The 89,778-nt window shown below is 73.0% G+C and carries 85 protein-coding genes (1 of these 85 running past the window's edge); 39 read left to right on the top strand and 46 right to left on the bottom strand.

The features are described from left to right. The 4 genes from ACFC0G_RS02855 to ACFC0G_RS02840 all read right to left on the bottom strand — a co-directional run. On the bottom strand, positions 1 to 133 hold a 133-nt coding region (locus ACFC0G_RS02855; RefSeq protein ID WP_376396177.1), incomplete at its 3' end, for a transposase. 115 nt (positions 134 to 248) lie between these two features. Beyond that, positions 249 to 827 (bottom strand): TetR/AcrR family transcriptional regulator, encoded by a 579-nt coding sequence (locus ACFC0G_RS02850; RefSeq protein WP_376396092.1) that lies wholly within the window; start codon positions 825 to 827, stop codon positions 249 to 251. Continuing rightward, the gene (locus ACFC0G_RS02845; protein WP_376396089.1) at positions 815 to 1,549 is read right to left on the bottom strand and encodes an enoyl-CoA hydratase family protein; all 735 of its coding nucleotides are present in this window, start codon (positions 1,547 to 1,549) and stop codon (positions 815 to 817) included. The genes ACFC0G_RS02850 and ACFC0G_RS02845 overlap by 13 nt, the downstream gene beginning before the upstream one ends. Next, positions 1,546 to 3,138, bottom strand: a complete 1,593-nt coding sequence (locus tag ACFC0G_RS02840) for an AMP-binding protein (protein WP_376396086.1) — start codon at positions 3,136 to 3,138, stop codon at positions 1,546 to 1,548. Before ACFC0G_RS02840 ends, ACFC0G_RS02845 begins: the two co-directional genes overlap by 4 nt. A gap of 534 nt (positions 3,139 to 3,672) precedes the next feature. Between ACFC0G_RS02840 and ACFC0G_RS02835 the strand changes: the two genes are divergently transcribed. The 3 genes from ACFC0G_RS02835 (at position 3,673) to ACFC0G_RS02825 (ending at position 5,614) form a co-directional block, all read left to right on the top strand. Beyond that, positions 3,673 to 4,803, top strand: coding sequence for a glycosyltransferase family 2 protein (locus ACFC0G_RS02835; RefSeq protein WP_376396083.1), 1,131 nt, complete (start codon positions 3,673 to 3,675; stop codon positions 4,801 to 4,803). Continuing rightward, positions 4,794 to 4,955, top strand: coding sequence for a hypothetical protein (locus tag ACFC0G_RS02830; protein ID WP_376396080.1), 162 nt, complete (start codon positions 4,794 to 4,796; stop codon positions 4,953 to 4,955). The genes ACFC0G_RS02835 and ACFC0G_RS02830 overlap by 10 nt, the downstream gene beginning before the upstream one ends. Positions 4,956 to 5,068: 113 nt before the next feature. Further along, positions 5,069 to 5,614 carry a hypothetical protein gene (locus ACFC0G_RS02825; protein ID WP_376396078.1) on the top strand — a complete coding sequence of 182 codons (546 nt, stop codon included), beginning with the start codon at positions 5,069 to 5,071 and terminating at the stop codon, positions 5,612 to 5,614. A 2-nt stretch (positions 5,615 to 5,616) separates the two neighbouring features. Here ACFC0G_RS02825 and ACFC0G_RS02820 read toward each other — a convergent pair whose 3' ends face one another. The 6 genes from ACFC0G_RS02820 to ACFC0G_RS02795 all read right to left on the bottom strand — a co-directional run bounded on the left by ACFC0G_RS02820 (position 5,617) and on the right by ACFC0G_RS02795 (position 13,370). Further along, positions 5,617 to 6,096 (bottom strand): hypothetical protein, encoded by a 480-nt coding sequence (locus ACFC0G_RS02820; RefSeq protein ID WP_376396075.1) that lies wholly within the window; start codon positions 6,094 to 6,096, stop codon positions 5,617 to 5,619. Between the two features lie 97 nt (positions 6,097 to 6,193). After that, positions 6,194 to 7,327, bottom strand: coding sequence for an acyl-CoA dehydrogenase family protein (locus ACFC0G_RS02815; protein WP_376396073.1), 1,134 nt, complete (start codon positions 7,325 to 7,327; stop codon positions 6,194 to 6,196). After that, a complete protein-coding gene (locus ACFC0G_RS02810; protein WP_376396070.1) occupies positions 7,324 to 9,207 on the bottom strand; it encodes an acetyl/propionyl/methylcrotonyl-CoA carboxylase subunit alpha in 1,884 nt (627 codons plus the stop codon). The genes ACFC0G_RS02815 and ACFC0G_RS02810 overlap by 4 nt, the downstream gene beginning before the upstream one ends. Positions 9,208 to 9,247: 40 nt before the next feature. Further along, positions 9,248 to 10,846 carry an acyl-CoA carboxylase subunit beta gene (locus ACFC0G_RS02805; RefSeq protein WP_376396067.1) on the bottom strand — a complete coding sequence of 533 codons (1,599 nt, stop codon included), beginning with the start codon at positions 10,844 to 10,846 and terminating at the stop codon, positions 9,248 to 9,250. Next, entirely contained in the window at positions 10,843 to 12,582 is a 1,740-nt protein-coding gene (locus ACFC0G_RS02800; protein WP_376396064.1) for an acyclic terpene utilization AtuA family protein, read from the bottom strand. Before ACFC0G_RS02800 ends, ACFC0G_RS02805 begins: the two co-directional genes overlap by 4 nt. Continuing rightward, on the bottom strand, positions 12,582 to 13,370 hold the full coding sequence (locus ACFC0G_RS02795) for a TIGR03084 family metal-binding protein (RefSeq protein ID WP_376396061.1): 789 nt from the start codon (positions 13,368 to 13,370) through the stop codon (positions 12,582 to 12,584). The genes ACFC0G_RS02800 and ACFC0G_RS02795 overlap by 1 nt, the downstream gene beginning before the upstream one ends. Positions 13,371 to 13,689: 319 nt before the next feature. On the opposite strand from ACFC0G_RS02795, the gene ACFC0G_RS02790 reads away from it, so the two are divergent. The 3 genes from ACFC0G_RS02790 (at position 13,690) to ACFC0G_RS02780 (ending at position 20,619) form a co-directional block, all read left to right on the top strand. Further along, positions 13,690 to 16,242, top strand: coding sequence for an FtsX-like permease family protein (locus ACFC0G_RS02790; RefSeq protein WP_376396058.1), 2,553 nt, complete (start codon positions 13,690 to 13,692; stop codon positions 16,240 to 16,242). Between the two features lie 140 nt (positions 16,243 to 16,382). Continuing rightward, positions 16,383 to 16,697: a trypco2 family protein gene (locus ACFC0G_RS02785; protein ID WP_376396055.1), complete on the top strand. Its 315-nt coding sequence runs from the start codon at positions 16,383 to 16,385 to the stop codon at positions 16,695 to 16,697. Between the two features lie 7 nt (positions 16,698 to 16,704). Further along, a complete protein-coding gene (locus ACFC0G_RS02780; protein ID WP_376396052.1) occupies positions 16,705 to 20,619 on the top strand; it encodes a hypothetical protein in 3,915 nt (1,304 codons plus the stop codon). Here the strand turns inward: ACFC0G_RS02780 and ACFC0G_RS02775 are convergent. From ACFC0G_RS02775 to ACFC0G_RS02765, 3 genes are all read right to left on the bottom strand, one after another. Next, on the bottom strand, positions 20,616 to 20,798 hold the full coding sequence (locus ACFC0G_RS02775; protein WP_376396049.1) for a DUF1272 domain-containing protein: 183 nt from the start codon (positions 20,796 to 20,798) through the stop codon (positions 20,616 to 20,618). The genes ACFC0G_RS02780 and ACFC0G_RS02775 overlap by 4 nt on opposite strands. 126 nt (positions 20,799 to 20,924) lie before the next feature. Then, positions 20,925 to 21,302, bottom strand: coding sequence for a VOC family protein (locus tag ACFC0G_RS02770; RefSeq protein WP_376396046.1), 378 nt, complete (start codon positions 21,300 to 21,302; stop codon positions 20,925 to 20,927). A 9-nt stretch (positions 21,303 to 21,311) separates the two neighbouring features. Further along, on the bottom strand, positions 21,312 to 22,247 hold the full coding sequence (locus ACFC0G_RS02765; RefSeq protein WP_376396174.1) for a DMT family transporter: 936 nt from the start codon (positions 22,245 to 22,247) through the stop codon (positions 21,312 to 21,314). A gap of 206 nt (positions 22,248 to 22,453) precedes the next feature. Between ACFC0G_RS02765 and ACFC0G_RS02760 the strand changes: the two genes are divergently transcribed. Next, positions 22,454 to 23,311: a LysR family transcriptional regulator gene (locus tag ACFC0G_RS02760; protein ID WP_376396043.1), complete on the top strand. Its 858-nt coding sequence runs from the start codon at positions 22,454 to 22,456 to the stop codon at positions 23,309 to 23,311. Here the strand turns inward: ACFC0G_RS02760 and ACFC0G_RS02755 are convergent. Next, positions 23,298 to 23,861 (bottom strand): GNAT family N-acetyltransferase, encoded by a 564-nt coding sequence (locus ACFC0G_RS02755; protein ID WP_376396040.1) that lies wholly within the window; start codon positions 23,859 to 23,861, stop codon positions 23,298 to 23,300. The two genes, ACFC0G_RS02760 and ACFC0G_RS02755, sit on opposite strands and share 14 nt — an antisense overlap. Before the next feature lie 1,033 nt (positions 23,862 to 24,894). Continuing rightward, positions 24,895 to 27,717, bottom strand: a complete 2,823-nt coding sequence (locus ACFC0G_RS02750) for an FAD-binding and (Fe-S)-binding domain-containing protein (protein WP_376396037.1) — start codon at positions 27,715 to 27,717, stop codon at positions 24,895 to 24,897. Positions 27,718 to 27,768: 51 nt separating this feature from the next. Between ACFC0G_RS02750 and serC the strand changes: the two genes are divergently transcribed. Next, positions 27,769 to 28,887 carry a phosphoserine transaminase gene (gene serC, locus ACFC0G_RS02745; RefSeq protein WP_376396035.1) on the top strand — a complete coding sequence of 373 codons (1,119 nt, stop codon included), beginning with the start codon at positions 27,769 to 27,771 and terminating at the stop codon, positions 28,885 to 28,887. A 94-nt stretch (positions 28,888 to 28,981) separates the two neighbouring features. On the opposite strand, the gene ACFC0G_RS02740 is transcribed toward serC, so the two are convergent. Further along, the gene (locus ACFC0G_RS02740) at positions 28,982 to 29,944 is read right to left on the bottom strand and encodes a helix-turn-helix domain-containing protein (RefSeq protein ID WP_376396032.1); all 963 of its coding nucleotides are present in this window, start codon (positions 29,942 to 29,944) and stop codon (positions 28,982 to 28,984) included. Between the two features lie 214 nt (positions 29,945 to 30,158). On the opposite strand from ACFC0G_RS02740, the gene ACFC0G_RS02735 reads away from it, so the two are divergent. Next, complete coding sequence (locus ACFC0G_RS02735; RefSeq protein ID WP_376396029.1) at positions 30,159 to 30,776, top strand: hypothetical protein; 618 nt, start codon at positions 30,159 to 30,161, stop codon at positions 30,774 to 30,776. Between the two features lie 54 nt (positions 30,777 to 30,830). On the opposite strand, the gene ACFC0G_RS02730 is transcribed toward ACFC0G_RS02735, so the two are convergent. Continuing rightward, on the bottom strand, positions 30,831 to 31,829 hold the full coding sequence (locus ACFC0G_RS02730; RefSeq protein WP_376396026.1) for a WD40 repeat domain-containing protein: 999 nt from the start codon (positions 31,827 to 31,829) through the stop codon (positions 30,831 to 30,833). A gap of 71 nt (positions 31,830 to 31,900) precedes the next feature. Here ACFC0G_RS02730 and ACFC0G_RS02725 point away from each other — a divergent pair, with 71 nt between their 5' ends. Both ACFC0G_RS02725 and ACFC0G_RS02720 read left to right on the top strand, forming a co-directional pair. Continuing rightward, positions 31,901 to 32,752: an alpha/beta fold hydrolase gene (locus tag ACFC0G_RS02725; protein ID WP_376396024.1), complete on the top strand. Its 852-nt coding sequence runs from the start codon at positions 31,901 to 31,903 to the stop codon at positions 32,750 to 32,752. 93 nt (positions 32,753 to 32,845) lie between these two features. Further along, entirely contained in the window at positions 32,846 to 33,532 is a 687-nt protein-coding gene (locus ACFC0G_RS02720) for a GDSL-type esterase/lipase family protein (RefSeq protein ID WP_376396017.1), read from the top strand. A gap of 38 nt (positions 33,533 to 33,570) precedes the next feature. Here ACFC0G_RS02720 and ACFC0G_RS02715 read toward each other — a convergent pair whose 3' ends face one another. Further along, the gene (locus tag ACFC0G_RS02715; protein ID WP_376396014.1) at positions 33,571 to 33,990 is read right to left on the bottom strand and encodes a carboxymuconolactone decarboxylase family protein; all 420 of its coding nucleotides are present in this window, start codon (positions 33,988 to 33,990) and stop codon (positions 33,571 to 33,573) included. A 29-nt stretch (positions 33,991 to 34,019) separates the two neighbouring features. On the opposite strand from ACFC0G_RS02715, the gene ACFC0G_RS02710 reads away from it, so the two are divergent. After that, the gene (locus tag ACFC0G_RS02710; protein WP_376396011.1) at positions 34,020 to 34,550 is read left to right on the top strand and encodes a MarR family winged helix-turn-helix transcriptional regulator; all 531 of its coding nucleotides are present in this window, start codon (positions 34,020 to 34,022) and stop codon (positions 34,548 to 34,550) included. 56 nt (positions 34,551 to 34,606) lie between these two features. On the opposite strand, the gene ACFC0G_RS02705 is transcribed toward ACFC0G_RS02710, so the two are convergent. Both ACFC0G_RS02705 and thpR read right to left on the bottom strand, forming a co-directional pair. Beyond that, a complete protein-coding gene (locus ACFC0G_RS02705) occupies positions 34,607 to 35,596 on the bottom strand; it encodes an aldo/keto reductase (RefSeq protein WP_376396008.1) in 990 nt (329 codons plus the stop codon). 193 nt (positions 35,597 to 35,789) lie between these two features. Further along, positions 35,790 to 36,374 carry an RNA 2',3'-cyclic phosphodiesterase gene (gene thpR / locus ACFC0G_RS02700; RefSeq protein WP_376396005.1) on the bottom strand — a complete coding sequence of 195 codons (585 nt, stop codon included), beginning with the start codon at positions 36,372 to 36,374 and terminating at the stop codon, positions 35,790 to 35,792. 79 nt (positions 36,375 to 36,453) lie between these two features. On the opposite strand from thpR, the gene ACFC0G_RS02695 reads away from it, so the two are divergent. Next, positions 36,454 to 36,954 (top strand): GNAT family N-acetyltransferase, encoded by a 501-nt coding sequence (locus tag ACFC0G_RS02695; RefSeq protein WP_376396002.1) that lies wholly within the window; start codon positions 36,454 to 36,456, stop codon positions 36,952 to 36,954. A 172-nt stretch (positions 36,955 to 37,126) separates the two neighbouring features. Here ACFC0G_RS02695 and ACFC0G_RS02690 read toward each other — a convergent pair whose 3' ends face one another. Next, positions 37,127 to 38,464, bottom strand: coding sequence for an MFS transporter (locus ACFC0G_RS02690; protein WP_376395999.1), 1,338 nt, complete (start codon positions 38,462 to 38,464; stop codon positions 37,127 to 37,129). Positions 38,465 to 38,491: 27 nt separating this feature from the next. Next, positions 38,492 to 38,935 (bottom strand): MarR family winged helix-turn-helix transcriptional regulator, encoded by a 444-nt coding sequence (locus ACFC0G_RS02685; RefSeq protein WP_376395996.1) that lies wholly within the window; start codon positions 38,933 to 38,935, stop codon positions 38,492 to 38,494. Between the two features lie 223 nt (positions 38,936 to 39,158). On the opposite strand from ACFC0G_RS02685, the gene ACFC0G_RS02680 reads away from it, so the two are divergent. Further along, the gene (locus tag ACFC0G_RS02680; RefSeq protein WP_376395993.1) at positions 39,159 to 39,482 is read left to right on the top strand and encodes a hypothetical protein; all 324 of its coding nucleotides are present in this window, start codon (positions 39,159 to 39,161) and stop codon (positions 39,480 to 39,482) included. On the opposite strand, the gene ACFC0G_RS02675 is transcribed toward ACFC0G_RS02680, so the two are convergent. Then, positions 39,452 to 40,903: an NCS2 family permease gene (locus ACFC0G_RS02675; RefSeq protein ID WP_376395990.1), complete on the bottom strand. Its 1,452-nt coding sequence runs from the start codon at positions 40,901 to 40,903 to the stop codon at positions 39,452 to 39,454. The two genes, ACFC0G_RS02680 and ACFC0G_RS02675, sit on opposite strands and share 31 nt — an antisense overlap. 146 nt (positions 40,904 to 41,049) lie before the next feature. On the opposite strand from ACFC0G_RS02675, the gene ACFC0G_RS02670 reads away from it, so the two are divergent. Next, positions 41,050 to 41,328 (top strand): DUF2530 domain-containing protein, encoded by a 279-nt coding sequence (locus ACFC0G_RS02670; protein WP_376395986.1) that lies wholly within the window; start codon positions 41,050 to 41,052, stop codon positions 41,326 to 41,328. Between the two features lie 274 nt (positions 41,329 to 41,602). After that, positions 41,603 to 44,011, top strand: a complete 2,409-nt coding sequence (locus ACFC0G_RS02665; RefSeq protein WP_376395983.1) for an HAD-IC family P-type ATPase — start codon at positions 41,603 to 41,605, stop codon at positions 44,009 to 44,011. Position 44,012: 1 nt separating this feature from the next. Here the strand turns inward: ACFC0G_RS02665 and ACFC0G_RS02660 are convergent, their stop codons facing one another. Then, positions 44,013 to 44,798 (bottom strand): class I SAM-dependent methyltransferase, encoded by a 786-nt coding sequence (locus tag ACFC0G_RS02660; RefSeq protein ID WP_376396171.1) that lies wholly within the window; start codon positions 44,796 to 44,798, stop codon positions 44,013 to 44,015. Positions 44,799 to 45,399: 601 nt separating this feature from the next. Between ACFC0G_RS02660 and ACFC0G_RS02655 the strand changes: the two genes are divergently transcribed. After that, positions 45,400 to 45,933: a DinB family protein gene (locus tag ACFC0G_RS02655; RefSeq protein WP_376395980.1), complete on the top strand. Its 534-nt coding sequence runs from the start codon at positions 45,400 to 45,402 to the stop codon at positions 45,931 to 45,933. A 494-nt stretch (positions 45,934 to 46,427) separates the two neighbouring features. Here the strand turns inward: ACFC0G_RS02655 and ACFC0G_RS02650 are convergent, their stop codons facing one another. Both ACFC0G_RS02650 and ACFC0G_RS02645 read right to left on the bottom strand, forming a co-directional pair. Further along, a complete protein-coding gene (locus tag ACFC0G_RS02650) occupies positions 46,428 to 49,613 on the bottom strand; it encodes a sacsin N-terminal ATP-binding-like domain-containing protein (RefSeq protein WP_376396168.1) in 3,186 nt (1,061 codons plus the stop codon). A 201-nt stretch (positions 49,614 to 49,814) separates the two neighbouring features. Continuing rightward, positions 49,815 to 50,744: a DUF3027 domain-containing protein gene (locus ACFC0G_RS02645; protein ID WP_376395977.1), complete on the bottom strand. Its 930-nt coding sequence runs from the start codon at positions 50,742 to 50,744 to the stop codon at positions 49,815 to 49,817. Positions 50,745 to 51,157: 413 nt separating this feature from the next. Between ACFC0G_RS02645 and ACFC0G_RS02640 the strand changes: the two genes are divergently transcribed. The 4 genes from ACFC0G_RS02640 to ACFC0G_RS02625 all read left to right on the top strand — a co-directional run bounded on the left by ACFC0G_RS02640 (position 51,158) and on the right by ACFC0G_RS02625 (position 54,824). Further along, positions 51,158 to 52,546: an MFS transporter gene (locus tag ACFC0G_RS02640; protein WP_376395974.1), complete on the top strand. Its 1,389-nt coding sequence runs from the start codon at positions 51,158 to 51,160 to the stop codon at positions 52,544 to 52,546. A gap of 151 nt (positions 52,547 to 52,697) precedes the next feature. Then, the gene (locus ACFC0G_RS02635; protein ID WP_359671183.1) at positions 52,698 to 53,177 is read left to right on the top strand and encodes a DUF2771 domain-containing protein; all 480 of its coding nucleotides are present in this window, start codon (positions 52,698 to 52,700) and stop codon (positions 53,175 to 53,177) included. A gap of 7 nt (positions 53,178 to 53,184) precedes the next feature. After that, a complete protein-coding gene (locus ACFC0G_RS02630) occupies positions 53,185 to 53,976 on the top strand; it encodes a futalosine hydrolase (RefSeq protein ID WP_376395970.1) in 792 nt (263 codons plus the stop codon). After that, positions 53,973 to 54,824, top strand: a complete 852-nt coding sequence (locus ACFC0G_RS02625; protein WP_376395967.1) for a 1,4-dihydroxy-6-naphthoate synthase — start codon at positions 53,973 to 53,975, stop codon at positions 54,822 to 54,824. Before ACFC0G_RS02630 ends, ACFC0G_RS02625 begins: the two co-directional genes overlap by 4 nt. 66 nt (positions 54,825 to 54,890) lie before the next feature. Here the strand turns inward: ACFC0G_RS02625 and ACFC0G_RS02620 are convergent, their stop codons facing one another. After that, complete coding sequence (locus ACFC0G_RS02620) at positions 54,891 to 55,274, bottom strand: cold-shock protein (protein WP_376395963.1); 384 nt, start codon at positions 55,272 to 55,274, stop codon at positions 54,891 to 54,893. Between the two features lie 184 nt (positions 55,275 to 55,458). Between ACFC0G_RS02620 and ACFC0G_RS02615 the strand changes: the two genes are divergently transcribed. Beyond that, positions 55,459 to 55,737: a hypothetical protein gene (locus tag ACFC0G_RS02615; RefSeq protein WP_376395960.1), complete on the top strand. Its 279-nt coding sequence runs from the start codon at positions 55,459 to 55,461 to the stop codon at positions 55,735 to 55,737. Here ACFC0G_RS02615 and ACFC0G_RS02610 read toward each other — a convergent pair. Then, positions 55,725 to 56,426: an HAD family hydrolase gene (locus ACFC0G_RS02610; RefSeq protein WP_376395957.1), complete on the bottom strand. Its 702-nt coding sequence runs from the start codon at positions 56,424 to 56,426 to the stop codon at positions 55,725 to 55,727. The genes ACFC0G_RS02615 and ACFC0G_RS02610 overlap by 13 nt on opposite strands. A gap of 120 nt (positions 56,427 to 56,546) precedes the next feature. On the opposite strand from ACFC0G_RS02610, the gene ACFC0G_RS02605 reads away from it, so the two are divergent. The 3 genes from ACFC0G_RS02605 to ACFC0G_RS02595 are packed head-to-tail and all read left to right on the top strand — an operon-like array spanning position 56,547 to position 59,526. After that, on the top strand, positions 56,547 to 57,551 hold the full coding sequence (locus tag ACFC0G_RS02605) for a FecCD family ABC transporter permease (protein WP_376395953.1): 1,005 nt from the start codon (positions 56,547 to 56,549) through the stop codon (positions 57,549 to 57,551). Then, a complete protein-coding gene (locus ACFC0G_RS02600) occupies positions 57,548 to 58,642 on the top strand; it encodes a FecCD family ABC transporter permease (RefSeq protein WP_376395950.1) in 1,095 nt (364 codons plus the stop codon). The genes ACFC0G_RS02605 and ACFC0G_RS02600 overlap by 4 nt, the downstream gene beginning before the upstream one ends. Further along, positions 58,639 to 59,526 carry an ABC transporter ATP-binding protein gene (locus ACFC0G_RS02595; RefSeq protein WP_376395947.1) on the top strand — a complete coding sequence of 296 codons (888 nt, stop codon included), beginning with the start codon at positions 58,639 to 58,641 and terminating at the stop codon, positions 59,524 to 59,526. The genes ACFC0G_RS02600 and ACFC0G_RS02595 overlap by 4 nt, the downstream gene beginning before the upstream one ends. Before the next feature lie 203 nt (positions 59,527 to 59,729). Here ACFC0G_RS02595 and ACFC0G_RS02590 read toward each other — a convergent pair whose 3' ends face one another. Further along, complete coding sequence (locus ACFC0G_RS02590; protein ID WP_376395944.1) at positions 59,730 to 60,485, bottom strand: hypothetical protein; 756 nt, start codon at positions 60,483 to 60,485, stop codon at positions 59,730 to 59,732. Positions 60,486 to 60,980: 495 nt separating this feature from the next. On the opposite strand from ACFC0G_RS02590, the gene ACFC0G_RS02585 reads away from it, so the two are divergent. Then, complete coding sequence (locus ACFC0G_RS02585) at positions 60,981 to 63,533, top strand: helicase-associated domain-containing protein (RefSeq protein ID WP_376395941.1); 2,553 nt, start codon at positions 60,981 to 60,983, stop codon at positions 63,531 to 63,533. Between the two features lie 87 nt (positions 63,534 to 63,620). Then, positions 63,621 to 65,261, top strand: coding sequence for a DNA repair helicase XPB (locus ACFC0G_RS02580; RefSeq protein ID WP_376395937.1), 1,641 nt, complete (start codon positions 63,621 to 63,623; stop codon positions 65,259 to 65,261). Between the two features lie 10 nt (positions 65,262 to 65,271). On the opposite strand, the gene ACFC0G_RS02575 is transcribed toward ACFC0G_RS02580, so the two are convergent. Together ACFC0G_RS02575 and ACFC0G_RS02570 are read right to left on the bottom strand one after the other, a co-directional pair. After that, positions 65,272 to 65,568 (bottom strand): hypothetical protein, encoded by a 297-nt coding sequence (locus ACFC0G_RS02575; protein WP_376395935.1) that lies wholly within the window; start codon positions 65,566 to 65,568, stop codon positions 65,272 to 65,274. A 49-nt stretch (positions 65,569 to 65,617) separates the two neighbouring features. Then, positions 65,618 to 65,815 carry a hypothetical protein gene (locus ACFC0G_RS02570; protein WP_376395932.1) on the bottom strand — a complete coding sequence of 66 codons (198 nt, stop codon included), beginning with the start codon at positions 65,813 to 65,815 and terminating at the stop codon, positions 65,618 to 65,620. A 316-nt stretch (positions 65,816 to 66,131) separates the two neighbouring features. Between ACFC0G_RS02570 and ACFC0G_RS02565 the strand changes: the two genes are divergently transcribed. After that, entirely contained in the window at positions 66,132 to 68,156 is a 2,025-nt protein-coding gene (locus ACFC0G_RS02565; protein WP_376396165.1) for a HelD family protein, read from the top strand. A 2-nt stretch (positions 68,157 to 68,158) separates the two neighbouring features. After that, entirely contained in the window at positions 68,159 to 68,557 is a 399-nt protein-coding gene (locus ACFC0G_RS02560; protein ID WP_376395929.1) for a VOC family protein, read from the top strand. On the opposite strand, the gene ACFC0G_RS02555 is transcribed toward ACFC0G_RS02560, so the two are convergent. From ACFC0G_RS02555 to ACFC0G_RS02515, 9 genes are all read right to left on the bottom strand, one after another. Next, positions 68,554 to 69,318, bottom strand: a complete 765-nt coding sequence (locus ACFC0G_RS02555) for a hypothetical protein (protein ID WP_376395926.1) — start codon at positions 69,316 to 69,318, stop codon at positions 68,554 to 68,556. The two genes, ACFC0G_RS02560 and ACFC0G_RS02555, sit on opposite strands and share 4 nt — an antisense overlap. A 65-nt stretch (positions 69,319 to 69,383) precedes the next feature. Then, a complete protein-coding gene (locus ACFC0G_RS02550; protein ID WP_376395923.1) occupies positions 69,384 to 70,175 on the bottom strand; it encodes an ABC transporter permease in 792 nt (263 codons plus the stop codon). Next, a complete protein-coding gene (locus ACFC0G_RS02545; protein WP_376396162.1) occupies positions 70,172 to 71,164 on the bottom strand; it encodes an ATP-binding cassette domain-containing protein in 993 nt (330 codons plus the stop codon). Before ACFC0G_RS02545 ends, ACFC0G_RS02550 begins: the two co-directional genes overlap by 4 nt. An 87-nt stretch (positions 71,165 to 71,251) precedes the next feature. Further along, a complete protein-coding gene (locus ACFC0G_RS02540; RefSeq protein ID WP_376395920.1) occupies positions 71,252 to 71,683 on the bottom strand; it encodes a hypothetical protein in 432 nt (143 codons plus the stop codon). Between the two features lie 33 nt (positions 71,684 to 71,716). Further along, on the bottom strand, positions 71,717 to 71,977 hold the full coding sequence (locus ACFC0G_RS02535) for a hypothetical protein (protein ID WP_376395917.1): 261 nt from the start codon (positions 71,975 to 71,977) through the stop codon (positions 71,717 to 71,719). Next, on the bottom strand, positions 71,977 to 72,339 hold the full coding sequence (locus ACFC0G_RS02530) for a DUF2089 domain-containing protein (RefSeq protein WP_376395915.1): 363 nt from the start codon (positions 72,337 to 72,339) through the stop codon (positions 71,977 to 71,979). Before ACFC0G_RS02530 ends, ACFC0G_RS02535 begins: the two co-directional genes overlap by 1 nt. A gap of 115 nt (positions 72,340 to 72,454) precedes the next feature. Next, positions 72,455 to 73,366 (bottom strand): aminoglycoside phosphotransferase family protein, encoded by a 912-nt coding sequence (locus tag ACFC0G_RS02525; protein ID WP_376395912.1) that lies wholly within the window; start codon positions 73,364 to 73,366, stop codon positions 72,455 to 72,457. A gap of 193 nt (positions 73,367 to 73,559) precedes the next feature. Continuing rightward, entirely contained in the window at positions 73,560 to 74,258 is a 699-nt protein-coding gene (locus tag ACFC0G_RS02520; RefSeq protein WP_376395909.1) for a copper homeostasis protein CutC, read from the bottom strand. Positions 74,259 to 74,310: 52 nt separating this feature from the next. Beyond that, positions 74,311 to 75,333: a hypothetical protein gene (locus ACFC0G_RS02515; RefSeq protein ID WP_376395906.1), complete on the bottom strand. Its 1,023-nt coding sequence runs from the start codon at positions 75,331 to 75,333 to the stop codon at positions 74,311 to 74,313. Between the two features lie 198 nt (positions 75,334 to 75,531). On the opposite strand from ACFC0G_RS02515, the gene ACFC0G_RS02510 reads away from it, so the two are divergent. From ACFC0G_RS02510 to ACFC0G_RS02500, 3 genes are all read left to right on the top strand, one after another. Beyond that, positions 75,532 to 75,819: a cation transporter gene (locus ACFC0G_RS02510; protein ID WP_376395904.1), complete on the top strand. Its 288-nt coding sequence runs from the start codon at positions 75,532 to 75,534 to the stop codon at positions 75,817 to 75,819. A gap of 118 nt (positions 75,820 to 75,937) precedes the next feature. Then, entirely contained in the window at positions 75,938 to 78,205 is a 2,268-nt protein-coding gene (locus ACFC0G_RS02505) for a heavy metal translocating P-type ATPase (RefSeq protein ID WP_376395901.1), read from the top strand. Positions 78,206 to 78,242: 37 nt separating this feature from the next. Further along, on the top strand, positions 78,243 to 78,524 hold the full coding sequence (locus ACFC0G_RS02500) for a metal-sensitive transcriptional regulator (protein WP_376395898.1): 282 nt from the start codon (positions 78,243 to 78,245) through the stop codon (positions 78,522 to 78,524). A gap of 54 nt (positions 78,525 to 78,578) precedes the next feature. Here ACFC0G_RS02500 and ACFC0G_RS02495 read toward each other — a convergent pair whose 3' ends face one another. Next, a complete protein-coding gene (locus ACFC0G_RS02495; protein ID WP_376395895.1) occupies positions 78,579 to 78,806 on the bottom strand; it encodes a hypothetical protein in 228 nt (75 codons plus the stop codon). Positions 78,807 to 78,888: 82 nt separating this feature from the next. On the opposite strand from ACFC0G_RS02495, the gene ACFC0G_RS02490 reads away from it, so the two are divergent. The 7 genes from ACFC0G_RS02490 (at position 78,889) to ACFC0G_RS02460 (ending at position 85,132) form a co-directional block, all read left to right on the top strand. Next, entirely contained in the window at positions 78,889 to 79,281 is a 393-nt protein-coding gene (locus tag ACFC0G_RS02490; protein WP_376395892.1) for a BlaI/MecI/CopY family transcriptional regulator, read from the top strand. Beyond that, positions 79,278 to 80,189 (top strand): M56 family metallopeptidase, encoded by a 912-nt coding sequence (locus ACFC0G_RS02485; RefSeq protein WP_376395889.1) that lies wholly within the window; start codon positions 79,278 to 79,280, stop codon positions 80,187 to 80,189. The genes ACFC0G_RS02490 and ACFC0G_RS02485 overlap by 4 nt, the downstream gene beginning before the upstream one ends. Positions 80,190 to 80,445: 256 nt before the next feature. After that, a complete protein-coding gene (locus ACFC0G_RS02480) occupies positions 80,446 to 80,814 on the top strand; it encodes a GNAT family N-acetyltransferase (protein WP_376395886.1) in 369 nt (122 codons plus the stop codon). A gap of 275 nt (positions 80,815 to 81,089) precedes the next feature. Beyond that, a complete protein-coding gene (locus tag ACFC0G_RS02475; RefSeq protein ID WP_376395883.1) occupies positions 81,090 to 81,950 on the top strand; it encodes an SAM-dependent methyltransferase in 861 nt (286 codons plus the stop codon). Between the two features lie 246 nt (positions 81,951 to 82,196). Further along, positions 82,197 to 82,637: a Fur family transcriptional regulator gene (locus ACFC0G_RS02470; RefSeq protein WP_376395880.1), complete on the top strand. Its 441-nt coding sequence runs from the start codon at positions 82,197 to 82,199 to the stop codon at positions 82,635 to 82,637. Between the two features lie 161 nt (positions 82,638 to 82,798). Next, entirely contained in the window at positions 82,799 to 83,815 is a 1,017-nt protein-coding gene (locus ACFC0G_RS02465) for a LuxR C-terminal-related transcriptional regulator (protein WP_376395877.1), read from the top strand. 144 nt (positions 83,816 to 83,959) lie between these two features. Then, positions 83,960 to 85,132, top strand: coding sequence for a LuxR C-terminal-related transcriptional regulator (locus tag ACFC0G_RS02460; RefSeq protein WP_376395874.1), 1,173 nt, complete (start codon positions 83,960 to 83,962; stop codon positions 85,130 to 85,132). Positions 85,133 to 85,310: 178 nt separating this feature from the next. Here the strand turns inward: ACFC0G_RS02460 and ACFC0G_RS02455 are convergent, their stop codons facing one another. The 5 genes from ACFC0G_RS02455 to ACFC0G_RS02435 form a co-directional block, all read right to left on the bottom strand. Continuing rightward, entirely contained in the window at positions 85,311 to 85,562 is a 252-nt protein-coding gene (locus ACFC0G_RS02455) for a hypothetical protein (RefSeq protein WP_314612279.1), read from the bottom strand. A gap of 216 nt (positions 85,563 to 85,778) precedes the next feature. Further along, positions 85,779 to 87,101 carry a D-inositol-3-phosphate glycosyltransferase gene (gene mshA / locus ACFC0G_RS02450; protein WP_376396159.1) on the bottom strand — a complete coding sequence of 441 codons (1,323 nt, stop codon included), beginning with the start codon at positions 87,099 to 87,101 and terminating at the stop codon, positions 85,779 to 85,781. A gap of 199 nt (positions 87,102 to 87,300) precedes the next feature. After that, entirely contained in the window at positions 87,301 to 88,866 is a 1,566-nt protein-coding gene (locus ACFC0G_RS02445; protein ID WP_376395870.1) for a class I tRNA ligase family protein, read from the bottom strand. A gap of 37 nt (positions 88,867 to 88,903) precedes the next feature. Beyond that, positions 88,904 to 89,650: an SDR family oxidoreductase gene (locus ACFC0G_RS02440; protein WP_024759898.1), complete on the bottom strand. Its 747-nt coding sequence runs from the start codon at positions 89,648 to 89,650 to the stop codon at positions 88,904 to 88,906. 91 nt (positions 89,651 to 89,741) lie between these two features. Next, positions 89,742 to 89,778, bottom strand: the end of a protein-coding gene (locus tag ACFC0G_RS02435) for a hypothetical protein (RefSeq protein ID WP_376395866.1). Its footprint extends 959 nt past the window's final position; the window shows 37 of its 996 coding nt (coding positions 960–996); its start codon lies off the right edge, out of view — the gene reads right to left on this strand; its stop codon occupies positions 89,742 to 89,744.

Genomic DNA, 89,778 nt, shown 5'->3' with positions numbered 1-89,778 from the left:
CCGTGGACAGCTTCCACAGGATGCCGTTGAGGACCTGCCGCCGGTCCCGGACCGGACGACCCATCCGCGGCGGAGCCAGCAACGGCCCGATCACTTCCCAGGCCTGATCAGTCAGTTCATGACGTCGCACCACGAACGGAGTAACGACCGACCGACATTGCGGACACGCCCTAGGGGCTGGACAGGCCCTGGCTACCTGGCCCTCTAGCCCCTGACCTCTAGCCCCTGACTCCCTAGGGCCTCGGCCCCTACGCCAGCGCCTCGTTCACCAGCCGCGCCCACTGGGCCACGACCCGTTCCCGGCGGGCGCGGTCGTCCGTCAGGAGGGTGGCGAGGCCCAGGCCGCGGGCCATGTCGAGGAGGCCCTGGACCGTTTCGCGGACGCCCGGGCGGGACTCGTCGGCGCCCAGGAGCTCGACGGCGATCCGGTGGGACTCGCGGCCGACGCGGGCCTCCAGCTCGGTGACGCGGTCCCGGAGCTGGGCCTCGTCGGAGGCCGCGACCCAGAGGTGGAGCGCGGCCCGGAACAGCGGCCCGGTGTAGAGGTCGACGAGCGCCGCGACGGCCTCGTGGCGGTCACGGGACGGCAGGGCGCGCAGGGCCTGCGAGCGTTCCTCGGCGACGTACTCGACGGCCGCCGTGAAGAGGTCCTCGCGGGTCGGGAAGTGGTGCTGGGCCGCACCCCGGGAGACACCGGCCCGTTCGGCGACGACGGCGACGGTGGACCCCGCCCAGCCGCGCTCGGCCAGGCAGGCCACGGCGGCCTCCAGGAGCCGCTGCCGGGTGGCGCGGCTCCTGTCCTGCTTGGGTGCGGTCACAGCCGCCATTCCGGGTCCCGTCGTTCGAGGAAGGCCGTCATCCCTTCGCGCGCCTCGGCGGAGGCGAAGAGCGTGGCCGACCTCTGCACCAGGTCCTCCGCGTCGCGTTCGAAGGTTTCCAGGACTCTAGCGGTGACCAGCCGTTTCGCCTCCCGCAGGCCTTGCGGGGAGCCGGCGCGGAAGGCGTCGAGGATGCCGTCGAGTGCAGTGGCGGGGGCCGTGACCAGGCCCATGGCGATCGCCTCGGCGACGCCGAAGCGCTCCCCCGTCAGGTAGTAGCGGGCGGCGGCGCGCGGGTCGAGCTTCGGGAGGAGGGTGAGGGAGATGACCGCCGGCGCGACCCCGATCCGTACCTCGGTGAGTGCGAAGTCCGCGGCCTCCCCCGCGATCACGATGTCGCACGCGCCGAGCAGGCCGAGGCCGCCGGCCCTGGCGTGGCCCGTGACCAGGCCGACGACGGGTTTCGGCAGTTCGACGAGCTGGCGGAGCAGGTCCACGAAGGCGTACGGGCTGGCCGGGGCCTTCAGGTCGGCGCCCGCGCTGAAGGTGGTGCCGGTGTGGGTGAGGACCACCGCCCGGACCGCCGGGTCCTTGCCGCAGGCGGTGAGCGCGTCGGCGAGTTCGGTGACGAGGCGGGTGGAGAGGGCGTTGCGGGTGGCCGGGGAGTCGAGGGCGAGGGTGGTGATCCCGCGCTGTTCGGTGACGACGACCAGGGGCGTGGACGGGGTCATGCGCGGTCCCTCAATTCCCTGCGGAGGATCTTGCCGGACGCCGCCCGCGGGATGCTCTCGACGAACTCCACGCTGCGGACCTTCTTGTACGGGGCGACGCGTTCGGCGACGTACGCGACGACGTCCTCGGAGGTGAGGCCGGACGCGGTGTCGGTGGCGGGCTGGCGGACCACGTAGGCCTTGGGGATCTCCGTGCCCTCGGCGTCGGTGACGCCGATGACGGCGGCGTCGGCGATGCCGTCGTGCGTGAGGAGGAGGGCTTCGAGTTCGGCCGGGGCGACCTGGAAGCCCTTGTACTTGATGAGCTCCTTGACCCGGTCGACGACGAACAGCCAGCCGTCGTCGTCGACCCGCCCGATGTCGCCGGTGTGGAGCCAGCCCTCGCCGTCGACCATCGCGGCGGTGGCGTCGGGGCGGCCCAGGTACCCCTTCATGACCTGCGGTCCCCGGATGGCGACCTCGCCCGCCTCGCCCGGTGCGGCGTCCCGCGAGGGGTCGTCGAGGGAGAGGATCCGCAGCTCGGTGGAGGGGAGCAGCTTGCCGACGGTGCCGGGCGGCGGGCTGGGGACGTCGAGCGGGGTGACGTGGGTGCCCGGGGAGAGCTCCGTCATGCCGTACGCCTGCCGGATGGGCGGCAGTCCGAGCCGGGCCGAGCAGGCCGCGGCGAGGGCCGCGTCGAGCGGGGCGGCGGAGCTGACGATGTACTCCAGGGAGGAGAGGTCGTAGGCGGCGACGGCCGGGTGCTTGGCGAGGGCGAGGACGATCGGCGGAGCCACGTACAGGCCGTTGATGCGGTGCTTCTGGATCGCGCCGAGGAAGGTGTCGAGGTCGAAGCGGGGCAGGACGACGACGGTGGCGCCCTGGCGGAGCGGGGCGTTCATGAGGGCCGTCAGGCCGTAGATGTGGAAGAAGGGGAGGACCGCGAGGATGCGGTCGCCCGGGCCCATCGGGACCAGCGGGGACAGCTGGGCCAGGTTGGTGGCGATCGACGTGTGGGTGAGCATGACGCCCTTGGGGACGCCGGTGGTGCCGGAGGAGTACGGGAGGGCCGCGATGTCCTCGTCGGGGTCGATCGGGTGATCCGGGACCGGGCCGGTGGCGGCCAGGAAGGACTGGAGCGAGCGGACGCCCTCCGTCTCGGCCTGGTCGCAGACGAATATCTCCTCGATGCCGCCCGCGAGTTCGGCCGCCGCGCGGGCCGCGGGGAGCAGCGGTGACACGGTGACGATCCAGCGCGCGGACGAGTCCCGGAGCTGCTTCGCGAACTCCTCGGGCGTGGCGAGCGGGTGGACGGTGGTGACGGAGGCGCCGGCGCGGGTGGCGGCGTAGAACGCGATCGGGAAGAGCACGGTGTTGGGGCTGTGCAGGGCGAGCACGTCGCCCTTGCGGAGTCCCGCTTCGGCGAGGCCGGCGGCGACGAGCCGGTGGAAGGCGTCGACCTGGGCGTACGTGAGGGTCAGCGCCCCGTCCCCGCCGGCCCCGTCGATCAGGGCCGGGGCGTCGCCGAACTCCGCGGCGCGGCCGAGCACGGCGTCGTGGATGGCGAGGGAGACGGTCGGAACGTCCTCGTACGCGCTGTGGAACACCATGCGAGCCCCCTGAGAGGTGGGAGGGAGAGGTGGAAGGCGAGCGCCAGGATCGCTGGTACCGGTGCGACTTGGGGAGACCCTGTCAGGACCCGGAAGAACAATCAAGCACGCATGCATGATTTTGCGGGCGTGATCGCGGGGCGGGGATCGCGATCGCGGGGCGCGGGCGCGGGTGGTGATCGCGGGGCGCTTGCGCAGGGCGCGGGCACGGGTGGTGACCGCGGGGCGCTTGCGCGGGGCGCTTGCGCGGGGCGCTTGCGCGGCGCGTGATTCCGTGCGGTGAACGGGAAGCGAAAGGTTTCCGGCGTCGCCCCGCACGGGCCGCCCGAAAACACCCCTTCCTCCCCAGTCCGAACTCCTGGGCGCATCAGGGAAGTTGCCGGAAAAAGAACGCCGTATGGCCCCACGATCCTGCATACCGGGACAGGTACGGACCAAGTCACCCCGGTGTGTGATCATGGATTCAGCCCGGTGAACCAGGTGCACAGCGTCGTGTGCTGGACCTTTCGATCCACGACCAACTGGAGCCTCCCCATGGCTGCTTCGGCCTTACTCACCCCTCCCGACACCGCCCCGCGAGCGGCCCTCCACGACACCGTCGTCGTGATCCCGGCCCGCAACGAGGAGGCGGAGATCCTCTCCTCCCTGGAGTCCCTCGCGACCCAGACCCGGCGGCCCGACCTGATCGTGGTCGTCGTCAACAACTCGACGGACGGCACCGAACGGGCCGCCCTCGACTTCGCCGCACGGCCCGGCAACCCGCCGACCCGCGTCCTGAACCTCCCCGACAACCCGCACAAGAAGGCCGGCGCCCTTAACCACGCGCTCGCCCGGCTCGGCGCGGAGACCGGACGGCTCAGCGACACCGCGCGGTACGTCCTCGTCATGGACGCCGACACCAGCCTCCACCCCGAGTTCGTCGCCCGCGCCCGCCACGTCATGGAGTCCGACCCGACCCTCGGCGGCGTCAGCGCCACCTGCTACGGCAGGACCGGACTGTGGGCGAACCCCTGGCAGCGCTTCCTGACCGGCATGCAGATCATCGAGTACGGCCGGTACGCCCACACCCGGGCGCGCCGCGGCGTGCACACCATGGCGGGCGCCGGGTCCTTCTACCGCGCCACCGCCCTCCAGGAACTCATCGACGCCCGCGACGAGGTCTTCTGGCAGCACAGCGGCAACCTCGTCGAGGACTACGAGACCACGCTCGCCCTGAAGGAGGCGGGCTGGCGCGTGACCGCCAACCAATACGTCGTCGCCTACACGGACTTGATGCCCCGCCTCGGTGACCTCGTGCGCCAGCGGGAACGCTGGGTCCGCGGCACCCTCGACATCATGCGGCAGCGCGGCTGGACCCGGCACACACGGCTCTCCATCGTCCAGTACGTGCTCGGCCTGCTCGGCTTCGCCTACAGCTTCGCCTGGATGTCCGTCTGGGTGAGCGAGGCCGTGGCGAGCGGCGAGGGCGCCGGCGATCCGCTCTGGCTGATCATCCTGCTCGCCTCGTCCCTCTTCTCCGCCGTACGGGTCGCCCCCCTGGGCTGGAAGGCCATGCTGACCTGCGCCCTCCTCCTGCCGGAGCTGGTGTTCCAGCTCATCCGCACGTACTGGATGGGCACCTCGCTCTGGCGCTCCTACACCGCGAGGACCGCGACATGGGCCTGACCCGCAGCCTCGCCGACCTCGGCCCCTTCGCCCTCGCCGGCCTCACGGTCAGCCTCTCCATCCTCCTCTTCACCCTGGTCTGCTACCTCGCCGCCTTCCCCCGCCGCCGCCGCGACGCGCGCGCGATCCGTGGCTCGTCCACACCCCGCTGACCCACGAGCCTGCCCCGGGCTCCCGGGACCGGTGACTCCCGGCAGGAAAGGGGGGCCGAGACTGCCGTGCGCGGGCAGTGCGGTGGGGCGGGCGTAGGCGCGACTGTGCCTCCATGCGAACGAGCTTCAAGGTCCATGCCGCGCTCGCGGGCGGGCTGAGCGCACTGATGCTGCTGGTGGCGGCGCTGACTTTGCTGCCGGGGCGGCTTCCGCTGCCTTCGCCCCGGACCCTGGCGGCAGTCGGCTTCGCTTCCCTCTTCCCGGTAATCGGCACCGCCGTCCTCCGTGGGATGGCGAGCGGGGCCGACCGCAGCCGCCAGTGGTCGGCCTTCCGCTGCCTGCCCAGCCGGGTACAGCTGACAGCCGGGGTGCTGTTCGGGGCCGGGATGCTGGTGAGTTTCGTCGCGATCACCGTGGGCGAAGGAAGTCTCCAGGACCCCGAGGCCCGCGACGGCCGCCACTACGCCTTCGATACGGCCCGGGGGCACCGCGGCACCGTGGAGATCGGAGCCGAGGAGTACGCGGAGTTACGCGAGAGCACCCAAGGTGCCGCCCTGGCGATCCCCGGGACCATGCTCGCCGGAGCGGCGATCATGGTCCTCATCTGCGGGGAACTGCGGCGAGCGGACGATGCCGTGGCCGGCGGCGGCGTGGACTGACGTCACCGGGCGCCCGTGCGCGCCGTGCGGCGGTCCAGCGCGGACTGTCCGCGGGCCAGCCACCGCACCGGCCAGTGGAGCAGCACGGCGAGGCACAGCAGCCAGCCGGCGGCGTGGACCGACCAGACGCCGGCCATCGTCGGGCCGCCCCAGGCCTGGTGGTAGTCGGTGTCCAGGTACCAGATCGGGTAGCCGAGGTTGCGGACCGTGTTGAACAGCGCGTACCCGACGAGTGCGAAGGCCGCCGCGTCCAGCGGCAGCCCGAGCACGGCCCGGCCGAGCACCCGGCTGCCGGTCCAGCCATCGGCACCGGTCCCGGCCCCGGTCATGCCGCCGGTCCCGTCGTGCGTCAGCCGGTTCCTCAGGCGGGCGGCCTGGTCACGCTGCCCCGTCAGGGTCAGCGCGACCGCCGCCAGGCCGCACGGGAGGGCGAGGAACGCGCGCGCGGCGGTACGGACAGGGGTTCTGGCGGTCGGGGACATCTCGGGCTCCTCACCCTCGCTGGGCTGACGTCCCGCACTCTCCTGCCCCCACGGTGCCGCCGTCGTCGCACCGTGGAGCCAGATCCGCGCTCATACCTCAGTACGACTTGGGCAGCCCCAGGGTGTGGCTCGACACGTAGTTGAGGATCATCTCGCGGCTGACCGGGGCTATCCGGGCCACGCGCGCGGCGGTGACCAGCCGGGCCAGGCCGAACTCCTTGGTGAGGCCGTTGCCGCCGAGGGTGTGGACGGCCGTGTCGACGGCCTTCACACAGGCCTCGGCGGCGGCGTACTTGGCCATGTTGGCGGCCTCGCCCGCGCCGAGGTCGTCGCCCGCGTCGTAGAGCTTCGCCGCCTTCTGCATCATCAGGCGGGCGAGTTCGAGTTCGATGTGGGCCTGGGCGAGGGGGTGGGCGATGGCCTGGTGGGCGCCGATGGGGGCCTTCCAGACCTGGCGCTCCTTCGCGTACGCCACCGCCCGCTCCAGCGCGTGGCGGCCCATGCCGATCGCGAACGCGGCCGTCATGATCCGCTCGGGGTTGAGGCCGGCGAAGAGCTGGAGGAGCCCCGCGTCCTCGTCGCCGACGAGGGCGTCCGCCGGGAGGTGGACGTCGTCGAGGGTGAGCTCGAACTGCTTCTCGTCGGCGGCGAGTTCCATCTCGATGTGCCGGCGGCCGAAGCCCGGCGCGTCACGCGGGACGATGAAGAGGCAGGGCTTGAGGTTGCCCGTCCGGGCGTCCGACGTGCGGCCGACGATGAGGGTGGCGTCGGCGATGTCGACGCCCGAGACGAAGACCTTCCGGCCGTTGAGGACCCAGCCGTCCTCGGTGCGGGTGGCGGTGGTCGTGATGCGGTGCGAGTTGGAACCCGCGTCGGGCTCGGTGATGCCGAAGGCCATCGTCCGGGAGCCGTCGGCGAGGCCGGGAAGCCAGGTCCGCTTCTGCTCCTCCGTGCCGAAGCGGGCGATCACGGTGCCGCAGATGGCGGGCGAGACGACCATCATCAGGAGCGGGGCCCCGGCGGCGCCCGTCTCCTCCAGGACGATCGACAGCTCGGCGATGCCGCCGCCCCCGCCGCCGTACTCCTCGGGAAGGTTCACGCCCAGGTAGCCGAGCTTCCCGGCCTCCGCCCACAGGGCGGCCCGGTCGAAGCCGGTGCCGTGACGGCGGCCGAGGGCGGAGACGGCGGCGCGGAGTTCGGTGTGTTCCTGCGGCTCGATGTCGGTGCTCATACGGGGTCTTCCTCCGTTGCTTCGGTCTGTACGACGGCGAGCAGGGCGCCGACCTCGACCTGGCGGCCGGGGGCGGCGTGGAGCGCGGTGAGCGTGCCGGAGGCGGGAGCGGTGACGCGGTGCTCCATCTTCATGGCCTCCAGCCAGAGCAGGGGCTGTCCGGCGGTGACCCGGTCGCCGACGGCGAGGCCGTCCGCGACCCTGACGACGGTGCCGGGCATGGGGGCGAGCAGGGAGCCGGGGGCGGTCTGCTCGCTCGGGTCGGTGAAGCGGGGGCGGACGGCCAGCCGGTGGGGGCCCGAGTGGACGGCGCCGTCGCCGTACGCGTCGATCGTGAAGTCCCTGACGACTCCCGCTACTTCGAGCCGTACGCGGCCGGGGGACGCCGCCACGACCCGTACCCCCTCGGGGGCCGTGACCTCGAAGCCGCCGGACCTCGTCGGCCGGTAGCGGACCTCGTGCTCCCCGTACGTCCTCGTCTCGTCCTGGGAGCGGAGGTTGCGCCAACCACCGCCGAACCTGGACCTGTTCGCGGCGGCTGCGGCGAGGGCGGCGGCGACGGCCGCGTACCGCTCGCCCTCCGGGGCGGTGGTCAGGGCGGGCAGGTTGCGGTCGTAGAAGCCGGTGTCGAGCACGTCCGGGGAGGCGTACTCGGGGTGGCGGAGGGACGCCACGAGCAGGCCCCGGTTGGTGGCGGGGCCGTGGATCCGGGCCCGCTCCAGGGTGTGGGCGAGCTTGCGGGCGGCCTCGGCGCGGGTGGGGGCGTGGACGACGATCTTGGCGAGCATCGGGTCGTAGTGGATGCCGACGCCGTCGCCGGAGACGTACCCGGTGTCGACCCGGACGCGGCCCTCGCGGGGGATCTCGAAGCGGTGCAGGAGACCCGTCTGGGGCGCCCACTCCCGGGCCGGGTCCTCCGCGTAGAGGCGGGCCTCGATCGCGTGGCCGTGCGGGGCCGGCGGCTCGGGGGGCAGCTCCCGGCCCTCCGCCACGGCGAGCTGGAGGGCGACGAGGTCGACGCCGTACACCTCCTCCGTCACCGGGTGCTCGACCTGGAGCCGGGTGTTCATCTCCAGGAAGTGCGCCCGGCCGTCCGCCACCAGGAACTCGACCGTGCCCGCGCCGACGTACCCGACGGCCTTCGCCGCGCGGACGGCCGTGTCCAGGAGGGAGGCCTCCAGGGCGGCCGGCAGGCCGGGCGCCGGGGCCTCCTCGATCACCTTCTGGTGCCGGCGCTGGAGGGAGCAGTCGCGGGTGCCGAGCGCCCAGACCGTGCCGTGGGTGTCGCAGAGGAGCTGCACCTCGACGTGCCGGCCGTTCTCCACGTACGGCTCGACGAAGACCTCGCCGTCACCGAAGGCGCTCGCCGCCTCGGCGGACGCGGCCCTCAACTCCTCTGGGAGGGAGGCGAGTTCTCTGACGATCCGCATGCCCCGGCCGCCGCCGCCCGCCGCCGCCTTCACGAGGACGGGGAGGTCGGACGCCGTGACGTCGGTCAGGGGCTCGACACCCAGGAGTTCCTTCGCGCGGGTCTTCGAGGCCATCGCCTCGATCGCCTCCGGCGGCGGACCGATCCAGAGCAGGCCCGCGTCGGTCACGGCCCGCGCGAAGGCGGCGTTCTCGGAGAGGAAGCCGTAGCCGGGGTGGACGGCGTCGGCGCCCGCCGCGAGCGCCGCCTTCACGATCAGGTCGCCACGCAGGTACGTCTCCGAGGGCGCCGCCCCCGGCAGCCGTACGGCCGTGTCGGCCTCCCGGACGTGCAGGGCGTCGGCGTCCGCGTCCGAGTACACGGCGACCGTGGAGATGCCCAGCTCACGGCAGGTGCGGAAGACACGGCAGGCGATCTCGCCACGGTTCGCGACGAGGAGGGAGGTGATCAAGGTGTGCCTCGCATGAGGAGGGAGGTGATCAAGGTGTGCCTCACATTCGGAAGACGCCGAAGCCGCCGCGCGCGCCCTCGACCGGTGCCGTGTGGATCGCGGAGAGGCACAGCCCGAGGACCGTGCGGGTGTCGCGGGGGTCGATGACCCCGTCGTCGTACAGCCGCCCCGAAAGGAACATCGGGAGGGACTCCGACTCGATCTGCGCCTCGACGAGCGCGCGGAGACCGGCGTCGGCCTCGTCGTCGTACGGCTGCCCCTTCGCCACTGCGGAAGCCCGCGCCACGATCGACAGGACACCGGCGAGCTGCTGCGGGCCCATGACGGCGGACTTCGCGCTCGGCCAGGCGAAGAGGAAGCGGGGGTCGTACGCCCGGCCGCACATGCCGTAGTGCCCGGCGCCGTACGACGCGCCCATGAGGACGGACAGATGGGGGACGCGCGAGTTCGCGACCGCGTTGATCATCATCGCGCCGTGCTTGATGATGCCGCCCTGCTCGTACTCCTTGCCGACCATGTAGCCGGTGGTGTTGTGGAGGAAGAGCAGCGGGATGTCGCGCTGGTTGGCGAGCTGGATGAACTGCGCCGCCTTCTGCGACTCGGCGGAGAACAGCACGCCCTGCGCGTTGGCGAGGATGCCGACCGGGTAGCCGTGCAGGGACGCCCATCCGGTGGTGAGCGAGGTCCCGTACAGCGGCTTGAACTCGTCGAAGTCGGAGCCGTCGACGATCCGGGCGATCACCTCGCGCGGGTCGAAGGGGGTCTTGAGGTCGCCGGGGACGATCCCGAGGAGTTCGTCCTCGTCGTACTTCGGGGGCGTCGCGAGCGGCGGATCGGCCTGCGCCTTGCGGTGGTTGAGGCGGGCGACGATCCGGCGGGCCTGGCGGAGCGCGTCCGCCTCGTCGACGGCGTAGTGGTCGGCGAGGCCGGACGTCCGGGCGTGCATCTCGGCGCCGCCGAGGGACTCGTCGTCGCTCTCCTCCCCCGTCGCCATCTTCACGAGCGGCGGACCGCCGAGGAAGACCTTCGACCGCTCCTTGATCATCACGGTGTGGTCGGACATGCCGGGGACGTACGCGCCGCCGGCCGTCGAGTTGCCGAAGACGACCGCGACGGTGGGGATGCCGGCGGCCGAGAGGCGCGTGAGGTCGCGGAAGAGCGCCCCGCCGGGGATGAAGATCTCCTTCTGGGAGGGCAGGTCGGCGCCGCCCGACTCGACGAGCGAGACGACGGGCAGCCGGTTGGCGAACGCGATCTCGTTGGCCCGCAGGGCCTTCTTCAGCGTCCACGGGTTGGAGGCGCCGCCGCGCACGGTCGGGTCGTTGGCCGTGATCAGGCACTCGACGCCCTCGATGACGCCGATGCCGGTGACGAGCGAGGCGCCCACCTGGTAGTCGCTGCCCCAGGCGGCGAGCGGCGACAGTTCGAGGAACGGCGAGTCGGGGTCGACGAGCAGCTCGATGCGCTCGCGGGCGAGGAGCTTGCCGCGCCCCCGGTGCCGGGCCGTGTACTTCTCGCCGCCGCCCGCGAGGGCCTTGGCGTGTTCGGCTTCGAGGGCGGTGAGCTTGTCGAGCATCGCGGCGCGGTGCTCTCGGTACTCGGGTCCGCCGGTGTCGAGGGCGGAGGCGAGGACGGTCACAGGAGTACCTCCGGTATGTCCAGGTGCCGGGAGCGGAGCCACTCGCCGAGGGCCTTGGCCTGGGGGTCGAAACGGGCCTGGGAGGCGACGCCCTCGCCGAGGATTCCGGCGACGGTGAAGTTCAGGGCCCTGAGGTGCGGGAGGACGTGCCGCTCGACGGGCAGGCCGGCGGTCTCCGGGAGGAGTTCGCGGAACGTCTCGACGGTGAGCGCGTGCGCGAGCCAGCGCCACTCCTCCTCCGTGCGGACCCACACCCCGACGTTGGCGTCGCCGCCCTTGTCGCCGCTGCGGGCGCCGGCGATCCGTCCGAGGGGGGCGCGACGCGTGGAGTCGTACGGGAGGGGCGGGGGGAGGTCGGGGACGGGGAGCAGGTCCGCGCTGTTCGGCGGTACGGGGACGGGGAGCAGGTCCGCGCTGTTCGGCGGGACGGGGACGGGGGCGGCCACGGCGGTGGGGACGGGGACGCGGGTGCCGTCCGGGAGGACGGCCGTGTGCGGGACGTCGGCGGCGGGGACGTACGCGGTCCCGAAGACGCCGTAGGGGGCGCCCTTCCCGGGGGGCGCGGTGACGTGGAAGCCGGGGTAGCTCGCGAGGGCCAGTTCGATCGCGGCGCCGGTGAGGGTGCGGCCGACGGCCTCCGGGGAGGGGTCGCGGACGACGAGGCGGAGCAGCGCGCTCGCCGTCTCCTCCGTGGCGGCGTCGGGCCGGTCGGTGCGGACCAGCTCCCAGCGGACCTCGGCGGGCCGGGAGCCGGCTCGCTCCAGGGCGTCCTCGGTCTGGTCGCGGACCAGCCGCGCCTTGGCCTCGACGTCGAGGCCGGTGAGGACGAACACCACCTCGTTGCGGAAGCCGCCGAGCCGGTTGAGGCCGACCTTGAGGGTGAGGGGCGGGGCCTCGCCCGTGACGCCGTGGATCCGGACCCGGTCGGGGCCGACCTGCGTGAGCCGTACGGTGTCGAGCCGGGCCGTCACGTCGGGGCCGGGGTAGCGGGCGCCGGCCGTCTCGTACAGCAGCTGGGCCGTGACCGTACCGACGTCGACGAGTCCGCCCGTACCGGCGTGCTTGGTGATGACGGCGCTGCCGTCGGCGTGGAGTTCGGCGAGCGGGAAGCCGGGGCGGCGCAGGGCGGCCGGGTCGTGCTCGGCGAAGAAGGCGTAGTTGCCGCCGGTGGCCTGGGTGCCGCACTCCAGGACGTGCCCGGCGACGACCGCGCCCGCCAGCCTGTCGTACTCCTCCGGGCCCCAGCCGAAGTGCCACTGCGCGGGCCCGGTGACGAGGGCGGCGTCGGTGACCCGGCCGGTGACGACGACATCGGCCCCGGCGGCGAGGCAGGCGGCGATGCCGGCCCCGCCGAGGTAGGCGTTGGCCGTCAACACGCCGTCGGGTGACGGGAGTCGGTCGCCCTCGACGTGGGCGATCCGGGTCGGCAGGCCGAGCTTCGCGGCGAGGGCGCGCAGGGCCTCGGCGAGTCCTGCGGGGTTCAGGCCGCCCGCGTTGGCGACGATGCGGACCCCGCGCTCGTGGGCGAGGCCGAGGCCCTCCTCCATCTGGCGCAGGAAGGTCTTCGCGTACCCGGCGGACGGGTCCTTGAGCTGGTCGCGGCCGAGGATGAGCATGGTCAGCTCGGCGAGGTAGTCGCCGGTGAGGACGTCGAGTTCGCCGCCGGTGAGCATCTCGCGGACGGCGTCGAAGCGGTCGCCGTAGAAACCGGAGGCGTTGCCGATACGGAGGACCACTACGCCTCCCGGGGCGTGCGGCCGGTGCCCGCCGGGCCCGCGAAGGCCTGGGCGATGCCGAGCCAGCGCTCGGCGTCGGGGCCGTGCGCGACGAGGGCGGTGTCGTCGCGGTGGACGCGCTGCGTGACGAGGAGGCAGAAGTCGAGGGCGGGGCCGGTGACGGTCTGGGCCGCGCCCTCGGGGCCGTACGCCCACACCTCCCCGTCGACTCCGACGAGTTCGACGCGGAAGGGCTCGGCGGGTGCCGGGACGCCCCGCACCAGGAAGGCGTAGTCGCGGGCCCGGACGCCGATCCAGGCGACGTGCCGGAGCCGGGCGGTGGGCACGCGGACGGCCCCGAGGGCGTCGGCGACGTCCTGGCCGTGCGCCCAGGTCTCCATGAGCCGGGCGGTGGCCATGGCCGGGGCGCTCATCGGCGGCCCGTACCAGGGGAATCGGGCACCGGGCGGGACCGCGCGGAGGGCCTCCTGGAGGCGCTCGCGGTCCGCGCGCCAGGCGGCGAGGAGCTCGGCGGGCGGCAGCTTCGCGCCCTCCTCCGCGCCCTCGTCGACGAAGCGGTCGGGGGCGGCGAGGGCCTTCCCGGCCTCGACGGCGAAGGCCTCGGGGTCGGTGGCGGCAAGGAGGGCCGCCCGGTCGGTCCAGGCGAGGTGGGCGATCTGGTGGGCGAGGGTCCAGCCGGGCGCGGGGGTCGGCGCACCCCACTGCTCCACGCTCAATTCGCTGACGAGGACGTCGAGTTCCTCGCTCTCCTCGCGCAGATCGTCGAGGACGACGGCGGGATCGGACACGGTGCGCTCCCCTCGGGACACGGCCACGGCGCGGCGACGGTACGACGGCGGCACGACGGCGGCACGGCGATGACACGACGACGGCACGACGGCGTGCCCCGGAGCATGGCAGCGAACCAGAAAACAATCAAGCATGCTTGCTTTGATTGATGCGAACGGCGGTGGCGGGCAGGCCTCCCGGGGTGGCTCCGGGGCGCCTCCCGGGGCCGGGTCATCCCTCAGAGGTACGGCGGGCCGCGCGGCGGACGACTCGGGAACGACCCCGAATCCTGCCTGATGGGGCCGAGAACCCGACCGACCCGCTCCTAGCGTGGAGGGCATGTCGTCACTGCTCGCCTTCGCCGTCAAGGACTTCCGGTCCCAGCTCCGCCAACTGGTCCTCACGGGCGCCGCCGTCGCCGTCGGCGTCGCCTTCCTGGTCCTGTCCGTCGGCGGCGCCGGAGCGCTCGTCCAGTCGTACGAGCAGTCCGCCGCCGCCGACATCGGCACGGCACCCGTCCAGGTCGTCGCCCCCGAGACGGACGCCATGCCCGCCGGAGCGGCGGCCAAGGCGGCACGGCTGCCCGGAGTCGTCGAGGTCGGCGAACGGCTCGTCGGCCACGCCAACGTCCTGCTGCCCTCCGGGCGCCCCCTCGACGACCGCGCCCTCGTCACCTCCGTCGCCGCCGACCCCGCGCTGCGCTGGCAGCGCCTCGACAGCGGCCAATGGCCGAAAGCGCCGGGCGAAGCCGTCCTCGACACCGACACCGCGCGCCGCGTCGGAGCGGCGCCCGGCGACACCGTACGGCTGACGAAGGCCGCCGGCGGCACCGCCGACGTCCGGCTCACCGGACTCCTCGACACCTCCGCGTCCCAGGCGCTCGGCTCACAGCCGGCGATCGGCGTGCCGTACGCGGAGACCCGGACGTACGCGACGGGGATCCGCACCACCCACCTCGACATCGACCTGGCGCCCGGCACGCCGGCCGGTGCCACGACCACCGCCGCCAAGAAGGCGATCGGCGGCGGAGTCACCGCCTACACCCACGCCGGGGCCGTCGAGAACGCCGTACGGAGCGCCCGGACGATCTACGCCGTCGTCCTCACCGCCGCGCTCTCGTTCGTCCTCATCGCCATGGCCGTGGCCCGCATGGTCGTCACCAACACCTTCTCCGTCGTCCTCGCCCAGCGCGCCCGCCAACTCGCCCTGCTGCGCTGCATCGGCGCCGACCGCGAGCAGGTCCGCCGGGTCATCCGCCGCCAAGGGCTGCTGCTCGGCGTCCTCGCCTCCACCGCCGGCCTCGCCGCCGGCGCGGGCGCCTGCCTCCTCGGCACCGCCCTCCTGAACGGCTTCGGGGGCCTCGGCCCCATCGAGGTCTCGCTGCTTCCCGGCCGGCTCACCTTCCTCCTCGCCGGGCTGTTCGGCGTCCTGCTCACCCTGTGGGCCGTCCGCAAGCCCGCCCGGGCCGCCGCAGCCGTCCCGCCCGTGACCGCGCTCGCCGCGAGCGGCGCCGCGCGGCTCCCCGAGCCCGGCAGCCGCCCCCTGCGCGAAGCCGTCTCCGTCCTGTTCCTCGTCACCGGCGCGGGACTGCTCGCACTCGGCGCGTTCGGCGGCTCGCCCCTCGCACTGCTCGCCGTGACGCTCGGCGCGATCCTCACCTTCTTCGGCGTCCTCCGTTACGCCCGCCACCTGCTGCCGCCGCTGGTCGGCCTCCTCGGCAGGGGCCTGCGCCGCCCCTTCGGCACCACCGGGAAGCTCGCCGTGCAGCAGCTCCGCGCCAACGCGGCCAGGACCGGGGCCGCCGCCTCCGCGATGCTCGTCGGCGTGACCGTCGCCGTCTCCGCGGTGACCGCGATCGGGGTCGCGAGCGGCGGCCTGGAGACGATGCTCGCGAACCGCACGCCGGCCGTCTTCAGCCTGCTCGGGGAGTCCGGAGGGAAGGAGGAATCCGTACCCGCCGGCGCGCTCGCCGCCCTCCGCGAGCGGCCCGAACTGACCACCACCCCGGTCCGTACGGCCACCCTCACCGTCGACGGCCGCAGCACCGTGATCGCCGCCGCCGACCCGACCCGCCTCAACCCGGCGGCGGAGGGCGTCGCGGCGGCCCGCGCCCTGAAGGACGGAGAGGCACTGACGCTGGTGAAGGAAGGCACCGTGACGGTGCAGGGCGCGGGGACGGGGACGGGGACGGGGACGGCCAAGGGCACCGCCACGACGGAGGCCACCACCCTCGCCGCCCACCGGTCCACGCTGCCCATGGACCTCGCCCCCGAGGCCACCGTGTACGTCACCCCCGCCACGCTCGACCGGCTCGCACCCGGCGCCGCCACCGTCGCCACCGTCCTCGTCGACCCGGCCGCCGGCACCGACCACGCCACCGCCCGCGCCGCCATCGACCAGGCCCTCGCCGCCCACCCGGACCTCCGGGTCGCCGACGCCACCGCCGACGCCCGGCTCGTCCGGGGCATGCTGGACCGGCTGATGGTCGTCGTGACCGTACTGCTCGGCTTCTCGATGGCCATCGCCGCGCTCGGCGTCGCCGCCACCCTGATGCTCACCGTCGAGGAACGCACCCGCGAGTTCGGCATGCTCCGCGCGGTCGGCCTCGCGGGCGAGCAGCTCCGCAGGATGCTCACCCTGGAGTCCGTCCTCCTGGCCCTCTCCGGCGCGCTCGCCGGTACGGTCCTCGGCCTCGTCTACGGCACGCTCGCCGCCCGCTCCGTCCTCACCTCGGTCTCCCCGCTGGAGATCCTCGCCCACTCGGGCGGTACGGCCCTGACGGTCCTCGGCATCCTGGCGGCCACCCTCCTCACCGGCATCGCCGCCTCGGCCCTCCCGGCCCGCCGGGTGCGCCGCCTGGTGGTGGTGGACGCACTCCAGTCGACGTCGTGACCGTACGACGTCGTGACCGTACGACCCCACGATCCGCGCTCGCGATCGCGGCACCGCACCGCACACGACGGACCACTGCCGAACTCCGCACCCTTCTGCAACACTTGACCGGTACCACTTCGCACGACCACGGGGGTCCCATGAGCATGGACATCGAACTCGCCGACCTGCTCGCCTCGTTGCGCTCCGAGATCAGCCGCGCCCGGCTGGAAGCGGCGAACGAGGACGTGAGGTTCCGTATCGACTCCATCGACCTGGAGCTCCAGGTGTCCGTGGAGAAGTCCGCCGAGGCCAACGCCGGCATGAAGTTCTGGGTGGTCTCGCTCGGCGGCAAGGCCGGCGCGAAGAGCGGCCAGACGCACACCGTCCGGATGACGCTCTCCGCCGAGGAAGCGGCGACCGGCCAGAAAGTCCGCACCGGCGACGACGTGACCGACCTCCTCGGCCTCGGCTGAGCAGCCCGTGACCGTACCCGACACGGCCCGCGTGGCCGAGGTCGTCGTCACGGGGAACGGCACGGCCGAGTACGGCTCCGGTTACCGCATCGCCCACCGGCTCGTCCTCACCGTGGACCACCTCTTCGGCCCGGACCCCGACCCCGGCACGTGCACCGTCCGCCTCGGCGGCGGCGACACCGCACTGTCCGCGACACCCGTGTGGCGCGGCAAGAACGGCCGGGACCTCGCCCTGTTACGCCTCGACGACGCCCCCGCCGACACCGTCCAGCCGGTGTCCTTCGGCGCCCTGCCGCCCGGCGCCGGCAGCGTGCCCTTCATCGGGATCGGCTTCCCCGCCTTCGCGACCCGCCCCGAGGAACCCGGCGTCACGGGCCTGCGGCGGCGGGACAGCCGCCAGGCCGAGGGGTTCGTCCTGCTGGGCTCCAACCTCAAGTCGAGGCTGCTCGACCTCCAGTACACGACGACCGCGCCCCGCCCGCCCGGCGGCGGCGACCCCGACCCCTGGCGGGGCATGTCCGGCGCCGCGTTCCTCACCCCCACCGGCGGTCTCCTCATCGGCGTACAGGCGCACCGGCTGCCCGCCGCCGGCATCGCCGGTGCCGAGGCCGAGCCCATCGCCGACGCCCTCGACGACCCGGACCTCTGCCGCCAACTCGCCCTGGGCGGCGTGCGGTACGAACCCCGGCCCGTCGCCCTCGGCGACGAACCGCCCGAGCCGGAGCCGCTGCTGCGCGCGGTCATCCCCCAGCACGAACTCGTCAGCGGCTTCGGTGACTTCAAGAAGAACCTCACCTCCGAACAGCTCTCCTTCGTGTCCCCCGGACCCGACCACCCGGCCGAGCCCGCCAACCTCTTCGTGCGGCTCGTCGGCTCGGGCGACCGGGGCGTCCTGCTCGTGGGCGCCGCCGGCACGGGCAAGACCCGGGCCGGCATCGAGGTGGGCCGGATCGCCCTCGAAGCGGGCTGGCGCGTCCTGCACGTCCTGCCGGGCGAGGACAGCTCCGTCACCGACGTCATCGCCGAGCAGGTCTGCGCGGAGCAGACCCCGGCGCTCGTCGTCGTCGACTACCTCAACGAGTCGCAGCTCGACCTCCCGGCACTGCGGCACCGGCTCATCCCGGAGGCCCGCCGCCGCGACATCCCCGTCGCGCTCCTCGCGTCCGTACGCCCCGGCTGGCTGCGGAAGGCGAACCGGGGGCAGCTGCACGACCTGTTCGACGAGGTGGAGCTGCGCCAGGACGACGACTTCCAGAAACAGGTCGCCGACAACGCCCTGCGCACACTCGCCCCGGCGGCGACGGAGCGGTACGGCATCGCCCGGATGCGGGAGATCTGCGGCCACCGCCCGATCGTCGCGCTGCTCGTCGCCCGCGAGGTGGAGCGGCGCTTCACCTCGGGCCTGGGCCTGCCCGAGCCCACGGGGCTGCGCGAGGGCGGGGAGATCCCCCGCTGGCTGAAGAGCCGCCTCGGCGAGGACGACCTGGCCGTACCGGGCCGCGAACACGCCTTCGTCCCCGTACGCGCCTCCCACTCCCTCGTCGCCGCCGCCGCGGCCACGGCCGCGTGCCCGCAGGCACGCGAGGACGTGACGGCAGCGGCCCGCGCGGCGCTGAGCGCGCTGGGGGCGCAGGGGATGGCGGGGGCACAGGGGGTACCTGGGATGCCTGGGGCACCTGGAGCGCCGGGGGTGCCCGCGGCTCCCGGCGGGCCCGCAGCGCCCGGGGGCGCCACGGCAGCGCACGCGGTCATGCCGCACGCCGTCATGCCGCACGCCCCAGGCCCGTACCCCCAAGGCCCGCACGCCGCCGCCCCGTACACCGCCGCGCCGCAAGCCCCGGTCCCGCACGCCCCAGTCCCGCAAGCCCGCACCCCGTACACCGCCTCCCCCCACACCGTCGTGCCGCGCGCCGAGGACGTGGTCGCCACCCTCCTCTCCCTCGGCTGGCTGGAGACCGACCCCGACGGCACGCTGTCCGTCGCCCACGACCTCGTCACCGACCAGCTCGTCGAATCCGTCCTCCTCCCCGAGCGGGACGAGGCGCCGGACACCGACGGCGCCCACGCCCTGCTCGCCGGATGCCTCGTGAGCCCCCGCGCGGTGGGCCGCGCCGCGCTCAACCTCGGGCGGGTCGTCAACGACCTCGCGCTCGCGGACCGTTCGGGCCCGGTCTCCGCCGTACTGAACGCCTGGTTCACCCAGCACGCCACCACCCTCGGCGCCGTCCTGCGGCAGGACGCCGGCATCGGCAGCTACGCCCTCGGCGCGGTCTGCTCCGGCGCGCCCTGGTCCATCTCGGCAGTCCAGTGCTGGTCGCAGGTCGTCAGCCCCTGGCTCGCGGACTTCGGCAGCCGCATCGCCGCGCGGCACCTGCTCTACCGGGGCCTCCACCACCTCCCCGAGGAGGGTGCCCGGCTGCTGCTGCCCACGGTGTGGTCGTGGCTGGCACGGCACGGCGAGCTCGGGCAGGCGAGTTTCGTCCTGGCCCCGGTGCTGCACCGCCCCGGACTCGACACCGACGAGACGGGCCAGGCGGTCTCCGCCGCCCTGACCTGGCTCGCCCTCCATGCCGCCGTGCAGGAGGCGCAGTTCGTTCTCCACCCGCTGCTGTCCCGCACCGACCTCGACGCCGGCGAGGCGGAGAAGGCGGTCGCCGCCGCCCTGACCTGGCTGGAGAAGCACACCGCCACCCAGGAGGCCGGCTTCGTCCTCGAACCGCTGCTGTCCCGCACCGACCTCGCCCCGGCCGCGGCGAAGGAGGCGATCGCGGCGGCCCTCACGTGGCTCCGCCGGTACACCACGGCGTCGGAGGCGCGGTTCGTCCTCCACCCGCTGCTGTCCCGCACGGACCTCGACCCCGGTACGGCGGCGAAGGAGGCGATCGCGGCGACGCTCACCTGGCTCGCCGAGCACGCCGCCGGCCAGGAGGCCCGCTTCGTCATCAACCGTCTCCAGGCCCGCACCGACCTGGACGCGGACGCGACCGAGAAGGCCATCGCCGCCGCCCTCGCCTGGCTCGAACGGCACACCGACACCCACGACGCCGACTTCGTCCTCAAGCTCCTGCTGGCCCGCACGGACCTCGACCCGGAGGTGGCGGAGAAGGCCGTCGCCTCCGCACGGACCTGGCTCGCGTCCAACCACACCAACGAGGACGCCGACTTCGTCCTCGGCTCGCTCCTCAAGCAACTGCCGCGCGGCGGAACTCCCCCCGAGATACGGGAGATGGTCGACACGTGGGTGGGCCTCCACACGCCGGAGCAGGACTTCACGTTCCTCAGCAAGTGGGTGCTGCGCCAGCGCCTGATGAGCCCGACGATCTACCGCGCCATGCTCCACTGGGCCCGCACCAACCTCGACAACGAGGACCTCGTCCCCCGCATGGCGGGGACCGCGTTCCAGGTGGGGCCGTACATCACGACGTGGGAAGAGGCCCGCAAGTGGCTCCGTACCGTCGAGCTCTGCCTCGACCACGCCGAACAGCACGGGCCCCCGTCGAACGTCAACGGCGTGCTCGACGCCCTCGTCTCCACGCTGTCCCAGCAGTTCCGTACGGGAATCGGGGCGGCGTGGGCCGACGACTGCATCCGCAGGTGGATCGCGCTGCCGTTCGCCATGGACCCCACGGTCTTCCGCCACAACGACGGCATCGTCGGCCGCATTCACGCGCTGCTCATCGGCGGCGGGTACGACCCGGCGGAGCAGGCCCGAATCGTCGCGCGGCTCCGGACATGGGTGGTGGCCTGGCCGGTCCACGAGCGGAACACGGCGGCCCTCGCCTACATCGACGCCCACATGCTGCCGCCCCGCCCGGGCCCGCCGCCACCACGCCCGCCGGCACCACAGCCTCCGGCACCACAGCCTCCAGCGTCACGGCCTCCGGCGCCACGCGAGGGCGAACCCGCGCAGTCCGCCGGCTAGGCGAGGGCCCGGCGGGGGCGCGGGACGAGCTCACCGCCGCAGTTGGGGCAGACGTCGTCCATGGCGTCGGCGCACGGCACGCAGAAGCTGCACTCGTACGTACAGATCCGGGCGGGCCCGTCCACGGTCAGGGTCGCCGTCTCGCAGCGCTCACAGCGGTCTCGCATCTCCAGGGCCATGGTCGGCTCCCCTCCTCGTACGTCCGGTGACACCCCTCATCCTCCGAGGCACCCCCGCACCCCCGAAACAGGCCGGAAGACAAAGATCAAAGGGATCGGGCCACTCCCGCCGCACCCCTCGGCGACTCAGTGGCGGACCAGGCAGAACGGATGCCCGGCAGGGTCGGCGTACACCCGCCAGCTCCGCTTGCCGTCCCCCTCGTCCAGGACGGTCGCGCCGTGGGCGAGGACCGCTTCCTGGGCCGCGTCCAGGTCCGGGACGCCGAAGTCGAGGTGGGACTGCTGGGGGCGCTCGGGATCCGGCCACGCCGGCGGGCGGTGGTCGGCGACGCCCTGGAAGCAGAGGACGAGCCCGCCGGGGGTGTGCAGCGTCGACCAGGCGTCGCCGAGGGACCAGCGGGGATCCGGCCGGTCGACCTCCCCGCCGAGGACGGAACAGTAGAACTCCGCGAGGGCGCGGGGCACGGGACAGTCGATGACGAGGCACTGCAGGTCGGCGATCACGCGCGGAGTCTAAGGCGCGCCCTGCGCCGCCCGCTTGGCCGCGCGGACCTGGGTGCGGACCGCGCCCATGCTCGCCGCGATGACGAGGGCTATGGCGAGGGCGTCGACGACGGACAGCGCCTGGCTGAGGATGAGGAAGCCGGCCGCAGCCGCGATGGCCGGTTCCAGGCTCATCAGGATCGCGAAGGTGGGCGCGGGCAGGCGGCGCAGGGCGAGGAGTTCGAGGGTGTACGGCAGGACGGACGACATCAGCGCGACCCCGAGGCCCAGCAGGACCGTCGACGGTACGAGGAGCTTGTCGCCCGCTTCCGCGATGCCGAGCGGCAGGCTGAGGACGGCGCCGAAGGCCATGGCGAGCGCGAGCCCGTCGGCCTGCGGGAAGCGGCGGCCCGTACGGGCACTGAAGACGATGTACGCGGCCCACATCGCGCCCGCGGCGAGCGCGAAGGCGGCGCCGACGGGGTCGAGGCGGTCGAAGCCGCCGCCGCTGAGCAGGACGACGCCGCCGAGGGCGAGCCCGGCCCAGAGCAGGTTGCCCAGTCGGCGCGAGGCGACCACCGAGAGGATCAGCGGGCCGAGGACCTCCAGGGTCACGGCGGCGCCGAGCGGGATCCGGTCGGCGGCCTGGTAGAAGAGGATGTTCATCCCCGCCATGGCCGTGCCGAAGGCGACGATGGTGCCCCAGTCGGCGCGGCTGTAGCCGCGGACCTTGGGCCGGCAGACGGCCAGCAGGACGACGGCGGCGAGCACGAGCCGCAGGGTGACGACGCCGAGGGCTCCGGCGCGGGGCATGAGGAGGACGGCGACGGCGGAGCCGAACTGTACGGAGAGTCCGCCCGCGACGACGAGGGCGACGGGCCCGAGGTGCCGACCACCCTTCCCGGACGCGAGCTTCCCGAACGCGAGCTTCCCGGGCGCAGGAACCTGCTGGGGCTCGACCGTCACGGCGACCGCCGGCACATCCTTGACCGGACTGTTCACCGGACCACTCCTCCACTCACATCGCACCACACCGTCAAAGGTTCATTGAACTGTACTGCAAGTCCAACACAATGAACTCACCGTATCGTCCCGCCGTAATCCCCTCCCACGCTACGAGCCCCCGCGCGGCACCGGAAATGCCGATTGCGCTGCGGTTATGCTCCGAAGACATGAGCATCGAGCTACGCCACCTCCGCTGCTTCCTCGCCATCGCCGAGGAATCCAGCCTCACCAGGGCGGCCGCCCGGCTCCACCTCACCCAGCCGGCCGTCTCCCGCACGCTCGCCGCGCTCGAAGCCCACCTCGGCGCCCGGCTCGTCGACCGCTCCACCCACCACCTCGCCCTCACCGCCGAAGGCCGCGCCTTCCAGGACAGGGCCGCCGCCGCCCTCGCCGCCTTCGACGCCGCCGTCGACCCGGCCCGCCTCCGCCACCGCCCCCTGCGCCTCGGGCACGCCTGGTCGGCCTTCGGCCCGTACACCACCCCGCTGCTCCGGCGCTGGCAGCGGCAGCACCCCGAGACCCCGCTCGAACTGCTCCGCATCGACGACCGCACGGCCGGACTCGCCCGCGGCGAGGTGGACGCGGCACTGCTCAGGGGCCCGGTCGACGCGCCCGGTCTCGTCACGGAGGAGCTCGCCACGGAGGAACGGGTCGCCGCGCTGCCCGCCGACAACCCGCTCGCCGACCGGCCCAGCCTCACGCTCGGGGACCTGGCCGCCGAGACGATCATCCTCAACACCGTCTCCGGTACGACCACGCTCGCGCTCTGGCCGGCCGGCGGCCGCCCGGCGGCCACCCTGACCGTCGCCAACACCGACGACTGGCTCACCGCGATCGCCGCGGGCCGCGGCACCGGCGTCTCCTCCGCCTCCACGGCCGCGCTCCACCCGCACCCGGGCGTCGCCTACCGCCCGCTGTCCGACGCGCCGCCGCTGCCGGTGGTCCTGGCCTGGCGGGACGCCTTCCCGCACCCGGCGACGGGCGCGCTGGTCGCGATGGCCCGCGAGATCGTCAGCGGGGGCTGAGCGCCTCCCACTCCTCGCGGAGGATCCCGTACGTGATCGAGTCCCGCCAGGCACCCCGGACGTGGACGTGCCCCCGGATCCGCCCCTCCTCGACGAAGCCGGAGGCGAGGAGCGTCCGCGCGGAGGCGGTGTTGAGGGGCGCCCGCGCAGCCCACACCCGATGCAGGCCGAGCTCCCCGAAGGCCAGCGCGAGCAGCAGCCCGACGGTCTCCCGCCCGTACCCGACACCCCACGACTCGGGCCGCAGCGCGAACCCCATGGTCGCCGCACGCTGCTGATGCGGATCCACCGCGAGCCGCCCGAACCCGACGAGCCCGCCGGTGGCGAGCTCGACGACCCCGAGGGCGTACTCCTCCCGAGGAACGACCCGCGCGGAACCGACCGACCGCTCGACGACCCCCCGAACCTCGTCGAGCGAGCGAGTGGCGAAACTGAGGTGCTCGGTCGCGAGCTCGGAACCGTAAATGTCATGCACGGCGGATACGTCACCGGCACCGAGCTCACGAAGGACGAGGCGCGCGGCCGGGGGTTCGTTGTCGTCGATGCGCATGCGTGAAGGGATCTCCTTCAGTCCTGGGCCTGCCACCTGCGAGGGCACGAAAGGCAGGCGGCAACGGATGGCCGTTTCCGGCGAGCTTCTGGTGGGACCGCCCTCTCTCCGAGAGTCGCACCTTCCACCACCGCGTCAAGGGCGCCTTCGGCGTCGCTACGCGATGGCCTTCGGCCACCCTTGACCCGGCGGCTCCAGGAGCGAATGACCTCTCGGAGGGCGGTCCGGGGGCCGGGGTCGCCGGGGCCCGGGCATCGGCCGGGGTGGAGTGAGCGGGTGACGGGCCGGTGGGTGGGGGCTTGGCTTGCGGCGGGGGCGAGTGGGCACCTTCCGTCGGTTCGGGGTGCGCGATCGTTGAATGGGGCAGCCGGGCAAGGCTTAGCGGCGAACGTCCATCGAGTGGTCGGGATTCAGGCCCCGCTGGTCATTCCCGGATGTGGTGAGAGGCCTTGCGGGCCAGGGTGCGGCGCAGGAGAAACGAGCGCGGGACGGGACAACAGGCTTCAGGTAGCCCGACAGGAGACTCCTGGCGCGAACCTCGGTAATCCGAGCAATCCCTACAGTTCGTCAGCCCGCACCAGCCCCCGCTGGGTGAAATGCCCGTCTTGAGGCTGCCTCCCGGCTCCTTACTCGCAGTAATGCACGGCTCGCCTGCCCCAACCCACCGGGAATGACCAGCCAGGCCTGAATCCCAGCCGAGGGACGTGCGTTCGCCGCCAAGCCTTGCCCCGCTGCCCCATTCAACGACCGCGCACCCCGAACCGACGGAAGGTGCCCACTCGCCCCGGCCACTAACCGAGCCCCCACCCACCGGCCCGTCACCCGCTCACGAGGCCTGAGCGATACCCGGGCCCCCGGCGACCCCGGCCCCCGGACCGCCCTCCGAGAGTTGTTGCGCAGCTTCCGGCGCCGGGTCAAGGGTGGGCGCAGCCCATCGCGTAGCGACGCCGAAGGCGCCCTTGACGCGGTGCCGGAAGCTGCGACTCTCGGAAAGAGGGCGGTCCCACCAGAAGCCCGCCCGAAACCCCCGCCCCTAGCGCCCCTCCCCCTGTTCCAGGGCCTCCGCCAGGAGTTCCGCCAGGTGGTGGGCCTTGCGGGGTGTCAGGTCGGCGATCTGGGTGCGGCAGGAGAAGCCGTCCGCCAGGACGGTTGTGGTGTCCGGGGTCGCGCGGAGTGCCGGCAGGAGCTGGTCCTCGGCGCAGGCTACCGAGACCTCGTAGTGGTCCGGTTCGAAGCCGAAGTTGCCCGCCAGGCCGCAGCAGCCGCCCGACAGTTCGCCCGTGAGGCCCGCGCGGGCGCGGAGGCGGCGGTCGGGGCCGTCGCCCAGGACCGCGTGCTGGTGGCAGTGGGTCTGGCCGGTGACCGGGCGGTCGATGCGGGGCGGGGTCCAGTCGGGGGCCAGGGTCTCCAGGGCCTCGGCGAAGGTCAGGACGGACGCGGCGAGGCGGGCGGCCCGGGGGTCGTCCGGCAGCAGTTCGGGCAGGTCGGTGCGGAGCGCCGCCGCGCAGGAGGGTTCGAGGACGACGATCGGGCCGGGACCAGGGCCCGCCCCGGAGTCAGAGCCCGAGCCCGTGCCCCCGTCGCCCCCCGGCGCCAGGTCCAGCACGTCCAGCGTCCTTCTCATCACCTTGCGCGCCGCCCCCAGCCGGCCCGTCGACACGTACGTCAGGCCGCAGCAGACCCGGCCCGGGGGGAGTGTCACCCCCAGGCCCGCGTCCTCCAGGACGCGTACCGCCGCTCGGCCCACTTCCGGGGCCAGGTGGTTCGTGAAGGTGTCCGGCCACAGGGTCAGGGCCGGCGGGCGGCGCGAGCCACGCTCGGCGAACCAGGACACGAGCGTCCGGTCCGCCACCCTCGGCATCGACCGCTCCGGCGTCACCCCCGCCAGCCGCGCCGCGAACGGCAGCCGTGTCGCCGCGTTCACGCCCCGCCCGAACAGGTCCAGCCACCGGGGCAGGCTGCCCATCGTCCAGTGGGAGCGCGGTCGCCGCCACCGGCCGGCGACGCCCGCGTAGTGGCGGTCCAGGAACTCCGCCTTGTACGCGGCCATGTCGACGCCCACCGGGCAGTCGCTGCGGCACCCCTTGCAGGACAGGCACAGGTCGAGGGCCTCGCGGACCTCCTCCGACTTCCAGCCGTCGGTGATCACCTCCCCGAGCGCCATCTCGTGCAGCAGCCGCGCCCGCCCCCGCGTGGAGTGCTTCTCCTCCCCCGTCGCCCGGTAGGACGGGCACATGACCGTCGGGCCGGAACTCGGGCCCGAGACCCGGCATTTGGCCACTCCCACGCATCTCGCCGCTTCCCAGCCCACGCCCACCAGCGGCAGCCCCTCGAAGCGCAGCCCGGAGTCCAGCGGCTTCGGGCGGACCAGCATCCCCGGGTTCAGGCCTCCGTCCGGGTCCCACACGTCCTTCACCGCGCCGAAGAGGCCGACGAGCTCCTCCCCGTACATCCTCGGCAGCAGTTCCGCCCGCGCCTGCCCGTCGCCGTGCTCGCCGGAGAGCGAGCCGCCGTGGGCGACCACGAGGTCCGCCACCGCCTCCGAGAAGCGGCGGAAGTCCCGTACCCCCTTCCCCGTCCACAGGTCGAAGTCGATCCGCACGTGCACGCAGCCGTCCCCGAAGTGCCCGTACGGGATCCCCCGGAGGCCGAAGTCCGCGAGCAGGGCGCGGAATTCGCGCAGGTACGCGCCCAGCCGGGCCGGCGGCACCGCGCAGTCCTCCCATCCCGGCCACGCCTCCCCGCCCCCGGGCAGCCGCGTCGCCGTCCCCGCCGCGTCCTCGCGGATCCGCCACAGGGCCCGCTGCCCGGCCGGGTCGCGGACCAGGGCGGAGTCGAGCGCGTCCGCCGCCCGGACCAGTCCCCGCGCCGGGCCGTCCCCGTCCATCTCCACGAACAGCCACGCCCCGCCCCGGGGCAGCCCCTCGGCCCCGCCCCGGACGAGGTCGGCGGCCATGCCCTCCACGGTCAGCGGGCGGTAGGGCAGGAGCCCGGCCGCCGCGTCCGCCGCCGCGCTCTCGTCCGGGTAGCCCAGGACGACGAGGACCGGGTCGGCCGGCAGCGGGACGAGCCGTACGGTCGCCTCCGTCACCACCCCGAGCGTGCCCTCGCTCCCGCAGAACGAGCGGACCACGTCCACGCCCCGCTCCGGCAGCAGCGCGTCCAGGGCGTAGCCGGAGATCCGGCGCGGGAGGCCGGCCGGGTAGCCGGTCCTCAGCAGGGCCAGGTGGCGGTCGACGAGGTCGAGGAGTCCGGGCGGCGCGCCCTGCCCGTCCCGGCCCAGCGTCAACTCCGCTCCGCGATACGTCACCACTTCGAGCGAGCGCACGTTGTCCGCCGTGGTCCCCCAGGCGACCGAGTGCGCCCCGCACGCGTTGTTGCCGATCATGCCGCCGAGGGTGCAGCGGCTGTGCGTGGACGGGTCGGGGCCGAAGGTCAGCCCGTACGGCCGTGCCGCCTCCCGCAGCCGGTCCAGGACGAGCCCCGGCCGGACGACGGCCGTCCGCTCCTCCGGGTCCAGGGAGACGAGCCCGGCCATGTGCCGTGTGAGGTCGAGCACCACGCCCGTACCGGTGGCCTGGCCGCCGATGGACGTGCCGCCGCCGCGCGCGACGACCGGGGTCGTGCCGTGTGCCCGGCACACCTCAAGGACGGCCGCGACGTCGGCGGCGTCGCGCGGCGCGACCGTACCGACCGGCACGCGGCGGTAGTTGGAGGCGTCCATGGTCGTCAGGGCCCGCGCCGTGACGGAGAAGTCGACGTCTCCGGCGACGGCTGCGCGCAGGTCCGCGGCGAGGGCGGAGGCATGATCGTCGTGTGTTCCCACAAGGCCAGGATGTCTCAGTCCTCGTCTCATCCGGCGGACATCCCGCGACCGGGCCCTTCCCGACCCGATACTCTCCGCCTCGTGGCTGAGATCCAGATTCCCGCTGACATCAAGCCCGCCGACGGCCGTTTCGGCGCGGGCCCCTCCAAGGTGCGTACGGAGGCGCTGGACGCCCTGGCCGCGACCGGCTCCTCTCTCCTCGGCACGTCCCACCGCCAGGCTCCGGTCAAGAACCTGGTCGGCGAAGTGCGTGCCGGCGTCTCCGACCTCTTCTCGCTGCCCGAGGGCTACGAGGTGATCCTGGGCAACGGCGGCTCCACCGCCTTCTGGGACATCGCGACCCACGGTCTGATCGAGAACAAGTCGCAGCACCTCACCTTCGGCGAGTTCTCCTCCAAGTTCGCGAAGGCCGCCAAGCTGGCTCCCTGGCTTGCCGAGCCGACCGTGATCTCCTCCGACCCGGGCACGCACCCGGAGCCGGTGGCCGAGGCGGGCGTCGACGTCTACGCGTACACGCACAACGAGACCTCCACCGGTGTCGCCGCCCCGATCAAGCGGGTCGCCGGTGCCGACGAGGGTGCGCTCGTCCTGGTCGACGCGACCTCGGGCGCGGGCGGTCTGCCCGTCGACATCACCGAGTCGGACGTCTACTACTTCGCCCCGCAGAAGTCCTTCGCCGCCGAGGGCGGCCTGTGGCTCGCGGCCTTCTCGCCGGCCGCTCTGGAGCGCGCCGCCCGGGTCCACGCCTCGGGCCGGCACATCCCGGAGTTCTTCTCGCTGCCGACGGCGATCGACAACTCGCTGAAGAACCAGACGTACAACACTCCGGCGCTGTCGACCCTCTTCCTGCTCAACGAGCAGCTGAAGTGGATCAACGGCCAGGGCGGTCTCGACTGGGCCGTGGCCCGGACGAAGGAGTCCTCGGACGCGCTGTACGGCTGGGCCGAGGAGTCCAAGTACGCGTCGGCGTTCGTGACGGACCCGGCGAAGCGCTCGCAGGTCATCGGCACGATCGACTTCGCGGACGAGGTCGACGCGGCGGCGGTCGCGAAGGTGCTGCGCGCCAACGGGATCGTGGACACCGAGCCGTACCGCAAGCTGGGCCGCAACCAGCTGCGGATCGCGATGTTCCCGGCGGTCGACCCGGCGGACGTGCGGGCGCTCACCGCCTGCATCGACTACGTGATCGAGAAGCTCTGATCTTTTGCACGCAGGAGGGCCCGGCGTCGGACATCGTCCGCGCCGGGCCCTTCGGCGTTCCCGGGCGCGCCGGGCCCTCCGGCGTTCCCGGGGGTCAGCGGCTCCCGCGTCGGTGGTCGCTGGGCGCCATGCCGTACGCGCGACGGAAGGCGCGACTGAAGTCCGCCTGGTGCCGGAAGCCCCAGCGGCTCGCGATCTCGCCGACCCCGCAGTGACCGAGGCGCGGGTCGACGAGGTCCGCCCTGCTGCGTTCGAGGCGGAGCCGCCGGATCGTGGAGCCGACCGTCTCCGGCTCGTCGCGGAAGAGCAGGTGGAGCAGGCGTACGGAGATGTGGTGGTGTGCCGCGATGGCCGCCGGGCCGAGCTCGGGATCGGGCAGGTTGTGGTCGATGAAGGTGCGGATGCGGGCGCGCAGCACCTGCTTCCGGGTCTCGGCGGGCAGCGGGGCGGGGCTGTCGCTCGCGGCGGCGAGGAAGGCGGCGGCCAGGTCGAGGGCGATGCCTCCCAGGCGGCGCAGTTCGGCCGGCCCGCACCGGTCGGCCTGGATGCGGAGCCCGTTCAGGTACGAGGCGAGCAGCGCCCCGGAGCCGGTCCGCGCGGGCAGCGGGGTGCCGAGGAGTCGGTCCGCCCGGTCTTGTGGCAGCGGCAGCTCGGCGCGGGGCAGCCGTAGCAGGCTGACCCGCGAGAGCCGCTGTTCGTCGTGGAACTCGCCGCTCAGGGGGTGGGAGGTGTCGAAGATCGCCATGTCCCCCGCGGTGAGGAGGGAGTTGTTGCGGCACTGCTCGATGCCGATGGGGCTGCCGTGGACGAGGAAGAGGAAGTACTGCTCCGGGTCCGCGCGCCGGATGTGGGCGGCGGCCCGCAGCGCGGACATCGGGGAGAACGCGAGGCAGGAGAGGTCCGTGTCCTCCAGCCGGATCGCCGTGGCGGAGCCCTGGAAGCGGTCGGCGTACGGGCTGGTGATCGACACCGGCATGATGAGGTCGCCGACCATGTGGGCCCACCACTCGTAGCCGTCGCGTGCGCTGACGCTGTCGGTGGAGACCGATGCCTTCACACCCTCACCCCCCAGTGATGTGTACACGTCCATCGTGGGTGTGCGGGTGGAAGCCGGAACAGCGGAATGTCGGTCAACTCGCCTGAATCCAGCGGCCCTTTGCGCTCACTGCGACGCAAAACTGCGCCCGATGCCAACGACGCGGACGGAGCACGCGCCGCACAGTGGTGACCCGTCCCGGCACCGTGCCGGGACGAGAAGCAGAGGTGACTCAGTGACGAAGCAGGGGAAGCAGGGGAAGCAGGGGTCCTTACGGGCCGGCGGTTGGGGGAAGGCCGTCGCCGCCCTGGTGGTGGCCCTCCTGGCCCTCGTGGCCACACCCGGCGCCGCCGGGGCCGCCGGGGCCGCGAGCGACGCCGGCACGGGCTTCACCGCGCAGGCCAGAAGCGCCGGGCTGAACGGCGCGGAGGCGAGAAGCCTGCAGAAGCGGGTCGACGGCTACCTGGCGCAGACGGACGGCACCCAGGTCGGCGCCAACAAGATCGCCCTGGCGGGCGGCGGCGAACTGCTGCTCACGCTGCCCGGGGAGAAGCGGGCCCGCGACCTCACCGCCCCGAACGCGGGGCTGGGTGCGCTGGCCGGCTGCCCCTACACGTACGTGTGCGCGTACAAGTACGAGAACTTCACGGGTGACCAGATGAACCTCTTCGACTGCGACACCCTGAACCGCATCGTCTGGACCACGACAGGGTCGTGGATCAACAACCAGCGCTCGACCCTGTACGCCAAGTTCTACGACGCCAACGTCAACCTCGGCTGGACCTCCCCCGGCGGGTACAGCGAGGACCGGCACGCCCCGTGGGGCTGGGTGTGGTGGCTGAGCCCCTGCTGACCGAAGGGTGAGCGGGACCGGCGGGGGCGGCGCGGGAGCCGTCCCCGTCAGGTCTCAGTCCCCTCGCCGCAGCAGGCGCTTGATGCCGAGGACGAGGACGGTGGCCCCCGCGAGGACGAGGAAGCCGGTGGTCGCGTTCCCCTGGCCGCCCTGGGTGTCGCCGGTGGCGGGCGTGCTCGGGGCGGCGGAGGCGCCCGGCGTCTTCGGCTCCTCCGTGGCCGGCCGGTCGGCCGTGTCGCGGTCGACCCGCACCACCTTGCTGTTCACGCCCTCCGAGCCGAACATGAAGGCCGAGCCGTCCGTCGTGTACGTCACCGACTCCGCCTGCCCCTGGAAGGGGGCCCCGACGCCCGTGCCGCCGTCGCCGAGGCGTCCGTCCTTCCAGGCGTACTCCTTCGCGCTGAAGTAGCCGCGCAGGACGAGCCGGCCGCCGTCCGGGGAGAAGGCGCCGTCGGTCACCCACGGCACGTCGTCGACGCGCCGGAAGACGTTCGTCCCGGACGAGGAGAGCCGCTCGGGGCCCGCGTACAGGCCGCCGCCGTCCTGGTTCTTGCTCGCGATGTACACCCGGCCGGTCTTCGGATGGACCATCAGCGCCTCGGCGTTGCGCGGACCGTCGGCGTACTTCACGACGTACTGCTTCGCCGCCACCTTCTGGTCCTTGAGGGTCTTCGGCTCGGGGAAGCGGTAGATCCAGACGTGGTCCCAGGAGCCGTCGAGGTTGTCGCCGATGTCGCCGACGTAGATGTCGCCGTCCGGGCCGACGGCGATCGCCTCCATGTCGCGGGGCGTGCCGACGCCCTGCATCGTCAGGGTCGCGACGGTCTCGCCCGTACGGGAGTCGATGCCGTAGATCAGGGGCGCGTCCTGGTCGTTGTGCGTCCAGTAGATCCCGGGGTGGGCGCGGCTCGCCGCGAGACCGCTGGACTCGGTGATCCGGGGGTCCGCGATCGTGAAGTCCCGGTCGGGGTCCTGCCCTTCGGCACGGGCATGACCGGCGGGGAGCAGCACCAGGGCCGCCGCCGCGCCGAGGGCGCACAGAGCAGTTCGCATGGCCTCAAGCCTGCCACGGGACGGGGGAAACCCGCTTGACCAGCGGAGGAGCCGCTGTCATGGTCACGCGCATGCCCACTTTCACCGCGCCCGACGGCACGGAACTCGCCTACCACGTCACCGGTTCCTTCCCCGGTTCCGGCGCCCCGCTGCTCTGTCTGCCCGGCGGTCCGATGGAGGACTCCGCCTATCTCGGGGACCTGGGCGGGCTCACCGCCTTCCGGCGGGTGATCCGGCTGGACCTGCGGGGCACGGGCGCTTCGGCGGTGCCGGACGACCCGTCCTCGTACCGCTGCGACCGGCTCGTCGGGGACGTCGAGGCGCTGCGGATCGAGCTGGGGCTCGACAGCGTCGACCTCCTCGGGCACTCGGCGGGCGCGAACCTGGCCGCGCTGTACACGACCCGGTACCCGGAGCGGGTCGCGCGGCTGGTCCTCGTGACCCCGGGCACGGCGGCCGTCGGGATCGACACGGCCGGCGAGGAGCGGCTCGCGGCGGCGCGGCTGCGGAGCGCCGAGCCGTGGTTCGGTCCGGCGTACGCGGCGCTTGAGGAGCTGACGGCGGGGCGCGGGTCGGCCGAGACGTTCCAGGCGGTCGCGCCGTTCTTCCACGGGACGTGGGACGAGGCCGCGCGCGAGCGGCACGCGGAGAGCGGCCGGCAGCGGAACGGGCAGGCCGCGGGGGTGTTCGGAAGCGAGGGCGCGTACCAACCGGAGGCGACGCGCGCGGCGTTCGGGGCGTTCGGGCGGCCGGTGCTCGTCGTCGCCGGGGAGGGCGACGCGAACACGCCGGTGCCGACGGCCACGGCGTACGCGGAGCTGTTCCCGAAGGCCACGCTCGCGGTGCTGGCCGGGGGCGGGCACTTCCCGTGGCACGACGACGCGGAGTGGTTCGCGGAGACGGTCGACGGCTTCCTGGGGTAGGCGTACGGGTGGGTGTACGGGTAGGCGTACGGGGCCGGGGCCGTGTCCCGGATCACGTCGCCGCCCCGGGGAGCGGTCCGCGATGATGTGACCATGCGTTTTCTGTTCGTCGGCGACAGCATGACCATCGGACGCGTCGGCGACTGGACCTGGCGCCACCGGATGTGGCAGCACCTGGAGGCGACGCTCCCGGGCGGGTACGAGATCGTCGGCCCGCGCACCGGGCTCTACGATCCGACGGCGGCCGACGACCCCAACGGCGTCGAGGCCTACGCCGACCCCGCCTTCCCCGCCCCCGCCCGGCGCCATCTGGCGGGCTGGGGCGAGGGCTGGCTGCACATGGCGCCGGTGATCGGCGGGACCGTCACGGCCACGGGGGCGGACGTCCTGCTGATCTCCCTGGGCCTGATCGACCTCGGCTTCTACACGAACAGCGACCAGACCGAGGAGAACGTCCGCGCGTTCGTCGCGGCTGCCCGCGCCGCGAACCCGCGGGTGCGGGCCGTGCTCCTGCCGGTCATCCCGAACGTCCGCGCCGAGTACGACGCCCCCTTCGCCGCCGAGTGCGCCCGCTTCAACGAGCTCCTCGCGAAGGCGGTCGCCGACCTGGACACGGCGGCCTCGCCGCTGCTCCTGGCGACGGTCCCGGAGTCGTACGACATCCACGCGGACACCTACGACGGCACCCACCCGGGCGTGACCGGCGAGCACAAGCTGGCCGCCGCCTTCGCGACGGCGATGCACCAGGCGTGGGGCCTGGGCGGCCCGTACGTCCCCTGAGGGGTCACGCCCTCTGAGGGGTCACGTCCCCTGAGGGGTCACGCCGCGCGGGTGAGGCGGTTCGCGAAGGTGGAGAGGGTGTACGTGCCGACGCCGAGGACGACTTCCAGGGCGTTGCGGCGGGTGTAGCCGGCCTTCGCGAAGGCCGCGAGGTCCTCGTCGCTCACGGCGCCGGAGGAGGCGAGCACCCGGAGGGTGAACGTCCGTACGGCGGCGAGGCGTTCGGCGTCGGGGGCCGGGCCGAGGGCGGCCATCTTGGCCTCGTGCATGTCGACGCAGAGGTGGCACTGGTTCCGCTCGGCGACGGTGAGGACGACCGTCTCGCGGGAGTGCGGGTCGAGGGTGGTGGACTCGAAGATCGCGCTGAGCTTGAGGAAGCCGTCGAGGGTCTCCGGGGATTCCTTGAGGAGGGCGACGGCGGCGGCGGTACGGGCGGACATGTCGTTCGTTGCGGACAAGGCGGTTCCCCCGGACTAGAATGGACAACATGGTTGACCATGTCGCTGGAGAAAACGTAAACCAGGTTGTCGATACTGGCAAGGGGGTACCGGCCGACGGCCCGGGATTCGAGCTACCCCTGCTCCTCTTCGGCGGCTTCCGCACCCTCATCGACCGGCTCCACGCCCGCCTCGCCACCGAGGGCCACCCCGACATGCGTCCCGCCCACGGCTTCGCCATGCAGGCCATCGGCGTCGACGGCGCCACCGCGAGCGACATCGGCCGCCGCCTCGGCGTCTCCAAGCAGGCCGCGGGCAAGACCGTCGACCGGCTGCTCACCGTCGGCTACGCGGAACGCGCCGACGACCCCGCCGACGCCCGCCGCAAACTCGTCCGGCTCACCCCCCGCGGGTACGACGCCCTCGCCCGCTCCGCCGCGATCTTCGACGAACTGCGGGCGGAGTGGGCCGCGACACTGGGCGCGGACCGCGTCCGGGACATGGAAGCGGCCCTGCGGAACGTCGTCCCCGCGGAGACGGCGTTCCGCCTGGACGCCACCAGCTGGCTCGGCGCGCCCTAGGGGGTGTCCGGCGGATCAGGGACTTGGACCCGGATCATGACCCTGGACCGGGGGCATCACCAGGCGAAGGCCTCCGGCGACGGGCCCGGGCCCGGGAAGATCTCGTCCAGGGCGGACAGGACCTCCTCGCTCAGCTCCACCTCCAGGGCGCGCAGCGCGCTCGTCAGCTGCTCCGGCGTGCGCGGGCCGACGATCGGGCCCGTCACGCCCGGGCGGGTGAGCAGCCACGCGAGGGCCGTCTCGCCCGGCTCCAGGCCGTGCTTGTCGAGCAGGTCCTCGTAGGCCTGGAGCTGCGCGCGGGACGTCGGGTCGGCGAGGGTGGCGGCCGCGCGGCCCTCCGTACGCCGCTTGCCCTCGGCCTCCTTCTTCAGGACGCCGCCGAGCAGGCCTCCGTGGAGCGGCGACCAGGGGATGACCCCGAGGCCGTACTCCTGCGCGGCCGGGATGACCTCCATCTCGGCGCGCCGCTCGAAGAGGTTGTAGAGGCACTGCTCGCTGACGAGCCCGACCGAGCCGCGGCGGGCGGCGGCCTCGTTGGCCTGGGCGATCTTGTAGCCGGGGAAGTTCGAGGAGCCGGCGTACAGCACCTTGCCCTGCTGGATCAGGACGTCGACCGCCTGCCAGATCTCCTCGAAGGGAGTCGAGCGGTCAATGTGGTGGAACTGGTAGACGTCGATGTAGTCGGTGCCGAGCCGCTTGAGGCTGGCCTCCACCGCGCGGCGGATGTTCAGCGCCGAGAGCTTGTCGTGGTTGGGCCAGGCGTCGCCGTCGGCGGCCATGTTCCCGTACACCTTGGTGGCGAGGACGGTCCTGTCGCGGCGGCCGTCGCCCTTGGCGAACCAGGAGCCGATGATCGACTCCGTCCGCCCCTTGTTCTCCGCCCAGCCGTACACATTGGCGGTGTCGAAGAAGTTGAGCCCCGCGTCCAGCGCGGCGTCCATGATGGCGTGACTGGTGACTTCGTCCGTCTGCGGGCCGAAGTTCATCGTGCCGAGGACGAGTCGGCTGACCTTGAGTCCGGTGCGTCCGAGCTGCGTGTACTCCATGGGGGTCAAGCCAACTGCTTCGAGTCCGCTCGAAGCAAGGAGATTCCCATGGAGCGAACGCGGCGAACGGTGCCGCCCGGGCTCGTCGAGGCGCTTACTGTCCGGTCAGCGACGCCACCGCGATGATCGCGAACATCAGTACGAGCGCGCCGGCCATGATTCGGTTACGGGTCTTCGGGTCCACGCATCGAGGTTAACCCGACCGCCCCTCCCGCCCCTCAAGGGGCCAGCCGTCGAGCTGCTCGTACCGGGGCTGCTCGCCCCGCACCCCGCTCACCGGCAGGTTCGAGCGGACGAGCGCCAGCTCGGCCACCTGCCAGCGGCCGCCCTCGAAGGCGTGGAGCTCGTCGAGGTACGGATGCAGGTCGACCGCGTCCGTCCGCGCGCGGGCCAGCGTCAGATGGGCCTGGTAGCGGCGGTGCTCGTCCATCGCGACCCCGGCCCGGCGGGCGGCGGCGTCGGACCGCTCGGCGAGCAGCCGCAGCTCGTCCAGGTCCCCGGCGACCCCCGTCCACAGGGCGCGGCGGCCGAAGTGACCGCCGCCGTGGAGGCGCAGCGGGAACGGCGAGGTGCGGTGCGCGGCCCGGGCGAGCCGGACGCGCAGCTCGGGCAGCAGCTCCTCGTCGACCTCGCCCATGAAGGCGAGCGTGAGGTGCCAGCCGGGCCGCGAGGTCCAGCGCAGCCCGTCGGCCCCGGGCAGCCGGTGCAGCCGGTCCGTGACGTGTCCGAGCTCGGCCAGCTGCTCCGCGGGCGGCAGGACGGCGGCGAAAAGCCTCATGGGAAGAGTCTGGCAGGCCGGGCGACCAGGGCCTGTCCGGCCGGGCCCGTCCGGCGGATCAGGCCCTACCCTCTGGGGGATGAAGATCCGAAAGGGCGGGGTGGAGGACCTCCCCGCGATACTCGCAGTGCTGGACAGTGCCGTGGTGTGGCTCAACGGCAAGGGAATCACCGCCCAGTGGGGCACGGAACCGTTCTCGGCCCGCCCCGCGGCGGTGAAGCAGGTCGAGGACACGATGGCCGAGGGCGATCCGTGGATCGTCGAGATCGACGGCGTACCGGCGGGCACGATGACGCTGACGCCGCACCCGGGCAAGCACGTGCCGCCGGCGGACGAGCCGGAGGTGTACGTCCGCCTGCTCGCGACCGACGCGCGCTTCCACGGCCACGGGGTCGGGGCGGCGCTCCTCGCCCACGCGGAGGAGGAGACGCGGCGGCAGGGGGTGTCGCTGCTGCGGGTGGACTGCTTCGCGGGCAGCGAGGGCCGGCTCGTCGCGTACTACGAGGGCCAGGGCTTCACCCGGACCGAACCGTTCGCGGTGGGCGAGTGGCAGGGCCAGGTGCTGGAGCGCCGGGTCTGAGCCGCTGACGGCGACGGCGGGAGGGGTCGGGGCCGTAGCGGGGGAGGGGGTGTCCGGACGTAAGAGCGTCGTGAACCCGCGCGAAGCGCGGTGAGACGCAGTCCGGACCCCCCTCCCCCGCGGAGGCCCCGGCCCCGGACCCCACACGCCCAGGCCGCCGCCCACCCGAGGGCTAGGCGGCGGTCACCAGACGCTCCCGCGCCACGAACCGCACCTGCGGGTGCCCGTGGCGCCAGCCCAGGGCGACCTTCAGGCCGCCGACCTTCGCCAGGACCAGGCCGATGACGCCCGCCGCGAGCAGCGAGATCACGCCGCCCGTCGCGAAGCCGACGCGGGCGCCGTACGTGTCGGTGACCCAGCCGAGGAGCGGGGCCCCGATCGGGGTGCCGCCGGCGAAGACCATCATGTAGAGGCTCATCACGCGGCCCCGCATGGCCGGGTCGGTCGCCATCTGCACGGCCGAGTTCGCGGTGATGTTGACCGTGAGGCCGATCATGCCGATCGGCACGAGCAGCAGCGCGAACAGCCAGAACGCCGGCGACAGGGCCGCCGCGATCTCCAGGACGCCGAAGACCGCCGCCGCGACGACCAGCATCCGCAGCCGGGTCGATCCGCGACGGGCCGCGGCGAGGGCGCCCACGAGGGAGCCGGCCGCCATCAGGGTGTTGAGGAAGCCGTACGTACCGGCGCCGACGTGGAAGACCTCCTCCGAGAAGGCCGTCAGCCAGATCGGGAAGTTGAACCCGAAGGTGCCGATGAAGCCCACGAGGACGATCGGCCAGATCAGGTCCGGCCGCCCGGCCACGTACCGCAGGCCCTCCCTCAGCTGGCCCTTGCCGCGCGGGGCGCGCTCCACCTTGTGGAGCTCGCTCGTCCGCATGAGCAGGAGGCTCACGAGCGGGGCGGCGAAGGAGAGGCCGTTGAGGAGGAACGCCCAGCCGCTGCCGACTCCGGCGATGAGGACACCGGCGACGGCGGGGCCGACGAGCCGCGCGGACTGGAAGTTCGCCGAGTTCAGGGAGACGGCGTTACGGAGCTGGTCGGGGCCGACCATCTCGGCGACGTACGCCTGCCGGGCCGGGTTGTCGACGACCGTCACCATGCCGAGGAGGAAGGCGATCAGGTAGACGTGCCAGACCTGGATGGAGCCGGAGAGGGTGAGGACGGCGAGCGCGAGGCCGCACAGTCCGAGGGCGGCCTGACTGAAGAGGAGCAGGCGCCGCTTCGGGTAGCGGTCGGCTATGACACCGCCGTACAGGCCGAAGAGCAGCATCGGCAGGAACTGCAGGGCTGTGGTGATGCCGACGGCGGCGGCCGAGCCGGTGAGGCTCAGGACCAGCCAGTCCTGGGTGATGCGGGCCATCCACGTACCGGTGTTGGAGACGATGGCTCCGGTGAAGAACAGCCGGTAGTTGCGGATTTTGAGCGAGGAGAAGGTTTCCCCCCGCCCACGGGTCTTGAGGGTGGGTTGATGGACGGGTGCGGAGTCTGCTCCGGGTCCCGTACTCAAAGTGCGTTCGCCTCCTTGGCGCGTCGATCAGAGGTGAGCGAGCTTCTCCAGGACCGGGGCGGCTGCGCGAAGCTTGGCCCATTCGTCCTCGTCCAGTCCCTCGGCGAGGATGGCCAGCCAGGCGTTCCGCTTGCGGCGGGACTCTTCGAGCATGGCTTCGGCCTGCTCGGTCTGGCGGACCACCTTCTGCCGGCGGTCGTCGGGGTGCGGCTCCAGCCGGACCAGTCCCTTGGCTTCGAGCAGCGCGACGATGCGGGTCATCGACGGCGGCTGGACGTGCTCCTTGCGGGCCAGCTCACCGGGGGTGGCGGAGCCGCAGAGCTTCAGAGTGCCGAGCACCGACATCTCGGTGGGGCTCAGCGACTCGTCGACGCGCTGGTGCTTGAGGCGTCGGCTCAGTCGCATGACGGAGGAGCGGAGCGCGTTCACGGCCGCGGCGTCTTCGGCGGTGCCGTGGGACAGGTCAGGCATGTTCGTTAGCCTAACTCATTACTCTTCCTAAATACCAACCGGGACGCGCCGACGTCGCGTGGATCACACTGCGGGTCACGCGGCGGGCACACGGCGGGTCACACGGGAGGGGGACACCCCTCTACCAGCAGGTCACGCTTCGGTATCCATGCATCACCCAAACGAGTGAGTCAGATCCGGAAAGTGACGCAAAGGGGCACCGGATGCCCCGACCCTGAACGGCATGGGATCGACAGTGCTCAGCCTGCGCATCGACGGTGAGCTGCTCGACCGGCTCAAGAGTCACGCCGCGAAAAGAGGAATGAGCGTCCAGGACTATGTCGTCCGGACGCTCATTCGCGAGGATTTCGACGAGCGGTTCAAGACCGCCGTCGACGAGACGGAGAAGTTCTACGGGGAGGCGTCAGCCGGAACCGGCGTCGGAGCCGAAGTCGGAACCGGCGTCGGAGCCGAAGTCGGAACCGGCGTCGGAGCCGCAGCCGCGGCCGGGCCTTCGCCCGAGCCGTCGCCCGACGGTCACGTGAGGCCGAGCGCCGGCATCGCGTAGTAGAAGACGAAGACCGCCGACACGACGTACATGGCCACCGGGACCTCACGGCCCCGGCCGGCCGCCAGGCGCAGCACGCTGAACGCGATGAAGCCGATGCCGATGCCGTTCGTGATCGAGTACGTGAACGGCATCATCAGCATCGCCAGGAACGCCGGCACCGCGATGGTGTAGTCGCTCCAGTCGATGTCCTTGATCGAACCGGCCAGGATGAGGAAGCCGACCGCGAGCAGCGCGGGCGTGGCCGCCTGCGACGGGACCATCGTCGCCAGCGGCGTGAGAAACAGCGCGACCGCGAAGAGACCGCCGGTGACGACCGAGGCGAGGCCCGTGCGCGCGCCCTCGCCGACACCCGCCGTGGACTCCACGAAGCAGGTGTTGGCCGAGGCGGAGGTGCCGCCGCCGGCCGCGACCGCCAGGCCGTCGACGAGCAGGACCTTGTTGATGCCGGGGAAGTTGCCGTCCTTGTCCATCAGCTTGGCCTCGTCGCCGACGCCGAGGATCGTGCCCATCGCGTCGAAGAAGCAGGACAGCAGCACGGTGAAGACGAAGAGGATGCCGGTCAGCAGACCGACCTTCGAGAAGCCGCCGAAGAGGCTGACCTCGCCGACCAGGCCGAAGTCGGGCGAGGCCACCGGGTTGCCCGGCCACTCCGGGGTGGTCAGACCCCAGGACGGGACGGTCGCGACCGCGTTGATCACCATCGCCACGATCGTCATGACGACGATCGAGATGAGGATGGCGCCCGGCACCTTGCGGATGATCAGCGCGAGGGTGAGCAGGGTGCCCAGGACGAAGACGAGCACCGGCCAGCCGGTGAGGTGCCCGTCGCCGCCGAGCTGGAGCGGGACGGTGGTGTGCGCGGCGTCGGGGATGCGGGAGACGAAGCCCGAGTCGACGAGGCCGATGAGCATGATGAAGAGGCCGATGCCGATCGCGATGCCCTTGCGCAGGCCGACCGGGACGGCGTTCATGACGCGCTCGCGCAGACCGGTCGCGACGAGCAGCATCACGACGACGCCGGCGAGGACGACCATGCCCATGGCGTCCGGCCAGGACATCTTGGGCGCGAGCTGGAGCGCGACGACCGTGTTGACGCCGAGGCCGGCGGCGAGGGCGATCGGGACGTTGCCGATGACGCCCATGAGGAGCGTCGAGAAGGCCGCGGTGAGGACGGTCGCGGTGACGAGCTGGCCGCTGTCGAGCTGGTGCCCGTACATGTCCTTGGCGCTGCCGAGGATGATCGGGTTCAGCACGATGATGTAGGCCATCGCGAAGAACGTGGCGAAACCGCCCCGGACCTCGCGGGCGACGGTCGAGCCGCGCTGGGAGATCCGGAAGTAGCGGTCGAGGCCCGAGCGCGGCTCCGGAGAGTGCGCAGGCTCGGGGGACGTGGCCTTGGCGGTGGCCGTGGTGCTCATGGGGGTTCCTCTTCGGAAGAAGTCCTTTTTGGCGGTTCATACGAGGGAAACCCGCCAGAGGCAAACCGTTTCAGTATGAACACATGAACGAGCGAGCGTCTATCTCCGCGCGTAGATACGATTTCCCGCCACCTAGACTGAGGCCCATGGCGAAGTGGACACCGAAGCACGAGGCACCCGAGCCCCTCGAAGGGCCCGTCGTCGCCACCATCACCGGCGGCACGATCCTGTGGTTCGTCCTCTTCCTCGTCCAGGTGCCCTTCTACGGCTGGTTCGACGACCGGGACCTGACCTGGTGGGTGTGGACCTGCCTGGCCGGCGCCGGGCTCGGCCTGATCGGCATCTGGTACGTACGAGGGCGGGACGCGGCGCTCAAGCGGCACGCGGCGGCACGGGCGGCGGAGTCGACGGAGCAGGCCGAGTAGGCGGAGTCGACGGAGCAGGCGGAGCCGACCGAGTAGTCGGAGCCGACGGAGCAGGCCGAGCAGGCCGAGCAGGCGGAGCCGACCGAGTAGTCGGAGCCGACGGAGCAGGCCGAGCAGGCGGAGCAGGCGGAGCAGGCGGAAGCCGCACGGACGGACCAGAACCCCGAGACGACCTCGGGCTCCTACCCCCAGGGGACGATTCCCCTCCTCCCCCGGTCTGATCTTCGCCCTGCTCGGCAGGTGAACGGCCCATTCCGGTCGTACCGTCGAAAACATGACTCAGCGGGCGAAGATCGACACGGGCGGCGGCGAGACCGAGGCGGTGGAACCCCCCGTCGTGCACCGCCCGGCCGGGCTCACCTCCGCCGAGGTCGCCGAGCGCGTCGCGCGCGGCGAGGTCAACGACGTACCCCTGCGCAGCTCCCGCTCGACCACCGACATCGTCCGCGCGAACGTCTTCACCCGCTTCAACGCCATCATCGGCGTGCTGTGGGTGATCATGTTCATCGTCGCGCCGATCCAGGACAGCCTCTTCGGCTTCGTGATCATCGCCAACACCGGCATCGGCATCATCCAGGAGCTCCGCGCCAAGAAGACCCTCGACGGGCTCGCCGTCATCGGCGAGGCGAAACCGACCGTCCGCCGCGACGGGGTCGCCGCCGAGCTCTCCACCTCCGAGATCGTCCTCGGCGACCTGATCGAGCTCGGACCCGGCGACAAGGTCGTCGTCGACGGTGTCGTCGCCGAGGCCGAGAGCCTGGAGATCGACGAATCGCTCCTCACCGGCGAGGCCGACCCGGTCGTGAAACAGCCCGGCGCCCCGGTCATGTCCGGCTCGTTCGTGGTCGCCGGCGGCGGCGCGTTCACCGCCACCAAGGTCGGCCGCGAGGCCTACGCCGCCCAGCTCGCCGAAGAGGCCTCCCGCTTCACCCTCGTCCACTCCGAGCTGCGCAGCGGCATCTCCACGATCCTCAAGTACGTGACGTGGATGATGATCCCGACCGCGATCGGACTGATCATCAGCCAGCTCGTCGTCAAGGACAACGACCTCAAGAACTCGATCGCCCGCACGGTCGGCGGCATCGTCCCGATGATCCCCGAGGGCCTCGTCCTCCTCACCTCCGTCGCCTTCGCGATCGGCGTGATCCGCCTCGGCCGCAAACAGTGCCTCGTCCAGGAACTCCCCGCGATCGAGGGCCTGGCCCGCGTCGACGTCGTCTGCCTCGACAAGACGGGCACGCTCACCGAGGGCGGCATGGACGTCACGGAGCTCCGTCCCCTCAACGGCTCGGACGAGGCGTACGTACGCAAGGTCCTCGGCTCCCTGGGCGAATCCGACCCGCGCCCGAACGCCTCCCTCCAGGCGATCATCGACGCCTACCCGGACTCGGTGGACTGGCGCTGCACGGAGTCCCTCCCCTTCTCCTCGGCGCGGAAGTACAGCGGCGCGGCCTTCAGCGAGGGCGACGGCGAGGACTCGACGTGGCTGCTCGGCGCCCCCGACGTCCTCCTCACGGCAGGGGACCCGACCCTCACCGAGATCGACCACCTCAACGAACAGGGCCTGCGGGTCCTCCTCCTCGCCCGTACGACCCGCGAACTCGACGACCCCGGGGTGGCCTCCGACGTCCGCCCGACCGCGCTCGTCGTCCTGGAGCAGCGGCTACGGCCGGACGCCGCCGACACCCTCGCCTACTTCGCCGACCAGAACGTCACCACGAAGATCATCTCGGGCGACAACGCGGTCTCGGTGGGCGCGGTGGCCGGGAAACTCGACATGCCGGGCGCCGAGAACACCGTCGACGCCCGCGAGCTCCCCACCGACCGGGAGGAGATGGCGAAGGTCCTCGACGAGAACGCGGTCTTCGGCCGGGTCAGCCCGCAGCAGAAGCGGGACATGGTGGCGGCGCTCCAGTCCCACGGCCACACGGTCGCGATGACGGGCGACGGCGTCAACGACGTCCTGGCCCTGAAGGACGCGGACATCGGCGTCTCGATGGGCTCGGGCTCGGAAGCGACCCGGGCCGTCGCCCAGATCGTCCTCCTGAACAACTCCTTCGCGACGCTCCCGTCGGTGGTCGGGGAAGGCCGCCGGGTCATCGGCAACATCACCCGCGTGGCCACCCTCTTCCTCACCAAGACGGTCTACTCGGTCCTCCTCGCCGTCCTGGTGGTCTGCTCGCAGGTCGAGTACCCCTTCCTCCCCCGCCACCTCACGCTCCTCTCCACCCTGACGATCGGCATCCCCGCCTTCTTCCTCGCGCTCGCCCCCAACAAGGAACGGGCGAAGCCGCACTTCGTCCGCCGCGTCATGCGGTACGCGATCCCCGGCGGCGTCATCGCGGCGGCGGCCACCTTCACCACGTACCTCCTCGCCCGCCACCACTACAGCGGCGAGGGCGCCCTGGAGGCGGAGACCAGCGCGGCCACCCTCACCCTCTTCCTCGTCTCCATGTGGGTCCTCGCGATCATCGCCCGCCCCTACACCTGGTGGCGCGTCACCCTGGTCGCCACCATGGCCGGCGCCTTCCTCCTCGTCCTCGTCGTCCCCTGGCTCCAGAACTTCTTCGCACTGAAGCTGGTGGGCACGACGCTGCCGTGGGCGGCGGTCGTCATCGCGGCGGCGGGCGGGGCTCTGCTTGAGCTGTCCTACCGGTGGGTGAGCAAGAGGTTCCCTGTGTAGGTCACATCCGCCGCACCCTCAATACGGCGGTCAGCATCGGGAGGGTGAACTCGCCGTCGGCGGTTTCCGGCCTGCGGGAAAGGAATGCGCGGATCCGGCCGAGCGCGGCCTCGCGTTCTTCTTCCGGCATGACCAGCATGCCCGCGCGCGTGGCGAGGGTCGCGACGAGGGAGTCGGCGGTACGGCGCTGCCCGTGCGGGAACGTGGCGCGCTGCGGCGAGCCGAACAGAGGGAGCGCGTCGGACTCACTCTTGACCCTGGGAAGGTGCATGTCCGCGGTCGCGGCCCGCCAACTGGCCGGCGTGTCGCGCGGGCCGATGGCGGCGCTCCCGCTGACCCGCGCGAGCCCGGCCACCCACTCGACCTGGTCGTCCATGACGTTCCACAGCCCGGCCAGGACCCCGCCGGGTGCGAGGACCCGGGAGATCTCGGGCCCCGCGACGGCCATGTCGAACCAGTGCATGGCGTTCCCGGCCAGCACGGCGTCGACGGACGCGTCCGGCAGCGGGATCGACTCGGCACTGCCCGGCAGGGCTCGGACGGCCGGCAGGGTGCGGCGCAGCTCGGCCAGCATCGCCGGGTCGGGCTCGACCGCGACGACGTCGGCACCGAGCGCGGCCAGCGTGGCGGTCAGCTTGCCGGTCCCGGCGCCGAGATCGAGCACGCGCACCCCGGGCGCGGGCTCAAGCACCCAACGCACGGCGTCCTGCGCGTAGTCCGGCCGATGCTCGGCGTACGCGGCTGCCGCTGCACCGAACGACGAGCTGTGAAGGAGCCGTTCGTCCATTTCCACGCGGCCACCCTAAAGGCGCCGAATCCGCGCCACTACCCGGCAGAAGGGGTGTCGCGCCCCACCGCGGCCCGACCGAGCGCGCCACGGCGGGGGCCAGGACCGGGGGGCCAGGACCGGAAGGGGAGAACGTCAGCGCGGCGCCACCCGCAGGGCTCTGGGGGCGGGAGTTTCCGGTGGGCTTCTGGTGGGACCGCCCTCTCTCCGAGAGTCGCACCTTCCACCACCGCGTCAAGGGCAAGTCGGCTCCGCCGATGGCCTTCGGCCACCCTTGCCCCGGCGCCGGAAGCTGCGCAACAACTCTCGGAGGGCGGTCCGGGGGCCGGAGTCGCCGGGGCCCCGGGCATCGGCCGGGGTTGCGTGAGCGAGTGGCGGGCCGGTGGGTGGGGGCTGGGCTTGCGGCGGGGGCGAGTGGGCACTTTCCGTCGGTTCGGGGTGCGCGATCGTTGAATGGGGCAGTCGGGCTTGGCTTAGCGGGGGACGGCCGGTGGGTGGTCGGGATTCAGGCCCCGCTGGTCAATCTCGGTGGGGGTGACGTCACCGGCCCGGAGTGGGATCGAGGACACACCCTGACCTACATGCTTCCTATCGTCAGTCCATGGCCACTTCCTCAGAGAACCCGACCGCATCCCCTTCCCTCGACGGCGAGCGCGGCGAGCTGCTCAGTGCGCTCGCGGAGCAGCGGGAGTTGCTGCTGATCACGGTGCGCGGCATCAGCGACGCTCAGGCCGCGCAGCGCACGACCGTGAGCGAACTGACCCTGGGCGGGATCGTCAAGCACCTCACTCGCGGCGAGCAGGTCTGGACGCAGATCATCGCCAAGGGGGACGGCGAGCTGCCGGAAGGCATGCTCGACATGGAGCAATACCGCATGGCCGACGGCGAGAGCATCGCCGAGCTCCTGGAGGAGTACGCGGCGGCGGCGAAGACGACCGAAGCCGTCGTGTCCGCCCTGCCGGACCTGGACCGGCGCCTGCCCCTCCCCCGGACACCGTGGTCTCCGCCGGAGACCGTCTACTGGTCCGTGCGACGGATCCTGCTCCACCTCATCAGGGAGACCGCCCAGCACTCCGGTCACGCGGACATCATCCGGGAGTCACTCGACGGAGCCAACACCACCGCCCAGCGGTAGTCGTCGACAAAACCTGCACTTCGACAGCCCGCGCCAGACCCCAATGGGTGAAATGCCCGTCTTGCGGCTGCCCCCCGGCCCCTTACTCGTAGTAATGCACGGCTCGCCTGCCCCAACCCACCGGGAATGACCAGCCGGGCCTGAATCCCAGCCGAGGGACGTGCGTTCGCCGCCAAGCCTTGCCCCGCTGCCCCATTCAACGACCGCGCACCCCGAACCGACGGAAGGTGCCCACTCGCCTCGGCCACTAACCGAGCCCCCACCCACCGGCCCGTCACCCGCTCACGAGGCCTGAGCGATACCCGGACCCCCGCGACCCCGGCCCCCGGACCGCCCTCCGAGAGTTGTTGCGCAGCTTCCGGCACCGGGTCAAGGGTGGCCGAAGGCCATCGGCGGAGCCGACTTGCCCTTGACGCGGTGACGGAAGCTGCGACTCTCGGAAAGAGGGCGGTCCCACCAGAAGCCCGCCCGAAACCCCCGCCCTAGCGCCTCGGTCAGTCGAACCAGCGGTCCCTTGCCAGTTCCGCTGTCCTCGACGGGTCCTCCAGCAGGGCCGCCACCTCGAAGCGGCGGGGCCATTGGCCTGCCGACCAGGCCAGGCCGGCCGCTACGCCTTCCAGGGTGGAGGCGTGGAGGGTGCCGTCCGGCGTGACCCGCCAGTCCAGTTCCGTGCCCGCCGCGCGGAGTTCCTCGTGTTCGATGTACGAGGCGGGGGTGGCCGGGCCCAGGAGTTCGTGGACCGACGGCGGGACCTCGTGTTCCTCGCCGACCGTCGTCACCTCCGCCTCGAACGTCTCGCTCAGGCGCCGGACCTGGAGCAGTTCCGCCAGGTCCGCCGCCCTCGACGGGGCCACCGGGAGCAGCGGGGTGTCGCCCGTGAGGGGGAGGAGGTCCGGGGCGTCCGCCACCAGGGCCTCCGCCGCGTCCACCACCACCAGTTCGCCGTCCACTACCGCGCGCAGCTCGTCCGGGAGCGTGACCTGCTCCGGGTCCAGGTCCGCGAGGGCCGTGTAGAGGGCGTGCAGTTGGGGGGCCGTGACCTCGCGCTCCGGGTCCGCGAGGCGCGTCAGGAGTTCGGCCGCGCCGCCCGGTTCCTCCAGGAGCGCCGCGACCGACGTGCGGACGCCGAGCGCCCGCAGGACCTGTTCGTCGTCGAAGCCGGTCGCGTCGGCGGAGTCGTACAGGCCGGCGAGGAGGGGGTCCGAGCCCTCGGCCCGCAGGCCGGCCGGGCGGCGGCCGTCCAGGACCGGGTGGTCCCGGAGCCACCATGCCGTGTACGAGCGGACCGTCTCCGTCGTGCCGTCCGGGAGGAGGATCCGGACGGGTTGGGTCAGGGCGTCTCGCAGGGGCGGCTGCGCCAGGAGGGCCAGGGCCTGCGGCCAGGCGTCGTCGTCGACCAGGTCCAGGTCCCGTACCGCCACGATCTCCGTCGCCACCGGCGGCACCGGCGATTCCGGCAGGCGGTCCAGGACGTCCTCGCACCACACGTCGACCGCGTCGAGGAGGCCGGCGTCGTCCGGCTCCGGGTAGTCGCTCTCCCGGGGCTCGACCTCGTCCGGGTCGAGGACCAGGTCCGTCGCGCGGACCAGGGCGAAGGTGGCCAGGACTCCACAGGCCGCGAGGGGCTGTTCGCCCCAGCGGCTCGCCAGGTCCGCGTCCACGTAGGCCAGTTCGTCCTCGCGCATCACCGCCGCGAAGGGCGAGCCCGGGAGGACCAGTTCGCCCGCCGGGGAGAGTTCGCCGTCCTCGTCGGGGAGGGCGAGCGCGCCGAGCCAGGGCTCCTCGCCCGGGTCGAGTTCCGCGTCCCGTACGAGGGCGAGGACCGTGTCCGCCAGTTCCTCCGCGTCGAGGGTGTCGGCGTCCTCGTCCCAGATCTCCCCCGCGTCGAGGGAGGCCGCGACCGCCGCCCTCACCTGCGGGGTCGTCAGGACCGCGCGGGGCGTGGCCGGCAGGGCGCCCAGCTTCTCCAGGAGCGGGTGCGCCGCTTCCGGGTGCGCCACCTTCAGGCCGAGGCGGGTCAGTTCGGCGGGGGTCCGGTCCTGCGGGAGCAGGACCTGGCGGGGGCCGATCGTCGTGCGGATCCGGACCGCCGCCTCGCCGGAGCCGGAGCCGGAGTCAGGGTCGGAGTCGGGGTCGGAGTCGGTCGCGAGCGGTACGGGGAGGCCCGTCAGGCGGTCCGGGTCGACGCCGGCGAGCGAGTCGTAGAGCCGCCACCACCACGTCGGGGCCCTGTCGACGCCCGCGAGGCGGTCGATCGCCTCCGTCAGGGGGACGCGGCCCACCCCGAGGGTGCGCAGTTCGGGGCGCCGCTCCAGGCCGGCCGGGAGGAGGGTCGGGAAGACCTCGGCAAGGACGTCGAGCGTCTCCGCGCCCGCGCCCTCCGCGACTTCCGCCTCGATCGGGCGGAGTGCCGGGAGTTCCTCGGAGGGGGCGGCCGGGGCCAGGAACGCGACCCGCGGCAGCCGGTCGAGGATCGCCTCGCGCAGGGCCCCGTCGAGCGGGCCCTTGCCGAGCGGGCCGGGGACGAGGTCGAGGGTCGCGGTCGTCACCGGCTGCCAGTCGGCGAGGAGTTCGGCGTACGCGTCGGCCGCGCGCTGCACCAGGAAGTCGGTGAGCGGGCCGGGCGCCGGGTGGCGGCGCGCGGTGTCCAGCGGCAGGGAGGCGATGAGGAGGGCGGGGATGCCGAGCGGTTCGTCGGTGGGCGTCGGGGCGTGCACGACGGGTTCGGTACGGGGGTGGCGCGGGGCGCCCTCCGCGTCCACGGGTACGGCCCAGGTGACGGACCAGTGGGGGCGGAGGCGCTCCTCCACCGGGCGGTCCTTGAGGAGTCCGGCGTCGAGGGGCCCGGTGTGGGAGACGGTCCGCCAGCGGTGGGTGCCGGTGGCGGTGTCGTCGATGTGGACGTAACCGTCGTCCTCGGACCTGCGGAGGGTCCGTACGCCCTCGGCCGTCTCGACGACGATCTCCGCGAGGCCGGGGAGGGTGAGGAGCAGCGCGTCGTCGACCGATTCGAGGAGCCGTTCGGCCAGGTCGCGGGCGGCGGTGTCGCGCAGCGGGAGGACGACGACCGTGTCGTAGCCGTCGGGCGCGGTGCCCTCGGCGGGCAGCGGGAGGCGCAGGAGGGGTACGTGGCCGTCCCTGCGGCGCAGTTCGTCGCCGAGGCCCGGGCTGTACCGGGCGGACTCGGCGGCGAGTTCGCGGGCTTCGGCGAGGGACCAGCGGACGCCGCCGTGGCGGCCGAGGACGGCGGGTTCGTCGGTCACGGCGAGGACGGCGGCGAAGCCGACGCCGAAGCGGCCGACGGCGCCGGGGCCCTGCTCGCGCTTGGCGGAGGCGCGGAGCGTGGACAGTGACTCGGCGCCGGTGGCGTCGAGCGGGGCGCCGGTGTTGGCGGCGGCGAGGATCGCGGGGCTCTCGTCGTCGGCGGGGTGGAGGGTGAGGCGGAGGCGGCCGGTGACGCCGGCGCGGTGGGCGGCGTCGGCGGCGTTCTGGGCGAGTTCGACGACGAGCCGGTCGCGGTAGCCGCCGAGCGCGAGGTCCTCCTCGGCGTTGGCGTCCTCGCGGAACCGGGCGGGCGAGGCGCCCCAGGCGTCGAGCACTCCCCGCCGCAGCCGTGCGGTGCCGAAGGGATCGGTTCCGTCGGTCGTCGTCCGGACGCTGACGCTCACGTCTGACTCCACTCTGCGGGGCGCGGTGATCACGGGCCGATGGGGTGGTGATCACGGGCTGATGGGGTGGTGATCGGGTACTGGTCGGGTGGTGACACTGCCGGACCCGAAGGTCCGGGGCCCGAAAGGTACCGCGCTCCGCCCCACCCCGGCCGCCGGGGCACGTGCCGTCCCCGGGGCGCGCGGAAGCACATCCCGGGGAGGCCGCGAGGGTTACGAGTGGCCCAGGTCCTCGGAGGAGTCGTCGGGCTCGGTCGTCGAGCCGGAGTCCTTGGCCGGGCGGAGCGGGAAGACGTCCGCGGCCATCGAGTCGAGGACCGGGGGCGCCGGGCGCGGGGGCTTCGGCATGACCGCGGCCTCGGAGTGGCCGCCGCAGCCGTACGCGAGGGAGACGACCCGGCCGTCCGCCGGGGAGAACTCGTTGGCGCACACGCCGAAGGCCTGCTTCAGGGAGCCGGCGAGCGGCACCAGGAAGGCGCAGGAGTCGCAGGACGCGGGCGCGGCCTGCGCCATCGGCGTCTTGGCGCCGAAGCTCTCGTCCCAGCGGTCCGCGGCCACGTGCAGGCCGTACCGGGAGAGGACCCGGGCGCGGCGCATGCCGAGCTCCTCGGCGACCGAGGCGATCGCGCCCCGCGAGGGGGTACGGGAGACGATCTCGGCGTCCTCGGCGTCGAGGTGGTCCGCCAGCTCCTCCGAGACCGCCGAGTTCGGCGGCGGCGCGTCCTCGCCCGAGTAGCCGGGCTCCAGGCGCAGGTCATCCTGCTCGGTGGGCAGCAGGTCGCCCGGGCCCATGTCGCCGGGGCGGAGGCGCTCGCTCCACGGCACCCACTCGGGGGCGAGGAGGGCGTCGGCGCCGGGCAGCAGGACGGTTTCGTCCAGCGTGATGTTCTTGGCGCGGGAGGCACGGGTGATCGTCACCGCCCAGCGCCAGCCGCGGTAACCGGGCTCCTCGCACTCGAAGAAGTGCGTGACGACCCGGTCGCCCTCCGCGACGACCTCGACGTGTGCGCCCACCTTGCCGGGCGCGGCCGCCTCCTCGGCGGCCTCCCGCGCGAGGTCTACCGCCTCGACGCACAGGCGGTCGGGGGTACGCGTGGCTCGCGGGGTACGCGGGGCACCGCTTCGCGTCGTCGCAGCACTCACAGGTCTCGCTTCTCTCCTACGCCGTCTCACGGGTGCGCCGGCCGAGGGGCGAAAGCGAAGCCACGGGCGGCGGGCGGAGCGGACCAGGGGGCCGCATCGACGTCCGCACCCGACTTGTCTCGCGTGTCTCGGGCACACCTATCGCCATCCATTCTGCGGGATGCCGAAGAGGCGCGCGGCCGAGAACTTCCGCCGGTGACGCGCTACGCACGCTACCCCGTTCGCGGGCCTCCGCCCACCTGCCCGCCTCAAGTGGCCCGGATCGCGGACGGCCGAGGGGAGCTGCGGGCCCCCTGGAGACGCGGATCGCGGGCCGTCAGAACTGGCTCATTAGCGACTCCGTACCCCTTCCGTACCTCCTCCGTTCGCCGCGCCACGGTTCGTGCGGCGCGCTGGTGGGGCACTATGACGGAGTGGCAGCCGCACGGTCTCCCGCACGATCCGAAGATCATGCCGGACCGCTCCGCCGAGCGGGCCGGTCGGTCGGACGCGCCTTGCACCTGCCCTTCACCGGGACCGCGAAGGGCATCCGGAAGGCCACCCACGCCCACGGAGCGGGCGAGTCGGGGCTCGGCAAACTGATCGAGCTGCACGCCGTGAACGGCGCCGGGGACGTCATGATCACCGTCGCCCTCGCCTCCACCGTCTTCTTCTCGGTACCCACCGACGAGGCCCGCGGCCGCGTGGCGCTCTACCTCGCCGTCACCATGGCCCCCTTCGTCCTGCTCGCCCCGGTGATCGGCCCGCTTCTGGACCGCATCCCGCACGGCAGGCGCGCGGCGATGGCGGGCGCGATGCTGACCCGCGCGGTCCTCGCGATCATGATGTCGGGCGCGGTCACCACCGGCGGCCTGGAGCTGTACCCGGCGGCACTGGGCGTCCTGGTCGCCTCGAAGGCGTACGGGGTGGTGCGCAGCGCGGTCGTCCCGCGCCTGCTCCCACCGAAGTTCTCGCTCGTGAAGGCGAACTCCCGGGTCACCCTCGCCGGGCTGCTCGCCACCGGGATCGCCGCGCCCATCGGGGCGGGGCTCCAGCTGCTCGGGCCCCGGTATCCGCTGTACGGGGCGTGTGCGCTGTTCGTGCTCGGCGCGTTCTGGGCGCTGCGGTTGCCGCCCAAGGTGGACTCGGCGAAGGGTGAACGGCGGGCGCACCTGCTGACTCACGGCGAGCGGAAGCCGAGTCTGCGGACGGTCGGCCCGTCCGTCCTGCACGGTCTGGAGGCGAACGCGGCGCAGCGCATGCTGTCGGGTTTCCTGATCTTCTTCCTGGCGTTCCTGCTGCGCGAGCATCCGCTGTCGGGGCAGAGCGCCGCCGTCTCCCTGGGGATCGTGGGTGTGGCGGCGGGCGTGGGGAACGCCTGCGGCACGGCCGCCGGCTCGCTCCTGCGCGACCGGGGCCACGGGCCCGAGGTGATCATCGCCACGATGATCAGCGTGGTGTGCGGTACGGCGATCTGCGCGGCGATCTTCTTCGGCGGGGCGATGGTCGCCGTCCTGGGCGCGGTCGCGGGCCTCACGCAGGCCCTGTCGAAGCTGTCGCTGGACGCGCTGATCCAGCGGGACGTGCCGGAGGTGGTGCGGACGTCGGCGTTCGCGCGCTCGGAGACGGCGCTGCAGATGGCGTGGGTGGTGGGCGGGGCGATCGGCATCGCCCTGCCGCTGAACGGCACGCTCGGCATGGCCGTGGCCGCCGGGATCCTCGCGCTGGGCGCGCTCCTCTCCGTCCGCGGCCTGCTCGGGGCGGCCCGCCGCCGCCAGGGCCCGCCGGGCCCACAGGGCCGCCCGAAGGCTCGGGTGGCGTAGGGGAGGGCGCGGTGCGGGCGGCCTGCCGACGCGGTACGGACCCGCTGCGGGGGCTTCCGAGGGGTTCCCGCGAGGTCTCCCGAGGTCACGGAGCGGCGGCGCGCCGTACCCCCGCGTGGCGCGGGCGCGGCGGCCCGATAGCCTTCGGCTCATGACCGTTGCGTTCTTCTCCGGCTCGCGCCGCCGGGCCGCCGTCGCCCTCGGGGCCGTCTCCGCCGGGCTCCTCGTTCTCTCCGCCTGCGACAAGCCGACTCCGATCGCGACCGTCACGGTCGGGTCCGACTCGATCCACTCCGAGGCCGCCTGCTACAACGACGGCGACGCCATCAAGGAGTCGCAGATCCAGCAGTGCCTCAACAAGAAGGCCGAGAAGTCCATCACCGTGGCGATGGACGACAAGATCCGCTTCGGGGTCGACCCCGAGATCGCGGACAACGGCTGGACGATCTTCCTCGGCGGCCAGCAGGCCGAGCCCGAGCCGTACAAGAAGACGTACCGGACCATTCCGGCCAGCGCCTTCTTCTCCAGCCAGACCGGCGAGGCCACCGACAAGACCCAGGTGACCATCGTCGAGAACACCGGCAAGAAGCTGACCGGCATCTGGCACTTCCAGCTGAAGAAGGAATCCTGATCCGCCGGTGGTCCACCGGATCCTGATCGTGACGGCCGTGGCGGCGGAGGCCGACTCCGTCGCCGCCGGCCTCGGTCCTGACGCCCCGGACACCGCCCCGGAGCACGCCCGGGACACCGCCCGGGACACCGCCTGGGAGCCCCTGGCGCTCCCTGGTGGCCTCACCCTGCGCCGCCACGCCGACGGAGTGGATCTCCTCGTCGGCGGGGTCGGCCCGGCGGCCGTGGCCGCCGCGACGGGCACGGCACTGGCGTACGCCTCGCTGGCGGACGCCGCCACCCCCTACGACCTCGTCGTCTCCGCCGGAATCGCCGGCGGATTCGCGCCCCACGCCCCGATCGGCACCGTCGTCGTCTCCGCGGCGATCGTCGCCGCCGACCTCGGCGCGGAGACCCCGGACGGGTACCTCGCCGTCGAGGAGCTCGGCTTCGGACGGTCCGCGCACCCCGTACCGCCCGCCCTGACCGGCCCCCTCGCCGCCGCGCTGCGCGCCGGCGGCCGGCCGCACACCGTCGCACCCGTCCTCACCGTCTCCACCGTCACCGGCACCGCCGGCCGCGCCGCCGAGCTGGCCGGGCGCCACCCGACGGCCGCCGCCGAGGCGATGGAGGGCTTCGGCGTCGCCGAGGCCGCCGCCGCGTACGGCGTGCCCGTCGTCGAGATCCGGTCCGTGTCGAACGCCGTCGGCCCGCGCGACCGCGCCGCCTGGCGCATCGGCGAGGCCCTGGACTCCCTCCGGCGGGCGTTCTCGCTGCTGGGGCCCGCTTTCTCCCTGGATTTCTCCCTGGAGGCGAAGTGAAACTGAAGATCGCTTACTCGCCCTGCCCGAACGACACCTTCGTCTTCGACGCCTGGGCCCACGGCCGCGTCCCGGACGCCCCCCGGCTCGACGTGACCTTCGCCGACATCGACGTCACCAACGGCTGGGCGGAGGGCGGCGCCGACGACCACGACGTCCTGAAGGTCTCGTACGCCGTCCTGCCGTGGATCCTCGACGAGTACGCGCTGCTGCCCTGCGGCGGCGCCCTCGGCCGGGGCTGCGGGCCGCTCGTGCTGACGAAGGACGCCGGGACCGGGGCCGACCTCGCCGGGAAGACGGTCGCCGTGCCGAGCGAGCGCTCGACCGCGTACCTCCTCTTCCGGCTGTGGGCGGCCGAGACCGTGCCGGGAGGCGTCGGGAACGTCGTCGTCATGCCGTTCCACGAGATCATGCCCGCCGTCCGCGACGGCAAGGTCGACGCGGGGCTCGTCATCCACGAGGCCCGCTTCACCTACCAGGACTACGGCCTGCACTGCCTCGCCGACATGGGCGAGCACTGGGAGGCCACGACCGGGCTGCCGATCCCGCTCGGCGCGATCGTCGCCCGCCGCTCCCTCGGCGAGGAGACCCTGCGGCTGCTCGCCGAGTCGGCCCGCACATCCGTGCGGATGGCCTGGGACGACCCGACGGCCTCGCGGCCGTACGTCCTGGAGCACGCCCAGGAGATGGACCCGAAGGTCGCCGACCAGCACATCGGCCTCTACGTGAACGAGTTCACGGCCGACCTGGGCGAGCACGGCTACGCGGCGGTCCGCGGGCTGCTCACCCGCGCCGCGGCCGAGGGACTCGTACCGCCCCTCGGCCCGGACGCGCTCGCGTTCCCGTAGTGGCCTGAGCTGTGGCTGTGGCTGTGGCCTGAGCTGTGGCTGTAGCCGTAACCGTGGCCGTGCGGATCAGACGTCGAGCTGGTCGGCGACCGCGCGCAGCAGGCCCGCGATCTTCTTGCCCTGGGTCTTCTCCGGGTACCGGCCGCGCTCCAGGGCCGGTGTGATGTTCTCCAGGAGCGTCGTCAGGTCCTGCACGATGGACGCCAGTTCGTCGGGCTTACGGCGCTGCGCGGCGGCGACGGACGGGGTCGGGTCGAGGATCGTCACGGAAAGCGCCTGGTCGCCGCGCTGACCGGCGACGACACCGAATTCGACCCGCTGGCCAGGCTTCAGTGCGTCGACTCCGGCAGGGAGCACCGACGAGTGCACGAAGACGTCGCCGCCGTCGTCGCGGGAGAGAAAGCCGAAGCCCTTCTCGCTGTTGAACCATTTGACCTTGCCGGTAGGCACGTCTGTCCTCGTCCTCGTACTCGTCGCTGGGGCTGACATGGGCTGTCATGGGCTGTCATGGGTACGGCAAACGGCGGGTCGCCCGACCCGCCGGCACCAAGGCTAGTGCTCCGGGGGCCGCTGACAAGACGCTGCCGGAGCGGCCGCCGAAGTGTTCGTCCGGCCTGGGAACTACCCTGACTGGATGCGTAGTGAAACCCCTGCCGTGCCGGTGAACGACAGCGCCCCGGGTGACGGCCTCGTCAAGGTCGGTGTCGTGCTCTTCGCCGTCGGTGCGGTGGCGACGCTGGTCACGGTGGCTCCGCTGTTCCTGGGGACCGAGCCGTTCCCCACCGTCGCGTACACCGTCTCCATGCTCATGGGCGTCGGATTCGCCGTCGCCGCCGCCGGAGTGCTGCGGTCCATCGCGGCCCAGCGGCGGCAGGCCCGGCAGGGTGCGGCCGCAGCCGCTCAGGCGCGGTAGGTCTCCAGCCACGGACGGAAGTCCGTCAGGTCCGTGAGGACCACGTCCGCGCCCGCCGCGCGGAGCTCTTCGGGGGCGCAGGGGCCGGTCGCCACGGCCACCGCGACGGCGCCCGCCGTGGCGGCGCCGCGGACGTCGCCGACGTGGTCGCCGACGTACACCTGGGCGCCGTGGGCGCGCAGGGCCTCCGCCTTGCCCTCGGCCCAGAGGCCGCCGACGACCGCGTCCGGCTCGATGCCGAGGTGCGCGAGGTGCAGCTCGGCGTGCGGGCCGTTCTTGGCGGTGACGACGATCGTGCGGCCGCCCGCGTCGCGCACGGCCTGGATCGCGTCCCGGGCGCCCGGCATCGGGTGCGAGGGCTCGATCGCGTACAGCGGGTAGAACTCCCTGTAGCGGGCCACCATCTCCGTGACCTGCTCCTCGGGGAACCAATGCGCCATCTCGTGTTCGAGGGGCGGGCCGAGGCGGGAGACGACGAGGTCGGCGTCGATCTCGGCGCCGGTGTCGGCCGCGAAGGCCTCGAAGGCGGCCTTGATGCCGGGGCGGCTGTCGATCAGCGTCAGGTCGAGGTCGAAGCCGACGGTGAGCGGGGTGGGGGTGGGGGTGGGGGTGGGGGACGAGGCCAGGGCCGGTGACGAGGCCGGGGACGGGTCCGGGGCGGGCTGCTGGGGCGTCTGCGGGGGCTTCATGGGGACATTGTCGGCGAGCTTCGGGTCCAGACGTTCGAATATTGGGTGCTGCTTACACTGAGGCGAGCCTTACCGAACCTCGCAAGGTCGCAAGCCCGCACTTCCGCCGATGGGTCCCGCATGCCAGCCGCTTTCCCCTCCAGACGGGTCCTCGCGACCTCGGCGGCTGTCGTCGCCCTGCTGCTCGCCGTCCTCCTCAGCCTCGCCGTGGGCGCCCGCGCCATCGCCCCGTCGACCGTCTTCGACGCCCTGCTGCACGGCGCCACCGGCGACGACGCCGAGGTCGTCCGGGAGCTCCGCGTCCCCCGCACCCTCATCGGGCTGATGGTCGGCGTCGCGCTCGCCCTCGCCGGCACCGCGCTCCAGGGCATCACCCGCAACCCGATCGCCGACCCCGGCATCCTCGGCATCAGCCAGGGCTCGTCGGTGGCCGTCGTCCTCGCCATCGCCTTCCTCGGCGTGCACGACCTGAGCGGGTACGTGTGGTTCGCCTTCGGCGGCGCCGCGCTCGCCTCCGTCGCCGTCTACGCGATCGCCTCCGGCGGGCGCGGCGGCGCCACACCCGTGAAGCTCGCGCTCGGCGGGGCCGCGATCAACGCGCTGCTGCTCTCCGTCACCACCGGCATCCTCACGACCCGGGCCTCGGCGCTCGACGAGTTCCGGTTCTGGCAGATCGGCTCCCTCGACGGCCGCGACACCGAGATCGTCGGCCAGATCTGGCCCTTCCTGCTGATCGGCGCGGTCCTCGTGCTGTCCGTGGCGCGCGGCCTCGACGCGCTCGCGCTCGGCGAGGACGTGGCGAAGGGGCTCGGGCAGCGGGTCGCGACCGTGCGGATCGTCGGCGGTCTCGGCGCGACCGTCCTGACCGGCGCAGCCGTCGCCGCCGCCGGGCCCGTCGCCTTCGTCGGCCTCGCCGTACCGCACATCGCGCGGGCCGTCGTCGGCTCCGACCACCGCTGGGTCCTGCCCATGGCCGCGCTGATCGGGCCGGTGATACTGCTCGTCGCGGACGTCGCCGGACGGATCCTCTTCCCGCCGGGCGAGGTGCCCGCCGGAGTGATGACCGCGCTGATCGGGGTGCCGTTCCTGGTCACCCTGGTGCGGCGGAAGGCGGTGCCCGCGTGAGTACGACGCTCTCCCGTCCGCCCGCCGGTCCGCGGTCCCGTACGGGGTCCCGTACGCGGCCCGCCGGGTACGGGCTCGTGCGCGCCGGGCGGGGGTCCTTCCTCGTCCATCGGCGCTCGGCCCTCGTCGCCTGCGGCCTCCTGCTGCTCCTGGCCGCCGCCTCCGTCGCGTACCTCTGCGTCGGCGAGCGGTTCGTCGGCCCCTCTGAGGTCGTACGGATCCTCCTCGGCGAGCCGTCGCCGTCGGCGTTCGTCGTGGCGGAGCTGCGCGAGCCGCGGCTCGTCGTCGCCCTCGCCGTCGGCGCCGCCTTCGGGATCGCCGGCGCGCTCATCCAGACCGTCGCCCGCAACCCGCTCGCCAGCCCCGACATCATCGGCATCAGCCAGGGCGCCGGGGCCGTCACCGTCGCCGCGATGACCTTCGGCATCGGCTCGTACACCGTGCTGCCGTACCTCTCGATCGCGGGCGGAATCCTCGCCGCCGCGCTCGTGTACGTGTTCGCCTGGCGCGGCGGGCTGCACGCGACGCGGTTCGTCCTCATCGGGATCGGGTTCGCGATCGCGCTGCGGTCCCTCACCACCCTCTTCATGACGAAGGGCGACTACCTCGTCGCCCAGCAGGCCCAGATCTGGATGACCGGCTCCCTCAACGGGCGGGGCTGGGACGAGTCCGCGCCGATCCGCTGGACGCTGCTCCTGATGCTGCCGGCCGTGCTGTGGGCCGCCCGCGCCCAGCGGACGGTCTCCCTCGACGACGACACGGCGACCGCCCTCGGCGTACGGCTCGGCCGGGTCCGCCTCGGGCTCGTCGCCGTCGGCGTCGTCCTCGCCTCCGTGGCGACGGGCGTCGCGGGACCGGTCGACTTCGTGGCCCTGCTCGCCCCGCAGATCGCCCGCCGCATGACGCGGACCGCGCAGATCCCGCTGCTCTGCTCGGCGCTCACGGGCGCGGTGATCGTGGTCGTCGCCGACCTGCTCGCCAGGCGGCTCCTCTCCCCCGTCGAACTGCCCGTGGGTGTCCTCACGGCGGCGGTCGGCGCCCCGTACCTGATCTGGCTCATCGTCCGGAGCCGAACGGAAGGCAAGGCATGACGAGCACGAGCACGGGTACGGGCACGGGCACGGGTACGAGTTCGAGCGGAGGCGGAGGCGCAGGCACCGGCACCGGCACCGGCACCGGCAGGCTGACCGCGCGCGGGCTGACCCTCGCCTACGAGGACCGCACCGTCGTGCACGAGCTCGACCTCGCGATCCCCGACGGCAAGGTGACCGTGATCGTCGGCCCCAACGCCTGCGGCAAGTCCACCACCCTCCGCGCGCTCGGCCGGCTCCTCAAGCCGGCCGGCGGCGCCGTCCTCCTCGACGGCGAGGAGCTCGCCAAGCTCCCCACGAAGCGGATCGCCCGCTCCATCGGGCTCCTTCCGCAGACACCCGTCGCGCCGGAGGCGATCACCGTCGCCGACCTCGTCTCCCGGGGCCGCCAGCCGCACCAGGCCTGGTGGAAGCAGTGGTCGGAGGAGGACGAGCGGGCGGTGACCGACGCCATGGCGCGTACGGACGTGGCCGCGCTCGCCGACCGGTCCGTCGACGCGCTCTCGGGCGGCCAGCGGCAGCGGGTGTGGATCGCGATGGCGCTCGCGCAGGAGACCGACCTGCTCCTCCTCGACGAGCCCACCACCTACCTGGACATCTCCCACCAGGTGGAGGTCCTCGACCTGGTCCGCCGCCTCAACCGGCTGCGCGAGCGGACCGTCGTCCTCGTCCTGCACGACCTCAACCAGGCCGCCCGGTACGCCGACCACCTCGTCGCCATGAAGGCCGGCCGGGTGGTCGCGGAGGGCCCGCCGGCCGAGATCGTGACGGCGGAGCTCGTACGGGACGTCTTCGGCCTGGAGTCGGTCGTCGTCCCGGACCCGGTCACGGGCTCGCCGCTGGTGGTACCGGGGGCGCCCTGGCAGGAGGAGACGGAGGCGTAGCTCCGACTGAGCCGGCTCGGTGGGCTCGGTGGGCTCGGTCGGCTCAGTGGGCTCGGTGGGCTCGGCGGGCCCAGCGGGCCTGGGCGGCTCGGCGGGCCTGGGCGGCTCGGCGGGCCTGGGCGGCTCGGCGGGCCTGGGCGGCTCGGCGGGCCTGGGCGGCTCGGCGGGCCAGCGGGCCAGCGTGCCCAGGCTGCCCAGCAGGCTCAGTGCTTGCGGGAGCGCCAGAGCAGGAAGAGCGCCGAGGCGACCGCCGCGCCCCGCAGCACCCAGGGCCAGGTCTCGGCGATCGCCGCGCTCATCGCGGGGCCGCCCGGGGCCACGGCCTCGCCCCAGCGGCCCTCGACCCTGCCCCACAGCCAGACGACACCGGCCGCGGCAGAGAGGCCGGGGACGACGAGGACGGCGCCCTTGACCTCGCCGGGGGTCAGCCGGCGGGAGGCGTACGCGAGGAGCCAGCCGACGGCGAGCGCGACGAGCGAGCCGAAGACGGCACCGCCGAGCAGGAGCAGCGCGGCGAGCAGGACGAAGGGGTTCGCGAGCCGGGGGCGGGCGGGGGCGGCCTCCGCCTCGTCCGGCTCCTCGGCCTCCGCCGGCTCCGGGTCGAGGACCGTCTTCCGCCGCAGGACGACGCGGGCGATCCGGCGCCACCGGCCGGGGGCGCCGTCCTCGTCCCCGTACTCCTCGTCCTCCTCGTCGGCCTCGGGGGCCGGGGGCTCGAAGAGGTCCGGCCGCTCGATGCCGCCGACGAAACCGGGAAGTCCTTCGGTCACGTCGACGTCGGTGGCGCGGGTGGCGTCGGTCCGCCACCAGTCCGGGTCCAGGCCGCCGCTGTCGCGGGGCGGGGGCGGGGAGGGCGGGGCGGAGGGTGTCACGGACGGCTTGGCGGAGGGCTTCGCGAGCTTGGCGGGCCTGGCAGGCTTCGCGAGCTTGGCGGACTTCCCGGATCGCGGGGACGGCACCGGCGTCCCACCGGCCCCACGGGTCCGACTGGTCGCACCGGGCCCACCGGCTCTACCGGTCCCGCTGGTCCTGCCGATCCCAGGGGTCCTACCAGCCCTGCCAGCCCCACCGGTCCCACCGGTCCCACCGGTCCCACCGGTCCCACCGGTCCCACCAGGGCCCCCGGCCCCGCCAGCCGCACCCGTCCCGCCCGGCGTGTCGTCCGCCCGTTGCACCACCTCGTCCGGGGTGCCCAGCGCGCCGAGGATGCCCTGGACCGCCGCCGGGGACTCCTCGCCGTACGTGGCGCGCCGCCGGTCGATCTCGTTCCGCAGCGTCGACACCAGCCGCGCCCGGTCGTCCGCCGGCAGCTGCCGCTGGTGTGCCAGATCGCCGACCCGGCTCAGATAGTCGTAGACCAACTGGTCGCTCTCGATCCCCACAGTGCCCCTCCACGGCCGGTTCGCCCGGTACGCCCCGACGTTAGCGCGCGGGCAGGGGCTAACGTGGTGCGGATGGGGATCGGTGAGCTCGACCGGGAGGCGCACGTGGCCGAAGCATCTGGCGCCGCCGCGGCGCCGCGCACGCTCGCGGAAGCGCTGCGCGCGCGGGGCGACGACGGCCTGGCCGCGCTGCTGCGCGCCCGGCCTGACCTCCTGGGCCCCGTGCCGAACGACCTGACGCAGCTGGCGACCCGGGCCGGTACGCGCGGTTCCGTGATCCGGGCGATCGAGCGGCTCGACCGCTTCTCGCTCCAGACGGCCGAGGCGCTCGCCGTGGCCCCGGACCCGACGCCGTACTCCGTACTCCTCGCGCTGGTCGCCGGCGACGAGGGCGAGCCGGAGATCGAGGCGGCGCTGCCCGCCGCCGTCGCCCTGCTGCGCGAGCAGGCGCTCGTGTGGGGCGAGGACGAGCGGCTGCGGCTCGTCCGGACCGCGCGGGAGCTGCTCGCGCCGTCGGCGCAGCACCCGTCGCCGACGGGGCTCGGGCCGACGGTCGCGGAGGCGACGTCCGGGATGTCGCCGGGCCGGGTGCAGGAGATCATCGCGGCGGCCGGTCTGACGTCGACGCACGACCCGGTGTCGGCGGTGGCCGCGCTGACGGGGCTCTTCACCGACCGGACGCGGATGGGCGAGCTGCTCGACACGGCGCCGCCGGAGGCGCTGGCCGTCCTGGACCGGCTGGTGTGGGGTCCTCCGTACGGGGAGGTGACGGCGAACCCCGCGCCGCCCGTGCGCTGGCTGCGCGACCGGGGGCTGCTGTTGCCGGTGTCGCCGCGGACGATGGTGCTGCCGCGTGAGGTGGCGCTGCATCTGCGGGGCGGGCGGGCGCACCGGGCGCCGGAGCCGGTGCCGCCGGAGCCGGTGGTGGGGCGCGACTACCGTCCACAGGTTGTGGACAGTGCCGCCGCCGGGCAGGCGTACGTGGCGCTCGCGACGGTCGAGGAGTTGCTGAAGGCCTGGGACCGGGGCGGCCCGCCGGTGCTGCGCGCGGGCGGACTCGCGGTGCGGGACCTGAAGCGGATCGCGGCGGCCCTGGACGTGTCGGAGCAGATCGCCTGCTTCTGGCTGGAGCTCGGGTACGCGGCGGGGCTGCTCGCCTCGGACGGCGAGGCGGACGAGCGGTACGCGCCGACGCCGGCCTACGACGACTGGCTGGACCTGCCGCCGGCCGAGCGGTGGGCGCGGCTCGTCACGCCGTGGCTGACCGCGACCCGTACGTCCGGTCTGGTCGGCGGCCAGGACGCGAAGGGCCGTACGCTCTCGGCGCTCGGCCCGGACCTGGACCGTTCGTCGGCCCCGGAGGTCCGTCACCGGGTGCTGATGCTGCTCGCGACGCTCCCGCCGGGTGCGGCGGCGGACCCCGAGTCGCTCCTGGCCCGGCTGCGCTGGGAGCGCCCGCTGCGGGGCGCCGAAGGCACGGCCGGCGCGGTCGGCGCGGGCGCGGTCTCGGGGGGCGCGGCCGATCTGCGGTCCCGGATCGCGCGGTGGACGCTGGAGGAGGCCGAGCTGCTCGGGCTCACCGGGCGCGGCGCCCTGTCGGGCCCGGCCCGCGCGCTGCTGAACCTGCCGCTGGCCGAGGCGGCGTCGCCCGCCGAGCCGGGCGGCGGGGTGGAGCCGGCGGTGGCCGCGACGCGGGCGGCGACGCTGCTGGCGCCGCTGCTCCCGGAGGCCGTCGACCACGTCCTCCTCCAGGCCGACCTGACGGCCGTGGCGCCGGGGCCGCTGCGGCGGCCGCTCGCCGACGCGCTGGGCGTCCTCGCGGACGTGGAATCGAAGGGTGGCGCGACGGTCTACCGGTTCACGCCCGGCTCGGTGCGGCGCGCGCTCGACTCGGGCCAGACGGCGACCGACCTGCACGAGTTCCTCGCGAAGCACTCGACGACGCCCGTCCCGCAGCCGCTCGCGTACCTCGTGGACGACGTCGCGAGACGCCACGGCCACCTCAAGGTCGGGGCGGCGTCCGCGTACGTGCGCTGCGACGACGACACGGTCCTCGGCGAGATCCTGGCCGACCGGCGGTCCGCGCCGCTGGGGCTGCGGCGCCTCGCGCCGACGGTGCTCGCGGCGCAGACGGACCCGGTGTCGCTGCTCGACGGGCTGCGGTCGATGGGGTACGCCCCGGCGGCGGAGTCGGCCGAGGGCGACGTCCTGATCGCCCGCGCGGACGCGTACCGCACCCCGGCCCGTACGGCCCCGGTCCCGGTCCCCGACGGCCCGCCGTCCCCGGACGACACGCTCCTCGGGGCCGCGGTCAAGGCGATCCGGGCGGGCGACCGGGCGGCCACGGCGGTCCGCAAGGAACCCACGACCCCGACGACCGCAGGCACCCTCCCCCGCACGTCGGCGGCGGAGACCCTGGCCACGGTCCAGGCGGCGGCGATGACCGGCTCGGCGGTCTGGATCGGCTACGTCAACGCGGAGGGCGCGGCGAGCCAGCGGGTCATCGCCCCGGTCCGCGTGGAGGGCGGCTTCGTGACGGGCTACGACCACACGGCCGACGAGGTCCGCACGTACCCCCTGCACCGGATCACGGGCGTGGCGGAACTGGCGGACGACCAGGTCTGACGCCGGCATCGCGCCGACCACCGTGCATCAGGCAGACTGGAGGATTGGCCGCCGCCTTCGGAGCGGCCCGGGAAGGACTGATCGCGCGTGAATGGGCCCCTCATCGTCCAGAGCGACAAGACGCTGCTCCTGGAGGTCGACCACGAGCTCGCCGAGGTGTGCCGGCGGGCCATCGCGCCCTTCGCGGAGCTGGAGCGGGCGCCCGAGCACATCCATACGTACCGGCTGACGCCGCTCGGGCTGTGGAACGCGCGGGCCGCCGGGCACGACGCCGAGCAGGTCGTCGACGCGCTCGTCGAGTACTCCCGGTACCCCGTGCCGCACGCGCTGCTCGTCGACATCGCCGAGACCATGGACCGGTACGGGCGGCTCACGCTCTCCAAGCACCCCACCCACGGGCTCGTCCTGACCAGCACCGACCGGCCCGTCCTGGAGGAGATCCTCCGGTCGAAGAAGGTGCAGCCGCTGGTCGGGGCGCGGATCGACGAGGACACCGTCGCCGTGCACCCCTCCGAGCGCGGGCAGATCAAGCAGACGCTGCTCAAGCTGGGCTGGCCCGCCGAGGACCTCGCCGGGTACGTCGACGGGGAGGCCCACCCCATCGAGCTCGCCGAGGACGGCTGGACCCTGCGGCCGTACCAGCGGCAGGCCGTCGACGGCTTCTGGCACGGCGGTTCCGGGGTCGTCGTGCTGCCCTGTGGTGCGGGGAAGACGCTGGTCGGGGCGGGCGCCATGGCGGAGGCCAAGGCGACGACGCTGATTCTGGTGACCAATACCGTCTCCGCCCGTCAGTGGAAGAGCGAGCTCGTGAAGCGGACCTCGCTCACCGAGGACGAGATCGGCGAGTACAGCGGGACGAAGAAGGAGATCCGGCCCGTCACCATCGCCACCTACCAGGTCCTCACGACCAAGCGGAAGGGCATCTACCCGCACCTGGAGCTCTTCGACTCCCGGGACTGGGGCCTCGTCGTCTACGACGAGGTGCATCTGCTGCCCGCGCCCGTCTTCAAGTTCACCGCCGATCTGCAGGCTCGGCGGCGGCTCGGGCTGACCGCCACGCTGGTCCGGGAGGACGGGCGCGAGTCCGACGTGTTCTCGCTGATCGGGCCCAAGCGGTTCGACGCGCCGTGGAAGGAGATCGAGGCGCAGGGCTACATCGCGCCCGCCGACTGCGTCGAGGTCCGGGTCAATCTGACCGACTCCGAGCGGCTCGCGTACGCGACGGCCGAGCCGGAGGAGAAGTACCGCTTCTGCGCGACGACGGCGACGAAGCGGAAGGTGACCGAGGCCCTGGTGAAGAAGTTCGAGGGGCAGCAGATCCTCGTCATCGGGCAGTACATCGACCAGCTCGACGAGCTCGGCGAGCATCTGGACGCTCCCGTCATCAAGGGCGAGACGTCGAACGCGCAGCGGGAGAAGCTCTTCGACGCGTTCCGTACGGGTGAGATCAGCGTGCTCGTGGTGTCGAAGGTCGCGAACTTCTCGATCGACCTGCCGGAGGCGACGGTCGCGATCCAGGTGTCGGGCACCTTCGGGTCCCGGCAGGAGGAGGCGCAGCGCCTGGGCCGGGTCCTGCGGCCGAAGGCCGACGGGCACCAGGCGCACTTCTACTCGGTGGTCGCGCGGGACACCATCGACCAGGACTTCGCGGCGCACCGGCAGCGGTTCCTGGCGGAGCAGGGGTACGCGTACCGGATCGTCGACGCGGACGAGCTGCTGGCCCCGTAAGGGTCGTTCCTCAGTCCATCAGGGCGAGGAACGGGCCCGCGATCGCCAGGCAGTACTGGGCGGTGACCAGGGCCCGGCGGGGCACGATCAGGGCCGCCACGCCCGCCACGGCTCCGGCGGCCAAGGCCCAGAAGCCGGCCGCGATGAAGACGCCGCCGACGCCGTCGCCCCCGACGGCGTCGCCGAGGGTGATCATGAAGGTGGCCACCAGGCAGGCCAGGAGGAGCAGCAGGCCGAAGCCCGCTGTGACGCGCAGGGTGAAGGCGGTCGGGCCGGGGGTGTCCGTGGTGCTGGTCGTCGTCTCCATGTCCTGATCACATCAGGGGCGGTGGAACGGCCACCAGGCGTTCGCGTACTCAGTCGGGGCCGGGTGCGTACTCAGGGCGCGGGTCCCTGACGCCGGCCCCGGGCGGGCCGTAGTCGCCGAGGAGGACGACGCCGGCCGCCGCGCCGCCGAAGGCGCGTACCGCGCGTATCGCGTGGAACGCGGCGGCGAGGGGGCGGGTGCGGGGTCGGGGGACGGTGGTCACGAGGGTGAAGGTCGTCGCGGTCATGTCTCCATGATGGAATCCGGACATTCCGAACACATCGGCCTGGGGGTGGAATCGGGGTCCCCCTTACGTCGGACCCCGACCCCTACGGGTCCACGGGGGTGAAAACGATTCGCCCCGCGCACCCGCACGGAGTTACACTCGCCAGCTTCCCCGCCTCCCCCGTGGAGAGCCGCCGCCCGGCCGGAAACCGGCGGCCACCTCGTCGTGTCCGTGTATCCACCTGCCCGGAGGCTTCACCGTGCCCGTTTCCGACCCCGTTTCCGACCCCGCCTCCGGCCCCGTCGCCGAGCCCGCCTCCGGCCCCGCTTCCGGCCCCGTGCTCGATCCGCTCGCGCGCGAGCGCGCCCATCTGACCTCCTCCCGCGCCGCCCTCCGCGCGATGCGCGAGGACGTCGAGGCGCTCGACATCAAGGACGTCACGGCGAACTGGGTCAACTCCCTGGTGCTCGGGCGCCAGATCGAGGACCGGATCAAGGCGCTCGCGGACCTCGCCGACACCCCGCTGTTCTTCGGCCGCCTCGACTACCTGCACACCACGCAGGAGGGGCAGCGCTTCTACATCGGGCGGCGGCACGTCCATGACGCCGACGGCGACCCGATGGTGATCGACTGGCGTGCGCCGGTGTCGCAGCCGTACTACCAGGCGTCGAAGAAGGACCCGCAGGACGTGGGGCTGCGGCGGCGCTTCGGGTACACGGCCGGCGACCTCACCGCGTACGAGGACGAGCACCTCTCCGACCCGGCGGAGCTGGAGACGACGAGCCGGCTGCTCCAGGCGGAGATCGAACGGCCCCGCGTCGGCCCCATGCGGGACATCGTCGCGACGATCCAGCCGGAGCAGGACGGGATCGTCCGCTCCGACCTGTCCGGGACGGTGTGCGTGCAGGGCGGCCCCGGCACCGGCAAGACGGCCGTGGGCCTGCACCGTGTCGCGTACCTCCTCTACGCGCACCGGGAGCGGCTCGCCCGCACCGGCACCCTGGTCATCGGGCCGAACCGGTCCTTCCTCCACTACATCGAGCAAGTCCTCCCGGCACTCGGTGAGTTGGAGGTCCAGCAGGCGACCGTCGACGACCTCGTCGCGCATGTCGAGGTGCGGGGGACGGACGAGGCGGCGACGGCGGTCGTCAAGGGCGACGCCCGGATGGCGGAGGTGCTGCGGCGCGCGGTCCGTTCGCACGTCGCGATGCCGAAGGAGTCCCTGATGGTGGTGCGCGGCTCGCGCAGGTGGCGGGTGCCCGCGTACGAAATCGAGGAGATGGTACGGGAGTTGCTCGACCGGGACATCCGGTACGGGGCGGCCCGTGAGGCGCTTCCGCAGCGGATCGCGCACGCGGTCCTCGTGCGGATGGAGGAGGCCGGCGAGGCGCCCGACGACCGGGTGCAGAACGCGGTCGCGCGGAACACGGCGGTGAAGGCCGTCGTGAAGGAGTGCTGGCCGCTGGTGGAGCCCGCGAAGCTCGTCCTGCGACTGCTCGGCGACGCGGAGTTCCTGGCGGAGCACGCCGAGGGGCTGTTCACCGAGGACGAGCAGAAGCTGCTGCTCTGGGCGAAGCCGGCGCGGAGCGTGAAGTCGGCGAAGTGGTCGGCGGCGGACGCGGTGCTGATCGACGAGACCCGGGACCTGGTCGAGCGGACGCACTCGCTCGGGCACGTGGTCCTCGACGAGGCGCAGGACCTGTCCCCGATGCAGTACCGGGCGGTGGGCCGCCGCTGCACGACCGGCTCGGCGACGGTCCTCGGCGACCTCGCGCAGGGCACGACCCCCTGGGCGACGGAGAGTTGGGCGCAGGCGCTCGGGCACCTGGGCAAGCCGGAGGCGGTCGTGGAGGAGCTGACGGCCGGTTTCCGTGTGCCGCGCGAGGTGATCGCGTACGCCTCGCGGCTGCTTCCGCACATGTCGCCGGGGCTCGCGGCGGTGGAGTCGGTCCGGGAGAACCCGGGCTCGCTGGCCGTCCGGCACACGGAGGACCCGGAGGAGCTGGACGCGGCCGTCGTCGCCGCCTGCGTCGAGTCCCTGGCCCACGAGGGCTCGATCGGCCTGATCGCCGCCGACGCGCGGATCGCCCCGCTGGCGGAGGCGCTGACGGCGGCCGGGCTCGCGTACCTCTCCCCCGGCGAGGAGACCACCGCCGAGTCCCGGCTGACGCTGGTCCCGGCCTCGCTCGCGAAGGGCCTGGAGTACGACTACGTGGTCCTCGACGAGCCGGCGGCGGTCGTCGACGGCGAACCGGACGAGCGGACGGGCCTGCGGCGGCTGTACGTGGCGCTGACGCGTGCGGTGTCCGGACTGACGATCCTTCACTCAGCCCCGGTTCCGGTGCAGTTGGGCACGCTGTGAACGTGGGCGCGACCGGTTCCCTGCATCACGTCGAGCTGTGGGTGGGTGACCTGGCCCGCGCCGAGGTGAGCTTCGGCTGGCTCCTCGGCGCCCTCGGGTACGCGCCCTTCCAGCGCTGGGAGGGCGGCCGCAGCTGGGCGCTCGGCTCCTGCTACCTCGTCGTCGAGCAGTCCCCGGCCCGCACGGGGGACGCCCACGACCGGCTCCGGCCGGGGCTGAATCACCTGGCGTTCCACGCGGGCGACCGGGCCGCCGTCGACGCGCTCGCGGCCGAGGCGCCGGCGCACGGCTGGCGGCTGCTGTTCGCCGACCGGCATCCGTACGCGGGCGGCGAGGGCCACTACGCGGCGTACCTGGAGAACGCGGACGGGTTCGAGGTCGAACTCGTCGCCGCTTCCTAGCGGTTGGTGGGCCTGGTCGTCAGGAGGCGGAAGCGCATGCCGTGCCGGGCGTACAGCCGCCAGAGTTCGGCCGTCGCGATCAGCGTGGTCGCGGCGGCGCCGCCGAGGGGCAGCAGGACCGGGTCCTCCGGCCAGCGGGACAGCGGGAGGAAGACGTCCTGGAGGGCGAGCTCCCAGGAGAGTGCCACGGTGATCAGGGCCGGGAGCGCTGGGTGGATCTCGACCGTGCGGAACATGTGGCGGGAGACCGCCGGGACCGCGAAGCAGAGGAACGCCATGCCGCGCGCCACCCCGTAGAGGCAGACGAGGATCCCGGCGATGACGAGGACGGGCTGCCCGTCGACGGTCGTGGAGAGGGCCACGGCTGCCGCCACGCTCCCGACCGCGAGCACGAGATGGCCGAGGAAGGCCCCGGCCGCCGTGAGGGGGCCGCGCAGCCGTTCGCCGAGGCGGCCCTGCGTCGGCGGCCGGACGATCAGGAAGTACGCGGCGGTCACGAGCGGCGCCGTCAGGAGGAGCAGGAACGGGACGAGGAGCAGCCGGATGCCGCTGTCCCGTAACCAGAGCACGATGAGGTTGCCCTCGTTCACGACGAGGGGCCACTTGACCACGAGTGCGACCGCGATGCCGCCCCAGAACCTGAGCCTCTGGAGGATCAGGACGGGGACGTCCCGCAGGACCGCCTCCTCGCGCGGCTCCATCCAACGCCGCACCAGGACCCGGTCCTTGTGCTTCTTCGGGACGTTCACGGCCCCCGTCATGCGCCGGATTGTGACAGCGGGGGCCGGTGGACGACAGCCTTCCGGGGGCTTGCCCGGTGTTCCGGTTACTTCGGGTCGCGGTTGAACTGCGCCGTCGACCAGCGGTAGCCGAGGGCGGTGAGGCCGACGCACCAGGCGAGGGCGAGCCAGCCGTTGTGGCCGATCTCGGTGCCGAGGAGGAGGCCGCGGAGGGTCTCGATGGCGGGGGTGAAGGGCTGGTACTCGGCGATCGGCCGGAACCAGCCCGGCATCGTCTCGGCCGGGATGAAGGCACTGGAGATGAGCGGCAGGAGGATCAGCGGCATCGCCATGTTGCTGGCCGCCTCCGGATTCGGGCTGGCCATGCCCATGCCGACCGCGATCCAGGTGAGGGCCAGGGCGAACAGCGCGATCAGACCGAACGCCGCCAGCCACTCCAGGGCCGTGGCGTCCGTGGACCGGAAGCCGATGGCCACGCCGACGGCGCCGACGAGGACCACGCTGGCGACCGACTGGAGCACGCTGCCGACGACGTGCCCGACGATCACCGAGCCGCGGTAGACCGCCATCGTGCGGAAGCGGGCGATGAGGCCCTCGGTCATGTCCATGGAGACGTACACCGCGGCCCCGATCACGGTGCTGCCGACGGTCATCAGCAGGATGCCCGGGACGATGTAGGCGATGTAGTCGGAGCGGTCGGCGCCGCCGCCGGCGATGCCCGCGCTCATCACGTCGCCGAAGATGTAGACGAAGAGCAGCAGCATCATGATCGGCGTGAGCAGCAGGTTCAGCGTCGCGGACGGGTAGCGCCAGGCGTGCAGCAGATTGCGGCGCAGCATCGTGTGCGAGTCGCGGACGGCGAGGGAGAGAGCACTCATCGGGCGTCCTTCCTGGGCTGGTGGGGGACGTTGCCTCCGCTGGTGAGGGCGAAGAAGACGTCGTCGAGGTCGGGTGTGTGGACGGTCAGTTCGTCCGCCTCGACGCCGGCGGAGTCGAGGCGGTCGAGGAGGGAGCGCAGGGCGCGCTGGCTGCCGTCGCTGGGGATCTGGAGCGTCAGCGACTCGTCGTCGCGAGTGGCGGCCTCGGCGAGTGCGGCGGCCGCGCTCTGGTACGCGGTCGGGTCGGTGAAGCGGAGGCGGACGTGCCCGCCGGGGACGAGGCGCTTGAGCTCCTCGGCGGTGCCTTCGGCGGCGATCTTCCCGTCGTTCAGGACGGCGATGCGGTCGGCGAGTTCGTCGGCTTCCTCCAGGTACTGGGTGGTGAGGAAGACGGTGACGCCGTCGGAGACGAGGCCGCGGATGATGCCCCACATGTTGTGACGGGAACGCGGGTCGAGACCGGTGGTCGGCTCGTCGAGGAAGATGATCCGCGGACTGCCGACCAGCGTCATGGCGAGGTCCAGACGGCGCTTCATGCCGCCGGAGTACGTGGAGGCCGGCTTCTTCGCGGCGTCCACCAGGTCGAAACGCTCCAGGAGTTCGGCGGCGACCCGCCGCCCCTCGCGCTTCGACAGGTGATGCAGGTCCGCCATCAGGAGCATGTTCTCCTCGCCGGTGATCAGACCGTCGACCGCGGAGAACTGGCCGGTGACGCCGATCGCGGCACGGACCGCCTGCGGGTCGGCCGCCAGGTCGTGGCCTCCGACGTGCAGTTCGCCGGCGTCGGCGGTGATCAGGGTGGAGAGGATCTTGACGGCGGTGGTCTTGCCGGCGCCGTTCGGGCCGAGGAGCGCGAAGACGGACCCGGCCGGGATGTGCAGGTCGATGCCGTCGAGCACGGTCGTGTCGCCGAAGGACTTGCGCAGACCGACGGCGGAGACGGCGACGGCCGGCGACGGGTGAACGCCACCCGTCTTGGGCGTGGGCATGACAAAGGCAGGCATGTGCCCTCCTCTTCGAAGGCTGAAGTCACGGGGAAGGTAGGGAGAGTTGGCGGAGCCGGCGTTGTCGCGCGGCTACTCGCAGAAGATCTTCACGTTGGCCTCGGGGTCTTCCACGTCGACGACGACGTCGTCGAGGTGATCGATGAGTTCCTCAAGGTGCTGCGGCTTGAGCTCGGTGAGGTCGATCGGCACTCCCGACCGGCTGAGCTCCTCGTTGACCTTGGCCAGCGCCTGCGGAGGGAGGAGGCTGGCGAGCCGGACCCCGGCGCGCAGCAGCTGGAGCGGGACCCGGATGTTGACCCGGCTCGCCCCGTCGCCGCCGGTTTCGTCGGCGGCGTCGACGACCACGCGCAGGTACTTGGGCCGCGCCTTCGGGCGGGTCGAGGTGTGCGCAGGCGGCTCGGGCTGTTCTCGTTCGAGGGCTTCGATCAGGCGCTCGGCCTCATCCGCGGTGATCTTGCCCTCGGCCAGCATCTGCAGGACCTGACGGCGCTGCTCGTTCATGGAAAGCTCCTTGGGTCTTGTGCCTGATCCGGCTCAACTGACGCTTACCAGCACGGCCGTTCGGCCCTGCTCCAGCTCGAAGCGGGTGCCGGGCAGCGCCCACAGCAGTCGCGCGGTGCCGCGCAGTGCGCCCACCGGGCTGATCCGGGCGGCGAGGCAGGCGACCAGTCCGGCGAGTACGGCGAGCAGGAGGAGGGGGGACAGCAGCAGGAGGACCGGCAGCACCGGCACGTACAGCCGGCGCCTGCGGCCGTCGGAGCGGCGGTAGCCCACCGTCACCAGCTGCGGGACCATCAGGACCCCTCCAGCTCGGCCAGTGCCTCCTGGGCACTGATCTCTCCGCGCCGCAGGCGGTCGACGACGCCGGCGGCGCCGGTGGGCGCCGGGTCGGTGTCGACGAAGTCGAGGTGCTCGGCGATCCGCTTCAACCGGGACTTGATCGTCGGGTAGCTCACCCCGAAGATCCGCTCCATCTCCTTGATCGAGCCGTGCGACCGGACGAAGGCGGCGACGAACACCTGGTCTTCGATGTCGAGTTGAGCCAGCTGCGGCGGCTCGAACTGCCCCTCGATCGCGATCCCGCTGCCGGTGAGACGGACCCGCTCGACGACGAACGGCTGCCCTTGCGTCAGGTCAGTCAGTTCCTGCCAGTCCATCCTCGGCTCCCTTGCCCTCGACGACGAGCCTGCGATGGTTCATTTGTACATTGAGTTTTTTAAGATCGCAACGCCAGAACCTTAACTTTCTCAAGACTCGACTTTAAAGCGCAGGTCAGCGGGCTACCGTGAACTCCGGCAGGGCCTCCGACCAGGTCCGGTGGGCGACGGCGGCCAGGACCGGGTTCGTCACGCGGTAGTAGTGCTCGGTCACCAGGCCCCAGCACAGGGCCCAGCCCCGGCCGCGCGCCCAGGTCGCATCGTCGACCCCCGCGGCCTCCCGGAAGAGGGGGCGGGTGGCGGCGGTGAGGAGGGTCCAGGCGGGCATCGTGTCGCAGGCCGGGTCGCCGACGCCCAGGCCGCCGAAGTCGATGACGGCGCTGAGGCGGCCGTCGCGGCCGAGGAGGTTGCCGGGGAGCAGGTCGCCGTGGACCCAGACGGGCGCGCGGTCCCACTGCGGGAGCGCGAGGACGGACTCCCACGCGGCCGTCGCGAGCTCCGCGTCGACGGTGCCGTCGGCGCCCAGGTCGCGGAGCGCGCGCGGCATGTGGCCCTCCTCCCAGTCGGTGACCGGGCCGCCGCGGAAGGAGGCCGGGCCGCCGGTCGCGTCGACCGCGCGGAGCGCCGCGCCGAAGCGGCCCAGCTCGACGGCGGCGTGGGCGAGGTCGGCGAGCGGCGCGTCGAAGGCGTCGGCGCCGTCGAGCCAGCGGTAGACCGACCAGGGCAGCGGGAACTCCGCGCCGCCCTCGGCCCGCCCCACGGGGACGGGCACGTCCAGCGGCAGGTGCAGGGCGAGGAGCGGCAGCCAGCGCTGCTCCTTCTCGACGTGCCGGGCCGCGTACGGGACGCGGGGCAGGCGGACGACGAGGTCGTCGCCGAGCCGGAACATCGCGTTGTCCGTGCCGGCCGAGTCCACCGCCCGCACCGGCAGGCCGGCCCATTCGGGGAATCGTCCGGCGACGAGTCGCTCGACGAGCGCGGTGTCGATGTCGAGTTCGTCGGGTTGCATCTTGCTGGTGGCTGCCATGGCGGGGAGGCTAACGATCCGGCCGCACCCCCGGCCACGCGTTTACGAGCGGGGCCGGGGTGCCGGACGTGCGCGCACGCCCCACACCCCGGCCCCACGTGACGCCTTTACACGTCCGTACGCGTCCTCACATGTCCGTACGCGTCCTCACGCGTCCGTACGCGTCCTCACGCGTCGTCCTTACGCGTCGTCCTTACGCGTCGACGGCCTCGCGCCAGGCCCGTACCGCGTCCGCCGAGACGGGGGCGGCCCAGCCCTGGGGGCGGGCCGCGCCGCCGATGTGGAAGGCGTCGAGGCCGGCCGCGCGCAGCTCGGGGAGGTGGTCGAGGCGCAGGCCGCCGCCGACGAGGATCCGGGCCTCGTAGCCCGGCTCGCCCGAGCGGGCGGCCTCGGCCTTGAGGGTGGCGAGGCCGTCGTCGACGCCGGTGGCGGAGCCCGCCGTGAGGTAGGTGTCGAGGCCCGGCAGGTCGGCGAGCCGCTTGCGCAGCCCGTCGCGGTCGGCCGCCCGGTCGACGGCCCGGTGGAAGGTCCAGCGGGCGCCGTCGAGGACGGCGATCAGCCGCTCGACGGCGACCAGGTCCGGCTCGCCGTCAGGGGTGAGGAAGCCGAGGACGAACTCGTCCGCGCCGGCCTCGCGGAGCTCCGCGGCCCGGGCGACGAGGGCGTCGATGCCGTCGGGGCCGCCGGCCGAGAACCCGTCGGTGAGGCGGAGCATCACGCGCAGCGGGATGTCGACGGCGGCGCGGATGGCGGCGAAGCCGGCCCGCGACGGGGTGAGCCCGTCCGCCGCCATGTCGGTGACGAGTTCGAGCCGGTCGGCACCACCGACCTGGGCAGCGACCGCGTCTTCCTCGTCGAGGGCGATCACCTCAAGGACTGCACGGTTGCTCATCGCTGCCCATTCCTCCATGAATGACGGCTACAGGTCTAGTCCAATGACCAGACTAGCCGTGCGTGTGCTCTCCCGCATCGTCCGCGGCATCACCGGCTGCGGGGACGGTCGTCGTGGGCGCCGGTGCGGTCGCCTTCGCGGCGCCCGCGGTGACCGTGAAGGCCGCCGTCCGGACCTTGCCCTCGTGCTGGAAGTCGAGGAACAGACGGTACGTCCCGGCGCTGGGCGCCGTCGCGGTGAAGGAGACGTCCGGGCCGGGACCCCCCTCGTTCGGGTGCACGTGGAGGTAGGCGAGGTCGCCGTCGCGCAGGGCGACGAGGTGTCCGTACGCCCCGAGGTAGGGCTCCAGGTCGGTGACGGGCTTGCCGGCCTTGGTGACGGTGAGCTTGAGCTCGCCGGCCTTGCCCGGGTCGAGCGTGCCGCCGAGGCGGACCTGGTAGCCGTCGACGGCCGCGGTCGGGACGACGGCCGGCAGGGGCTTCGGGGCGTACGCGCCCGGTACGGCGAGGTCGGCGCCGAGCGTGACGCCCTTGGCGCCGGGGGCGGCGGGCTTGAAGTCGGCGAAGGCCTTGTAGCCGCCGGCGGCGGGCAGGTCGACGGGGGTCGTCCAGGTGCCGTCCGCGGCCTTCACCGGGTGCAGGTGGCGGAAGGTGTTGAGGTCGCGCGAGGCGACGATGAAGTGCAGTTCCTTGCCGTGCTCGGTGGTGAAGGCGGTGACCTTCTTCCCGGCCGCGTCCTTGATCGAGAACTTCAGGACGCTCTTGCCGGTGGCGGGGGTCGGCGTCTCCAGGGCGAGGGTGTAGCCGCCGTCGGAGACCTGGAGTCCGCCGGGGAGGTTCGCGGCGGCAGCGGCGGGCGTCTCCGCGGTCGCGCCCTCCTCGTGACCGGCGTGGCCGTCGGCCGCGGCCGGGCTCTTCGAGGGGGCCTGGCCCTCCGAGGGGGCCGCGGCGTGGTCGCCGTGCTCGGCCTTCTTCGGCTCCTCGACGGGGCCGACACCCTTGCCGACCCCGTACGCGGCCCCGAAGGTCGCGGCGAGCGCGGCGGCATAGGCAGTGATCTTCACACCGGTGTTCATGGCTGCTCTCCCGATACGTGGGGTGGGTGCGCGGGGTGGCGCGGTAACCGTTCGACGCACTTCACCATACCCCTGGGGGGTATCAAGTCAAGCCGGGGATCCGCTTGCGCCGGATACCGCCGGGGGGTATACATGGACTCACAACCGGATACCCCCCGAGGGTATCCGGGTCCGGAGGAACCGACCGAGGAGGAAGCCATGGGCTCCTGCTGCACCCCTGACAACAGCTGCTCGACCAACGCCACCGACACGACCACGGTCGCGATCGCCGAGAGCACCGCGACCGTCTACGCCGTCTCCGGCATGACGTGCGGCCACTGCAGGACCGCGATCACCACGTCCGTCAGCGCGCTCGCCGGCGTCATCGCCGTGGACGTCGACGTCAACGGCGGCCTGGTGACCGTCACCACCGGCGGCGAGCCGGACGACGCCGCGATCGCCGCCGCCGTCGACGACGCCGGTTACGAGCTGACCGGCCGCGCCTAGGGCCTCCCCGGCGGATCAGGGCCGGACGGGCCCTCGGCCGCCCCACCTCGGCCGCCGGGACCCGCCCACCACGCCCGGGTCCCGGCCCCCGACCCCGTACTCACGAGGAGCAGTACTCATGACAACGACGACACCTGGCACGGCTCAGGTCGAGCTCGCCATCGGCGGCATGACCTGCGCCTCGTGCGCGGCCCGTATCGAGAAGAAGCTCAACCGCATGGACGGGGTCGAGGCCACCGTCAACTACGCCACCGAGAAGGCCAAGGTCACCTTCGACGCCGACATCGACGTCGCCGCCCTGATCGCGACCGTCGAGGCCACCGGCTACACCGCCGCGGAGCCCGCGCCGCCGAAGAGCGAGACGCCCGGCGCCCCCGAAGGGCCCTCCGACGAGGAGAAGGCCGACGCGGAGCTGCGGCCCCTCAAGCAGCGGCTGGTCACCGCCGTCGCGCTCGCCGTCCCCGTCATCGCGATGGCGATGGTCCCGGCGCTCCAGATCGAGTACTGGCAGTGGCTGAGCCTCACGCTCGCCGCGCCGGTCGTCGTCTACGCCGCCTGGCCCTTCCACAAGGCCGCCTGGACCAACGCCAAGCACGGCGCGGCCACCATGGACACCCTGATCTCCGTCGGCACGATCGCCGCGTTCCTCTGGTCGCTGTGGGCGCTGTTCTTCGGGACCGCCGGTACGCCGGGGATGACGCACGCCTTCGAGTTCACCATCGCCCGTACCGACGGCGCCGGGAACATCTACCTGGAGGCCGCGGCGGGCGTCACCGCCTTCATCCTGGCCGGCCGGTACTTCGAGGCCCGCTCGAAGCGCAAGGCGGGCGCCGCGCTCAAGGCGCTGATGCAGCTGGGCGCCAAGGAGGTCACCGTCCTGCGGGGCGGCCAGGAGGTCACCGTACCGACCGCCGACCTCCAGGTCGGGGACCGCTTCCTGGTCCGCCCGGGCGAGAAGATCGCCACCGACGGCACCGTCGTCGAGGGTTCGTCCGCCGTGGACGCCTCCATGCTCACCGGCGAGTCCGTGCCGGTCGAGGTCTCCGTCGGCGACTCCGTCACCGGCGCCACCCTGAACGCCGGCGGCCGGCTCGTCATCGAGGCCACCCGCGTCGGCTCCGACACCCAGCTCGCCCGCATGGCCAAGCTCGTCGAGGACGCGCAGAACGGCAAGGCCGCCGCCCAGCGCCTCGCCGACAAGATCTCGGCCGTCTTCGTCCCGATCGTCATCGCGCTCTCGCTCGGCACGCTCGGCTTCTGGCTCGGCACCGGCCAGGGGCTCACCGCCGCCTTCACCGCGGCCGTCGCCGTCCTGATCATCGCCTGCCCCTGCGCCCTCGGCCTGGCCACCCCGACCGCCCTCATGGTCGGCACCGGCCGCGGCGCCCAGCTCGGCATCCTGATCAAGGGCCCCGAGGTCCTGGAGACCACCCGCAAGGTCGACACGATCGTCCTCGACAAGACCGGCACCGTCACCACCGGCCGCATGACGCTCATCAAGGTCCACACCGCGGAAGGCGTGGACGAGACCGACGTGCTGCGGCTCGCGGGCGCCCTGGAGCACTCCTCCGAGCACCCGATCGCCCAGGCCGTCGCCACCGGCGCCGCCGCCAGGGTCGGCACGCTCCCCACCCCCGAGGACTTCGCCAACATCCCCGGTCTCGGCGTCCAGGGCGTCGTCGACGGCCACGCCGTCCTCGTCGGCCGCGAGAAGCTCCTCGAAGAGTGGGCCATGGCCCTCCCGGCCGGGCTCAAGACCGCCAAGGACACCGCGGAGAAGGCCGGCAAGACGGCGATCGCCGTGGCCTGGGACGGCGAGGCCCGCGCGGTCCTCGAAGTCGCCGACGCCGTCAAGGAGACCAGCCCCGAGGCCATCCGGCGGCTGCGGGCCCTCGGGCTCACCCCGATCCTGCTCACCGGCGACAACAAGGCGGTCGCCGAGGCCGTCGCCGCCGAGGTCGGCATCGACGAGGTCATCGCGGAGGTCATGCCGCAGGACAAGGTCGACGTCGTCAAGAAGCTCCAGGCGGAGGGCCGTTCGGTCGCCATGGTCGGCGACGGCGTGAACGACGCCGCCGCGCTCGCCCAGGCCGACCTGGGCCTGGCGATGGGCACCGGCACGGACGCCGCCATCGAGGCCGGCGACCTGACCCTCGTACGGGGCGACCTGCGGGCCGCGGCCGACGCGATCCGGCTCTCCCGCAAGACCCTCGGCACGATCCGGTCGAACCTCTTCTGGGCCTTCGCCTACAACGTCGCCGCCCTGCCGCTCGCCGCGGCCGGACTGCTCAACCCGATGATCGCGGGGGCCGCGATGGCCTTCTCCTCGGTCTTCGTCGTCGGCAACAGCCTGCGCCTGCGCGGCTTCCAGGCCGCCGACCGCTGACGCACTCCCTTCCGCGCCAATCTCCGAGGAGCCCGCCGTGGCCGGTTACGGACAGCACAAGGAAGACATCATCAGACGCCTCAGGCGCATCGAGGGCCAGGTCAGGGGGGTGCAGCGGATGGTCGACGAGGACGTGTACTGCATCGACGTCCTCACCCAGGTCTCCGCCATCAACGCGGCCCTCCAGTCCTGCGCGGTGGCCCTCCTGGACGAGCACCTCAGCTGCTGCGTCACGGAGGCGATCGCCCAGGGCGGGGACCAGGCGAAGGTGAAGGTGGGCGAGGCCTCGAAGGCCATCGCCCGGCTCATCCGGAGCTGACGGAGCAGGCCTCCCAGCAGGCCTCTCAGCAGGCCTCGAAGGAGCGCGGCAGTATCAACCGCCCTTGCGTGAAGGGCACTCAGCGGACAGCGTGATGCTCAGGCGGAGACAGAGCCCGAGCACCTGCCGGAGGAGCACCAGCTCCGCCGAACCGGGAAGACCGGGGCCGCAGAGCTTCACGCAGGGGCGGTTTCTCATGAGGCCGCTCGTGAGGGTGGTGGTGAAGGTGCTCGTGAGGGTGGTCAGGGGGCCGGTCACGGAGGCGCTCAGGAAGGTCGACATCCCGCCACCGTACCCCTGGGGGGTATACCTGAGCGAGGGAGGCGGCCCGTACGATGAGCCGCCCAGGGGGAAGGGGATCCACGTGCGCCGGCTGGGAGAGCTGGAGGCCGAGATCATGGACCGGTTGTGGGCCTGGCAGCGGCCCGCCACCGTCCGCGAGATCGTCGACGACATCAATCGGGGACGCCGGGTCGCCTACACGACCGTCATGACGGTGGCGGACATCCTGCACCGCAAGGGCTGGCTGCGCCGCGAGAAGGCGGGCCGGGCCTGGCTGTACGAGCCCGTCCGCAGCCGCGAGGAGTACACCGCCGGCCTCATGCGGGACGCCCTCGGCGACAGCCAGGACCGGCCCGCCGCCCTGCTGCGGTTCGTCGAGGTCATCTCGGACGAGGACATGGCCGCCCTGGACGCGGCGCTCCGCGCGACCCGGGGCGGCGGCCCCGGCCACCCCGGCGCGGGCGGTGACGCGTGAACCACCACGCCCTCGTCCCGCTCGGGCTCGTCCTCCTCACCGGCTTCCTCGTGCCCTGGTTCGTCGCCCGGGCCCGCTGGGCCCAGCAGGTGCCCCGCCTCGCGCTCGCCGTGTGGGCCGCGTGCGGCGCCGTCTTCACCGCCGCGACCGCCCTGCTGCCCGCCCAGCTGGTCCTGTCCGGCGAGAGCAGCCACCGCCTCACCGACATGGTGCTCACGCTCCGACTCCCCACCTCCGAGCGGCTGTTCGCCCTCGAAGGCCGCGAGCAGCTCGCCGTCGCGATCGCCCTCACCGTCGTCTCGCTGCCCGCCGCCGCCTTCGTACGGCGCCTGGCGCGGGCCCGGCGGGTGCGCGTGCGGCACGCCGGGGTGCTGCGGCTCGTCGGACGGTACGACCCCGACCTGCGGGCCACCGTCCTCGACGACGACCGCCCCGCCGTCTACTGCCTGCCGGGCCGCTCGCGCCGCGTGGTCGTCTCCTCCGGGGCCGTGCACGCGCTGACACCCGCCCAGCTCGCGGCGGCCCTCGCGCACGAGCGGGCGCACATCGCGGGGCGGCACCACCTCCTCGTCGCCGCGGCGGAGGCCTTCACGGCCGTCTACCCGCGCCTCCCGCTCGCGCGGCACGGCGGGACGTCCGTACCACTGCTGCTCGAAATGACCGCGGACGACCGGGCGTTGCGGCGATGCACGCGCGACGCGCTCGCCACGGCGCTGTACGCGCTTGCCTCCGGAAGGGCGCCGCGGTCCGCCTTCGCGGCGGGCGGCCCGTCGGCGGCGCTGCGGATGCGGCGCATCCTCACCCCGTACAGCGCGGGACACCCCGTCCTGCGCGGGCTGTTCACCATCGCGTCGGCGGCGCTCGCGATGATGCCGCTGATCGTCGCCTGCTGTTCCTTCCCCGGCTAATTTGCTCGCTTCACCGTCCGACCCTCCGAACACCGTTATTTACTAAGCGAATTCGTAGATTTCGCATCGGTCACGGGCAACTTAATTCACGGCTATTGTGGGTATGTTGGGGCTCTGGCTCGGCACGTCGAAGGGTACGAAACCTATGCAGCTGGCTGGCGTTCGAACGGCCGCGGCCGGCGATGCGACGACGATATCCAGGCTGCTCGCGGACGTCATTCGGAGCAGCTACGCGGGAATTCTGGACGAAGTCCCGATGCGACGGCTGATCTCGGCCCAATGCGCACTCCCCCGCATACGCGCGGAAATTGAAATTCCGGGCGGTGCGCCCGGCTGGCTCGGCTGGCTCGTCGCGACCGACCCCGAGGGCGCGGTCGTCGGCGTCGCCGCGGGCGGGGTGCCGGTACCGGGCGAGGGCGAGGTGTACGCGCTGGCCGTGGCGGACGGATCCCGCCGCCGCGGAGTGGGTACGGCCCTGCTGGCCGCCGCCACGGACCGCATGCGGAGCTACGGCGCGCACGACCAGCGGGTCGAACTCCCGGCGGAGACGGACCCGGCGCTCCCCTTCTACACCCACCAGGGCTTCGCGCCCCTGGGCCCCACGCGCTGGAGCAGGAAGGTCTGACGCGCCGCGCCTTCCCCGGCGCAGGCCCGCGCGACCGCCGCACGGACGGTCGCGACCGTCGAACTCGCTTGCGTGACCGCCGAACTGACGGTCGTGGCAGATCCACGCCATCGCGTGTTCACGCAGCCCGATCCGGTGGATCGGCGCTCCCCCGCCAGGTCAGGATGGGTCCAGCGGCGCGGTCCCGGCGGCACGGGAACCTCGTCCGGACGGCATGGACCGAGCGAGCCCCTGGAGGAGCGATGCACACACCGAGCGGCATTTCCCTGCCCGTCGTGCCCGCAGCGTTCGCTCCGGTCCTGCCGTCCCGATACGACCGGGAGCGGGAGCCCGCCCCCGGGGCCGGCATCAGGATCAAGTCCGACACCCTGCCCGGGCTCGAATCGGTCTCCCCGGCCGACGAGAACTCCGTCTGGCTGCACGACGCCCTGCTCGGCCCGCACAGCGCGGACATCGTCCGGTACCTCAGCCTCGCCCGCTCCACCGGCGGACCCGTTCTGGACCTCGGCTCCGGCGCCGGGCGGCTCGCCGTCCCGTTCGCCCGGCACGGCTTCGCCGTGGAAGCCGTGGACCGGGACGCCTCGGCCCTCGAGCGCCTCGAAGGCTGGGCCCGCCGGATCGGCCCGCAGGTCGCCGGGCTCGTCGTCACCCACCGGGCCGACCTCACCGAGCTGCGGCTCGAAGGGAGTTACCGGCTGGCGCTCCTCGCGGGCGCGATGGTCACGGCCGTCCCGCCCGCGCACCGGCCGGAGCTGCTGCGCGAGGTCGCCTCCCACCTGGAGACGGGCGGGGCGCTCGCCCTCGACTACACGGCGCACCAGCTGCCCGGACTCATCGCGGAGCCGCGGCGGACCTGGGCGTTCCAGGTGCCGCGCTTCGACGGGATCGACGAGTGGGTGGTGGCGCGGCAGGTGTTCGACCTGCCGTCGATGAGCGAGCGGATCACGTACTACACGGCCCGCACCGGCAAGCTCTCCACCGAGCGGGTCGTGCTGACCACCGACAAGTGGATCGTGGATCCGGAGCGGCTCGCGGCGGAGCTGCACTCGGCCGGCCTGCACATCGAGGGCCGGCGGCGCCACCGGATCGACGACCGGACCGAGAGCGTGCTGCTGGTGTGCAGGACGGACGACTGACGGACGGGCCGCCGGTGTACGGGCGCGTGACGTACGGGCGCGTGGTGTACGGGCGCGTGGCGTACGGGCGCGTGGTGCACGGGCGCGTGGTGCACGGGCGCGTGACGTACGGGCGAGTGACGTACGGGCCACGGGCGGAAGGCCGACGGACGGCCGACAAGCGGCCGAAGAGCGCCTGACGCGCTTGACGAGCAAGAGGTACGATGCCAACAAAAGTTTGAGCCGACCAGGTGGCGGGCGGAGAAGATGGCAGTCGCGGAAGAGCTGACGGGCCGCGAGGCGGTGATCCAGCGCCTGCGCGACGTCGGGCTGCGGGTCACGGGCCCGCGCCTGGAGGTGCTCACGGTGCTCGCCGCCGGCGGCCATCTCGACGTCGAGGCGATCACCACGACCGCGCGCGAGCGGCTCGGCACGCTGACCAGCCAGGCCGTGTACGAGATGCTCCGGCACTTCCAGGAGACCGGCCTGGTCAGCAAGTTCGACCGACCCGGCCTGCCCGCCGTCTTCGAGATCTCCGGTCCCGCGCACCAGCACGCGCTGTGCGTCACCTGCGGCCGCGTGGAGAACGTCGACGCGGCCGCGCCGAAGCCGCCCCGGGGCGCGCTGCCGGAGTGGCGGGTCGAGGACGCCGAGATCGTGTTCAAGGGCCTGTGCCCCGACTGCCGGGCGAGCGCCCCCGCCGCCTGAGCGGTTCCCGGCCCGTCTCCGCCCTCGCCCGCTCCTGCCCGCCAGCACCGCGAACCGTCCTGAGCTGCGGTCAACTCCGTGCGTGTCGTTCGAATGTATGGCAGGGTCTAGCGGGGCGATTCATGAGGATCCAGGGGGATCCGAGGGGAGTCTGCTGCGCCGTGTCCAGAAACACCGCCGTGGCCCGTACGGGCAGCGAACAGGCTCTCGCCGTCTACCAGGAACTCCGCGCCCGTCCGGGGACGACCTTCGACCAGGTCGCGGACCGGCTGGAGCTCTCCACCGAGGAGCGGGAGCGATGTCGTGACGAACTCGCCTCCTTAGGACTGACCGCCCCCTCCCTCGACCCGAACGCGGTCGTGGACCCCGATGTCGCCCTGCTGCGGCTGCTGCGCCGGGAGCGCGACCGGCTCCAGGAACGCCTCGCCGCGACCAGCCGCGCGCACACCGCCCTCGAAGCCCTCGCCGGACCGTTTCTGCGGGCCGGGGCCACCCCGCGCGGCGAGATCGAGGTCGAGATCGTCGACGACCCCCACCGCGTACGCCGCAGCCTCGCCGAGCTGAGGGACTCCGTCCGGACGGCCGCGCACTTCATGCACACCGGCTCCGTACGCCGCGAGGAGCTGCCGGGCGAGCTGGCCCAGGACCGCCTGTGGGCCGACCGCGGGGTCCGGATCCGGGCCATGTACAGCCGGCGGGCCGCCTCGGTGCCGGAGATGGCGCAGCACCTGGAGGAGCGGGCCGCGCTGGGCGTGGAGATACGGTTCGCCTCCGTCGTGCCGATGAACATGGTCCTCGCCGACGAGAACTTCGCGCTCCTGCCCACCGATCCGCACGACCTGTCCTCCGCCGCGATCCTCGCGCGCGGCCCCGGCCTCGTCCGCTCCTATCTCGCCCTGTACGAGTACTGCTGGACGGCGGCCGCCCCGTACGGCGAGGAGGAGGCGCCGGAGAAGGGCGGCGACGGGCTCTCCGAGCAGCAGCGGGCGGCGCTGCTGATGCTCGCCTCCGGCATCAAGGACGAGCAGATCGCGCGCAATCTGGGGGTCTCGCTGCGGACGGTGAGCCGGTTGCTCTCCGAGGTGATGCAGGAGCTGGGGGCGGCGAGCCGTTTCGAGGCGGGCGTGAAGGCGGCCCGGCTCGGCCTGTTGGACGGCGACGGAGTCGAGCGGTCTTAAGGGCGGGATACCACCGGGGAGTTCGGATGACGCACGATGGATCCCCGACCGGTCGGACCGGTCGGATCGGCATGACGGACGGCCGCCCAGCCGTGTGACAGGGTGACGGCGGCGCGACTCGAGGGAACAGGGGGTCACTTCGCCTTGATCACCACCGGCGGCGGTACGGGTACGGGGAACGGGACCGAGTACTCGGGTACGGGGAACGGCACCGATCACCCGGAAGGCTCACCCGATGCTGTGGTGAACCTCTACCAGGAACTGCGCAGGCGCGGAGTGTCCAGCCTCGGCGAGGTGGGAGCCCAACTCCGGCTCTCCCCCGAGGAGTACGAGCGATGTCGGTGCGAACTGTCCGACCTCGGGCTCATCGTGCCGACCAATCCGGCCCAGCACGGCTCCCGCGGCGAGCTCCGGGCCGCCGGCGGCGGCGGTGACGGCGCCGGCGGTAACGGCGGTGGCCGGCCGCAGGCAAGTGGCGGCGACAGGAACAGCGAAGGCGACGGCGACACGGTCGCCGTGATCGACCCGGAGATCGCACTGCTCAGGCTGCTGCACCGGGAGCGCGAGCAGCTGCGCGAGCACCTCGACGAGGCGGACCGCGCGTACGACACCCTGGAGACCTTGGCGGGGGCGTTCCTGCGGGCCGGTTCGCTCACGCGGGCGGACGCGGATGTGGAGCTCCTCAGCGACTACCGCCGGATCCAGCAGGTCCTTGAGGACATCACGGACGTCATCCAGCACAGCCTGGCGTCGATGCACCTGACGTCGCTGAAGCGCGAGGTCGGGGAGCGGGTGCTGAGCCGGGACCGGCGGCAGATCGAGAACGGGGTGCGCGTCCGCGCCATGTACAGCGACCAGGCCTGCGCCTCGCCCGAGGTGGCGGAGCATCTGCGGCGCCGGGTCGAGGCGGGGGTGGAGGTGCGGATCGCGTCGGCGGTCCCCATGCCGCTGATCATCGCCGACGCGCAGTTCGCGGTGGTGCCGGTCGATCCGGCCGAGCCGGCGGCGGGCGCGGTACTGGCCAGGGGTCCCGCCCTGGTCCGCTCGTACCTCGCGCTGTACGAGCACTGCTGGCACACCGCCCTGCCGTACGGGGACGGGTCCGCATCGGATCAGGGCGGCGACGGGCTTTCGGAGCAGCAGCGGGCGGCTCTGAGCATGCTCGCCTCCGGCATGAAGGACGAGAAGATCGCGCGCGGGCTCGGGGTGTCGCTGCGGACGGTGAGCCGCATGCTCTCCGAGCTGATGCAGGAGATGGGGGCGACGAGCCGGTTCGAGGCCGGGGTGCGCGCCTATCGGCTGGGCTGGGTCGACTGAGCGCGGGATTTCCCGCGGGCGGTTCGCCGGGGTGCCGGTGACAGAGGCAGTGCCTGGCGCAAGGCGCAAGGCGCAAGGCGCAAGGCGCAAGGCGCAAGGCGCAAGGCGCAAGGAAATGGCTGCGCGGCCGCCCTTTTCCAGGGCGGCCGCGCAGCCTTTCTTTCGGATTCCCGTCGACTCAATTGGCAGATATCGGCGCCGGGGGGATCTTGTCCCACTCGTTCCCGTTCGACGGGGACGGCGTGGGGGTGGGGGTCGGGGTGGCAGTGGTCCCGTCGGACGCGCCGTCCGCCACCACGTGCTGCGGGGCCGAGACCGCGCTCGGGGCCGTCGCCAGGGCCGCGCCGCCGGCGACGGCGAGACACGCTGCCGCGGCGAGGGCGAACTGACGGACGATCCGGCGAGTCCCCGTGGCGTGCTCAGCAGACATGATTCCTCCAGGAGTGGGAATGTGAATTCCGCCTTCCGGGGCCCGTGCCGCCGGGCGTTCCCTGAAGACATCTCCATTCTGTCCCCGCCCCGGAAACCGATCCAGGGATTCTCTGTGCGTGGACCCGCCATGGCGTGGATGCGTCAATACGCCTGCACAGCAACGGAATTGGCGGATCCGGAGCCTTCCATATCTTTGGTCGAACCAAAAGTGGTGCTAGACTTGAGCTACGGCCTTCTCGTTCCTCCAGGAGAGAGAGGCCGCCGGGGCAGGGGCGTGCCGCCGCCCCTGCCCCAACCCCTGACCCAGCCCCTCCGCCAACGCCCCCCGGTACACCTCGACGGTCCGGGCGGCGGAGGCGCGCCAGCTCATCCCGCGCGCGTGGCGGACCGCCGCCTCCCCCATCGACTCCACCGCCTCCGGGTGCGCCGCGAGCCACCGCAGCCGGCGCGCGTACTCCACCGGGTCGTGACCGTGCACCAGAAGCCCCGTCACCCCGTCCCACACCGCCGTCGGCAGCCCGCCGACCGCCGCCGCGAGCACCGGCGTCCCGCAGGCCTGCGCCTCCAGGGCCACCAGGCCGAAGGACTCGCTGCGCGAGGGCACCACCAGCACGTCCGCCGCCCGGTACCAGTCCGCCAGCTTCTCCTGCGGTACGGGCGGGAAGGCCCGCAGCACATCGGTGACGCCCAGCTCCCCCGCCAGCTTCCAGGCCGTCCCCTCCCGCGTCGCACCCGAGTGGCCGCCCACCACCGGCACCAGCAGCCGGCGGCGCAACTCCGGCTCCTGTCGCAGTAGTTCGGCGATCGCCCGGACGAGCACGTCCGGGCCCTTCAGCGGCTGTATGCGGCCGGCGTAGAGCGGGACGAACGCGTCGGCGGGGAGCCCGAGCCGGGCCCGGGCCGCCGCCTTGCCTCCCCCGGAGCCTTCGGCCCGGGAGGCACCCCCGGCCGGGCGGAAGGTCCGCAGGTCGACCCCGGGCCGTACGACCTCGGTGCGCTCCCCCGCCGCCCCGTACAGCGTGCGCAGCGCCTCCGCCTCGTCGGTCGTGTTGGCGATCAACCGGTCCGCGGAACCGACGACTTGGAGCTCGCCGCGGACGCGGAGCTCGGGCTCGGGGCTGTCGCCCTCGGCGAGCGAGGCGTTCTTCACGCGGGCCAGCGTGTGGGCGGTGTGCACGAGCGGGATCCGCCAGCCGACCGAGGCGATCCGGCCCGCCTGCCCGGAGAGCCAGTAGTGCGAGTGGACCACGTCGTAGCGCCGCTCCTCCTTCAGGAGCGCCAGCGAGAAGGGCACGACGAGGTCCGGCATGGCCTCCTTGGGCAGCGGCCCGCGCGGCCCGGCGTGCAGATGGCGGACCCGGACCCCCGGGGCGAGCTCGACGAGCGGGGGCAGGCCCTCGCCCCGGCAGCGGGTGAACAGGTCGACCTCCACGCCCAGTTCGGCCAGGGCGCGGGAGAGTTCGACCATGTAGACGTTCATTCCGCCGGCGTCCCCCGTCCCGGGCTGGTGGAGCGGGGAGGTGTGGACGCTGAGCATGGCGACGCGCAGGGACACGTGGAGCTCCTGTGGAGTGGGGCCACGTGTCCCTGCGCGTCGCTCGCGCGCGCACGGTCACGCGGCAGGGGGACTCGAACACTGACGTACGGACGCACTGACGTACCGATGTACTGGAGTACTGGAGTACTGGAGTACTGGAGTACTTAGTTGCTTAGTAGTCGAAGGGAATCGGAAGGGATCAGAACCCGAAGACCGGGCCCGAGGGCGGTGCGAGCCGGGTCCCCGGGAGGGGGCCCATCAGTGCGTGCCAGTCGACCGGCCGGCCCGGCAGCACCTGGAGCGCCGCCGCGAGCCGGTCCGCGCCCTCCGGCATCACCGGCCGCGCCCACGCGGAGAGCGCCGAGGCCACCGCCAACTGCGCGGCGAGCGCCGGGAGATGACGGCAGGACGTGCTGGGCCGGCACCGCTCGTGGGCGTTGACGTGGCCGAAGTCGGCCACCGAGCGGACCATCTCGTCGAGGACGGCGACCGCCCGGCGCGGGTCGAAGGCGTCGGGGCCGTACGCCTCGCGCAGATCGTCCACGCCCCGGTGGAGCCGCCGCTCCAGGATCTCCCAGCCCGTGCCGCCGGGCAGCGCCTGCGGGGCGAGTCCGCCGCACTCCTCCCGTACGGAGGAGAAGAGCCGCGCGAGCCAGCTGTTCCAGCTCTCGTCCAGCTCCCGGCGGGCGGCCGCGAGCCGCTCCCGGTGGAAGACGGTGCGGCGGCCCAGCGGGCGGGCCTGGAGGACGTGCCGGCGGAGGGTGTCGGAGCCGTACTCGGTGAGGAGGTCGAGCGCCCAGACGTTGCCCTCCTGGACGCCTTCCTCGATGACGTACGACTCGTTGACGTTGAAGTCCTGCGGCAGCTTGATGTCCTGCGCGAGGAGCAGCACCGGCAGGAGCACCGCGTGGCAGAAGGAGTGCCCGAAGCCGCAGAAGTGGATGGCGCGGCGGGGCAGCGGGCCCTTCGTGTCGTAGCCGAAGAGGTGCATCGCGGCGGCCTCGAAGCAGCCGTCGATGCGGTGGTCGGGGAAGCCGTCGACCGGGACCGGCAGGCCCCACTCGGCGGGGTGGCCGACGGCGATGTCCGGCAGTCCGTCCTCGACGAGCGACTCGCACAGGGCGGCGAGCCGGGGCGGGAGCCCCGCCGTCGCCCAGTACTCGGCGAGCGTCTCCCGGAAGGGCTCCAGGGGCACGTACAGCCGGCGGCAGCGGCGGGCCACCGCCGGGGTGTCGCAGACCGCGCAGCGCGCCGAGATGAGGTCGCCGCCGTCGTTGGGGCGGGCGCACTCGTGGCACATGCCGCCGTCGCTGTCCGCGCCGCAGTGCGGGCAGCTGCCGGTGGCGTGCGCCCCGTACAGCCAGCGGTCGCACGGCTCGCAGTAGGGCAGGAGGCGGGTCCGCGGGGCGATGACCCCCTGCGCGAACAGTCTGCTGAAGAGGTCCTGCACCCAGCGTCCGTAGCCCTTGTCGCGCCGCGGGCGCACGATGTGGTCGAACTCCACACCCGAGCGGAGCCAGTCGGCGGTGATCGCGGCACGGTAGCCCTCCGCGACCTCCTCGGGCTTGCGGTTGTGGCGCAGCGCGCGGACCTCGACGGAGCTGGCGTGGTCGGCGGTGCCGGTGGTGAACCGGACCGCTTCCCCCTCGGCCCGCAGGTAGCGGGTGAGGACGTCGGCGGCGACGTACGGCCCGGCGAGATGGCCGATGTGGAGTTCGCCGTGGGTGGCGGGAGGGGTCGCGGTGATCCAGACGGGGGTGCTCATGGGACTGGGACCTCCTTGACGCTGTGGTGCGGTGGGCTCAGCGCGGTTCGAAGTGGAAGGAGCGGATGAAGCAGTCACGCGGCTGCTCGACGGCATAGACGATGCATTCGAAAAGGGCCTGGGTGGTGAGCTTCTCGTCGGGTGCGATTCCGTCCGGATTCGATCCGTCCCATTCCGCGAACCGCGGGTCCGAGGTGGAGAAGTCGGGCGGGAAGAGCGAGAAGACGCGGACCCCGGAGGGGCGGAGCCGGCGCGAGAGGATGTCGGCGAAACCGGCCTGGGCGCTCTTCGCCGCCCAGAAGGCCTCGTGGGCGGCGCCGGCGGTCGCGGCGGAGGCGCCCTCGGCGTCGCGGACGGCGACCATGTTGACGATGTCGGGCCGCAGCGAGCCGCGCAGCAGCGGCAGGAAGTGCTTCACCATGAGGACGGTGCCGCCGGCGGTCGACTCGATCGTCTCGACGATCTCGCGGTCGCTGGCCGCCTCCAGGTCCATGCCGTCGAGCCAGCGGGCGCCGTTGTTGACCAACAGGTCGACGCGGTCGGTGCGTTCGCCGACGCGGGCGGCGAACTCCCGGATCTCGGCGGGCTTGCTCAGGTCGCAGCCGAAGGCGTGGATACGGTCACGGGCCGAGCCCATGACTTCGGTACGGGTGCGCTCGGCGGCTTCGACGGTCCGCGCCGAGACGTAGACCTCGGCGCCGAGATGCGCGAATCCGACGGCGAGCGCGCGACCGAAATAGCGGGACGCTCCGGTCACGACGACACGCAGATTCTCGAATTTCATGTGCGTCTGCTCTCCCCACGGATACCGATTGCCGGTCCATTTCAGCGTGGCAGAGAAAGGACAGCGGGGGCCCGGCGGGAGGGGTGCGCGTTCACGCCGTTGCGTGGATACGCCACGGCAGTTCGAGC

The sequence above is a fragment of the Streptomyces sp. NPDC056169 genome (assembly GCF_042268445.1).
Lineage (GTDB): Bacteria > Actinomycetota > Actinomycetes > Streptomycetales > Streptomycetaceae > Streptomyces.
Note: the sequence above shows the minus strand (reverse complement) of the source record. Positions and strands in the feature narration are given on the sequence as shown.

Excerpts from the sequence above, each read along its gene's own strand:
- ACFC0G_RS02440 (WP_024759898.1), bottom strand. The coding sequence starts at position 89,650 with ATGAAATTCGAGAATCTGCGTGTCGTCGTGACCGGAGCGTCCCGCTAT.
- ACFC0G_RS02820 (WP_376396075.1), bottom strand. The coding sequence starts at position 6,096 with ATGTCCCCGACCGCCAGAACCCCTGTCCGTACCGCCGCGCGCGCGTTC.
- ACFC0G_RS02510 (WP_376395904.1), top strand. The coding sequence starts at position 75,532 with ATGGGCTCCTGCTGCACCCCTGACAACAGCTGCTCGACCAACGCCACC.
- ACFC0G_RS02525 (WP_376395912.1), bottom strand. The coding sequence starts at position 73,366 with ATGGCAGCCACCAGCAAGATGCAACCCGACGAACTCGACATCGACACC.
- ACFC0G_RS02705 (WP_376396008.1), bottom strand. The coding sequence starts at position 35,596 with ATGGAGTACACGCAGCTCGGACGCACCGGACTCAAGGTCAGCCGACTC.
- ACFC0G_RS02675 (WP_376395990.1), bottom strand. The coding sequence starts at position 40,903 with ATGAGCACCACGGCCACCGCCAAGGCCACGTCCCCCGAGCCTGCGCAC.
- ACFC0G_RS02790 (WP_376396058.1), top strand. The coding sequence starts at position 13,690 with ATGTCGTCACTGCTCGCCTTCGCCGTCAAGGACTTCCGGTCCCAGCTC.
- ACFC0G_RS02825 (WP_376396078.1), top strand. The coding sequence starts at position 5,069 with ATGCGAACGAGCTTCAAGGTCCATGCCGCGCTCGCGGGCGGGCTGAGC.
- ACFC0G_RS02540 (WP_376395920.1), bottom strand. The coding sequence starts at position 71,683 with ATGAACGAGCAGCGCCGTCAGGTCCTGCAGATGCTGGCCGAGGGCAAG.
- ACFC0G_RS02615 (WP_376395960.1), top strand. The coding sequence starts at position 55,459 with ATGCGTAGTGAAACCCCTGCCGTGCCGGTGAACGACAGCGCCCCGGGT.
- ACFC0G_RS02535 (WP_376395917.1), bottom strand. The coding sequence starts at position 71,977 with ATGGTCCCGCAGCTGGTGACGGTGGGCTACCGCCGCTCCGACGGCCGC.
- ACFC0G_RS02755 (WP_376396040.1), bottom strand. The coding sequence starts at position 23,861 with ATGCGCATCGACGACAACGAACCCCCGGCCGCGCGCCTCGTCCTTCGT.
- ACFC0G_RS02785 (WP_376396055.1), top strand. The coding sequence starts at position 16,383 with ATGAGCATGGACATCGAACTCGCCGACCTGCTCGCCTCGTTGCGCTCC.
- ACFC0G_RS02505 (WP_376395901.1), top strand. The coding sequence starts at position 75,938 with ATGACAACGACGACACCTGGCACGGCTCAGGTCGAGCTCGCCATCGGC.
- ACFC0G_RS02850 (WP_376396092.1), bottom strand. The coding sequence starts at position 827 with ATGGCGGCTGTGACCGCACCCAAGCAGGACAGGAGCCGCGCCACCCGG.
- ACFC0G_RS02685 (WP_376395996.1), bottom strand. The coding sequence starts at position 38,935 with ATGCCTGACCTGTCCCACGGCACCGCCGAAGACGCCGCGGCCGTGAAC.
- ACFC0G_RS02840 (WP_376396086.1), bottom strand. The coding sequence starts at position 3,138 with ATGGTGTTCCACAGCGCGTACGAGGACGTTCCGACCGTCTCCCTCGCC.
- ACFC0G_RS02835 (WP_376396083.1), top strand. The coding sequence starts at position 3,673 with ATGGCTGCTTCGGCCTTACTCACCCCTCCCGACACCGCCCCGCGAGCG.
- ACFC0G_RS02815 (WP_376396073.1), bottom strand. The coding sequence starts at position 7,327 with ATGAGCACCGACATCGAGCCGCAGGAACACACCGAACTCCGCGCCGCC.
- ACFC0G_RS02575 (WP_376395935.1), bottom strand. The coding sequence starts at position 65,568 with ATGGAGACGACGACCAGCACCACGGACACCCCCGGCCCGACCGCCTTC.
- ACFC0G_RS02470 (WP_376395880.1), top strand. The coding sequence starts at position 82,197 with ATGGCAGTCGCGGAAGAGCTGACGGGCCGCGAGGCGGTGATCCAGCGC.
- ACFC0G_RS02495 (WP_376395895.1), bottom strand. The coding sequence starts at position 78,806 with ATGTCGACCTTCCTGAGCGCCTCCGTGACCGGCCCCCTGACCACCCTC.
- ACFC0G_RS02530 (WP_376395915.1), bottom strand. The coding sequence starts at position 72,339 with ATGGACTGGCAGGAACTGACTGACCTGACGCAAGGGCAGCCGTTCGTC.
- ACFC0G_RS02680 (WP_376395993.1), top strand. The coding sequence starts at position 39,159 with ATGGGATCGACAGTGCTCAGCCTGCGCATCGACGGTGAGCTGCTCGAC.
- ACFC0G_RS02665 (WP_376395983.1), top strand. The coding sequence starts at position 41,603 with ATGACTCAGCGGGCGAAGATCGACACGGGCGGCGGCGAGACCGAGGCG.
- ACFC0G_RS02695 (WP_376396002.1), top strand. The coding sequence starts at position 36,454 with ATGAAGATCCGAAAGGGCGGGGTGGAGGACCTCCCCGCGATACTCGCA.
- ACFC0G_RS02610 (WP_376395957.1), bottom strand. The coding sequence starts at position 56,426 with ATGAAGCCCCCGCAGACGCCCCAGCAGCCCGCCCCGGACCCGTCCCCG.
- ACFC0G_RS02545 (WP_376396162.1), bottom strand. The coding sequence starts at position 71,164 with ATGCCCACGCCCAAGACGGGTGGCGTTCACCCGTCGCCGGCCGTCGCC.
- mshA (WP_376396159.1), bottom strand. The coding sequence starts at position 87,101 with ATGCTCAGCGTCCACACCTCCCCGCTCCACCAGCCCGGGACGGGGGAC.
- ACFC0G_RS02515 (WP_376395906.1), bottom strand. The coding sequence starts at position 75,333 with ATGAACACCGGTGTGAAGATCACTGCCTATGCCGCCGCGCTCGCCGCG.
- ACFC0G_RS02710 (WP_376396011.1), top strand. The coding sequence starts at position 34,020 with ATGGTTGACCATGTCGCTGGAGAAAACGTAAACCAGGTTGTCGATACT.
- ACFC0G_RS02550 (WP_376395923.1), bottom strand. The coding sequence starts at position 70,175 with ATGAGTGCTCTCTCCCTCGCCGTCCGCGACTCGCACACGATGCTGCGC.
- ACFC0G_RS02720 (WP_376396017.1), top strand. The coding sequence starts at position 32,846 with ATGCGTTTTCTGTTCGTCGGCGACAGCATGACCATCGGACGCGTCGGC.
- ACFC0G_RS02635 (WP_359671183.1), top strand. The coding sequence starts at position 52,698 with ATGACCGTTGCGTTCTTCTCCGGCTCGCGCCGCCGGGCCGCCGTCGCC.
- ACFC0G_RS02555 (WP_376395926.1), bottom strand. The coding sequence starts at position 69,318 with ATGACGGGGGCCGTGAACGTCCCGAAGAAGCACAAGGACCGGGTCCTG.
- ACFC0G_RS02445 (WP_376395870.1), bottom strand. The coding sequence starts at position 88,866 with ATGAGCACCCCCGTCTGGATCACCGCGACCCCTCCCGCCACCCACGGC.
- ACFC0G_RS02775 (WP_376396049.1), bottom strand. The coding sequence starts at position 20,798 with ATGGCCCTGGAGATGCGAGACCGCTGTGAGCGCTGCGAGACGGCGACC.
- ACFC0G_RS02655 (WP_376395980.1), top strand. The coding sequence starts at position 45,400 with ATGGCCACTTCCTCAGAGAACCCGACCGCATCCCCTTCCCTCGACGGC.
- ACFC0G_RS02670 (WP_376395986.1), top strand. The coding sequence starts at position 41,050 with ATGGCGAAGTGGACACCGAAGCACGAGGCACCCGAGCCCCTCGAAGGG.
- ACFC0G_RS02480 (WP_376395886.1), top strand. The coding sequence starts at position 80,446 with ATGCGACGGCTGATCTCGGCCCAATGCGCACTCCCCCGCATACGCGCG.
- ACFC0G_RS02750 (WP_376396037.1), bottom strand. The coding sequence starts at position 27,717 with ATGAGACGAGGACTGAGACATCCTGGCCTTGTGGGAACACACGACGAT.
- ACFC0G_RS02845 (WP_376396089.1), bottom strand. The coding sequence starts at position 1,549 with ATGACCCCGTCCACGCCCCTGGTCGTCGTCACCGAACAGCGCGGGATC.
- ACFC0G_RS02605 (WP_376395953.1), top strand. The coding sequence starts at position 56,547 with ATGCCAGCCGCTTTCCCCTCCAGACGGGTCCTCGCGACCTCGGCGGCT.
- ACFC0G_RS02830 (WP_376396080.1), top strand. The coding sequence starts at position 4,794 with ATGGGCCTGACCCGCAGCCTCGCCGACCTCGGCCCCTTCGCCCTCGCC.
- ACFC0G_RS02570 (WP_376395932.1), bottom strand. The coding sequence starts at position 65,815 with ATGACCGCGACGACCTTCACCCTCGTGACCACCGTCCCCCGACCCCGC.
- ACFC0G_RS02595 (WP_376395947.1), top strand. The coding sequence starts at position 58,639 with ATGACGAGCACGAGCACGGGTACGGGCACGGGCACGGGTACGAGTTCG.
- ACFC0G_RS02455 (WP_314612279.1), bottom strand. The coding sequence starts at position 85,562 with ATGTCTGCTGAGCACGCCACGGGGACTCGCCGGATCGTCCGTCAGTTC.
- thpR (WP_376396005.1), bottom strand. The coding sequence starts at position 36,374 with ATGAGGCTTTTCGCCGCCGTCCTGCCGCCCGCGGAGCAGCTGGCCGAG.
- ACFC0G_RS02730 (WP_376396026.1), bottom strand. The coding sequence starts at position 31,829 with ATGCGAACTGCTCTGTGCGCCCTCGGCGCGGCGGCGGCCCTGGTGCTG.
- ACFC0G_RS02520 (WP_376395909.1), bottom strand. The coding sequence starts at position 74,258 with ATGAGCAACCGTGCAGTCCTTGAGGTGATCGCCCTCGACGAGGAAGAC.
- ACFC0G_RS02585 (WP_376395941.1), top strand. The coding sequence starts at position 60,981 with ATGGGGATCGGTGAGCTCGACCGGGAGGCGCACGTGGCCGAAGCATCT.
- ACFC0G_RS02660 (WP_376396171.1), bottom strand. The coding sequence starts at position 44,798 with ATGGACGAACGGCTCCTTCACAGCTCGTCGTTCGGTGCAGCGGCAGCC.
- ACFC0G_RS02760 (WP_376396043.1), top strand. The coding sequence starts at position 22,454 with ATGAGCATCGAGCTACGCCACCTCCGCTGCTTCCTCGCCATCGCCGAG.
- ACFC0G_RS02725 (WP_376396024.1), top strand. The coding sequence starts at position 31,901 with ATGCCCACTTTCACCGCGCCCGACGGCACGGAACTCGCCTACCACGTC.